Annotated in this window: 95 protein-coding genes and 2 pseudogenes; 48 read left to right on the forward strand and 49 right to left on the reverse strand. The window is 62.0% G+C overall.

The genetic code is table 11. The annotated features are described in order from the left end of the window. The coding region (locus RT551_RS03750) for a DNA-binding protein (RefSeq protein WP_313455777.1) at positions 1–279 on the reverse strand (279 nt) is incomplete at its 3' end. Between the two features lie 105 nt (positions 280–384). Between RT551_RS03750 and RT551_RS03755 the strand changes: the two genes are divergently transcribed. Together RT551_RS03755 and RT551_RS03760 are read left to right on the forward strand one after the other, a co-directional pair. Continuing rightward, entirely contained in the window at positions 385–1,464 is a 1,080-nt protein-coding gene (locus RT551_RS03755) for a site-specific integrase (RefSeq protein WP_313455778.1), read from the forward strand. A 153-nt stretch (positions 1,465–1,617) separates the two neighbouring features. After that, a complete protein-coding gene (locus RT551_RS03760) occupies positions 1,618–4,581 on the forward strand; it encodes a hypothetical protein (RefSeq protein ID WP_012480239.1) in 2,964 nt (987 codons plus the stop codon). Between the two features lies 1 nt (position 4,582). Here RT551_RS03760 and RT551_RS03765 read toward each other — a convergent pair whose 3' ends face one another. Then, complete coding sequence (locus RT551_RS03765) at positions 4,583–5,476, reverse strand: WYL domain-containing protein (RefSeq protein WP_044570182.1); 894 nt, start codon at positions 5,474–5,476, stop codon at positions 4,583–4,585. A 190-nt stretch (positions 5,477–5,666) separates the two neighbouring features. Here RT551_RS03765 and RT551_RS03770 point away from each other — a divergent pair, with 190 nt between their 5' ends. The 3 genes from RT551_RS03770 (at position 5,667) to RT551_RS03780 (ending at position 7,828) form a co-directional block, all read left to right on the forward strand. Beyond that, positions 5,667–5,894, forward strand: a complete 228-nt coding sequence (locus tag RT551_RS03770; RefSeq protein WP_049886009.1) for a DUF1508 domain-containing protein — start codon at positions 5,667–5,669, stop codon at positions 5,892–5,894. 168 nt (positions 5,895–6,062) lie between these two features. Continuing rightward, complete coding sequence (locus RT551_RS03775; protein ID WP_012480241.1) at positions 6,063–6,698, forward strand: hypothetical protein; 636 nt, start codon at positions 6,063–6,065, stop codon at positions 6,696–6,698. Continuing rightward, positions 6,695–7,828 carry a hypothetical protein gene (locus tag RT551_RS03780; protein ID WP_049441530.1) on the forward strand — a complete coding sequence of 378 codons (1,134 nt, stop codon included), beginning with the start codon at positions 6,695–6,697 and terminating at the stop codon, positions 7,826–7,828. The genes RT551_RS03775 and RT551_RS03780 overlap by 4 nt, the downstream gene beginning before the upstream one ends. A gap of 1,859 nt (positions 7,829–9,687) precedes the next feature. Here RT551_RS03780 and RT551_RS03785 read toward each other — a convergent pair. Together RT551_RS03785 and RT551_RS03790 are read right to left on the reverse strand one after the other, a co-directional pair. After that, positions 9,688–10,698 carry an ATP-binding protein gene (locus RT551_RS03785; RefSeq protein ID WP_012480243.1) on the reverse strand — a complete coding sequence of 337 codons (1,011 nt, stop codon included), beginning with the start codon at positions 10,696–10,698 and terminating at the stop codon, positions 9,688–9,690. Positions 10,699–10,709: 11 nt separating this feature from the next. Beyond that, positions 10,710–12,653: a hypothetical protein gene (locus RT551_RS03790; RefSeq protein WP_139103664.1), complete on the reverse strand. Its 1,944-nt coding sequence runs from the start codon at positions 12,651–12,653 to the stop codon at positions 10,710–10,712. Between the two features lie 1,575 nt (positions 12,654–14,228). Between RT551_RS03790 and RT551_RS03795 the strand changes: the two genes are divergently transcribed. Then, positions 14,229–15,545, forward strand: coding sequence for a hypothetical protein (locus tag RT551_RS03795; protein ID WP_313455782.1), 1,317 nt, complete (start codon positions 14,229–14,231; stop codon positions 15,543–15,545). Between the two features lie 230 nt (positions 15,546–15,775). Here the strand turns inward: RT551_RS03795 and RT551_RS03800 are convergent, their stop codons facing one another. The 3 genes from RT551_RS03800 to RT551_RS03810 all read right to left on the reverse strand — a co-directional run bounded on the left by RT551_RS03800 (position 15,776) and on the right by RT551_RS03810 (position 20,387). Further along, positions 15,776–17,932 carry an AAA family ATPase gene (locus tag RT551_RS03800; protein ID WP_313455783.1) on the reverse strand — a complete coding sequence of 719 codons (2,157 nt, stop codon included), beginning with the start codon at positions 17,930–17,932 and terminating at the stop codon, positions 15,776–15,778. A gap of 821 nt (positions 17,933–18,753) precedes the next feature. Beyond that, positions 18,754–19,530, reverse strand: a complete 777-nt coding sequence (locus tag RT551_RS03805) for an alpha/beta hydrolase (protein WP_313455785.1) — start codon at positions 19,528–19,530, stop codon at positions 18,754–18,756. 26 nt (positions 19,531–19,556) lie between these two features. Next, complete coding sequence (locus RT551_RS03810) at positions 19,557–20,387, reverse strand: oxidoreductase (RefSeq protein ID WP_313455786.1); 831 nt, start codon at positions 20,385–20,387, stop codon at positions 19,557–19,559. A gap of 394 nt (positions 20,388–20,781) precedes the next feature. On the opposite strand from RT551_RS03810, the gene RT551_RS03815 reads away from it, so the two are divergent. Genes RT551_RS03815 through RT551_RS03825 form a run of 3 tightly spaced genes read left to right on the forward strand, consistent with a single transcriptional unit; the run spans position 20,782 to position 23,719 of the window. After that, positions 20,782–22,131, forward strand: coding sequence for an alpha/beta fold hydrolase (locus RT551_RS03815; RefSeq protein ID WP_313455788.1), 1,350 nt, complete (start codon positions 20,782–20,784; stop codon positions 22,129–22,131). A gap of 36 nt (positions 22,132–22,167) precedes the next feature. Next, positions 22,168–23,199 carry an alpha/beta hydrolase gene (locus RT551_RS03820; RefSeq protein ID WP_313455790.1) on the forward strand — a complete coding sequence of 344 codons (1,032 nt, stop codon included), beginning with the start codon at positions 22,168–22,170 and terminating at the stop codon, positions 23,197–23,199. Between the two features lie 10 nt (positions 23,200–23,209). Then, positions 23,210–23,719 carry a cytochrome P460 family protein gene (locus RT551_RS03825; protein WP_313455792.1) on the forward strand — a complete coding sequence of 170 codons (510 nt, stop codon included), beginning with the start codon at positions 23,210–23,212 and terminating at the stop codon, positions 23,717–23,719. A 39-nt stretch (positions 23,720–23,758) separates the two neighbouring features. On the opposite strand, the gene RT551_RS03830 is transcribed toward RT551_RS03825, so the two are convergent. Beyond that, a complete protein-coding gene (locus tag RT551_RS03830) occupies positions 23,759–24,595 on the reverse strand; it encodes an SDR family oxidoreductase (RefSeq protein ID WP_313455794.1) in 837 nt (278 codons plus the stop codon). A 98-nt stretch (positions 24,596–24,693) separates the two neighbouring features. On the opposite strand from RT551_RS03830, the gene RT551_RS03835 reads away from it, so the two are divergent. After that, positions 24,694–25,599: a LysR family transcriptional regulator gene (locus tag RT551_RS03835; protein ID WP_313455795.1), complete on the forward strand. Its 906-nt coding sequence runs from the start codon at positions 24,694–24,696 to the stop codon at positions 25,597–25,599. Between the two features lie 62 nt (positions 25,600–25,661). After that, entirely contained in the window at positions 25,662–26,024 is a 363-nt protein-coding gene (locus RT551_RS03840) for a hypothetical protein (protein ID WP_313455796.1), read from the forward strand. 76 nt (positions 26,025–26,100) lie between these two features. Here the strand turns inward: RT551_RS03840 and RT551_RS03845 are convergent, their stop codons facing one another. The 4 genes from RT551_RS03845 to RT551_RS03860 all read right to left on the reverse strand — a co-directional run bounded on the left by RT551_RS03845 (position 26,101) and on the right by RT551_RS03860 (position 29,365). Further along, the gene (locus RT551_RS03845) at positions 26,101–26,424 is read right to left on the reverse strand and encodes a hypothetical protein (protein WP_313455798.1); all 324 of its coding nucleotides are present in this window, start codon (positions 26,422–26,424) and stop codon (positions 26,101–26,103) included. Positions 26,425–26,843: 419 nt separating this feature from the next. After that, complete coding sequence (locus RT551_RS03850) at positions 26,844–27,482, reverse strand: SDR family oxidoreductase (protein WP_313455800.1); 639 nt, start codon at positions 27,480–27,482, stop codon at positions 26,844–26,846. Between the two features lie 18 nt (positions 27,483–27,500). After that, positions 27,501–28,436 (reverse strand): alpha/beta hydrolase, encoded by a 936-nt coding sequence (locus RT551_RS03855; protein ID WP_313455802.1) that lies wholly within the window; start codon positions 28,434–28,436, stop codon positions 27,501–27,503. A gap of 14 nt (positions 28,437–28,450) precedes the next feature. After that, the gene (locus RT551_RS03860; protein WP_313455804.1) at positions 28,451–29,365 is read right to left on the reverse strand and encodes an alpha/beta hydrolase; all 915 of its coding nucleotides are present in this window, start codon (positions 29,363–29,365) and stop codon (positions 28,451–28,453) included. A gap of 119 nt (positions 29,366–29,484) precedes the next feature. On the opposite strand from RT551_RS03860, the gene RT551_RS03865 reads away from it, so the two are divergent. Beyond that, positions 29,485–30,489 carry a LysR family transcriptional regulator gene (locus RT551_RS03865; RefSeq protein ID WP_313455805.1) on the forward strand — a complete coding sequence of 335 codons (1,005 nt, stop codon included), beginning with the start codon at positions 29,485–29,487 and terminating at the stop codon, positions 30,487–30,489. Positions 30,490–30,598: 109 nt separating this feature from the next. Here RT551_RS03865 and RT551_RS03870 read toward each other — a convergent pair whose 3' ends face one another. Together RT551_RS03870 and RT551_RS03875 are read right to left on the reverse strand one after the other, a co-directional pair. After that, a complete protein-coding gene (locus RT551_RS03870) occupies positions 30,599–31,312 on the reverse strand; it encodes a hypothetical protein (protein WP_313455806.1) in 714 nt (237 codons plus the stop codon). Positions 31,313–31,394: 82 nt separating this feature from the next. Next, positions 31,395–31,868, reverse strand: a complete 474-nt coding sequence (locus RT551_RS03875) for a hypothetical protein (RefSeq protein WP_313455807.1) — start codon at positions 31,866–31,868, stop codon at positions 31,395–31,397. A 225-nt stretch (positions 31,869–32,093) separates the two neighbouring features. On the opposite strand from RT551_RS03875, the gene RT551_RS03880 reads away from it, so the two are divergent. Genes RT551_RS03880 through RT551_RS03890 form a run of 3 tightly spaced genes read left to right on the forward strand, consistent with a single transcriptional unit; the run spans position 32,094 to position 35,568 of the window. Further along, on the forward strand, positions 32,094–32,849 hold the full coding sequence (locus RT551_RS03880) for an ATP-binding cassette domain-containing protein (RefSeq protein ID WP_313455809.1): 756 nt from the start codon (positions 32,094–32,096) through the stop codon (positions 32,847–32,849). A gap of 32 nt (positions 32,850–32,881) precedes the next feature. Beyond that, a complete protein-coding gene (locus RT551_RS03885; RefSeq protein WP_313455811.1) occupies positions 32,882–34,321 on the forward strand; it encodes a DUF3526 domain-containing protein in 1,440 nt (479 codons plus the stop codon). Continuing rightward, a complete protein-coding gene (locus tag RT551_RS03890; protein ID WP_313455813.1) occupies positions 34,318–35,568 on the forward strand; it encodes a DUF3526 domain-containing protein in 1,251 nt (416 codons plus the stop codon). Before RT551_RS03885 ends, RT551_RS03890 begins: the two co-directional genes overlap by 4 nt. A 308-nt stretch (positions 35,569–35,876) precedes the next feature. Here the strand turns inward: RT551_RS03890 and RT551_RS03895 are convergent, their stop codons facing one another. Next, positions 35,877–37,931 carry a TerD family protein gene (locus RT551_RS03895; RefSeq protein ID WP_313455815.1) on the reverse strand — a complete coding sequence of 685 codons (2,055 nt, stop codon included), beginning with the start codon at positions 37,929–37,931 and terminating at the stop codon, positions 35,877–35,879. 471 nt (positions 37,932–38,402) lie between these two features. Here RT551_RS03895 and RT551_RS03900 point away from each other — a divergent pair, with 471 nt between their 5' ends. The 3 genes from RT551_RS03900 (at position 38,403) to RT551_RS03910 (ending at position 41,126) form a co-directional block, all read left to right on the forward strand. Beyond that, positions 38,403–39,368, forward strand: a complete 966-nt coding sequence (locus RT551_RS03900) for a mechanosensitive ion channel domain-containing protein (protein ID WP_313455817.1) — start codon at positions 38,403–38,405, stop codon at positions 39,366–39,368. A gap of 144 nt (positions 39,369–39,512) precedes the next feature. Beyond that, positions 39,513–40,187 (forward strand): class I SAM-dependent methyltransferase, encoded by a 675-nt coding sequence (locus tag RT551_RS03905; RefSeq protein ID WP_313455819.1) that lies wholly within the window; start codon positions 39,513–39,515, stop codon positions 40,185–40,187. A gap of 108 nt (positions 40,188–40,295) precedes the next feature. After that, complete coding sequence (locus RT551_RS03910) at positions 40,296–41,126, forward strand: restriction endonuclease (protein ID WP_313455820.1); 831 nt, start codon at positions 40,296–40,298, stop codon at positions 41,124–41,126. Positions 41,127–41,226: 100 nt separating this feature from the next. Here the strand turns inward: RT551_RS03910 and RT551_RS03915 are convergent, their stop codons facing one another. Together RT551_RS03915 and RT551_RS03920 are read right to left on the reverse strand one after the other, a co-directional pair. Next, entirely contained in the window at positions 41,227–41,619 is a 393-nt protein-coding gene (locus tag RT551_RS03915) for a hypothetical protein (protein WP_313455822.1), read from the reverse strand. A gap of 202 nt (positions 41,620–41,821) precedes the next feature. Continuing rightward, positions 41,822–42,739 (reverse strand): LysR family transcriptional regulator, encoded by a 918-nt coding sequence (locus RT551_RS03920; RefSeq protein ID WP_313455824.1) that lies wholly within the window; start codon positions 42,737–42,739, stop codon positions 41,822–41,824. A 133-nt stretch (positions 42,740–42,872) separates the two neighbouring features. Here RT551_RS03920 and RT551_RS03925 point away from each other — a divergent pair, with 133 nt between their 5' ends. The 3 genes from RT551_RS03925 (at position 42,873) to RT551_RS03935 (ending at position 48,072) form a co-directional block, all read left to right on the forward strand. Then, the gene (locus RT551_RS03925; protein ID WP_313455826.1) at positions 42,873–43,655 is read left to right on the forward strand and encodes a glucose 1-dehydrogenase; all 783 of its coding nucleotides are present in this window, start codon (positions 42,873–42,875) and stop codon (positions 43,653–43,655) included. Between the two features lie 243 nt (positions 43,656–43,898). Next, positions 43,899–47,291: a response regulator gene (locus RT551_RS03930; protein WP_313455828.1), complete on the forward strand. Its 3,393-nt coding sequence runs from the start codon at positions 43,899–43,901 to the stop codon at positions 47,289–47,291. Positions 47,292–47,550: 259 nt separating this feature from the next. Then, positions 47,551–48,072 (forward strand): SRPBCC domain-containing protein, encoded by a 522-nt coding sequence (locus tag RT551_RS03935; protein WP_313455829.1) that lies wholly within the window; start codon positions 47,551–47,553, stop codon positions 48,070–48,072. A gap of 72 nt (positions 48,073–48,144) precedes the next feature. Here RT551_RS03935 and RT551_RS03940 read toward each other — a convergent pair whose 3' ends face one another. The 5 genes from RT551_RS03940 to RT551_RS03960 form a co-directional block, all read right to left on the reverse strand. Beyond that, positions 48,145–49,179 carry a cytochrome D1 domain-containing protein gene (locus RT551_RS03940; RefSeq protein WP_313455831.1) on the reverse strand — a complete coding sequence of 345 codons (1,035 nt, stop codon included), beginning with the start codon at positions 49,177–49,179 and terminating at the stop codon, positions 48,145–48,147. A 359-nt stretch (positions 49,180–49,538) separates the two neighbouring features. Next, entirely contained in the window at positions 49,539–52,118 is a 2,580-nt protein-coding gene (locus RT551_RS03945; protein ID WP_313455832.1) for an excinuclease ABC subunit UvrA, read from the reverse strand. 141 nt (positions 52,119–52,259) lie between these two features. After that, complete coding sequence (locus RT551_RS03950; protein WP_313455834.1) at positions 52,260–52,712, reverse strand: BLUF domain-containing protein; 453 nt, start codon at positions 52,710–52,712, stop codon at positions 52,260–52,262. A 95-nt stretch (positions 52,713–52,807) separates the two neighbouring features. Beyond that, positions 52,808–53,287 (reverse strand): YetF domain-containing protein, encoded by a 480-nt coding sequence (locus RT551_RS03955; protein WP_313455835.1) that lies wholly within the window; start codon positions 53,285–53,287, stop codon positions 52,808–52,810. A 13-nt stretch (positions 53,288–53,300) separates the two neighbouring features. Next, complete coding sequence (locus RT551_RS03960) at positions 53,301–54,464, reverse strand: zinc-dependent alcohol dehydrogenase (RefSeq protein WP_313455836.1); 1,164 nt, start codon at positions 54,462–54,464, stop codon at positions 53,301–53,303. Between the two features lie 155 nt (positions 54,465–54,619). Between RT551_RS03960 and RT551_RS03965 the strand changes: the two genes are divergently transcribed. The 8 genes and pseudogenes from RT551_RS03965 to RT551_RS04000 all read left to right on the forward strand — a co-directional run bounded on the left by RT551_RS03965 (position 54,620) and on the right by RT551_RS04000 (position 62,464). Next, positions 54,620–54,787: a hypothetical protein gene (locus RT551_RS03965; RefSeq protein ID WP_313455838.1), complete on the forward strand. Its 168-nt coding sequence runs from the start codon at positions 54,620–54,622 to the stop codon at positions 54,785–54,787. A 30-nt stretch (positions 54,788–54,817) separates the two neighbouring features. Then, entirely contained in the window at positions 54,818–55,303 is a 486-nt protein-coding gene (locus tag RT551_RS03970) for a DUF4126 domain-containing protein (protein WP_313455840.1), read from the forward strand. A 109-nt stretch (positions 55,304–55,412) separates the two neighbouring features. Continuing rightward, positions 55,413–56,279, forward strand: a complete 867-nt coding sequence (locus RT551_RS03975; protein ID WP_313455841.1) for an SDR family oxidoreductase — start codon at positions 55,413–55,415, stop codon at positions 56,277–56,279. 45 nt (positions 56,280–56,324) lie between these two features. Continuing rightward, entirely contained in the window at positions 56,325–58,109 is a 1,785-nt protein-coding gene (locus tag RT551_RS03980; protein WP_313455843.1) for a glycoside hydrolase family 15 protein, read from the forward strand. Between the two features lie 145 nt (positions 58,110–58,254). Then, on the forward strand, positions 58,255–58,752 hold the full coding sequence (locus tag RT551_RS03985) for a ferritin-like domain-containing protein (protein WP_313455845.1): 498 nt from the start codon (positions 58,255–58,257) through the stop codon (positions 58,750–58,752). A gap of 51 nt (positions 58,753–58,803) precedes the next feature. After that, a pseudogene (locus RT551_RS03990) lies at positions 58,804–59,181 on the forward strand (cysteine hydrolase); the annotation flags it as partial. Between the two features lie 292 nt (positions 59,182–59,473). After that, complete coding sequence (locus tag RT551_RS03995; RefSeq protein ID WP_313455847.1) at positions 59,474–60,919, forward strand: DUF1254 domain-containing protein; 1,446 nt, start codon at positions 59,474–59,476, stop codon at positions 60,917–60,919. 24 nt (positions 60,920–60,943) lie between these two features. Next, positions 60,944–62,464: a DUF1254 domain-containing protein gene (locus RT551_RS04000; protein WP_313455848.1), complete on the forward strand. Its 1,521-nt coding sequence runs from the start codon at positions 60,944–60,946 to the stop codon at positions 62,462–62,464. A gap of 109 nt (positions 62,465–62,573) precedes the next feature. Here RT551_RS04000 and RT551_RS04005 read toward each other — a convergent pair whose 3' ends face one another. Both RT551_RS04005 and RT551_RS04010 read right to left on the reverse strand, forming a co-directional pair. Then, positions 62,574–63,251: a pentapeptide repeat-containing protein gene (locus RT551_RS04005; protein ID WP_313455849.1), complete on the reverse strand. Its 678-nt coding sequence runs from the start codon at positions 63,249–63,251 to the stop codon at positions 62,574–62,576. A gap of 36 nt (positions 63,252–63,287) precedes the next feature. Then, positions 63,288–63,758: a hotdog fold domain-containing protein gene (locus RT551_RS04010; RefSeq protein WP_313455850.1), complete on the reverse strand. Its 471-nt coding sequence runs from the start codon at positions 63,756–63,758 to the stop codon at positions 63,288–63,290. A 306-nt stretch (positions 63,759–64,064) separates the two neighbouring features. Here RT551_RS04010 and RT551_RS04015 point away from each other — a divergent pair, with 306 nt between their 5' ends. Together RT551_RS04015 and RT551_RS04020 are read left to right on the forward strand one after the other, a co-directional pair. Continuing rightward, positions 64,065–64,304, forward strand: a complete 240-nt coding sequence (locus tag RT551_RS04015; protein WP_313455851.1) for a ribbon-helix-helix domain-containing protein — start codon at positions 64,065–64,067, stop codon at positions 64,302–64,304. After that, positions 64,304–64,711 (forward strand): annotated as a pseudogene (locus RT551_RS04020) (putative toxin-antitoxin system toxin component, PIN family); the annotation flags it as partial. The gene RT551_RS04015 and the pseudogene RT551_RS04020, both read left to right, overlap by 1 nt. A gap of 188 nt (positions 64,712–64,899) precedes the next feature. On the opposite strand, the gene RT551_RS04025 reads toward RT551_RS04020, so the two are convergent. Further along, positions 64,900–65,223 carry a hypothetical protein gene (locus tag RT551_RS04025; protein ID WP_313455852.1) on the reverse strand — a complete coding sequence of 108 codons (324 nt, stop codon included), beginning with the start codon at positions 65,221–65,223 and terminating at the stop codon, positions 64,900–64,902. Positions 65,224–65,742: 519 nt separating this feature from the next. Here RT551_RS04025 and RT551_RS04030 point away from each other — a divergent pair. Next, complete coding sequence (locus RT551_RS04030; protein ID WP_313455853.1) at positions 65,743–66,636, forward strand: LysR family transcriptional regulator; 894 nt, start codon at positions 65,743–65,745, stop codon at positions 66,634–66,636. Between the two features lie 3 nt (positions 66,637–66,639). Here RT551_RS04030 and RT551_RS04035 read toward each other — a convergent pair whose 3' ends face one another. The 3 genes from RT551_RS04035 to RT551_RS04045 form a co-directional block, all read right to left on the reverse strand. After that, positions 66,640–67,794 carry a carboxymuconolactone decarboxylase family protein gene (locus tag RT551_RS04035; protein WP_313455854.1) on the reverse strand — a complete coding sequence of 385 codons (1,155 nt, stop codon included), beginning with the start codon at positions 67,792–67,794 and terminating at the stop codon, positions 66,640–66,642. Beyond that, positions 67,791–68,846, reverse strand: coding sequence for an alpha/beta hydrolase (locus RT551_RS04040; RefSeq protein WP_313455855.1), 1,056 nt, complete (start codon positions 68,844–68,846; stop codon positions 67,791–67,793). Before RT551_RS04040 ends, RT551_RS04035 begins: the two co-directional genes overlap by 4 nt. A 109-nt stretch (positions 68,847–68,955) precedes the next feature. After that, on the reverse strand, positions 68,956–69,177 hold the full coding sequence (locus RT551_RS04045; protein WP_282295159.1) for a hypothetical protein: 222 nt from the start codon (positions 69,175–69,177) through the stop codon (positions 68,956–68,958). Between the two features lie 142 nt (positions 69,178–69,319). On the opposite strand from RT551_RS04045, the gene RT551_RS04050 reads away from it, so the two are divergent. Both RT551_RS04050 and RT551_RS04055 read left to right on the forward strand, forming a co-directional pair. After that, on the forward strand, positions 69,320–70,144 hold the full coding sequence (locus tag RT551_RS04050; RefSeq protein ID WP_313455856.1) for an AraC family transcriptional regulator: 825 nt from the start codon (positions 69,320–69,322) through the stop codon (positions 70,142–70,144). A gap of 284 nt (positions 70,145–70,428) precedes the next feature. Then, a complete protein-coding gene (locus RT551_RS04055; RefSeq protein WP_313455914.1) occupies positions 70,429–71,280 on the forward strand; it encodes an alpha/beta fold hydrolase in 852 nt (283 codons plus the stop codon). Positions 71,281–71,498: 218 nt separating this feature from the next. On the opposite strand, the gene RT551_RS04060 is transcribed toward RT551_RS04055, so the two are convergent. Together RT551_RS04060 and RT551_RS04065 are read right to left on the reverse strand one after the other, a co-directional pair. Beyond that, entirely contained in the window at positions 71,499–73,094 is a 1,596-nt protein-coding gene (locus tag RT551_RS04060) for a DUF2235 domain-containing protein (RefSeq protein WP_313455858.1), read from the reverse strand. A gap of 17 nt (positions 73,095–73,111) precedes the next feature. Further along, positions 73,112–73,696, reverse strand: a complete 585-nt coding sequence (locus RT551_RS04065) for a hypothetical protein (RefSeq protein ID WP_313455860.1) — start codon at positions 73,694–73,696, stop codon at positions 73,112–73,114. Positions 73,697–73,973: 277 nt separating this feature from the next. On the opposite strand from RT551_RS04065, the gene RT551_RS04070 reads away from it, so the two are divergent. Further along, positions 73,974–75,011 carry a kelch repeat-containing protein gene (locus tag RT551_RS04070; RefSeq protein WP_313455862.1) on the forward strand — a complete coding sequence of 346 codons (1,038 nt, stop codon included), beginning with the start codon at positions 73,974–73,976 and terminating at the stop codon, positions 75,009–75,011. A 29-nt stretch (positions 75,012–75,040) separates the two neighbouring features. Here RT551_RS04070 and RT551_RS04075 read toward each other — a convergent pair whose 3' ends face one another. After that, positions 75,041–75,421, reverse strand: a complete 381-nt coding sequence (locus RT551_RS04075; RefSeq protein ID WP_313455864.1) for a hypothetical protein — start codon at positions 75,419–75,421, stop codon at positions 75,041–75,043. A gap of 72 nt (positions 75,422–75,493) precedes the next feature. Here RT551_RS04075 and RT551_RS04080 point away from each other — a divergent pair, with 72 nt between their 5' ends. Both RT551_RS04080 and RT551_RS04085 read left to right on the forward strand, forming a co-directional pair. Beyond that, positions 75,494–78,538, forward strand: a complete 3,045-nt coding sequence (locus RT551_RS04080; protein WP_313455866.1) for a two-component regulator propeller domain-containing protein — start codon at positions 75,494–75,496, stop codon at positions 78,536–78,538. After that, positions 78,531–79,157 (forward strand): response regulator transcription factor, encoded by a 627-nt coding sequence (locus RT551_RS04085; RefSeq protein WP_313455915.1) that lies wholly within the window; start codon positions 78,531–78,533, stop codon positions 79,155–79,157. The genes RT551_RS04080 and RT551_RS04085 overlap by 8 nt, the downstream gene beginning before the upstream one ends. 6 nt (positions 79,158–79,163) lie before the next feature. Here the strand turns inward: RT551_RS04085 and RT551_RS04090 are convergent, their stop codons facing one another. The 5 genes from RT551_RS04090 to RT551_RS04110 all read right to left on the reverse strand — a co-directional run bounded on the left by RT551_RS04090 (position 79,164) and on the right by RT551_RS04110 (position 82,401). Beyond that, positions 79,164–79,607, reverse strand: coding sequence for a DoxX family protein (locus RT551_RS04090; protein WP_313455868.1), 444 nt, complete (start codon positions 79,605–79,607; stop codon positions 79,164–79,166). A gap of 1 nt (position 79,608) precedes the next feature. After that, on the reverse strand, positions 79,609–80,034 hold the full coding sequence (locus tag RT551_RS04095) for a cupin domain-containing protein (RefSeq protein WP_313455869.1): 426 nt from the start codon (positions 80,032–80,034) through the stop codon (positions 79,609–79,611). Between the two features lie 17 nt (positions 80,035–80,051). Then, a complete protein-coding gene (locus RT551_RS04100; protein WP_313455870.1) occupies positions 80,052–80,759 on the reverse strand; it encodes an NmrA family transcriptional regulator in 708 nt (235 codons plus the stop codon). Between the two features lie 64 nt (positions 80,760–80,823). After that, positions 80,824–81,267: an AraC family transcriptional regulator gene (locus tag RT551_RS04105; protein ID WP_313455872.1), complete on the reverse strand. Its 444-nt coding sequence runs from the start codon at positions 81,265–81,267 to the stop codon at positions 80,824–80,826. Between the two features lie 156 nt (positions 81,268–81,423). Continuing rightward, positions 81,424–82,401 (reverse strand): SDR family NAD(P)-dependent oxidoreductase, encoded by a 978-nt coding sequence (locus RT551_RS04110; protein WP_313455873.1) that lies wholly within the window; start codon positions 82,399–82,401, stop codon positions 81,424–81,426. 88 nt (positions 82,402–82,489) lie between these two features. On the opposite strand from RT551_RS04110, the gene RT551_RS04115 reads away from it, so the two are divergent. After that, entirely contained in the window at positions 82,490–83,398 is a 909-nt protein-coding gene (locus RT551_RS04115) for an AraC family transcriptional regulator (protein ID WP_313455875.1), read from the forward strand. 234 nt (positions 83,399–83,632) lie between these two features. Continuing rightward, positions 83,633–84,469, forward strand: coding sequence for an alpha/beta hydrolase (locus RT551_RS04120; protein ID WP_313455916.1), 837 nt, complete (start codon positions 83,633–83,635; stop codon positions 84,467–84,469). Positions 84,470–84,482: 13 nt separating this feature from the next. Here the strand turns inward: RT551_RS04120 and RT551_RS04125 are convergent, their stop codons facing one another. Then, positions 84,483–85,868, reverse strand: a complete 1,386-nt coding sequence (locus RT551_RS04125) for an aldehyde dehydrogenase family protein (protein WP_313455876.1) — start codon at positions 85,866–85,868, stop codon at positions 84,483–84,485. A 47-nt stretch (positions 85,869–85,915) separates the two neighbouring features. Continuing rightward, positions 85,916–86,677: a hypothetical protein gene (locus RT551_RS04130; protein WP_313455878.1), complete on the reverse strand. Its 762-nt coding sequence runs from the start codon at positions 86,675–86,677 to the stop codon at positions 85,916–85,918. A 178-nt stretch (positions 86,678–86,855) separates the two neighbouring features. On the opposite strand from RT551_RS04130, the gene RT551_RS04135 reads away from it, so the two are divergent. Further along, on the forward strand, positions 86,856–88,466 hold the full coding sequence (locus RT551_RS04135) for a PQQ-dependent sugar dehydrogenase (RefSeq protein ID WP_313455880.1): 1,611 nt from the start codon (positions 86,856–86,858) through the stop codon (positions 88,464–88,466). Positions 88,467–89,218: 752 nt separating this feature from the next. Here RT551_RS04135 and RT551_RS04140 read toward each other — a convergent pair. After that, positions 89,219–90,043: an SDR family oxidoreductase gene (locus RT551_RS04140; protein ID WP_313455881.1), complete on the reverse strand. Its 825-nt coding sequence runs from the start codon at positions 90,041–90,043 to the stop codon at positions 89,219–89,221. A 99-nt stretch (positions 90,044–90,142) separates the two neighbouring features. On the opposite strand from RT551_RS04140, the gene RT551_RS04145 reads away from it, so the two are divergent. From RT551_RS04145 to RT551_RS04160, 4 genes are all read left to right on the forward strand, one after another. Beyond that, complete coding sequence (locus RT551_RS04145) at positions 90,143–91,057, forward strand: LysR substrate-binding domain-containing protein (RefSeq protein WP_313455883.1); 915 nt, start codon at positions 90,143–90,145, stop codon at positions 91,055–91,057. Positions 91,058–91,141: 84 nt separating this feature from the next. Next, positions 91,142–91,795 (forward strand): GTPase domain-containing protein, encoded by a 654-nt coding sequence (locus RT551_RS04150; RefSeq protein WP_313455885.1) that lies wholly within the window; start codon positions 91,142–91,144, stop codon positions 91,793–91,795. Then, entirely contained in the window at positions 91,792–92,310 is a 519-nt protein-coding gene (locus tag RT551_RS04155; RefSeq protein WP_313455887.1) for a hypothetical protein, read from the forward strand. The genes RT551_RS04150 and RT551_RS04155 overlap by 4 nt, the downstream gene beginning before the upstream one ends. 38 nt (positions 92,311–92,348) lie before the next feature. After that, complete coding sequence (locus RT551_RS04160; RefSeq protein ID WP_313455889.1) at positions 92,349–93,179, forward strand: hypothetical protein; 831 nt, start codon at positions 92,349–92,351, stop codon at positions 93,177–93,179. A 975-nt stretch (positions 93,180–94,154) separates the two neighbouring features. Here the strand turns inward: RT551_RS04160 and RT551_RS04165 are convergent. The 6 genes from RT551_RS04165 to msuE all read right to left on the reverse strand — a co-directional run bounded on the left by RT551_RS04165 (position 94,155) and on the right by msuE (position 103,047). Continuing rightward, on the reverse strand, positions 94,155–96,206 hold the full coding sequence (locus RT551_RS04165) for an AAA family ATPase (RefSeq protein ID WP_313455890.1): 2,052 nt from the start codon (positions 96,204–96,206) through the stop codon (positions 94,155–94,157). A 534-nt stretch (positions 96,207–96,740) separates the two neighbouring features. Further along, the gene (gene ltaE, locus RT551_RS04170; RefSeq protein WP_313455892.1) at positions 96,741–97,766 is read right to left on the reverse strand and encodes a low-specificity L-threonine aldolase; all 1,026 of its coding nucleotides are present in this window, start codon (positions 97,764–97,766) and stop codon (positions 96,741–96,743) included. Between the two features lie 186 nt (positions 97,767–97,952). Further along, entirely contained in the window at positions 97,953–100,175 is a 2,223-nt protein-coding gene (locus RT551_RS04175; RefSeq protein WP_313455894.1) for a TonB-dependent receptor, read from the reverse strand. 208 nt (positions 100,176–100,383) lie between these two features. Continuing rightward, positions 100,384–101,409 (reverse strand): methionine synthase, encoded by a 1,026-nt coding sequence (locus RT551_RS04180; protein ID WP_313455896.1) that lies wholly within the window; start codon positions 101,407–101,409, stop codon positions 100,384–100,386. A 9-nt stretch (positions 101,410–101,418) separates the two neighbouring features. Further along, complete coding sequence (locus RT551_RS04185; RefSeq protein ID WP_313455898.1) at positions 101,419–102,417, reverse strand: DUF1852 domain-containing protein; 999 nt, start codon at positions 102,415–102,417, stop codon at positions 101,419–101,421. 48 nt (positions 102,418–102,465) lie between these two features. Next, positions 102,466–103,047: an FMN reductase gene (gene msuE / locus RT551_RS04190; RefSeq protein ID WP_313455900.1), complete on the reverse strand. Its 582-nt coding sequence runs from the start codon at positions 103,045–103,047 to the stop codon at positions 102,466–102,468. A 76-nt stretch (positions 103,048–103,123) separates the two neighbouring features. On the opposite strand from msuE, the gene RT551_RS04195 reads away from it, so the two are divergent. Further along, positions 103,124–104,038, forward strand: coding sequence for a LysR family transcriptional regulator (locus RT551_RS04195; RefSeq protein ID WP_313455901.1), 915 nt, complete (start codon positions 103,124–103,126; stop codon positions 104,036–104,038). Then, positions 104,038–104,853 (forward strand): methylenetetrahydrofolate reductase, encoded by an 816-nt coding sequence (locus RT551_RS04200; protein WP_313455903.1) that lies wholly within the window; start codon positions 104,038–104,040, stop codon positions 104,851–104,853. Before RT551_RS04195 ends, RT551_RS04200 begins: the two co-directional genes overlap by 1 nt. 122 nt (positions 104,854–104,975) lie before the next feature. Here the strand turns inward: RT551_RS04200 and RT551_RS04205 are convergent, their stop codons facing one another. After that, entirely contained in the window at positions 104,976–105,443 is a 468-nt protein-coding gene (locus RT551_RS04205) for a DUF6265 family protein (protein ID WP_313455905.1), read from the reverse strand. Between the two features lie 89 nt (positions 105,444–105,532). Between RT551_RS04205 and RT551_RS04210 the strand changes: the two genes are divergently transcribed. Then, positions 105,533–106,417, forward strand: a complete 885-nt coding sequence (locus tag RT551_RS04210) for an AraC family transcriptional regulator (protein ID WP_313455906.1) — start codon at positions 105,533–105,535, stop codon at positions 106,415–106,417. On the opposite strand, the gene RT551_RS04215 is transcribed toward RT551_RS04210, so the two are convergent. From RT551_RS04215 to RT551_RS04225, 3 genes are all read right to left on the reverse strand, one after another. Then, a complete protein-coding gene (locus RT551_RS04215; protein WP_313455908.1) occupies positions 106,375–107,001 on the reverse strand; it encodes a hypothetical protein in 627 nt (208 codons plus the stop codon). The genes RT551_RS04210 and RT551_RS04215 overlap by 43 nt on opposite strands. Before the next feature lie 220 nt (positions 107,002–107,221). Beyond that, positions 107,222–108,604: an aldehyde dehydrogenase family protein gene (locus RT551_RS04220; protein ID WP_313455909.1), complete on the reverse strand. Its 1,383-nt coding sequence runs from the start codon at positions 108,602–108,604 to the stop codon at positions 107,222–107,224. 15 nt (positions 108,605–108,619) lie between these two features. Continuing rightward, entirely contained in the window at positions 108,620–110,275 is a 1,656-nt protein-coding gene (locus RT551_RS04225) for an acetolactate synthase large subunit (RefSeq protein ID WP_313455911.1), read from the reverse strand. Positions 110,276–110,557: 282 nt separating this feature from the next. On the opposite strand from RT551_RS04225, the gene RT551_RS04230 reads away from it, so the two are divergent. Further along, positions 110,558–111,313: a hypothetical protein gene (locus RT551_RS04230; protein WP_313455913.1), complete on the forward strand. Its 756-nt coding sequence runs from the start codon at positions 110,558–110,560 to the stop codon at positions 111,311–111,313. The last annotated feature ends 66 nt before the right edge of the window (positions 111,314–111,379 follow it).

Consider the following 111,379-nt stretch of genomic DNA (forward strand, 5'->3'; position numbering starts at 1 on the left):
CGCTCGGGCATGCTCCCCCGCCCCTTCCAGGGCGGCGGCCCAGCAGCGCTGGGCCAGGGTCAGCACCGCGGCCGGCACGTCGGGTTGGGCCGCCTCGCGGGCGCGTTGGCGCAGGCGTGTTCCCACGCTTGACCACCAGGTGTCCAAGTGACGGGTCACGGTATTGGGCGAGCCGGTGCCCAGGTGGGCGCGGATGCGCTCCACCGTGGGGCGCTCGCCGCCGGCGACGAGGTCATCGGCGGCGTTATGGACATCCAGTTCGGTCAGGCCGCGGGCCATGGGAGTCTCCGGTCAATGAAACGGCGGGTGGGGGCCGCTACTTCCGATAATGTAGAATTATCGGAACAACGACACCGAATCTGTAGTGAGGATCACATAGTACATATGAAAGTCGTCACTTCATTGACCGTCGATCAGCTCCCCACCCTGCCCGACCCGTCCCGGTTGTCGGCTCAGGCCGCCACCGCCGCTGAGCAGATTTTGGCTGCTGCGCGCAGCGCCAACACCACCCGCAGCTACCGCACCGCGCTGCGCTACTGGGCCGGTTGGTGCCAGGGTCGTTACGGCCGGCCGCTGCAGCTGCCGCTGCCGGCGGCAACGGTGGTGCAATTCATCGTCGACCACGTGGCCCGCGACACCGCTGAGGGCGTGCGCTGGGAGTTGCCGGCCGCACTGGACAAGGCGCTGGTGGCGGCCCGATTGAAGAGGCGCCCCGGACCCTGGCGATTGGCCACCCTCACCCATCGCGTCTCGGTGCTGAGCAAGGTCCACCAACTGCAGCAACTGGCCAATCCCATCGACAGCGCCGAGGTGCGTCAGCTGCTGGCCAGCGCCCGCCGCAGCGCGCACAAGCGTGGCGAACGCCCGCAGAAGAAGGCGGCCATTACCCGGATCGAGTTGCAGGCGCTGCTGGCCACCTGCGGAAACGACCTGGCCGGCCAGCGTGACCGCGCCCTGCTCTGCTTTGCCTTTGCCAGCGGCGGCCGCCGTCGCAGCGAAGTCGCCGCGGCGACGTTGGCGCACCTGCGCCCGCTGCCCGAGGGCGGATTCGTCTATCGGCTGGATCAGGGCAAGACGCTGCAGGATGGCCCCAAGGTCGGCGGCAGCCCCGATAAGCCGCTCGTGGGCGCGGCCGCCGTGGCATTGCAGGCCTGGCTGGAGGCGGCCAAGCTCACCGAAGGGGCGCTGTTCCGTCGCGTGTGGGGGACGCGGGTGGGTCCGGCACTGAGTGATCGCGCCATTGCACTGATCATCCAGCGCCGCGCTAAGCAGGCCGGTCTAGACGGAGACTTCGGCGGGCATAGCCTGCGCTCGGGCTTCGTTACCGAGGGCGCCAGGCAGGGCGTGGCACTGCCTGCGCTGATGGCCATGACCGATCATCGCTCCGTTGCGAGCGTAACCGGCTACTACCAATCGGGTGGAGCGCAATGCAATCCAGCGGCACGCCTGTTGGACGACGTTTAACTGGCCGTAGCTGGGCGGCCCATTGAGGCAACTCTGGCGCTATGCACTGTCCTGCCATCGCCATTGCAATGATCCCAAGCGTGTTGCGCCGTGTCGTGGCAGGTATGATGGGGCGTCGGTCACATTTTTGGGGGAAGTGTGGGTTGCGCTGATATGCAGGAAGCAGATGAGAGCTGTGGCAAGACTGCAGCCGCGCCGGAACAGGCGAAGCTCGCGCCGGACGAACAGACGGTCGGATTGGTTCTCCCGCTCTATGGCTACCATCAAGGCCCCCACCCTAGGGCTGGCCGACATGTCGGTTTGCGCAGATCGCTGCGAACTGCAGTGGTTTTGGGCACGCTGAGTGATCACACCGTGCTCGTCGCCGACGAAGAGGATGGACGCGTCTACCGCACCTCATCGGCCAGTTTAGTCACGGCTCGCCAAGCTGTTCGCCTAACACTTAGTGAGCATCTTGAGGTCGCCAGGCAATTGGCCCTCAAGGGCAATCGCTATGGCATTTCCATTCTGGCGGCCCACTTTCGTGGCATCAACGGCACTGCCTATGCCAGCCCGGCGGCCTTCGCCTGGTGCGTCCGCGCAATGTGTGAAGGCCACATGTTCAGGAGCGCAACTGCTGAGGTAGAGGCCTGGATTCAGGCTCAGATCGAGGCCTCCTCCGATTTAGGAGACGCCCTCCCTCCTCCCGCAGAGAGCGGTGAGATCGAGCTATGGTCTGGTAAGCCGGCGGAAGCGCAAGCTGCCACAGATGCGACATCGCGCTCACTTGAAAGTGCGCTGCAGCTCGGCGCCGATTCAATCGCCAAGGCCGACGGAGATTTTGAGCTCCAGCGAACGTACGCAGATAGTCACGGCAGCAGACTGGCGATCGACGTTCAGTCCGGCCTTCAAGTGGTCGTGCTGGGCCCCAGCAATGTCGAATCGGCAGAGGGATTTGTCGATGTCTTGTTTCTAGACAATCTCGAGGCTTGCGCCCGTCATGCTAGTGGCCTGAGTTTCGGTGACGACACCATCGATCCGGGTTGGCTATGGGAAGTGGTCACCGACTCGGCGCGTCACGGCAAATCTCCGCTCCCCATCGCGCTTTGGCTGGCTTCCTCGGATATTGGCCCCTCCGGTCAAGCGGACGCAAGCTTGGAGCGATCTTTAACGCGGATCTTCGGCGCCGCTTTTGCAGCCAGGCAGTGGGCGAATGATCGGCCTGCGCTCGCGCAGAAATGGATACGGCTCGCCCGAGAGTGCTGGCGATCTCTGCCTAAGGTGGAGCAATCGCGCGTCGCGGCTGCTATTCCTGAACTGGTATCGTCGCTTTCGAAGCGGCGGGCTCCAAGTCCCGCGGCCCCACTCCGAGCAGCTTTCCGCGCAACGATCGATGGGCTGCTGACGCGGCACCCCGTTCCTTTGATTGCGCGAGACAGGCCGCCTCCGCCGAGTGCAGCGGTAGAGATCGAGGGCATTGAAGCGGTTGATCTTGTGATCGAGGCGAATGCTGCTGCGCCTGTCATGGCAGTGCCGCGAGCAAGCAACGCTCAGTCTCGCAGACGGGTGGGCGCGGTTAAGTTTGGCAATTCACAGCGCGTCCTGCGCTTTGATTTGTCAGACCACGCACTGTTGGCTTCCGAGTGGGCCTTGGTGGACAAAGAGTCGGCCCATCTCGATGCGGTGACGTCGGCTCTCAGTTGGCTAGAGGCTCGAATGGGACTGAGCCTGCCCAAGACATGGCGAGAAGGGGCACACGAGATTGAGCGCCAAGGCGTCACGCTTCAATTGGAATCGGGTGAAGGCATCTTTGCTTTCCGGCTGGATCACCCTGACACGACTCACCCAACCCGGTGGTGGAGGATGGAGGCCACTGTCCTCGCGGGGATGGGGGGCGTCGGCGGCATGGTGGGCGTTCGCCTAAGCGCACGAGACCTGGTGTCCCTTCCGGCACCCTCTAGGACGGTTCCAGCTATTGTCCGTGAATGGGCCCGCTCGCCTGGGCTGGGTATCGCTGGTGCGCCCGCTGGAGCCCCTACATTCGTCCGTGATGAGGAGGGTATGTCGCGCCTGCTTGCCGCCGTCCAAGACAGCGGTCGCGACGCACCTCTGTGGGTAGTAGCCGCTCGCTTTGAGCTGATCAAGCCGCTGCAGGCTCTGGCCAGAATGTATGTCGTTGAGCCGGCGATGTGGGCCCAATATGCTACCCATTACGGTGCGCTGGCTCCGAGCACGGTCCATGTGTTTCAAAAGGCTGGCGGTACCAGGGCACACGTCGACATAAGCAAGGGACAGGGACTGGAGCAGCTACGTGAGTTGACTCTCCAAGCTCGGCACCGCCCTGAGGTTCCTGCGTTTCGAGACATTCGGAACGCCATAGCCGAAGCCAGGTTGCGTGCGTTGAGCAACGGGAAAGACTCGGCACTCAACGACGCCGTTCTTCCTCCGCCAGTTCCAACCGCTGAAGACATTCGGGCTTTGATTTCCAGGGAAGTCAGGGACTATGAAGAGTTGCTGCAAGTGGCCGAAGACGAGCGAAACGCTGCGGTCGCAGACCGAGACTCCGCCCTGCACGATCTGCAAACAACGACCGATGAGATAGTCGAGCTCAAGCGGCGCCTGCACAGCGCACAACTGCGGCTGGGATCTGCAGCTCCCACTGATGAGCCGACAACAGAGCGGGCCGCACCTCCGGCCACACTGGAGGGGCTCGCGGAGTGGGCAATCTCGCTGCGGCCTCGGGTGGTCTTCCCGGAAAAAACGCTCCGCTCTGCCAGCCGCGTGGCCCATAGCGAGACCGCGCTGATATATGCCTGTCTGGAACAACTGTCTGAAAGCTACTGGCGATCACGCTGGGCAGACGACGAAGCGAGTCGTCGCCAAGCGCGCGACGAGTGGGAGGAATTCCTGAAAGAGAATCGACTGCGGTTGTCCGGCGTTGGTGTTATTGCAGCCCGCCACTTGGGTGAGTATCGAGGCATCGTAGGCGGGTCGACCTACACCATGGACATGCATGTTGCAGGTAGTAACGCCCACGATCCGCTCCGCTGCCTGCGGATCTACTGCTACGTCGATGAGCTCAATCGCAGGGTGGTCGTAGGCCATTTGCCTACGCATCTGACCAATGCCTTGACCTAGCTCAGCCGCCCACAGACAGGCCCTGACGATCTTCGCGCATCCATTGGGCGACTTCGTCGGGGTTCCCCACGATGACATGCTGCCGAGCCGCATCGGGGTGAATCTCCAGCGAATCGAGATTCAGGTGGCGCAGCGTGTAGAACAGCATTGCTTTTCGGCAGGGAAGAATCAGCACGTCATCCTGCATCGCATAGTCCCGGGCCACCGCCGCCCGCTGGTTGGGCGTCAGCGCGGGGTGCGGGATTAGCTGAACCCCGACCTCCGTGAACCAGCCAATGTCGTTGCTTGGATCGATTGCGGGGGAGTCGGCATGGATCGTGTGGATCTCGAAGCGCCCGATGGCGAAATCCCGGAACATTAAGCGGGTGTGGCAGTAAGCCCGGACGTGCCATCTGAGGCCATCGTAGCCAAGCGCATGCGGGGAGATGGTCAGGCTGAGGGGCGCGTCCTCGTCCATGGACTGGTAACGGCCCTCTAACCTGTCGCCGTCGCGGATGGCTCGCACCCACGTGGAGATCTCCGTTGCCGCAATCGGGCGCGCAGGGGTGCCGACAATGCCGGTCAACGGCACATAGCCGATGAAGCTCTCATCTCGTGTCAGCAGGCCGCGCTCCAGGCCATACAACTCGAATAGGTACTGGCTGGACGTCGCGCGGCCGCTGACCGGCAGAAAGCCTGGCTGCGCACGGTAGGCCCGCGCACTCGGGTCGTACTCCATGTTGCCTGGCGCGATCTTGACGTACTCAGCTAGGTCAGAGGACGCCTGGGGGACGGATATGCCAAAAAAATCAATGAGATCGCGGCGATTCAAGCGACCGTCGTATTGCAATCGAAGATCGATGAAGGCTATACGCCGCGCTTGCCCCCAACGCAGCGAATGGGTTTCTGAAGACATGGACGCCTCGGTTTTGGGATGTCTAACGATAGCATCCGTACAGAAACTTGACACGCATACAAACTACACGGATAGTATGTATGCGGGTGATGTGCGGCCCTGCTTCGAAAGCGCGCTACCCACCCTTGAGCTGCCTCCGGGCTGCGGGGGAAGGACGTGGCGCGTTCCATCCAGAAGAGGAGAAGTGTTCATGCGTATTGAGATTTACCAGGACCGCGCCGGCGAATGGCGGTGGACGTTCTATGCCAGCAACGGTCGCAAGATTGCGGACTCCGGGGAAGGGTATGCGAGCGAGTACAACGCGGTGCGCGCAGCGCGGCGTCTGAAAGAGCTCGCTCCGAGCGCCCCGATCAAGCGGCGCGACGGCACCGTGCTGAACGAAAGCGCGCGTTCGGGCTTGGGGCCGGATCCGTTCTAAGACGGCAGCCTTTCGAATCTGCGCCATAGCAGCCCCCCCCCATGCCACCTGAGCGGACTCTGCTCTGGCACCGGGGGGGCATTCGCGGCGTTTCCCACCCGGTTGGGTGCGGGCGCCTCGCACTCGCAATCGCGGTGCCCTGCTCCCCTCATCGTCGGAGATCGGTCTATGGAACATGAGTACGCTGTCTTGGGCGGCTTCAACCGTGCCAATGTCGGCAAGTGGGTAATGGGGGCCTCTGTCGGGCTGGCCGCGGCAGTGAGCGCCTTGGCCGGCCTAGTTGTGGCATTGGTTGTGGATTTCGGTGTGGAAATGCCGCGACTGGTGCTCTGGCCGATCACCGCCGGCTCGATCTATCTACTGCTGTACGCGCTCTTTGACCGGTGGATGTGGCGGATACCGCGCCTTTCTAGGTGGCTGCGCGTTCCCAATCTTTCTGGCACATGGGTCTGCCACGGGCAAAGCCTGCATGCTTCTGACGATCGCCCCCTCCTGGCATGGGAAGGCGAGGTCGAAATTGCACAGAGCTGGGACAAGATCCAGATTCGCCTCAGAACGCGCCAGTCCGTCTCCAAAAGCCTGTCGGCAGCGCTGATTTATGACTGCACAGATGGCTACCGCGTCCTCTACAACTATCGCAACGACCCGGGCATCGGCGAGCCTGAACTCAAGGGGCATCGCGGCTGCGCAGAACTGCTGTTCCGCGCCGACCTGACCGCTGCCACCGGTGAGTACTTCAACGGCCACGGCCGCTACACCTACGGAACCCTCACCCTGACCCGAAAGGAAACCACGACACCATGAGTGCGGACATCAACAAACGTTTGCGTGCGCTTGACGCGCGGCGCCATGGCTTCGATCGGAGCTCAGTCATCTTCGACTCCGCCTCCGGGTTTGAGGCACGCGCGCACCTGAGCGAGACCTATCAGAAACGCAGTAGTGGGTACCATACGCGCTATGCACTGGGCGCCATGCAAGCAGTAGCCGCCAGCTACACCGCCCTGAGTGTTGCCGAGGCCGAGCGTGTGCAAGCGCAAATTGCAACGCGATTGGACCGCGATGGGCTGAGCTGTACGTTCCGTCTGCAGGGCTCCGTTCCGGGCAACATTCATATCCGCGGCGTCAGTGATGTCGACTTCCTGGTTCTGGAGCAGCGGTTCCATCACTACGATGCGACGGGGGTCTTGGCGCTGGCTGGGCACTACCGTAACCCGTACCTGCCGTCAGCCGTCGATACATTGCTCGATCTGCGTCACCGACTGGAGGCGGCGCTGAAGGACGCCTATCCGGCGGCGGAAGTCGACTGCACAGGTGCCAAGGCCATCCGGCTGTCGGGTGGATCTCTGCGTCGCGAAGTTGATGTTGTGCCAGCTTCATGGAATGACACCGCCGAGTATCAGCGGACACAGTCCGAGGACTTCCGGGGCGTCAACATCCTCGACAAGCCTGCGCGTCAGTTGATCCACAACCTGCCCTTCCTGTATCTGCGACGCCTGCGCGAACGTGATGACGAAACGTGGGGCGGGCTTAAAAAGGCCATTAGGCTTTGCAAGACACTGAAGGCGGACGCCATCAGCGACGGAAAGAAAGTTGAAATCAGCAGCTATGACATTGCCTCTGCACTGTGGAACGCTGCTGCTGGAACTCTGCAGGCGGGTATCGTTAAGGAACTCAGCATCCTCGCAGCAACGACCGACTACTTCGTGTATCTGGTCGCCAATCCTGCTTACGCGAAGACGCTTCAGACCCCAGATGGATCGCGCAGGGTATTTGACACCCAGGTCAAATTGGATGCCGCGGCGGTGCTCGCGCAGGAGCTGCTGGAGCTCTCTCGCGCCGTCAGTGAGGAACACGCCCCGCGCACAGCGCACGCCAGCCTGCAAAACGATTGGCTAAACACGCTCAAGCAAACCTCTGTGCCAGTTGTCGATTGAAAGCGTACCGCGTGGGAATGAAATCCCACTGACCTGAGCAGGTCGATCGTTGACGCCCCGCGAATAGCAACGGGGGCACTCAACAGGTTTGGGAAGTATCGGGCGCATGAGGTAGATTCCTCACGCTGGCGCCTGCGGTACAAAAGTATGCCACGCGCACGCCCCCCCCTCCCTCACGAGAGGTCCGCGTCACCACCGCTTGGCCTGGCTGGACGTTGAGGCCCGCATGCCAGGAATGCTTGATGGCCGCAGTTTTGCGGATTGGTCGCTGTTGCTGGCGTGGTAACGCAATGCGCGCGGGTTTCCCGTCAGTTCTGCCAGTGACCCTCAGCCCTTAGATTGAGGTACTGGAGCATCTCAAAGTCAGTTCGCCTACTCGTCAGATAGTATCGAACGACGCGACCGGCAACGTGGTTCTTCATGCAGCCGCCGGCGATCTAGCGTCAGGGCCGCCTGGCACACTCAGAGAAGGATGTCTGGCGTGATGTCCGTGGGGTCATCGCGCATCTTATCGACCCGATTGAGAATCCGCTCCCTTTCTCGCCCCAGAGCGATGACATACGCTAGATCCTCCTGTCGAACGCGGCCCCTGTCGCAATAAGCACGGTTCTTCTGTTGGTCCAGACGCAGGTGAATAGGGCAGCTTTTGCTGGCACCCGGCTGATGCAGCGCCCAGTTCGGAGAACAGCGGAATTGCTCATACAGCACCGATTGCCTGTTGGAACGGTCGATCAGTGAATGTAGACGGGCAAGGTTTGCAATCCACGCCTCAAACGAGCTTATGTAACTGGACGCCGTTGCGTGCAGATCTGGCAACCGCATAGGGACCTCAGAGCGTCGATGCCCAAGGAGACGATCCATGCGAGACACGCTCATCCGCTCGGAGATCTCGCGAAGCTCCTCGCGCCGCTGCAGTAGCCATACGGCGTATGCCTGGCCTCTACAGCATAGGTGCGGCCTTAGAGTCACTGGAGCCCATCTGTTTCGCTGAGTGCGGCCGCCGCCTACTGTTCTCATGGCATGGACTCGGCAGCTGGAGTGTCCCCTGAGATAGGTGCGCCTAATTTGACGTGCAATGCACCTAAGAAGCTCCTCGTACGGCCTGATGGCAGTCTCGTGATCATCGGCAGGAAGGGGTAGCAAGAGTGCGGTCTTTGGCCGCTGCGTGAAGGAGGTTGGTGTTGGCAACAGCGCGTTGCGTACCATCGTGTTCGGGAGCTGGATCAGTGCGTACCAGTAACTGCCTGCGTTGCTCACAGCGTGATTCCCGTTCCAGCGTATTGTCGTTAGACCGCTGTGAGCCCTCTGGCAACCGGCGAGCGAGTCATTCGCGGTCCTGAGCCACTGGTGCAATTTGTCTAGGGTTCGCGCGTATGACGCAGCCTTGCGAGCGGTCAATTCACCGGAAACGTCGGACTCCAGCAAGGTGCTCCCGCATGATTTACATGTGAATCCGTGCACCAGAGTCCCTTTCGTGTCCAAAGCAATTCCACAGGACGGGCAGCCGGTCTTCAATCTCACTCGATGCAGGACGCAGCGAACAAATCGGTCATCTTGTTGATACTGGTAGTGTCTCCCAACTTGGATGCAAGCTGGACAGTAACGAAGAGCTTCAGCATCCAACCATCTGATTCGCTCACCCAGGACTGACTGAACATCGCGCAGCTGCTCCGAACAGTTGGGCGGGCGCTGCTCGTCAAGCCTCTGCTCCGAGAGATACACGGTGGAGCGCGAAAGCAGAAGGCACCAGTCCTGGCGACCATTCATCCACTTGGCATCGAAGCCGTTGAATAGTTCCAGCGTCTGGATGACGGTCCACGAGGAACAGTAGGCATCGATCAGAGCTCGACTCCATGCAATCACGGCGACCTCCGTGCGCGGCCTCTCCCGATTGCCGTTGCAGCCAGCACGGCAGGCGTCCTGCTCCGATAGCCTGAGTCAACGATGGCGCGCTCCCAAACTTCCCGCGAAATATTCATCCCTTCAGCATCGCTGCCCTCACTATCCTGCCCCACCAACATCAGGGCCTCAGCCACCCATTGCATGCTGATTCCCTCTTGGTCAACTGCACCTCCGGACTGAGAGCGAAACGCGTCGTACAAATCTGTGGCGCTGCGCGCCAAGCGGAATCCATTGGCATGTGCATTTGGCCACAAGTACTGTGTATAGGACCAGCCCGATCCACGGGGGTACTCAGTCTCGTCATCACATGACTTAAGGACCACGTGCAGATCTGCTGCATCTTGCAGACTTCTGAACTCAACAAGCTCCGCCATGAACCTGATGGTCAGATCTGGCATCTCGGCCATGAAGCGTTGATGCATCGTGCACAACTGACTCTGACCGAACAGTACGACAGTAACCTTTACCTCATGCGTGTTCAGCCAGTTCACCATGCGCTTGAGCCAGCCCAGGTCCTTGACGTGCAGGTTCTGCGCTTCGTCAATCACCAGAAAAAGGTGTCTGCCAGCGACTGACATGGCATAGAGGGCTCGCAGCAACTGATCGCGCTTTCCCGCGAGGGAACGCAATGCACGTGGTTCGAAGTCGATTGCGGAGAGCATATCTTCGATCAGAGCACCCTCAGCGGCCACGTCCTTGGACGAAGGCTCGTAGATCACAAAAGCCGCTCCCGGGTACTGGGTAGGGGCCAGCTTTTCCAGCGCAGAGATGCAGGAGGACTTGCCGCACAACGGGTGCGCCCAGAATGCTATTGAGGAGCGAAACCGTTGCGCTCGATCAAAGACCAGACGAGCCACCTCTTTGACTGGCGCGGTGGGAAGAATGGCCGCTGCCATGAGCAAGGGGTGCCGATCCCGTAATGATGGATAGGTTGCCTGGATTGCGGCAATGCTCTCGTGGCTCGTCATTGTTGACCTCCTCACTTTCCGATGATGGAGAAGTCGATGTCTCTAGACTTGCGAACACGGGACGCCAGTGTCTGCGTATTGACACGCTTTCCGGCGTTCGTAGGCGTCTTGCTCGGCGCGTACCCCTTCCTCTTCTCCTCGGCCAGGACAGTCGCCGCGTGCGTTGTACGGGGCGCTCTTGCGCAAGTATCCAAGGCTTTCTGAGCTAATTCTTGAAGCTCCACGCCAACGATGTCGGCAAAGGGCGCGTCCCGAGCGCCTTCGATCTTGGATCTGAGCAGTCTTCGGAGCTCTCGGGAGTGCGGATACCGCCACCGCGCGCTCAGTGGCACGAGCTCACCAAGCTCCCGTCCGTCACCTACATATGCATGAACACGTGAGATGTCGTAGGGATCTGCATGGAGCGTGACCGCCTGCCCAATCAGATCCCAGCGCGTGGCCAGGATGGGGGATCCGTACTCGACGCTCGCGTAGCTGACACGAGGCAGTCTGCCCTTCTTCTGGGACCCCCTGACGGTGGCTGAGGCCACATCCACTCGAAGCGGAGGTGTCAGCACGGGACGCGGCGGCCCCAGTGGGGCCAAGCAACCGGAGCCAGGGGCGTAGTACTCAAGCATTTGGTCAGTGGGACTGCTGCCGTAGTTGGCCTCTGTAGGCGTTGAGTTCCAGTGCGCAACGGCCTTGGCCGTTTCTTCCATCAGCTTTTCAAGGGTCACCTTATGCCTGACCGCTTGACGTTCCGGCTGGTTGCGCCGGGGGTCCGTTGGGCTGTTTCCCGTGGTCGCTGGTGATTGCTGAAAAACACTCGATGCCATCCAGCCAAACACTCGCTCGACGAGCGAACGGCGTTTCGGTCGCCTAATTGCGCCAAACGAGATCGCAGCGCCAGTTTCCGCTCTGACCCTGTCGGCTACTGTGTCTGATAGGTGCGCGAGCGCGTTGTCTACAAAGAGGCTGCCAAAACCAAGGCGCAATTCTGGATCGCCAGCTTCTACTGAGAGAGTGGCTTCCAGTGCGTGTTGCAGCTGGTTCGATAGGCACTGTCCAGCTGACGCATGATCGATGCACCTGAGGAAGTCGGAGCTGGAAATTGTCCGGCGGACAACGATGTCCCAGCCCAGAATGAAGTTGGTGAACCTATCGGCGATGACGATAAGCGTCATACGACGGCTGGGAACGTACTTGATTCCCTTTGGAGTATTCACACCCACGGCAAAGATGATGTCGGCCGTATGCTCGTCAGCCTCTACTATCTCAAATGGCGCCAGGGCAATGGGCCCCTCGGGTTGTTTGCCCGGCCTCCTTGAGCGCTGCCGGCACTCTTCGCCGTACTGCAGGGATGCAACCTTCTCGTGGTTTGAATTGAAAAATTGCTTCACGTAAACCCAGATTGCCTCTCTGCCATACCGGCCGACACAGAACGGCCATTGATTCTTGCCCAGCCCGGCATCACGACAGAGGTTAAGAAAGATCTGATGTGCCTCCTTGTTGGTGATCCGCCCCCGCTTTTCCCCGTCTGGAGTGACGCCAGTGGCGAGGTACTTGTCCAGGGCGAGGTGCACATTGGGCTGCGAATCAAGTAATGCTGACAGAGCGCCCGTATAGCCGCCGAATGACTGGCTTGGCATCGCGCCTACGGGCTTGATCCGCGTTGGCGCTTGCGTGCGAAATCCCTTGATGAGGCCGGCCCAACCTGCAATGCGGCCATCGTCCATGACCGCCACGCATCGATTGAGGTACCGCAAGACTTCAGTTCGCTCGATCCCGAATTGCGAGGCAATCTCGGCAGTTCGGACGCCGCCTAAGTACGCAACTAAGGCTTTCCGTCTTTGCTCAAACAGCGCCAGATCAGCCGGGTCCAACTGATTGGTTTCGCAAGCCGGCCACTCACGATAGTTCGCAAGATTTGCCGGAAGCGTTCTCCGGTTGAACTTAGATTGAGCGGTCATGTTCACACCTGAGCAGCCTTGTGTGCACAGACCATGGATGTGCATCCATATCCGAGCCGATGGATCGAGCGCGCAGCGCAAGAACCGCAGCTCCCACCACCGCTGCTGGGTGCCTTGAGTTAAGTCCTCGTATGACCTCTCCTAAGGTCAACTTGCCGCGTCGCCGAACCGCCGATTCGACTTCCTTTGCCAAAGAAGTAAGATCCGAACCGCGGCACCGGTGAAAGGCAGATATTGCCGCCTGCCAGTTGCGGATCCTCATCTTGGCCTGACCCAGCTCACGTGTGCTCAAGACGGAGACTGAATATCCAAACTCCGTGCCCAGTGCTTCGATATCTCGCCTGGCTCTGTCCGATCCATCGTCGATCATCCGAGCCTGAATAGAGCCATCAGTCAGGGTAGTAAGCGCATCAAGGCAGATTGAGCCGCTGCCTAGAGACACCTGTATCAGTTGCTCGCGATACTCTGCGTCACGGACGCTTGCGTCGCCTTCGCAATAGAAGAAGAGCTTCATCCTCAGGTCACCACTCAGCGTCACCTGGCACTCCGCCATAGGAGACTGCAGCGTCCAGAGGTTAGCCGAGTTGCTTGTCCGAGCTTGCCTCACACCTAGTCGGCGTTGCCTGGCCTTGGTCGTAACACTCATTCGCGTGCTCCAAATAGACCTCTCTGCGGGGGGCAGTGGTCTGGGCACCTACGCAGATGCATTCGGTCTCGGTGGTGCGTCATGGTCAACGCGGGCCTGAATCGCTGCCGAAAGCAGCGTCAGTAAGCATCGCTGACATGCTCTGGACGCTACTCCTGAAAGGCTGGGGGTGCAACCGATCCGAGAGTCCTGTCAGACCCCAAGCTGAACTAGTAACAAAAATACCTGCAGCTAGCGTACAAGTAACACATTTACCCCTGGGCGCTCACCTATTCAGCTTGTTAGGGATTGGAGGTCTGCGTCTGTAGACTGTTGAAATGAAAAGACTTCGAGGTAACACGAATACGTGCTCCATCATGGATGCCGCCTGATTCGAGGTGCGCGGAGCCGCGTAGGCTGGGGGATGAATGCCGCTCGAAGGTCGTGGGGGCACTGTGTCAGATGTCCGTGGACCAAGCACAGCAGTCCAATCCCTGACGTGCGCCCTCCCCCAATCCTCCATTTCCCTGGTTCGACTCCAATACGAAGCCTTGAATCCAAGTCGTTGGCGCACATGTTAGGCGAGGGGTCGCCAGGGTTGCACCGTGCGCATGCGCAACTACCTGCGCTTCTGGACAGCCAACTGGCCACGCGATGCACCAGTAGGCCCACGGAGGCCCCCGCCCTGCCCGATTGAAGACTTCACGGGTATCGCCGACACAAACTTTAGGGTCCTTCAAGCCGCCAAGAGATGCAGTACGGTTGATATGTGACGATGGGTCTCAGTCAATACAATCGATGTAGTGAAAGCATCAATACGACCGGGCAAGCAGCAAATGCATGGCTCCCAAGTGCAGACTTAGCCAGCTCCGACGGGCTGGTTATGCGGTCGGTGATGCCTCCAGCCTGATATCTCTGATGAAGAATCCATACAATCCTGAACCTCAAGGGAAGAGATGAGCTTATACAGCAAGATCCTACAATTAGACACAGCGGGCAGCTTCGATTTCTACACCACTGTCATTTCGCTAGATGCAGTGGATCCGAGATCATTTGAACGGCTGCGCTTGCGAAATAGTACGCCTGTTTCGCCTACCGCTCCGACGATGGATGACTTCATCATGCATGACGCGATCATGCCGTTGATTGCGCACGAATACACCCATTTTATAGACGCCACTTCGACTTGCTGGGGTCTCTATCACCTATCATTGCTCGACAACGCCTATCGCGCCGCATTGGGGATGAGGGAAGGCAATTTTCATCACCTAAAGACGCTCCACGACCATCTGAGGGGACTTCGCATTCCGCTCTACTACAGGACGATCGAAAGGACGGCACCTCGGACGCTAGAGTGGCGCTACCAGGTGACAATTGGCCGAAGGTTCACGTCCAGCGGGCATCTCGATAATGCCCCACCCATTCTCTTCTGTAGTTTCTACAATTCTGAAGGAAAACGTCTGGCTCGTGCTCCCATTTCCACGTTGTCCTTGCTTGAAACTTCGGCGATGGCGCAGGAGTTGCAGTCCCGATACTCAATGCTGAGTTTGATTTCAGGGCCAGAGGCGATTGTCGAAAAGCGGAGGCAGAACGATAACGTGCTGCGCCATCTCTACGATCACACCATCACAGAGTACTCGGTGTGCGCGCACTTGGTTGCCAATTATCAACAGTGTACTGACATCATATCGGGATACGTTCTAGCCGGAATGCTTTCCAGATTCGTTCTGGACTTCCCGTGGAAGGGGTATCAGTTCTTAGCCAAGTCGCCGATCATAGGGGCGCTATTCCAAGGTCCGGATGCGAAGATATACGAGGATGCCATTCGACAGGGCTTAGTTGTGGGCGATGGCGGCATATTATATTACCTTCTCGTCCACACCCTTCCCAAGGGTGCGGCCGAGAGCCGCGTTTCCATGGTGGACGCACTAGAATCCACAGTGCATGCGTGGGGCCTCCAAATGGATAAGCTACGAGATGACTCTCTTGCCGAAGGGCAGAAGTTCGCTTCACATGTTTTAACGAGCCCTAGCCCCGCCTTGCGGGAAATAGGAATGGCTGGCTACAAGAATCAAATTTCCATTGGGCAGTCTGATCTAAAGCTCGATTTTTGTTCCCTTCAGTTGCCGCAGGCAATGTTTGGGGACTGCGAGAGCTATTCCGTATTTGACTCTCCTGGAAATGCGCTGGGGAAGATTTCAACCGAGTTCTTCTTCAATGATCTGTATCCACTGGAGCGTCGAACAGAGGATTTTGCTGAAGCCTGTGTCTAATAAGCATTAGTGGAATCCTGGGGAGGGCTGAATCACCACCTTCCCCGGAACGGTGAGGATGCTAAATCTAGTGAGGGCGTTGACGCTCAAAGCGATAATTGAAGGCACGCCGATCTGGACGCAATACTAGGTTGGTTAAGCAGTGTTTTGAGATTCGGTGATCCTTGAGTGAATTACCGTGCGGGGATGCTCTGCACTCGCCACATTGAGAATGTCTGCTCACGCTGGAGCTACTTGCTCATGGCTTGGTAGTGTTCCGCGTACCCGCACTCTTCAAAAATTAGCCTCAGACCTTCCTTAAATACATTGTGATCAAACTCCTTTATGTCGAAAATGTTTTGACCCAAGGAGTGAGACTCTCGGTTCATGTACCTGTAGAACGCCGTGAATTTGTCATTCTGCAGGGCGGGTTTTTGGAAGACGTTATTGAAATCTCTTTTTTGGACAAAATTGAAAAAGTATTCGACTATATTTCGCATGCAGTTGGCAATCAGTGCAGGCGGCGATGCCGGGTCCCTTATTATTGACCAATAGGACTGGTAGTCATTCTGGATCTCCTCATACTTCATTGGAAGCACAGTGCTTCCGCTTGTATTCTTAAAAATTCTAAATAGGCTCTGCGTCTCCGCTCGCTTTTCTTTGTTAGTGTGAGTCAGCTCGTAGAAGAAATAGAGGCTATGGGTGAGAACAAGTACCTGCGCGTATGCCTTGTCATTAATGAAATATCTCTTGATCAGCTGCCCAATGTTGAACACATAGAGGTGAGAAAGGCTGGAGATGGGATCATCAATCACGACCACTTTTGGCTGAGGCACAGAAGTGGCCGTCCTCTGCCCTCTGCAAAGCTCCATAAAGTACAGAAAACTAATAACGGTCTTCTCCCCCTCGCTCAGCGAGTGAAATGCATTCGCTTGATCGCCAGCCCTGGAAACCCGGTAGAGAGCTTCCCCGTATGGCACTACGGAGAATCCATCGATACCAATCTCCACCAGCCCAGCGTTGATGCTTTCAATTGAATCTTCAATGTTCACTGTCTGCCTTCTCAGGGCAGCAAGCTTGCCATTAGAGGCTGTAACATCAGCTTCGATCTTGGCAGCATCTTGACTTATTCTGTTCGCCTCATCTTTGAGATCTGAGGCTGATTGCCGGTAGGCAGAGATCGTCTGATCATAATTCCAGCGCATCAGCACCCAAAAACGCGACCTTAGGTCTTCCCGAGTTTTCTTCTTGTTCGCAAGTCTGTCGTTATGCCCCTCGATCAACACGTTCAGGCGGCCGATTAAATCATTGGCCAGGTCAACGGCGGACTTAGTGTCGGTGAGGACAACTGGCGTGCCCGGGGTTCTAATCTTGTTGCCAATGTGCAGAATATTCTCGCGAATTGACGCTTTCAAGGCATCGCTGGCAATATTCCAGTCCTCAACCATTTTTTTTGTGGCAAGCGCAGATTGCGAAATATCCTGGAGACTCAGAGCGGAGGTTAGCGTCTCATAGCGGACTTTGATTGACTCCAGTTTCTTAACATCTTGATCATAGCCATCGTCGAAGACTTGGCGAATGGAGTCGATGATATTTTTAGTGATCGTCTCTTCCTGGCAGAACGGGCAGGCTTGAGGATCGTCATCAACTGAAATGTACTGGAGCCCTTGCTTCACCCAGTCAGAATTACCAGCTTTAGTGATGAATTCTGCAACTGAACCCTCTCGGCTGCCGACTATGATCTTCGACCAGAGGGGATCCCCTTCAATAGTTAGCCAGTCAGCCGAAAGGATCGGAATTGCCGCTAATGGAGTTGCACCCTCGCCTTCAATGGAGGACGCCTCGGCCTTGAGGTCGTCTATCGTATAGCTAGGTGCATTTTCCGAAAGCGGTATTCCTATAATGTGTTGGAAGTGAAGCTCTTTTCTCTTAAGGTTATCCAGGCAAAACTCCAGAACGCGATCCCCGCCTGTGAACTTCGTCTTAATTTCCCATACTTTTCCGCTTGCCTTGGTCTCTTCTTGACCTAGTTTGGCCGCGTTTCCAGTGGCCAGCCTTGAATTCTCCTGCTGCGCGGCCAGGTGCTTCTGCAGCTCTCTGGCCTCGGCTTCAATCTGCTGGAGTGCAACCTTGTTCTCCTTAGAGAGGGTGAAAATTCCCCTTAAACTGTCTTCTTCGTAAAAGTAGTCTTTAAGGAACCTTTGGTTGTACACCAAAATTTCACATGGCTGTTTGATTTTAACACTGCATTTAGCAAACCGAGGATCGGTTTGGTTGTACAGAAACTCAGAAATGGTGCTCTTGCCCGCGCCATTAAGTCCATAAATTAGAGACGTCTTATTGGAGGGCGAGAGAGTAGACTTGGACTTGTAACTGGCGACGCCATCTATGGTCAATTCCGTGATCACAATCCAACTCCTGAGTGCTAAGTGGCTTTGCGCCAGCTCTTTTGGTGGGAATGAGCATAGGCGAGTCAAGGGCCGCCTGCTAGACCGATCTTACACGCCACCCGTCAACGACGCCCAAGTTGCCCGAGATTGTTCCCGGTTTCTGCACGGCCCCCTCTCTGGTCTCTGCTCCGGCGACCGCCGGCACAACACTAGGTGGTCGCGCACCTTCTGAATAGTGCACCACCCTCAAGCGGCCTGCGATGGCGGACGCAACTGCTACGTCGCTACCGATAGAGTTGCGCCGCCAGACTGGCGGAATATACAGGAGCGGCTTGTCGCGCCAATTCGCGCGTAATCGCCGAGATTGAACAGTCTGCCAGCTTTATCGCAGACCTAACCTTCATGGGGCTCGATCTGGGCGGCGAGGCAACCATTGTGATTCGAATTCTCTCTACCTAGTACCTTTCTCTTTGAGAGTACCGATGTCGGCCGATGCGCTGGCCGACATCGAGGCTTGCAAGTTACTATCTAAACGGACACTGCACTCAATCCCCCTTCTTGTGCTTGTGGGGCTTAAGGGTGCGCGTGTTTCCGGGAATTTCTTTGTTGTCGCGCTGCCGCCTGTCCGGCTTGCCGGTTGACTTCGCGATACGCTTTGGACCTGGCTTGATGCCCACAGATGCTCTCCTTATTGTTCAAGGGTGAGTTTTAAACCTGCGTTGCAACATCATCTGATTCAGCCCGCTTGCTACCGACTATTTCAATCCAATCGGTAGCACTTCGAGCACTTCGGATGGTAAGCCTGAGGTGGCAGAACAACAAGGGCGCATGTCGTCGCGTCACTCGCCCTTTGCTGCACTCTCGATCAACCGAGCCGTAACATCCGGGTGCGACACCATAACCACGTGCGAAGCCCCGGCAACAACCTCGGTCTTGTTCGAATGCGCACGATCAGCCATGAAAGCAATCGCCTTCGGCGGAATGTTCAGGTCCTTGTCGCCATACACAAACCAGCTAGGGATCGAGGTCCACGCCGGCTTGCCAGATGCCTCGTTCAGCGCAGCATCCGTAATCGGCCGCTGAGTAGCCGCCATCAACGCAGCCTCCGCCTCCGGCACGTCCGCAGCAAACTGATGGTGGAACTTGTCCTGCAGGATGTACAGGTCGTTCCCACCCGTGGTCAGCTTCACCGGCGGCGCAATTGCCTGCCCCAACGTGCTACCCGGGAACTTGGCCGACAACCCAGCCGCAGTCTCACCCGCGGCGGGCGCGAAGGCGCTCACGTACACCAGCGCCTTGACATTGGCGTGGTCCCGCGCCGCCTCCGTGATCACGCTGCCGCCATAGGAATGGCCGACCAGCACCACCGGGCCCTTGATGCTGTCCAGGGCGTTGGCCACGTAAGCCCCATCGCTGGCAACGCCACGCAACGGATTGGCCACGGCCAGCACCGGGTAGCCGTCCTTCTTCAGGATCCGGATCACGCCGTTCCAGCTGGACGAATCGGCAAAGGCCCCGTGCACCAGCACGACGGTGGGCTTCGGGGTTTCAGCAAAGGCGCTGGGGGCGATCACGGTCGCAACGCCCAGGGCGAGTGCGGTAAGCAGGTTCTTCATGGTGTTCTCCTTTGTTTCGTTGGGAATCAGACGGGGAAATCGCAGGTAACACTCAGCTCGCGCCACTGGGCGAGTTCTTCAAGGCGTGTGCGCTCGACCTGCTCGATGGCCCGCACGGCGTCGCTGCCGAGCGCAAGGCGCAACGGCGGTGCGTCCATGGCGGCGATCTTGAGAATGGCTTGGGCTGCTCTCGCCGGGTCGCCCGGCTGGCGTCCGCTATAGGCGCGCTGCATGCGGGCGGCCGCGCCCACGACGGCGTCGTACTCCGGGCGACCCTCACTCAGCGAGGTCGAGCTGCCGGCGAAGTCGGTGCGGAAGCCGCCCGGTTCGACAATCGTCACGTGGACGCCGATCAACGCCATCTCCTGTGCCAGCACTTCGGAGAAGCCTTCCACGCCCCACTTCGCTGCTGAGTAGGCCGCGCGGCCAGGAGCACCAAGGCGGCCGCCAACGGAAGAGACCTGGATGATGTGGCCACTGCGCTGTTCGCGCATCAGCGGAATCGCAGCCTTCGTCATGATGACCGTGCCGAACAGGTTGGTCTCAATCTGCCGGCGGAAGTCGTCCAGCGTGATCTCCTCGACGGAGTTGATGTTGCCGTAGCCGGCGTTGTTCACCAGCACGTCCAGTCCACCGAAGGCATCAACGGCCGACTGGACGGCATGCTCGGCCGCGACCGGATCGGTGACATCAAGCGACACCGCCCTCACCTGCTCTCCATAACGGTCCACCAGATCCTGCAGGTCGATGGCGTCGCGGGCGGTTGCGACCAGGCAGTGACCCGCCTCCAGCACGGCACTCGCCATTGCCCGGCCCAGGCCGCGTGAGCTTCCAGTGATCAACCATCGTTGTGACATGACTGCGATTCCTCATGTTTACGGGCGGCATCTAACCAGCGCCACGGGCGACTGGCGATAACACGTAGGTATGTAGGGCCCGGAGGCAGCGCGGATTAACCAACACCAGGCATACACCAAGATGTAGGGGCCTATACCTAGGGACTATTTGAATGTCGGGTTTCGGCGAATAGCGTTCACCGGCACGGACGGCAGCTTACGCCGCGAAACAACGGTTACCAGTCCGGATTTGTAACGAACTGTAGCCTCCGCCTGGTTGGACAAGATCGCTTACGAATCCAATGGATTATCGATACGCAGGCGATACATCAGCGCTGTGAAATGGCTTCAACGCCGATGCAGGCCGCACCTTCCCGCATCACCGGCGCGATTCCATCCCCTTATGGAGAACGCGATGTCGATGTTCGAACCCGAAGCCGTCCCCTCCCCTGCACGCCGCCGCCTGCTGGGCACCGTGGCCGTGGCGACCGCCACCGCTGCCCTGCCCGGCTTGCTGCCTGCTGGCACCGCGCAGGCCGCCAGCCCTGCCGTCACGCGAAAGGCTGTCGGCACCAGTGAAGCGATCCGTCCGTTCCAGGTGCATCTGCCCAAAGCCGACCTCGTCGACCTGCGCCGCCGCGTGCGCGCAACCCGTTGGCCAGATCGCGAACTGGTGGCCGACGACTCGCAAGGCCTGCAGCTGAGCAAACTGCAGACCCTGGCGAGCTACTGGGGTGGCGGTTACGACTGGCGCAGGCTCGAAGCGCGGCTTAACGCCCTCCCCCAGTTCATCACAGCCATCGACGGCGTGGACATCCATTTCATCCATGTGCGTTCGCGCCACCCGGGCGCACTGCCGGTGCTGCTCACGCATGGCTGGCCCGGCTCCATCCTTGAGTTCATCGGGGCCATCGGGCCGCTGACCGACCCCGTGGCCCATGGCGGGCGCGCGGAGGACGCCTTCGATGTGGTGATCCCGTCCATTCCCGGATACGGCTTCTCCAGCATTCCCACCGAATTGGGTTGGGGCCCGGAGCGCGTCGGCCGTGCCTGGGACACCTTGATGAAGCGCTTGGGCTACGACCGCTACGTGTCGCAGGGCGGTGACCACGGTTCGGTGATCTCCGATGCGATGGGCCGAAATCCCCCGTCTGGCCTGCTCGGCATCCACCTGACCATGCCCGCCACCGTGCCCGCCGAGCTGGTGCCCGCCATCAACAGCGGTGCACCCGCGCCAGCCGGACTGGCTGCGGACGAGCTGCGTGCCTTCACCGCGCTCAGCCAGTTCTTCGGCCGCAACGCCGCCTATGGGGCCATGATGGTCACGCGGCCGCAGACGATCGGGTATGCGCTCAACGACTCGCCCATCGGCCTGGCCGCGTGGATGTACGACAAGATCGCGCAGTGGACGGACAGCAACGGCATGCCCGAAGCCGTGCTCGGCCGCGACGCCATTCTGGATGACATCAGCCTGTACTGGCTGACCGGCACCGCCACCGCCGCGGGCCGCTTCTATTGGGAAAACAACAACAACAACTTCAGCGCCTCCGCGCAGAAGACCACCCATATCACCGTGCCGGTGGCCGTATCGGTGTTCCCCGGCGAGATCTACCGCGCGCCCCGCAGCTGGACCGAGCGCGCCTACCCCACGCTGTACTACTTCAACGAAGCCTCCAAGGGCGGCCATTTCGCCGCCTGGGAACAACCGCAGATCTTCGCCAACGAACTACGCGCCGCGTTTCGCCCGCTGCGCTCCTCGCTCTGATCGCCAACCCACCAATTTCGTAACAGGAGAACGCCCATGCATTCGTCCACCCCGACCTCGCGCAAGACCTCCCGACTGGCACAAGTACTGATCGCCGCCCAACTGCTGCTGGCCGGCAGTGTTGCCGCTGCCGCCCCCTCCCCTGCGCCTGCCGCCCCGAGCTCCCACGGCGCCCTGGTCGCCAACAAGCACGTCGATGCTGGAGACCTCAACGTCGGCTACGCCGAGCTGGGCCCGGCCAAGGGCGAGGTGATCATCCTGCTGCACGGCTGGCCGTATGACATCAACGCCTACGCCGAGGTCGCCCCGCGACTTGCGGCGCAGGGTTACCGCGTGATCGTGCCGCACCTGCGCGGTTACGGCAGCACGACCTTCCGTTCGGCGGACGCGCCGCGCAACGGCGAACCGGCGGCGCTGGCCTCTGACGTGATCGCGCTGATGGATGCCCTGAAGATCAAGCAGGCCAATCTGGCTGGCTTCGACTGGGGTGCCCGGTCGGCCGACATCGTGGCCGCATTGTGGCCGGAACGGGTGAAGTCGCTGGTGTCGGTCAGCGGCTACCTGATCGGCAGCCAGGAGGCCGGAAAGAAGCCCTTGCCGCCGGCAGCAGAGCTGCAGTGGTGGTACCAGTTCTACTTCGCCACCGACCGCGGCCGTGATGGCTACGCGCAGAACACGCATGACTTCGCCAAGCTGATCTGGAAGCTGGCATCGCCGAAGTGGCAGTTCGACGACGCCACCTTCAACCGCAGTGCGGCCGCGCTCGACAATCCGGATCAAGTCGCCATCGCGATCCACAACTACCGCTGGCGCCTGGGCCTGGCCGAGGGCGAGCCGAAGTACGCGGCGCTGGAGCAGCGCCTGGCACAGCTGCCGTCGATCAGCGTGCCGACCATCACCATTGAAGGCGATGCCAATGGTGCGCCGCATCCGCTGCCGGGGGCCTATCGGGCCAAGTTCACCGGCAAGTATGAGCACCGCACCTTCACCGGCGGCATCGGCCATAACCCGCCGCAGGAAGCGCCGGTGGAGTTCACGCAGGCCGTCATCGACGCCGCCCACCTGTAAGGAGCACGCCATGAAGCCTTTTCGTGTTGCTGTGCTTTCAGGTGTCGCCGGTGTGCTGGCGCTTGGCGTTGGGTACATGGCCTTTGCCGATGCGCCGGCTGGCCCGGTCTCACCGATCTATGGCGTGAGCTTGCCCGAAGGCTACCGCGACTGGCCGCTGGTCGCGCCCGCCCAGGAGGCTGCGCCGCTGGATGAGCTGCGCGTGGTGGTCGCCAACCCGACGGCATTGAAGGCCTACCGCGAGAACGTCCGTCCCTTCCCGGACGGCAGTGTTCTGGTCAAGTTGGCGTGGAAGCATGAGCAGTCGCCGGACTTTGCGCCGGCTTCCATCCCGGGCGCGGCCACCACCGTGCAGGTGATGGTGAAGGATTCCAAGCGTTACGCTGATAGTGGCGGCTGGGGGTATGGGCGTTTCATCAATGGGCAGCCTGCTGATGAGGCACAGCATCAGACCTGCTTTGCCTGCCACTCATCGCGGGTCAAGGATTGGGATTACGTATTTACCCGCTACGCGCAGTGACGGAATCGGCGGCACTTTCATGTGCCGCCGACGGCATATTCACTCTGTGATGAGCGGCATGAACTTCTCACGCATGATCTGCATGTACTCCGCCTCCGAACTCGACCTCCTCGCGTCAACCAACGGCTTGATGTCCTCCGTCGCCACGTAGCGCAGCCGTGTCGTGCCGTCAGTCACTGCGTCGAAGATGACGTTTGCGACGTCTGCAGACGTCGCAAGCCGGTTGGCGCGCAGGCCCGCAAACACCTGTTCGGTCCCGGCGACGAATTCCGCGTAGTCTTCTGGCGCAGCGGGAGCCTCTGCAGCCTCCTGAGCCAGCCGCTCAGAGAACTTCGTGTCGAGCACACCGCCGGGCTCCACGATCTTGACGACGATCCCCTGCGACAGCAGTTCGTACGACAGCGACTCGGAGAACCCCTCGAGCGCGAACTTGCTGGCGTTGTAGGCGGAGATCATCGGTAGGCCGAAAACACCCGCACCCGAACTGACGTTCACGATGACGCCTTTGCGACGGCCGCGGAAGTGCGGAAGGACGGCGCGGGTGACATCCATGACGCCAAACACATTGACGTCGAATTGTTCTTGTATTTTCTTGCGGGGCAGCGATTCGAACACGCCCCAGAGGCTGAAACCCGCGTTGTTGACGACGGCATCGATGTGGCCGAACCGGTCGATGGCCGTGTTCAATGCTGTCTGAATGCTTTCCGGATCCTGCACATCCAGATGTGTCACGATCACGTTCGGTAGCCCGTCTAGTTCTGTGGCAGCGGCGGTGTTTCGCATCGTGGCAACGACATTGTGGCCCTTGGCGGCGAAGAGCTTGGCGCTCTCCAGGCCAAAGCCAGAGGAAGCACCGGTGATGAGGATGTTCGACATGGAAAGTCCTGCGTGGGGGTGATGCAGACAATCTAGGTTCGACTCCTCGGACCAACAATACGCCGTGCATTGCATGCACCCATGAAAGAAACAGGACAATGGCAAGACCCGATATAGCCAACCTCAACGCGGTACTCAGCGTGGCGCGCCACCGCAACTTCAGGCGTGCTGCGGCGGAGCTCGGCATGTCGCCGTCGGCCGTCAGTCATACGATCGCGGAACTGGAGCATCGCCTGGGCATTCGGCTCTTCAATCGCACTACGCGTAGTGTGTCGCTGACGCCCGCCGGCGAGGAGTTCACGCGCAGGGTGGAGCCTGCATTGCAGGAGCTCGCGATGGCGCTCGACGCGATGAACGTGCACAAGGAAACACCATTCGGCAGGATCCGAATCAACACGTCCGTCGGCGGTGCCCAGGTGCTGCTGGCTCCAATCCTGTTGCCCTTTCTGGCCCTCCATCCGGAGGTTCAAGTGGAGCTGGCACTGGATGATGGCCTGATCGATATCGTCGACCAGGAATTCGACATCGGGGCGCGCTTGATCGAAAGCGTCCCCAAGGACATGGTTGCTGTGTTGTGCAGCCCGCCCCTTCGGCTGATCGTGGTGGCGTCACCAGCTTACGTCGCCGCGCATGGAGCGCCCCAGGTTCCGGAAGGCCTGCTGGAACACGCATGTTTCAGGATGCGATTCCCCAACGGTGGCGTCTACAAGTGGGAGTTCTCGAAAGACGGCGTTACCAAGGAAGTGGATGTGCCGGGACAGCTCACCCTTTCAGGTCATCAGGATCTCGCGCTGCAGGGTGCGCTGGCCGGCTACGGCATAGCGCTGGTGGCGGAACACATTGCACGCCCCCATCTCAATCAGAACGCGCTCGTGACGCTGCTTGACGACTGGACACCGCCGTTCCCCGGGCTTGCCCTCTTCTACCCGCCGGGCCGACCGATGACGGCAGCGCTGCGCGCATTCATCGAGTACGCGAGGTCGCCTGATCACTGGCCGGCGTAGGTTTCGGCGTAAGCTTCATGCACGGTCTGCACGTCCTCCTGTCCTTCCGCTGGAGAAGCTACATGAACGCCTTTATTCCCGCCTTGCTGTGTATCGGACTACTGAGCGCGTGCCAACGCGAAGAGCCAACGGCAACCGACGAGACGCCAAAGGCCGTGCCGCCTGCGCCCACTTCTTCGCTGGTGCTGTTTGGGAATGGCTACCCGACCGACGGGGCACCCTGTCGCCGCGTCGGCGAGAGCGAGGCAACGTCGCAGTGGCTGGATCACACTGCAGATCTGGTCGGCTGTCCCGATGCCGCGTCGGCCTCTGCGCTCGGCGGCAAGGTCGTCGCCACGATTGAAGGTATGACCGTGGTCTCCGTGCCTCATGGGTCGCCTGCCGCCACGCAAGCGGCCGACGGCACCAGCGGCCCGAAGCCTTGATCGTCGGCGGCTGATTGCCCTTCATGCTGGTTACGGCCCTCGGGGCGGCGATGCCGCCGCCCCGTCTACCGCCTGATCAGTCGGCCGGCACCAGCTTCCACCGTTCTCCAGTGGCCTGGAACCGCACGACGACCTTCGAAAGTGCCTCCGCTGACGGATTCGCCGCCAGCACCATCAGTTCCTGCCCGGTGCCCAGGTACATCCGCCTGCCCGGCTCCACCCCAAGATCACGGATCCAAAGCCCGCGCGTCTTCATGCACGGCACGCTCGGGCAGTTGGGATAGGTCTTGACGCCTTCATGGGTGAGCGCGTTGATCATCACGCTCTTCGGTGCGCGCCAGAAGCGCCTGCGGAATTCGCGCTGCTCGTCGGTCAGGTTGGCCCAGTTGTTGTCCATCATCATGGCTCTCCACTTGTGCTGCTCCCTCGCCAGGATGGCGAGGGAGCCGGGAGGTTAAGAGCCGTGATTAGCGGTGCGACGTTTTTCCGCGAGGGTGTTGTATTGCGTCACCCTCCCGACACAGGTCGTCCAACATGCAAAAAATCAATCAGGGCTCTTAAACCCGAGGCACACCATGCGACAGATGTGAGGATAGCGGAATTCTCGGAGTTTCAATCGCTCGCGATGCATGGCTGCGGTGGTGTCGCAAACAATCCATTCCTTCCGAACTGGAGCAAAATTCCGCTATTCATGCGGACATTGATCACAATCCGGTTTTCGCGGTGCAACAAACAGTACACGGCACCCGTGCGATACAAGTAGTGTCGCTTTCAGCACCAGGGGCGCGTGGTGTTCAATGCACTTGCCTCCCGCAGCAGTTACATGAAGTATGGCTTGTCGCCCTCACTTCCCGGCTTGTTCACGCCCAGGTTCTCACCGATATGTCGCTCTGGGTGCAGGATGACCTCGCTGATCAGGTCGCCCACGCTCCTACGGGAGACCACGGTGCCCTTGAAGGGCCGACCCTTTTCAGTGATCTCGTAGTCCACCTCGTCTTCGTCAGTCAGCCAGGCGGGACGGAGGATCGTGTAGTCCAGGCCAGAGGCTTCAATGGCATCAGCCGCGCGGCGGAACGGCTTCAGATCCTCGCCGATGATGGCGTTGTTCCATTTGCCGAACGCACCGGGAACTTCGTTATAGATGCCCAGCGAGAGAACGAAGATCAGGCGCGTGACGCCCGTGGCTTTCATGGCCGAGATCACGGCGTCAGCCTGCTTGTCCAAATCCTCACCGGTCAGGTTGGCGTACACGATGTCCTGGCTGGCTACGGCTTCCTTCAGCAGATTCCTGTCCAGTACGTCTCCGATGACCACCCTCGCATTCGCCGGCTCTTTGCCGGTCAGCTTCTTTGCGTCACGCAGCAGTAGGGTCTGCTGCAGGTTCTTTTCAGCGGCAAGCGACGTGATCACCCATTGGGCAATCTGACCGCTTGCGCCCAGAATGAGCACATTCTTCATGATGACAACCTTCCGATCTCAGAGATGGGTCTTGAAGAACGGAACGACCTGGGCCATCGCGATTCCAACCGGTTCCGGTTTGTCATACAGGTCGTAGTGTGACCAGCCTTCAGCGACGACGATCTGCTTGTGCTCGGAAGCCGCACGGCTGTAGATCTCCCAGCCATCGCGATAGGCACCGAAGCCGCCGGGCTTGCTTCCGATCACCACCATCAGTGGCTGGGTCAGCAGCACTTCGTCGTTGAGGAAGGCATCCCAGCCCATCGCCGCGCCGGTGAAGGACATCAGCTGACGGGTGGCACCGTTGGGTTGCTGACCGCGCGCGGTCTTGTAGTACTCGGTGGCTTCCAGCACATCAATATCCGTGATGCCGGCGGCGCTGCCCGCTTCTACCGAGTCCGGCAGCAGGTTGGCCGCGGTGCGCTCGGCACCCTGCGCCTGCGCCGTGCGCATGTCGGCGATGTTTGCGGCCATTTCGCGTGGCTTGAACTGTGCAAAACCCTCGCGGATCAGCCGGCCGTAGTTCACGCCGGTGATAGACACCAGTGCCTTGAGGCGATGGTCGGTGATGCCCGCATGGACGGTGTAGGCACCGCCGCCGCAGACGCCGATGGCACCGATGCGACCGGGGTCCACGTACGGCAGCGACTGCAGGTAGTCCGCGGCGAAGCGGATATCCGAAACCCGGATGGACGGGTCTTCTATGAAGCGCGGCTCGCCGCCGCTGGCCCCCTGGAAGCTGGCGTCGTGCACCAGCACCACGAAGCCCTGCTCAGCCAGGCCCTTGGCGTAGACATTACCCGCCGTCTGTTCCTTGCAGCTGCCGATGGGGTGGGTGCTGACAATGGCCGGGTACTTCCTGCTTTCGTCGAAGTCAGCCGGGAGGTACAGGTCGGCGGCGGTCTGCCACCCGAGGTTCTGATAGCTGACGGTCTTGAGGGAAATGGTGCTCATGATGTTCTCCCGGCTCAGATGCGGCTCTGGAAAAATGAAGCCAGCGCCGAGGCGGCTTCGTCGACGTACTTCGGCACGTCGTACAGCGACATGTGGTTGGCTCCTTCCACCACGTGAAGGGCTTTGTCCTTGCTTGCCGCCCGCGCCAGCAGGTCATCGCTCATCCACTTGCTACCCGCCACGCTGCCGGCCACCGCCAGGATCGGCTGGGTCAGGAACGCTTCGGCCTTGTTGTAGGCGTCATAGGTGATGATCTGGTTGAGATTGCGGGTCAGCGCAAAGCCCGGTGCATTGGGATGTTCGGCGCGCGGGGTGTGGTAGTACTCCCATGCTTCGCGCAACTCGGCATTGGGCGCATCTTCTTCGCGCAAGGGGGCCAGCGGAATGGTCGCGAACTCGCCAGAGGCCATGTCAGTGGTGCGCGCATTGGAGCCGAAGTCAAGGTAGCCCATGGCATCGGCGTCCTTTACGGTGTTCTCCCAGCCGTTGCGGAACATCTGGCCGATATTGACCGCGCTCACCATGCCCAGCGCCTTGATGCGGCGGTCGTTGATGGCGGCGTTGGCGCTGTAGCCCGCTCCTGCGCAGATGCCCATGGCACCGATCCGGGCCGGGTCGACGTACGGCAGCGTGGTCAGATAATCGATGACCGCGCTCACGTCTTCGGTGCTGATGTACGGGTTCTCCAGCTGGCGCGGCTGGCCGGTGCTGGCACCCTGGTAGGAACGATCGAAGGCGATCGTGACCAGGCCCGCTTCGGCCAGCTTCTTCGCATACAGGCCAGCGGTCTGTTCTTTCACACCGCCGCCCGGATGGGACACCACGACCGCGGGGTGCTTGCGGGATTCGTCAAACCCCTCCGGGAAGTAAAGGGTGGCCGCGGTGGTGACGCCCTGGCCGTTGAGATTCTTGAAGGTGACGTTGCGCATGTGCGTGCTCCGCTGTGGTGTTGGATGGCCGGTGCGTGTGCCGACGAAGCCATCCTATTGACCGCATTGGGTGTAATAAATAGTCTTCCGGAGACATGAGCCGTAAGTCGAGCTAAACAATGCCCATCGAGCCCTCGCTCGTCAGCGCGCTGACATGGTTTGCCCACATCGCCCGGCACCGCAGCTTTACCAAGGCAGCGGCGGAGATGGAGATCACCCGGGCGGCCCTCTCCCAGCACCTGAAAGCACTGGAAGAACGGCTGGACGTCAGGTTGCTGCACCGCACCACGCGCAACATGTCGCTTACAGAAGAGGGGCAGCAGTTGCTGGACGTGCTGCAGCCGGCACTGGCCTCAATCGAGCGGGCGGTGGAAGGGTTGGGCGAAGTCCACTCCGAACCCTCCGGCGTGATCCGGATGAACAGTTCGCGGATCGCTTCACGCCTGTTACTGGAGCCGCACATGGGCGAATTCCTGGCGCGTTACCCCAAACTGCGGCTCGAGCTGATCATGGATGACGGCTTCTCCAACCTGGTGGCAAACGGCCTCGATGCCGGCATTCGGCTGGGTGAGAGTCTGGATGAGCACATGGTGGCTGTTCCTGTCACGCCGCCGTTGGAGATGGCGATTGTGGGTTCGCCAGCGTACTTCGAACGGCATGGCATGCCGGATAGCCCTGCGGATCTGATCGGTCATAACTGCCTGGCTTACCGTTTCACGTCCAGCGGCACAATCGACCACTGGACGTTCACCGCTCCCGAGGGCCCCGAACGGAAGCTGGTGTTCGAGCCGCAGGGGAATGCAGTGTTCAATGACGATGACAGCATGCTGCGGGCGGCGCTGCAGGGCGTGGGACTGATCCGTCACATCGACCTGTGCGTCCGCGAGCACCTCGACAGCGGCGCGCTTGTGCGCGTCCTGGCACAGTGGTGCCGACCGTTCCCGGGCTTCTTCCTTTACGTCCCGTCACGGGCCCAGATGCCAGCGAAGGTGCGGGCCTTGATGGATTTTCTGGTGGAGCGGCGCGAGCAGTTGGCCCCTGCCCCGTCCCGGCGTGTTGCCACTGAGGATCGGCGGGTGAGGGTCAGGCATGGTAGTCGGCGACGGCCGGTGGAGGGCGGCTGAGGATTGCGCCATGCGTGGAGGTGCCTTCAGTGAAGACGCGCTTCTTCTGGGCCGAGCGGTGCCTTTGTAGAGCCGGGCTTGCCCGGCTCTACGGTGGGCCGATGGCTGTTCAGGTCTGCTGGTCTTCGAGGGAAGCTTCCAGGAGACTCACGTAGGTATCCAGACGGATTCGCATGCCGATCAAAAGCCAGCCCACTGCATAAAGCAGTACCAGCGCGAAGATCAGCACCCCAGCAACCAGACTCACATCGAAGCCACCGGCCCAGTCCCCCCACTTCCAGTTGCGAAATTGGAGGTAAAGCGCAATCAGTACAGGGAACGGCCCCAACTTCTGGAGTCCGCCGTACATCAGGCCGGTGCGGTCGATCATTCCTGTTCGAAGCTGGCTGGCGTAGCGAAGCCGTTGCTGGCGCTCTGTCTTCGGGAACTCTCGCAGGAGAGCCACCAGTCTCCTCCAATGGTTGAACTCGTCATCCATTTCATGAGCGTGAGAAAGACGTGGCTTTCGGTATTGGCGCCCTTCCCTGCTCAGCATCAGCGCAAAGGAGAGAACAAACCCAGCTACCTCAACGACGAGGCATAGCCGAAGTGCGGTCACCATCCAGAGCGCGGGCTGCATGATTTCCGGAAGTGAGGCAATCGCGAGCCCAATGCCCGTGGCCACGAGACCAACCCAGAAGGATGCGCGTTCCACGCGCGAAGCTTTGGGATAGATCGTCGTCGAAGAGAGCGCCTGCACCTGCTCGTACAGCCAGGAGAAGGTCAGTTCGGGTTGGGGCGCCGGGGCGATAGGTCGTGCGCTGTTGGCGACCTGCATATCCATTGCGGGTGATTCCTTTGGGGCTCTTGGGGCGGTGACCGTGTGCCGGTATCGTGATGACTCGAATGAGTTGCCAGGCAGCGGCTCAGTAGCCAAGTACCTGCAGACGTAGAACCATCTCTCCAGGCTCCTTGTCTGGCAGAAGATCGAGATTTACCAAGACTCCACGATCTTGTGAGCCGAATGTAGTTGCGAAAGATCCACTGTGGATGTCCAGGTGCTTACCTATCGCCGGCTTTGAAGCCAGGCAATTAAGAATGCGCTTGGCGTTGGCACCCGCAAACTCCGTGGAACTGTGCTCGATCAGGTAGGCGCACAGCTTTTTTCCGGGGTCATAGTCGTTGTGCTCACAGGTTTTTGAGCCCATCACGAGTTGGCCGCCTTCTTCACGGGCACCCCAGAACGTGCGCAACGTGATTTCCCGTGTCTCATCTGGCTTCACCGATGTCATGAAGCCTTTTAGCTCGGAGCAGTATTCGCCCGTCTTTTCGTGAGCGTAGGCCGTGACGCCGGGAGTGATCAGAACCAGGGCGAGTATCAGATTGGAGATGACTTTCATCTGCTAACCAACGCCTGAGTTAAGCCTCGCCTCGAAGCGGCGTCGGCGTGAATGAGTTGATGACCGGCTTTCCCCTGATACGCCTGGATGTTAGGGCGGCCGGCTCCGGCTAACAAGCCGGCGTGTCAACGGTGAGCCCAAAGACGTTCCGGGTCGTAACTGTAATGATATGCAATAACATTACGTGATAGGCTGCTCGGCCCTCCTTCCCACGCGAGTGCCGCATTGACCTCCCCTACCCCCGTCATCGACGTCCGCGCCCTGCAGGTGGCGTTTTCCGGTAAGCCCGTCATCAATGACCTGAACCTTCAGGTTGAGCCCGGCAGCATCTATGCCCTGCTGGGCGGTAATGGGGCTGGCAAGTCCACCACCCTCTCGGTGTTGCTGGGCTTCCTGAAGCCTCAGGCTGGCGAGGTCCGGGTTGCCGGGGTGACGCCCTGGGAAGATCCGGCCCGTGCCCGGAGCCAGCTGGCATATCTGCCGGAGAACGTCGCGCTTTATGAGCATCTGACGGCGGTGGAGAACGCGGATTACCTGCTTTCTCTCAGTGGAACTGCGGTGAGCCGCGATGGGCTGGTGGAGGCGTTGCGTGCTGCCGGGCTGCAGGAGGCGGCGTGGCATCAGCGGCTTGGGCGGTTCTCCAAGGGTATGCGGCAGAAGGTGGCGATTGCCATTGCTTTGATGCGGCAGGTGCCGTTGTTGCTGCTGGATGAGCCCACTTCTGGGTTGGATCCGGGTGCCAGTGCGGACTTCCACGGGCTGCTTGAGTCGGTGCGGGCGCGGGGTACGGCGGTGCTGATGGTGACGCATGATTTGATGGGGGCGGTGGAGGTTGCGGACCGGATTGGGGTGTTGGAGCGTGGGTCTATTGCTTATGCCTCCGTGCGGGCTTCGTTTGATCTGCCTGCTTTGCATGCGCATTTTTCTGGCAGGGCTGGGGTTGCCGGCCATGGGCCGGCACTACAGGGCATTGCGTCATGACCAGGCAGGGCGTGGTGACCAGGCCTCGCGCCGTGAGCGCCTGGGTTCTGGTAATGCGCAATGAGCTGCGTGCGATGTTGCGGGACCGTACGGCGGTTGCGGGCATTGTGCTGCTGACCTTGCTGGCGGTGGCGGCCACGGTGGTGTCTTCGCACCATATGCAGTCGGCGGCGGAGTATCGGCAGCGGCAGCAGGCGGCGGCGCAGGAGGCGTTTGACGCCCAGCCGGACCGGCACCCGCATCGCGTGGTGCACTACGGCCACTTTGTCTATCGGCTTCCCTCCGCGCTGGCGGCGTTTGATCCCGGGGTGGATCCGTTCACCGGTAGCAGCATGTTCCTTGAGGGCCATCGGCAGAACACCGCCAACTTCGGTGATGTGATGCAGAGTTCGATCCTGACCCGCTTCGGTCAGCTCACGCCGGCCTTTGTGCTGCAGATCCTGGCACCGCTGGTGTTGATCTTCCTCGGGCACGGCGTCCTTGCCCAGGAGCGTGAGCGCGGCACATTGCGTCAGTTGATGCTGCAGGGGGCGTCGCTACGCGCGATTGTGGGCGGCAAGCTGGCTGCGCTTTGGCTGGTGTCGCTGGTGTTCATGCTGCCGGCGTTCATCGGGCTGGCGCTGCTGGCGGCGGCACCCGAAGCCTCCGGCGTGGTGGCGTCCGTGCTGATGATGGGCTATGTGCTGTACCTGGGCAGCTGGTGTGCGGTGATTGCTGCTGCCTCGGCGCTGCTCGCACGCCGGCGCGATGCGTTGCTGGTGCTGGTGGCGGTGTGGGCCGTCTCTGCCCTTCTGGTGCCGCGCGTTGCACCGGATGTGGCCTACGCGGCCTACACGCTGCCCGACCGGCTGCAGACCGAGGTTGGCATCGGTCGTGACCTGCGGGCGCTGGGCGACAGCCACGATGCAGATGATCCCTATTTCTCTGCTTTCCGTCGGAAGGTGTTGGAACAGTATGGTGTGTCGCGAATTGAAGACCTGCCGGTGAACTACAAAGGCTTGCTGGCGGTGGAAGGCGAACGGGTAACGTCTGCCCTGTTCAACGACTATGCCGGACGTAGTGCCGAGGCGCAGCACAAGCAGAACGAGCTGGTGGGCAGGTTCGCGCTGCTCAGCCCGTCCATCGCGCTGCGTCAGCTTTCGATGGCGGCGGCCGCGACGGATCTTTCCGCGCACCTGCGATTCCTCGATCAAGCCGAAGCGCACCGTTACCGCCTGGTCCAGCAATTGAACCAGCTCCAGGCCGATGGCGTGAGCTACGCCGACGATACCGCCAAGGACGCCGGTGCCGACCAGCGCAAGCGCGTGGATAGCAGCCACTGGCAGGAGATTCCGCACTTCCAGTTCAGCCCGCCGGCGTGGACGACCGTGTTGCACAGCCTGTTGCCGGGCCTGCTGATTCTTCTTGGCTGGCTGCTGGCCACCCTGCTCGCGCTCGCCGTGAGCGCCCGCCGTCTGGAGGTGGCGCGATGAAACTGTGGAAGTGCGAATTGACCCTGCTGCTGCGCTCCAAGGTGGCCGTGGCCGGCCTGGCGTTGCTGGCGGCGTTGACCGTGGCCAGCCTTATCTCCGGCGTGCAGCGGATCGACAGTCAGCGTGAGGCCATCGCCCGGATCGCCGGGCTGCAGGCCGAAGACATGGCCGCATTGGTCGCGAAGAATGGCGCGTCGCAGGATGCTGGCACGGCCGCTTACTACTCGTTCCACCCGACCTGGAACCCGCCGTCAGCGCTGGCGTTCGCGGCGGTGGGCATGCGTGACGTGGCTCCGTTTGTGTTACGCGTGCGGGCACTGGGGCTGGAAGCGCAGATCCACGATGGTGATGCCTTCAATCCGGAGCTGGCTTTGGCCGGGCGGTTCGATTTCGCTTTCCTGCTCACCTTCCTGGCCCCGCTTTTCGTGATCGTGCTGTTCCACGACCTGCGCTCGGCTGAGCGTGAGTCTGGGCGGGAACGGACGTTGGCCAGCCTGCCGGGTTCGCTCACCCGCCTGTATGGACGGCGTGCGGTGGTGAGGGGTCTCGCTTTGAGCCTTTGCCTCGGCGTTCCGTTTGCGGTGGTGGCGATCCAGCAGGGTGTGCCTACCTTGCAGATGGTTGGCGTGCTGGCGCTGATGGTGGCCTACCTCGCCTTCTGGGTGGCTGTGGCACTGCTGGTGGCGTGGCGCAGCTGGGCGTCGAGCACCAATGCTGCGACGCTGGCGGCGGTGTGGGTCACCGTGGCGCTGGTGCTGCCGGCGCTGTCTAACGTGGCGATCGAGCGGGCCATTCCGGTGGAGCAAGGGGCCGAGATTGCGCGCGCCCAGCGTGAGGCGGTGAACGGCGCGTGGGATATTCCGCGTGAGGACACCATGAAGCGCTTCTATGCGAAGTATCCGGAATGGAGCGACTCGGCACCGCTGGGTACGGCGTTCCATTACAAGTGGTATCTGGCGTTTCACCAGAATGGGGATGATGCGGTCGCTCCGATGAGTGCGGCGTACCGCGAGGGGATCGAGAAGCGCACGAAGGCGGCGAATTCGCTGGGCTGGTTGCTGCCCCCGGTTGGGCTGCAGGCGGCGCTGACGCGGATGGCGGGTACGGATATGCAGGCGCATCTGGCCTATCAGGACCGTATTCGGGCCTATCACGGGGAGTTGCGGCGGTTCTATTACGGGTTCCTGTTCGGGGACAAGCCGTTCCGGGAGGAGGATTACGGGCGGGCACCGGAGTTCAGGCCGTAGGGTTGTTCAGCCACGCAGGGCGTGGCTCTACAGGTGGGGGTGCTGGGATTTCGTAGAGCCGGGCTTGCCCGGCTGCTCTTGGCGTCGGGCGTCCCAGTCCCAGAACACGCGCTCAAAATCGGCGGTGCGCTTGAAAAAGTAGTGATAACGGCTTCTCTGCAAAGAGCAGCCGGGCAAGCCCGGCTCTACGTTGCGGCGCAAGCGGCGTCGGTTGCGGCGCGAGTGCGACGCTGCTGGTTCGGGCGGCGTCGTTTGAGGCGCGAACGCGTCGTTTGCGGTTCGAGCGCGACGGTTACGTCGCTGGCGCGTTACAGAAACTCGGCAGAAATCTGCTCTAGGTCCCTGGGCGTGATGCCGGAATGTTCGGAAAACACGGTGTCTGCATTCTCCGGTGCCTCCACGAAAGTACCGCGTGCCCGGATGTGCAGATCAAAGAGCGTATGCAGGTCCAGCTTGCGCAGCTGGGTGAGCGCCCGCAGCATCAGCGACACCCCTGCCAGATTGTTCTGCACGTTGTTCTGCCAGCGTGGCCGGGTCGTCAAGGCGATATCGGCCCAGATCATCTCCCGCGCTTCGAGGTCGAAGATCATGGGAAGGCAGAACGGCGTGTCGGATGACACATCGAAACGGTCGACTACGGTAGCAGGATCGTAGGGCTCGCCGGAATCAGGATGGTGCCGCGCCATCCAGCCTGCATAGCACTCTGGTAGATCACAGAAGGCCTGGCCGGTGAAATTAGTGATGCAAACAACGATGTAGCGCACACCAAGGCGTTTGCAGCGCTCAACGTCTATGTCGATGAACTCGCTTGCCCCCTTAGGTGCATCAACAATGTCGCCACTGTGAACTGCGCCGAAGTTGCGCAGATTGTAATAGGCCAGCGTGTCTACGTAGCCGTAATCTTCTGCGTACATGGCCGCAGACAGGTCAATGTCTACCCGGCCACGCGCATTCCTCCACCAGGTGAAGAATCGGAGCGTGGGCGAGTCATCGATTGGCACACGGCTTCCGCGAACAATCGTGCGCAGAGCTTTCGAGGCGGAGCGCTGTGAGAACGGTGCCAGATAGCGGACCAGCGCTGGATCCAGGTAGCAGCGGCCCAACGGGGCCAGCGTCGCGAACCGGGTGACCAGCGTTCGGTCACATATGGAAACCACATCCGAGATCGCACTGGGATCGAGCGGCTGCAATGCGTCTGCGCGCGCAAAGGCATTGGCCACCTGCCCCTTCGGAAAGAACACGCGCAGCCCCGGATCATTTCGGTGACGGAAGTGCGTCAACACCTGCAGCAGCACCGGGGTGGACACCTTCGGTGCCACGGCGGCAAACGCCTCCATCACCTGGCTGCCGCCGCCAAGGCGCAGCAGCAAATCGAGACGCCGCGCAAGCTCCCCCGGCCGCGACTTCAACAGCTCCAGCGCACTTGAGGGTCCATCTCCCCACCCAGATTGCGGTTGTGCACTGCTCGGCATCGCGAGCGCGACTTCTACACGGCTGTTGAATCCGCGCTCGCGTCGGCCGTTACGCAATGCCGAGAAGGCCGCCGAGGTCGTCGGGAAACGGCCCGTGTACTCACCGGGGTGCAGGCGCTCGCCGAGGCGGATCCAGCGCCCCTCCCAGCGCTGCATGTCCTCAAGGATTGAGGGCATGCGTTCGAGCCACCCCAACAAGCGCGCACGAACGGAGCGCGGCAACCGGCCAAACTTTGCTGGCTGCGCCAAGGACACGTCGCCGCCATTCATGGCCACGGCGATGCGCAGAACATCGGTGGCGGTTCGAATGCTCGGATCCAGTTCAACCGGATCGAGTCCTTCCCGCAGCATCGTGCCTGCGATGACCGCAAGATTCTCCTTGCAGGCAATCATCTCCGGCAGCAGCCGGGTGATGGACTGGCCGTACTGCACTATGAAGCTCGCAACGTCTTCGCGGTCCTGTTGCGAATAAGGGGTCTTGGATTGTGCCAGCCGGGTGAAGACGGCCGTCAGGTCATCCTTGGTGCCGAGGCGCAGCGGCCGCAATTTTGGCTGCTCCTTCGACGGTGAGCGATGCTCACCATCGGGAAGCTCATCAACCTGACCCCAATAGTGCCTCAGCGCGTTGAGATAGAGCTCTCCCTCGGCCAAGGCCATGACCTGGGCAGGAAAACCTGGATACAGGGGGCTGAAGACCCGATGGGCACCCAGCATCTCCTTGAGCTCGCGCTGCAAGCGACGATAGAAGCGGGTTGCCTCATCGGCTCCCAGTGAACCTACCCGCGCCTCCAGATCGGGCGCGAGGCCATAGCCATAAGCGGCCAGGTTACGCTGGATGGTTGCAACCACCTCAACGGGTGTTTCGCCATCACCAGGCTCCAACACAACCATCGATCTACGACGAAGAAGGATTTGGAGCATGGCGAGAAGAATAGAAAGGCGGAGAGCGGAGACCCTATTTCAGGAAGGTTAGAAGGAAGGACCCCCATAGCCGCCTTGGTGTCAGAATAGCATTGGATGGGTTGATCGGGTATTGAGAAGCGGACTGCGGAGGTTCTCTGGAGTACAGGCCGTAGAGCCGGGCTTGCCCGGCTGCTTTTGGCATCCAGCGCCCCGGTCTGGTCATCACGCCGATACCCACGACATCCTTGAATGTGGTCGCGTGTCGAGTTTTCCGCGAAGAGCAGCCGGGCAAGCCCGGCTCTACGAAGCCGATCATTTCACCGAGCGGCGGGCAAGCAGACTCGGGGCAACCAGTACAAACCACCCGGTGGCTCCGTAGTTCTACGGTGGACCGATGAGATCGGCGGCCGGAAAGTGGAACCGCACAGGTGGCCCCCCTCCCCCACCTCTGGCTCCACGATGGCAGATCTCCGCGATATCAAAGAAGCCCTGGCACTCGAGCCCCTTTCATTCCTCGGGCTGGGAGTCAGCGTGGGCGACGCCCTCGCCGGCCTGGTGGCGCTGCTGGTCACCTGGCTGCTTGCCAGCATGGTCCGGCGCGGTATCCGGCGCTATGGAGCCCGCCATCCGGACGCCAACCAGGCCACGCTGTACACGTTCTCGCGGCTGCTGCACTACATGATTCTCGGTTTTGGTGCCCTGGTGGCCCTTCAGGTGGCGGGGGTACCGCTCAGCCAGTTCGCGGTGTTCACCGGGGCCATCGGCGTGGGCTTGGGCTTTGGGATGCAGGCTATCTTCAGCAATTTCGTGTCCGGGCTGATCCTGCTGTTCGACCGCTCGTTGAAAGTGGGCGATTTCATCGAGCTGGACAAGGAGACACGAGGTGTCGTGAAGTCCATCGATATCCGCTCCACCCTGATCACCACCAACGACAACATCGATGTACTGGTTCCCAACTCGGAATTCGTGACCAAGCGGTTGGTCAACTGGACGCACGGTTCGCTCAACCGGAGGATCCGGATCGCGTTCTCGGTGGATCTGGATGTGGACAAGGAACTGGTGAAGAAGGCCGCGTTGGACGCGGCGCTGCAGGTGCCCTTTACCCTTGCTTCGTCCGGGCCGAAGCGGCCGCAGCTTTGGCTGATGGGCGGCGAAGGGAGTTCGATGGACTACATCCTCGCCGTGTGGCTGACCGAGGCGGCGTCGCGGCGGAACTCGGCTGTGCGGGCGGCGTATCTGTGGGAGCTGGACAGTGCGTTCAAGCGGCATGGGGTGGTGAATGCCCTGCCCCGTAGTGAGATTCGTTTTTCGCGGGCGTCTGCGCGGTCGTTTGAGGATACGTTTGAAGGGCAGGAAGCGGCTTCTGTGAACGACGCGAAGGAAGAGGCGCAGATGGCGGCGGAAGAGGCGCAATCACGGATGTAGAGCCGGGCTTGCCCGGCTGCTTTGGGGCTTTTAGATGGCGTGATCTGGGGAATCATGCGCGGAAAGCAGCCGGGCAAGCCCGGCTCTACGCCATATGTAACGTTGTGTGTTACATATTGGGCGTCGCACCTTTTACCGAGCCCCATGTCCACGTTCCAAGACGCCACCGCCGTCAGCCGCTATCAAGAGACCGCCCAGGCCAAGGTGCCTGGAATGGCTGCCCTCCACCGCATGACCCACGTGCTGCTTACCGAATCCGTCCCGGCGGATGGCGAGGTGCTGGTTCTAGGTGCAGGCGGCGGCTTGGAGCTCAGCGCCTTTGCCCAGGCGCATCCTGGCTGGCGCTTTGTCGGCGTGGACCCCTCCTTGCCCATGCTTGCGCTTGCTCGGGAGACGCTGGGGTCCGAGGCTTCGCGCGTTGAGCTGGTGGAGGGATTTATCGAGGACGCACCGCTTCGTGAGTTCGATGGGGCTACCTGCTTGCTGACACTTCACTTTCTCGACCGTGAGGCACGGCTAAGGACACTGCGGGAGCTGTTCCAACGGTTGAAGCCCGGCGGTGTGTTGGTGGTCGCCCACCACAGCTATGCGCCCGAAGAGAGCCTGCATTGGCTTCGTCGCTCTGCTGCTTTTGCTTCGGCAAGCGGTGTGGTGAGCGAACAGGATGAGCTGGGGATTGCTGCGATGGCAGCCAAACTACCGGCGCTTTCCGCGGAAGATGAGGTGGCGTTGCTTGAGGCGGCTGGGTTTGTGGAGGTGGAGCTGTTTTACGCTGCGCTGAGCTTCCGGGGTTGGGTGGCGCAGCGGCCGCCTGCTTAGACGGTGCGGCGCTTCTCGTAGAGCCGGGCTTGCCCGGCTGCTCAACTACCGCCCGCTGACAGCACTCCTGCATTCCGCTATCTTGCCCTCGTCAATGGAAGGATTCGCATGGCGCGTAGAAGCAGCAGGAATGGATTCTCGGTACTTGCCGGTCTTCCGTGGCCTGCAGGCATTCTCGCCGGCGTGTTTGGCTTCCTCGCCATTCGATACCTGCCGGCATGGTGGTTCTCTCGTGGCGGACAGCTGACGCATGGCATGGGGAGTGAGTTGGGCGAAGCGCTTTCGCCCTTGGCTTGGGTATTCCTGGCTTTCTGCTGGATAGCTGCCCTCGCCTCCTACCTCGGTGCACGCCGTCGCCGCCGCCTGCTGGAAGCCACCAGTTCGTTGGAAAGCCTCGCGTCTCGCAGTTGGCATGAGTTCGAAATGCTGGTTGGCGAGGCGTTCCGGCAACACGGGTACAGCGTGGAGGAAACGGGCCTGGGTGGTGCCGATGGTGGTGTTGACCTGATTCTGCGGAAGCAGGGCCGCAAGGTGCTCGTTCAATGCAAGCAATGGCGGCGGCGACAGATCGGCGTCAGCGTTGTACGCGAGATGGTGGGCCTGCTAGCTCACCACGGTGCGGATGAAGTGATGATTGTGGGTATCGGTAGTTTCACGCGCGACGCTCAGGCATTTGCGGCGGGGAAGCCGGTTGAGCTGATTAGTGGCGAGGCGTTGCTGAGGATGATTCAGATGGCGCAGCAATCACGCACTGCCAACTCTGAAGGCACGCGTCGAGTCGATCCGGTGTTTGCGCCAGAAGGTGATGCTTCCGTTCCAGTGCATTCCTGCCCGCGATGTGGGAGTGTGCTTGTGCAAAGAACCAATGGGCAGACCGGGGAGCGGTTTTACGGGTGCAGTACGTATCCGCGGTGCCGTGGTACTGCGGTGATCAGCTGATGGATTAGCGGCGGTCGGGTTTGTCTGGCTTTCGGTTGGGTGTGCAGCCACGCATGGCGTGGCTCTACAGTAAGCAGCTCAGTGTTCCGGTGAGCCACGCCTAACGGTCAAGCCAGCGCTTTCGAAAAGCTTCCCTGCCCGCCAGCTTGCGGGCGTCCGCGCGCCGTACGATGCGCAGGTCCCAGCGATAGAGCAGGACCGCCAGCGGGACGCATGACAGCAGGTAGATCCCCATCCACAGTGGCTTCGGCACTGACATCGCCGCAAGTGCATTGATCAATGGCATTGCATAGAGGAGCGAAAGCCCGGAGCTGAAGAGCAGCCAAACTTGAAAGAATAGATAGCGGGTTGCCCCTCGCGTCCAGCGATTAGGGCTGTCAATGGATTCAGTTGAAGTCCGGAGTGCCGCAACCCGCAGGCGTGTGAAGCTGCCGAACATGCCGCAGAGGATCATGTTGCCTGCATAGACTGCGTAGATATAGCCAAGACTCATAGCGGGCGATCCATGCGTTTTTGGGGTGTAGGCCGAGGGTGTGGCAGTGCTGCGCACGGGCGGAGAGTGCGGTTGTGGGGAAGAGGTTGTCAATACGGAACTGTGCCAAAAAGTAGAGCCGGGCTTGCCCGGCTGCTCTTGGCGGTCTTGAGGGGCGTGGCGTGGGGATCCTTCGGCGAAAAGCAGCCGGGCAAGCCCGGCTCTACGGAGCAGATTGCGCCTGTTCAACCCGCGCGTAGAGTTCGCTCACCCACTCCACGAACACACGCACCTTGGTGCTGAGCTGACGGCTCGGGGCATAGGCGATGTACACGTCCAGTGGTGCCGGCCGCCATTCCTGCAGCACAGGCACCAGCTCGCCGCGATCAATGGCCGGCCGCACCATGAAATCCAGTGTATGAATCACGCCAAGTCCGACCAGTCCCGTCGCCAGATGGGCGTTGCTTTCATTGACCATGACCGCACACTCGGGCGCGACTTCCAGCGGCACCCCGTCGTCCAGGAAGTGCAGCGGCGGTGCCCTGCCCGTGTGTGCGGAAAAGTACCCGACTACCGGGAATCGAGGTTCAAGCAACTGCTCCGGGTGCGTCGGTACCCCGTAGCGTTCGAGATACTCCGGGCTGGCGCAGGTAGTCCAGTCCAGGCGACCGATTCTGCGCGAGATCAGCGCACCGTCGTCCGCAGTACTGCGGATGGCACAGTCGATGTTCTCCCCGATGACATCCACGGTCCGGTCGGTCACGCCCAGATGCACCTGGATGTCCGGATAGCGGGCGCGGAACTCGGGCAGTGCCGGAATCAGCAGCCCGCTGGCGGTTGAGCCGCCGGTGTCCACACGCAACTTGCCCTTGGGGCTGCGTTGCGCGCGCCCCAGGGTGGCTTCGACATCATCCAATTCCGTGAGTAGGTGACGGATGCGCTCGTAGTACGCAGCCCCGTCGTTGCTGACGCTTACCCGGCGCGTGCTGCGCTCCAGGAGCTTGACCCCAAGGTGCTTCTCCAGCGCGGTGATCGACTTGCTCAAGGTGGCATTGGGCATCTGCAACGATTCCGCTGCGCGATTGAAGCCGCCTGTCTCCACGACACGGGCGAAGGCGCGTATTGCCTGTAAGTGGTCCATGCCGGGCTCCGGGTGGGTAGCTTATTATTCACCCCGGGAAATAAAGAATCAACGAAACCTGTATTTATCTCCGAATGGCACCCCAATAGAGTGGCACCCATCGCGGCATTCGCCGTCCACTCAAGGCAAAGACATGCAAACCCAGGAACTCGTCAACATCCACACCACCAAACACGCCGGCAAGATCGCCCTTGTTACCGGTGGAAGCTCGGGCATCGGCCTGGCCACGGCCAAGCGGCTTGCGCTCGAAGGGGCAAAGGTCGTCATCAGCGGGCGCCGCCAGCCGGAGCTGGATCGCGCCGTCGCCGAGATCGGGCATGGTGCGGTTGCCGTCCGCGGTGACATCGCGGTGGCTGCAGACCTGGATACCCTGATGGAGACCATCCATGCAGCGCACGGTCGACTGGACATCCTTATTGCCAACGCCGGCGGCGGTGAATTCACTCCGCTTGATGGCATCACGGAAGCGGGCTTCGACAAGTACTTCGGCATCAACGTAAAGGGCACCTTGTTTACTGTGCAGAAGGCGTTGCCGCTGATGACGGCTGGCGGTGCCGTGGTGGTGACGGGTTCCATCGCGGCCAATCAGGGCGTGCCCGCCTTCGGTGTGTATGCGGCCACGAAGGCGGCGCTGCGTTCGTTTGTGCGGACCTGGGCGTCTGACCTCAAGGGTCGGGATATCCGGGTCAATCTTGTGGCACCTGGCGTGGTGGTTACGCCGGCTTACAAGTCCGAGCTTGGCATGAGCGACGCGGACATCAGTGCTTACCTGGCTGATATTGCGCAGAAGGCTCCGCTGGGTCGTGGTGGTAGCCCGGATGAGATTGCCAAGGCGATGTCGTTCCTGGCGTCGGAGGATGCGTCTTACATCACCGGTGCGGAGCTGACGGTTGATGGTGGTTTGACGCAGGTTTGACCGGCGCCGCGAAGCCACGCGTGGCGTGGCTCTACAGGGGGGCGGCGCGGTGCTTTTGTAGAGCCGGGCTTGCCCGGCTGCTCTAGGCGGCGAAAAGCAGCCGGGCAAGCCCGGCTCTACGTCCGAGGTCGTGGGTGGTTTGCGAGGTTGCCCAAAGTGACCGGGCGTTTGCGAAGGGAAGCCGATGGCGCAGCCCGGCCCACATGCTACGCTGGGCTGTTGCGTCCACCCTGCTGGCTACCCATGACCGCTTCGCGTAAGCCCCGCTTTGATTCCCCCAATGCCGGAGCTGCCTTCCGGACGCTTTGGCCACTGCTGGGGGTCATGCTGTTCTTTCTCGGCAGCGGCTTCCTGGCCAGCAAGAACATCAACACCATCCGGGAAGGCAGCGCCGAGGTCATCCGCTCCCAGGAGACGATGACTGCCCTGAGTGACGTGCTTTCAGCGGTCCAGGATGCCGAGACCGGCCAGCGCGGCTACCTGCTCACCGGCAATGAAGCCTATCTGGAGCCCTACGAGACTGCACTCCGGGACGCCACCGCCCAGCTGCAGGCCATGGAGCGGGCGCTGGGGTATGACCCGGCCCAGACCGAACGACTGAAGCTGTTGGCCCGGGGAGTTCAGGCCAAGCTGGAAGAGCTGCACGAAACCATCGAACTCCGGCGCACCCAGGGGTTCGAAGCCGCCTTGACCGTGGTCAACTCCAATCGCGGCAAGGCCGCCATGGACGACATCCGGGCCCGCCTGACTGCCATGCGCACCATCGAACTGGACAAGCGCGCCGAACGCCTTGCCGAGATGGACGCGGCGTACCGCGCAGCGCTCACCACCGGCGCGGCCACCGCCGTGCTGGGCATCATCCTGACCACTCTTATCGCCTTCCTGCTGCGTCGCCATGCCCGGGCCCGCGACCGCAGCGCCTGGCTGCAGCAGGGCCGGCTGGAGTTGACCACGGCTACCGGCGGCGATCTGGACAACGACGTGCTGGCCAAGACCAGCCTCGGCTTCCTGACCCGCTACACCGGTGCCGAAGCCGGCATGCTGTTCGTCCCAACGGACGCCGGCTTCCAGCGCATCGGTGCGGTGGGTACCACTTCGGTGGTCGACATCATCGAAGGCGGCGCGGTGCGCCCGGCCGAGTCCCTGCTGGGCCGCGCCGTGGACGAGAAGCGCGTGCTGCTGGTCTCGGACGTTCCAGCCGGCTACTTCACGGTCGGCTCGGGCCTCGGTCAAAGCCAGCCCCGCCATCTGGTCATCGCCCCTGCCCTGCACGAAGGCGAAGTGACCGGGGTAATAGAACTCGGCTTCTTCGGCGCAGTGCCCAGCGAGGTCATCGAACTGCTGGAGCTGGCCTCCGGTGACCTGGCTGTCGCACTGCGCTCGGCCGCCTACCGGGCCAAGCTGTCCGAACTGCTCGCCCAGACCCAGGCGCAATCCGAAGCCCTGCAGGTGCAGAGCGAGGAGCTGCGGGTGTCCAACGAAGAGCTGGAGGAGCACAGCCGTGCCCTGCGCGCTTCCCAGCATGAGCTGGAGGAACAGCAGGCGGAACTGGAACAAACCAACAATCAGCTGTTCGACCAGTCCCTGCAGCTGGAGGAAGAGCGCGACAAGCTCGCCCGCGCCAATGCCGGCATCGTGGCCGAAGCCAACAAGGTGCAGCGCGCCAGCCAGTACAAGTCCGAGTTCCTGGCCAACATGTCGCACGAGCTGCGCACGCCGCTGAACTCTGCGTTGATCCTTTCCAAGCTGCTGGGTGACAACCGCGACGGCAACCTGACCGAAGAACAGGTGAAGTTCGCGCGCACCATTCATTCCTCGGGCTCGGATCTGCTGAATCTCATCAATGAGATTCTGGATCTTTCCAAGATCGAAGCCGGGCATATCCAGGTGCATGCCGAGGCCTTCAGCGTGGAGAAGCTGCTGGCCGACATTGCCACCCTGCTCCGCCCGGTTGCTGCCGAGAAGGGTTTGACCCTCAACGTCTCCGTGGCCGACGGCTGTCCGCCGGTGATCGAGTCCGACCGCCAGCGCCTCGAACAAATTCTGAAAAACCTGCTGTCGAACGCGCTCAAGTTCACCGAGAACGGCGGTGTTTCCGTGACAGCGTCGGCGGCGCGCGATGGCCTGGTGGTGTTCTCGGTGACCGACACCGGCATCGGTATCGCTCCGGAACAACAGACGCGCATCTTCGAAGCGTTTCAGCAGGCCGACGGCTCGATCAGTCGCCGTTACGGTGGCACCGGCCTGGGGCTGTCCATTTCCCAGGAGCTGGCGCGACTGCTGGGCGGCCACATCGCCGTGGACAGTGAGCTCGGCAAGGGCAGCTGCTTCCGGGTGCTGGTGGCAGGTCGGCTGGTCACTACAGAGCACTCTGTTGCCCCATTGGCAGAGCGCATTCCGGTGCCGGCGCAGGAGACCCGCCCGGTGCCCGTTGCCACGCGCAACAACGGACGCGGACTGATTTTGATCGTCGAGGACGACATCGCATTCGGCGAAATTGTCCGCGACCTCGTCACCGAAATGGGCTTCAGCGCGCACCTGGTGCACAACGCCCGCGACGCGCTGGCGGCCACCCGTGCGGAACTGCCGCACGCCATCGTGCTGGACATCGGCCTGCCCGATCAGTCGGGGCTTTCTGTGCTGGATATCCTGAAGCACGACATGCGCACCCGGCATATTCCCATCCACGTGGTGTCCGCGATGGACCACTCGCACAAGGCGCTGTCGCTGGGTGCCGTGGGCTATCTCGGCAAGCCGGCCACGCGCGAGCAGCTGGCCGGCGTGCTGGATTCGCTGGAGCGCCGCCTCCTGCAGCGACCGCGTCTGGTGCTGGTGGTGGAAGACGATGCCGTCCAGCTGGACGCCGTGCGTGAGCTGTTGGCCGGTGCCGATGTGGAAACGGTGGGTGCCGGCTCTGCATCGGAATGCCTGGAGGCACTTTCGCAGCACACCTTCGACTGCATGGTGCTGGACCTGACCCTGCCCGACGCTTCAGGTTTCGAGCTGCTGGAACTGCTCAGCGAGAAGAGCACGTACGCCCTGCCCCCGATCATCGTCTACACCGGCCGGGTGCTGTCGCCTGCCGAAGAGATGCGCCTGGGCCGCTACTCCAGCTCGATCATCATCAAGGGTGCCCGCTCGCCGGAGCGCCTGCTGGATGAGGTCACCCTGTTCCTGCACCAGGTGGTCAGCAACCTGCCGGAATCCAAGCAGGGAATGATCCGCGTCGCCCAGCGTCGCGATAGTGCGATGGAAGGCAAGCGGGTGCTGGTGGTGGAGGATGACGTGCGCAATATCTACGCGCTCATGAACGTGCTGGAGCCGCAGGGCTGCAAGGTGTCCATCGCGCGTAATGGCCAGGAGGCGGTTGACGCGCTGAAGGCGGCCGTCGATGGGCCGAACGCCATCGAACTGGTGTTGATGGACATCATGATGCCGGTCAAGGATGGCCTGACTGCCACCCGCGAGATCCGCCAGGATGCGCGCTTCCGCAACCTGCCGATCATTGCGCTCACGGCAAAGGCGATGCCGGATGACCAGCAGCAGTGCATCCAGGCGGGGGCGAATGACTACATTGCCAAGCCGCTGGATGTGGACAAGCTGCTTTCGCTGGTGCGGGTGTGGTTGATGGCGTGACACCTTGGGGCTGGCGTGGTTGATGGCCTTGCACCGTAGAGCCGGGCTTGCCCGGCTGCTCTTCGCTGGGCAATCACCAGGCCACGGGCTTGTTCCGTTGACGCAAGAAGCAGCCGGGCAAGCCCGGCTCTACGAGATATTCCCCGCTTCTTTTCATAAGGAAGTCTTATCCGTTCGATAAGTCTGCATCAGGGCATGCGTGGGTGGAAGCGCTTAACCTCTGCGGTTTCTCCCCTCTCATTGCGCTTGTCCTATGAAAATGAACAGCATTGTCTGGCCGGAGGGCTACGTCCCCGGCTACACCGAAAACTTCGTCTCGAACGAAATCATCGTGCTCGGCCTGGAAGCAGCTGATGTCTGGCCGCTTCTGGAGCAGCCCGGCATGTGGCCGACGTACTACGGCAATTCCGCCAATGTCCGCTTCCATGACCAAGGTGGCCCCCTGCTGCGGAACGGCGATCGCTTCTACTTTGAAACGTTCGGCTTCCCTGTGGAAGCACAATGTGTCGAGTACGATGCCCCCGCCGCCGGGCAGCCTGGCCGGATCGCGTGGCACGGGTGGGCCGGCGAACCGGGTACCGCTGACCGGCTTGACGTGCACCATGCCTGGATCGTCGAGGACCTTGAAGGTGGCCGCGTCCGAATCCTCACGCAGGAAACCCAGAAGGGGGAACCCGCCGAGGCGTTGCGTGTGGCCAAGCCCAATCCCATGATCAATGGGCATCAGGATTGGCTGGATGGACTGGTGGCGGCTGCTTGGGCTGCCAAATCGCGGGGGTGAGTTGTATTGCCTGGCTGGCGTTATCATTCGCCGGCGAAGAGCAGCCGGGCAAGCCCGGCTCTACGAGGTAGATCACGTCCCGCGGTTTACCAGTGCTACGCCGTCGGGACGTGCTATCTCGATACGCGCCGTTTCCGTTAGCGTGGCCAGGTCGATCACCGCGACGAAGCCGTCGGGCGTGCAGGATACGAACGCGCGGTGCCCTGCCCCATCCATGTAGATGCCAGCTCCACGGCCAGTCTGCAGGCGCTTGACCGGCTTGCGCGTTGCGGCGTCGAACACGACCAGCGCACCGGTCTTTACGCTGACCACCATCACCTGACGACCGTCCGGAGTGAAGGCCAAACGGTGCGCCCCGTCCAGGTCGCTGACGAGCTTCGCGACGACGCGCTTTGCTGCGATGTCGACCACGTACAGCGTGCCGTCCGGCCCCACCGTCCACAGCTCGCGCTCGTCGGGGGATACATCCATGCCTTCAGTACCGGGCCCGGTCGGCACCACGGTGTGCACCCAGTCCATCCGAGGCTGGGCACCCGCCGGAAGCACGCCGGTGGGCGGGATGGTCGGCGGTACCTGCTGTCTCGCGAACAGGCTGATCGTGCCAGAGCCTGAGTTGCTGGCGTACGCGTGCTGGCCGCCTGTGGATACATGAAGCAGGTGGGTGGTGTCCTGGCCGGTGCCCATCGTCCAGTCGATCACATGCGTTTTCGGGTCAAGGTGCGCGATGGCCTTGGAGCCCTGCGCCGTGAACCACAGGCGATCCTGTGCGAAGACCAATCCGTGCGGACCCATCAGTGGCGCGGTGTTGATCGGCGACTTTGCCTGGCCGGTATCCAGGTCGATCTCATCGATGCGGTGGAATGCGCCGTAGCCGGGGTTGGACACATAGGCGGTGCGCCCGTCCGGCGACACCGTGACCTCATGCGGATCTGGTCCAAGCGCGGCGGTACGCATCAGCGCGAAAGTGTCAGCGTCACGCATCTGCAGCGTGTGGTCTGTCTTGGAGATCACCAGAAGCAGACGCGGAGGTAACTCTGATGCGCCAGCCAGAGTCGGTAGGCAAGCCAGTAACAGGGCCTTGGGCCAGCAGGTGGCGTTCTTGATCATCGCGTTGCTCCTGGAGTCGATGCGGACGTCTGGTGGACGCTTCGCAATCGTAGGTGCATTCGGGCTGCGCTTGATGCCATGGCGTCTTATCGGATCTATAAGGGCTTGTTATGCTCGGTTGGAGCTTCTGCCACTACACCTACTCGAGGTGCCTCCGTAGAGCCGGGCTTGCCCGGCTGCTTCTTGCTTGTACAGTGGAATCTGTTGCCAGGATTGGCCAGCGAAGAGCAGCCGGGCAAGCCCGGCTCTACGGTGCAAGTCGCCATTTTTCAGTGCGACCCGCCAGCGCGGTGCGCGGTGCAAGTCGCCATTTTTCAGTGTGACCCGGCAGCACGGCGCGCGTTGTAAGTCGCAATCTTTCAGTGCGCCCCACCGACGCGAAGGGCGGCCATGCCCAGCTCGCGCGCAAGGAAAGGCGCTGTCCTGCTTGCTGGCGCGTGGGCGACCTCAGGCGGCGTTCCGGTTGCCACGATGGTGCCGCCCTCGCCTCCTGCGCCGGGACCGACGTCTATCACCCAGTCCGCCTGCGCGACAGACCGCATGTCATGATCGATCATGACCACGGTGTTGCCTGCATCCACCAGCCGCTGAAGCTGTACCAGCAACCGGTCCGCATCTGACGCATGCAGGCCGGTAGTGGGTTCGTCCAGGACGTACAGCGTCCGCCCGCGCTGGCTGCGCTGCAGCTCGGTGGCGAGCTTGATGCGCTGCGCTTCACCGCCTGAAAGCTCAGTAGCAGGTTGGCCCAGCCTCAGGTATCCCAGGCCGATCTCCTGCAGCAGCTGCAACGGGCGGGCAATGGCTTCTTCTTCGACGAAGAATGCATGCGCCTCGTCGACGGTGAGCTGCAGGACCTCGGCGATGTTGCGGCCGTTCCACTGCACTTTCAACGTGGCTTCGTTGTAGCGTGCACCGTGGCAGGTAGGGCATGGCGCGTAGACGCTGGGCATGAACAGCAGCTCGACGCTGACGAAGCCCTCGCCCTCGCAGGTCTCACATCTTCCCTTGGCCACATTGAATGAAAAGCGCCCCGCGTCAAATCGGCGACGGCGCGCAGCGGGTGTCGCCGCAAACAGCTTTCGCACATGGTCGAACAGCCCGGTGTAAGTGGCCAGATTGGATCGGGGCGTACGGCCGATGGGCTTCTGATCCACCTGCACCACCCGCTGGATGGCGTCCACATCGCCTGCCAGCTGACCTCGCGTCGCCTCGATTACCGATGGCCCTTCCGCGGCCGGGCCGTCGGCGGCCTCGTCCACGGGTTCGTGGCCCAGGTGCAGCAGCATCAACTCCGGCAGCGCCTGCGCCATCAAGCTGGACTTGCCTGATCCCGATATGCCGGTCACGGCGGTAAGCAGACCAAGCGGCACCTGCACATCGACACCCTGCAGATTGTGGCGGTGGATGTCCTTCAGCTCCAGCCACGCTTGCGCGGTGCGCTGCCGGCTGGACGGTGCGGGCACCTGACCGAAAAGATATCGGGCGGTGCGCGAAGTCTTTACCTGACGCAGACCTTCGGGCTCACCACTGTAGAGAACGCTCCCGCCGTGCTCGCCCGCCTCGGGACCGACATCCACCAGCCACTGCGCACGGCGCATCAGCTCCAGATCATGTTCGACCACGAATACCGAGTTCCCTCCGTCGCGCAGCCGGTCCAAGGCGTCGTACAGCGCCTGGCTGTCAGCGGGATGCAAACCGGCTGAGGGCTCATCCAGCACGTACAGAACGCCGAACAGAAGCGAGCTCAACTGCGTGGCAAGTCGTAGGCGTTGCAACTCTCCGGCGGAAAGCGTCGGCGTGGCGCGATCGAGCGAAAGATACCCCAGCCCCAGGTCTCGCAGCTGCCTTATACGGGCCATGACCCCGTCGGCGAGGCGCTGTGCAGCCAGGCGTTTCTCTTCGGTGAGAGATGAGGTTCGCCGCCCCCGGCCATGCGCGCTGAAGTCACCTTCTGCGATGGGTTTCAGTACCTCTGCCAGTCGATCCAGTGGCAGGCGCATGAACTCACCGATATCAAGGCCCGCAAAGGTGACCGAAAGGGCCTCTGGTTTCAGCCGCTTTCCGTGACAGGCTGGACACAGCTTGCCCTCCATGTAGCGGGAGACGCGCTTCTTCATCAGCGCGCTCTGGCTGGTTGCGAACGTGTGCAGCACGTATCGACGCGCACCGGTATAGGTGCCCATGTAGCTGGGCTCCAGCTTTCGTTTGAGGGCGGCACGTGTCTCGGCGGGCGTGAATCCGGCATACACCGGGACGCTCGGCGTTTCCTCGGTAAACAGAATCCATTCCCTGTCCTTCTTTGGCAGTTTCTTCCACGGCACATCGATGTCGTAGCCCAGCGTAACCAGGATGTCGCGCAGGTTCTGCCCGTGCCATGCCGGCGGCCAGGAGGCGATGGCACGTCCACGGATGCTCAGCGACGGATCCGGAACCATCAGGGCTTCGGTGACCTCGTAGATGTACCCAAGCCCGTGGCAGGTACCGCAGCTGCCCTGTGGCGTATTGGGTGAGAAGTCCTCGGCGTAAAGCATGGGTTGCTTGGCCGGGTATGTTCCTGCGCGCGAATACATCATGCGCACAAGGCTGGACAACGTGGTGACGCTGCCTACCGATGAGCGCGCATTGCTGGCTCCGCGCTGCTGCTGAAGGGCGACCGCCGGTGGCAAGCCTTCAATCGCGTCTACATCCGGCACGCCTGCCTGGTCGATCAAGCGCCGGGCATAGGGGGCAACGGATTCAAAGTAGCGCCGTTGCGCTTCGGCGAAGATGGTGCCGAAGGCCAGCGATGACTTTCCGGAACCGGATATTCCTGAGAATACAACCAGCGCATCACGTGGGATGGAGACATCCACGTCCTTGAGGTTGTGCTCGCGCGCACCGCGGACCTCGATGCAGCCAGTTGCGGATGAGGGGCGAGATGAGGCACTTTTCTTGAACATTGCGATTCGTCTGATTCTGATGCCGGATGACCCGCTTCCGATGCGGGATGACCCGCTTTCGATGCGGGATGACCCGCTTTCGTAGAGCCGGGCTTGCCCGGCTGCTTTTGAACCGAGAAGAGCAGCCGGGCAAGCCCGGCTCTACCCTGCCAGCAAATGGGGTTCCACAACGCTGGTTACAAGATCCATTCCCGTTGCCTTGATTGCTGCAGCGTCGCCCCGTTGCTTGAAGCCAGTCCAGTCTGCTTTGGCAAGCACACCAACCTGGGCGCGGTCAGTCGGAAGCCACCGCATCGGCCAGAATGGAAGCATCCGACGGCCCACAATACCGCGCTGCAGTTCGATCACATCACGATGACTGCTCGCACCGAGTACACGCCCATAGACGATGTGAAGGCCATCTTCCGGCCCCTCCATGTACTGGAAGAACCGCGTGCCATCAAACAGCAGCACACCCGTAACCCCCGCCTGGCGATTGAAGCGGGCCGCATCTTCCACCAACGCATCCAGCCTTCCAGAACCGATCCCAGGTGCATCATGCTCTGCTATTTCGCTGCACGCGGTACTCACGTACGCCACGGCACGGATCGGCATTATCAGAACTCCTCAGTCAATGACTCCACCATACGCTGAAGATTCATGCACGGTGTTACCTCAGCGTGCAGTAGAGCACCCTCCCATGAACACATTTACGCCCGTTCCTGCTTGAGGATGGTGATTTCGCCGGAAGTCTCGAGCACCGCCAGCGAGATCTGGTGATGCCCTTTGCATCCGGAACTGCGCATCGCAACGTCAAGATCCTCTGGTGAGACGTTGCAGCGGCGCAACTGGTCCCAGAACACCCTCCCTTCACGCGCGAGCATCACAGGCGTGCCTTCAGTCAACGCGTGAAGCTTTCTGCTTCGGGCAGTGGCAAAACCCATGAGCCAGTTGAGCAGCAACAACGTCGCCGCCAGTATGAGACCACCCAGCAGCGACGTGTCCTCGCCAATCAGCGAGTTCTGCACCGCCGTGCCCAGCAGTACGATCACCAACATGTCAAAAGGCGTGTGCTGACCCACGGAGCGCTTGCCGCTCATGCGGGTGAGCAGGAACACCACAAGATAGACCGCTGTGGCGCGGATGATGAACTCAAACCACGGCATTCCCAGATTGAAAAGGTCTGACATGGTGACGTCCCTCTCAGGGCGTGAGGATTACCTTCCGGCAATCCTCTTCCTTTCGGTCGAATATCTCGTAGCCACGCACAGCGTCCGCCAGCGGCAGGCGATGGGTGATGATCACGCCCGGGTCCAAGGCACCCTCACCGATGTAGTCCAGCAACTCGGGCATCAGCGCTTGGACGTGGGTCTGGCCCATCCTGAAAGTGAGCCCCTTGTCGAATGCATCACCGAGCAGGAACCCATGCAGGAAGCCGGCGTAAACACCCGGGATGCTCACCGTGCCGCAGCGGCGTGTGGCGGCGATGCACTGACGAATCGCAACGCCGCTACTGCCTTCGACCTTGAGTGTGGTGAGCGCCGATTCCAACGCGCTGCCTTCGGCTTCAAATCCCACTGCTTCAATGGAAGCATCCACACCACGCCCGTTGGTCTGGGTGACGATGTACTCCGCCGGGTCATCAATCCTGCTGAAATCCACCGGCGTCACGCCGTACGTCTGTGCGGCAAAGGCCAGCCGGTAAGGCAGATGGTCGACCATGAAGATGGTCTCGGCCCCCAGCAGGCGGCAGCATGCCGCGCTCATCAGTCCGACAGGCCCGGCACCGAATATCGCCACGGTGGAACCCGGCTTGACCCCGGCGTTGATGGCGGCCTGGTAGCCAGTGGGAAGAATGTCCGAGAGGAACAGCACTTGCTCATCGGGCAGCGCATCGGGAACTCTCAGTGGACCGACGTTGGCTTTCGGCACACGAACGTATTCAGCTTGGCCGCCGGATACTCCGCCGTACAGATGGCTGTACCCGAACAGCGCTGCCGGCGCGCGGATGCCCTTCTGGTTCACCGCCGCGCCCTTGCCGGTATTGGTGGTCTCACAGGCGGCATGCTCTGCCAGACGACAGTGGAAGCATTCCCCGCAGGCAATCACGAACGGCACCACCACACGGTCACCCGGGCGCAGATCTGTAATTCCGCTGCCGACCTCCTCGACGATGCCCATGAATTCGTGACCGAGCACGTCACCCGTATGCAGGTCAGGAATCTTGCCGCGGTAAAGGTGGAGATCGGAGCCGCAGATAGCGGTCGCGGTGACCCGCAGAATCAGATCATCCGCAGCGGCCAACGTGGGATCGGGGACGGTGTCCACGCGGACATCTTTGCTTCCGTGGTAGGTCAGTGCTCGCATTGATGGAGCCTCGCTATGGCATGTGGAACAAGCAATAGCCCCACTTGCGTCCGGTGAGAGTGACTGTCGTGTAATGGATTTGTGCACTCCATCCACACCCGGCACTCATGACAGGGAGCGCAGCATGCCCACAACCCCAGATGTGGATCGCGAACATGAACGAGAAACTGCCTTTCAACCCCGGCGCGGATGTCGACGACCAGAAGAAAGCCCATACACCGGACAAACTGCGCAATGACGAGGCGAAGTGGAAGGAAAAGGATATGCCTGATGCCGAGCACACCGCCGAGCCTGACGACTACGAACGTCCGCCCAAGCCCTGAGGCCTTGCCCTCGACTTTACGGAGAATGACATGGCTCTGATTCACTCCATTCTGATGGGTGCGGTGGCAGGCATGCGTGCCATGACCCCGCTCGCCGCGGTGACCAATGCGGCCCGCAGCGGCAATCTGCCTGCTGACAACGGTGCCCCGCGCCTGCTTGGCAACAAACTGGCCTCAGCCGCCATGCTTGCATTGGCCGGCGGCGAACTGGCGGGCGACAAGATGAAGTCCGCGCCGGACCGCATCGTTCCCGCTGGAATGGTCGCGCGGGTCGGGACCGGAGTGATTGCCGGTGCCGCATTGGCCCCTTACCGCCAGCGCAAACTGGGCGCGGTACTGGGTGCTGCTACTGCAGTAGGAATGGCCTATTTCACCTTCAATCTTCGCATGCGTGCGATAGCGCGTTATGGACAAACCAGTACCGGTGCAGTGGAAGATGCCATCGCGGTTGGCAGTGCGGCGCTGATAACACAATGGGCGTCACGTAGCGGGCAGGCTCGCCGATCCAGGCGCTAGCGCCACAATCCGGCACGCGTTGCGTGCACGGTGCATCTACATCATCGGGCCGCAGTATTTACCTGCGGCCCCGCACACTGGCCTCACTTTCACCGCAGAGGTCCAGACGATGCCTGTTCCCAACTACCCGAAGCCGCCCTTCAAAGCCCAGCAGCAGTCTTTCCCGGGCAAGACCGACAAGATGGAGCCGCGCCCGGATCATGGCGAGAAGAGTTACGTAGGCCACGGGCTGTTGAAAGGCAAGAAAGCGCTCATCACCGGTGGCGACAGCGGCATCGGCGCAGCCGTCGCCATTGCCTATGCGCGCGAAGGCGCGGATGTAGCCATCGCCTTCCTGAAGGGTGAGGAGAAGGACGCCCAAAGCATTGCCTCGCTGATCGAGGAAGCGGGCCAGAAGGCCGTGCTGTGTCCCTGCGACATCAGCGACGACGCCGAGGCGAAGGCGCTGATCCAGAAGGTCACCGGCGAGTTGGGTGGGCTGGATATCCTGGTCAACAACGCCGCCTATCAGCGCTACTACGAGTCGTTTGACGACATCACCCTGGACGACTGGCGCAAGACCTTCGATACCAACGTGCATGCGGTTTTCAACCTCACCCGCCTGTGCGTTCCACATCTTCAGGACGGTGGCTCGGTGATCAACACCGCCTCGGTCAATTCCAAGAAGCCCACTCCCAACATACTGCCCTACTCGGCCACCAAGGGTGCGGTCGCCAACCTCACGATCGGGCTGGCTGGCCTGCTCGCGGAAAAGGGCATCCGGGTGAACGCCGTGCTGCCCGGTCCGATCTGGACCCCGTTCATTCCCGCCGGCATGGCCGCCGAGGAAGTGGAACAGTTTGGCAGCCAGACGCCGTTCGGGCGCCCTGGGCAGCCGGCGGAACTTGCGTCGGCTTACGTGATGCTGGCCGCTGACAGTGCCAGCTACACCTCCGGTGCACTGCTCACGGTGTCCGGTGGCGCGGTCACGCTGTAAGCGGTGGTGACGCCGCAGATTGAAGTTGATGAAGGCGCGAGACCTATGCGCGACGAGGACGGGTACGTCCCCATCGATTCGTACGCCGCCATCGGTGATGGGCGCTCCAGCGCGCTCATTGCTCCCGATGGCAGCATCGACTGGTGGTGCGCACCTTGCATGGACGCGCCGCCTCTATTGGATCGGATGCTTGACGCGCCGAACGGCGGCCGTTTCGTATTGGAGGCGCGTGAGCTGGTAACCGTGCAGCGACACTACCGCGAAGCCAGCAACGTGCTGGAAACACGGGTGTGCACGACCAGCGGGACCGCCCTGGTTACGGAATCCCTCAACAGCGGTCCCGCCGGTCGATTGCCGTGGTCGGAGCTGGCGCGGCGGGTGGAGGGTCTTGAGGGTCAGGTCACCTTTGACCTGGTGTACAAGCCGGGAACACGCGCTGGCACCTGCTCGCCGTGGATGAGCGACACGCCCAACGGCCGTGTGCACCACGCCGGCCCGGTGATGACGATGCTGCGTTACCCCGCGCAGACCGAGATCACCCAATGCGATGACCGCGAAGTCCGCGGGCATCTCACCCTGCATGCGGGCGACCGCGAGGTTGTCGCGCTGCTGGCTTCCCAGGACGAGGTTCTGCCGGTGCCGCCCCTGGAGGAGATCGATACACGCATCGACCGCTCGGACCGGGAATGGCACCAGTGGGTTGATGACCTGCACTGCGATGCAAGTCGTCGCGCAGAGGTGATCCGCTCGGCGCTTGCCTTGAAGTTCCTGTGGTTTTCGCCCACCGGTGCCATCGCTGCGGCCGTGAGTGCCTCCCTTCCTGAGCGCATCGGCGGCGACAAGAACTGGGATTACCGGTTTGCCTGGGTGCGCGACGCGGCCTATGTCATCAAAACCTTCCTGCGCGTAGGTGCCCTGCCCGACGCCAAGGCTGGCTTCAGCTGGCTGATGACCACCATCGGCAAGCACAGGCCGGGCCTGGCCCCGTGCTTCACTCTTCGGGGGGAGCGCGTGGACGAGGAGCGCTTCATCGACGTGCCCGGCTACCGCAACAGCCAGCCGGTGCGGATCGGCAACACCGCTACCGACCAGCTGCAGACCTGCGCTTACGGGGACGTGCTGGAAATGGCCAGCCGCATGCTGGAGGCGGGGCACATCCTCGACCCCACCACCGCCCGGTTGTTGTTCGAGCTGGCCGACGAGTGCGCGGACAGCTGGATGCGTAAGGATAGTGGCTTCTGGGAGCTGGAAGAGCTGCAGCACTACACCATGTCCAAGGTGGAATGCTGGATGGCGCTCCGCCGCGCCTGCGAACTGGCCGAGGCCGGGCATATCACCACGGCACGGCTACCCGGCTGGCAGAGAGAGCGCGACCGCATTCTGGAATGGATTGATGTGCATTGCTGGGACGAAGCGCGACAGGCTTACGTGATGTACTCCGGCAGCGATCGCCTCGATGCCAGCCTGATGCTCGCCTCGCGGTTTGGCTTGGCCGAAGCGCGACGCGAACGCTACATTTCCACACGCGAGGCCATTCGCCGCGAACTGTCCGACGAAAGCGGCGATCTGTTGTGGCGGTACAGCGGAATGCGTGACTGCGAGGGCGCGTTCATCAGCTGCGCGTTCTGGATGGTGGAAGCATACGGGCTGCTGGGCGACACGGAGGAAGCCGGCCGACTGTTCAGCAGCCTGCTGGCCCGGGTGCGGAACGATGTCGGGCTCATGCCGGAGATGTGGGATCCATTCACCGAACAAGGCCTCGGCAATACCCCCCAGGGCTTGAGTCATCTTGCCCTTGTGCATGCAGCGTTTGCCGTGGATGGGGTCTAGCTGCGCTGCTCAATACATGAATAGTTTATGTAAATGCGGTGCGATTACCTTTGCGCGTTATTCGATTTTGTTTTCACTCCGTCTAGCCCTTCGCACTACGCCGGCCGCGCTAGGTTATCCACTCACTTTAGAGGGAGCGCCTTTCATGGCCATCAAGACCGCAGAAGACCTGTTCATCCACGAACTCTCCGATATCTACAGCGCTGAAAAGCAGCTCACCAAGGCCCTGCCCCGCCTGGCCCGTGCATCCTCCAACCCGGATCTTGCCACGGCCTTCGAAACCCATCTGGAAGAAACCCAAGGGCAGATCGAGCGCATTGACCAGGTGGTGGAAATCCTGGGCATCCGCCTCAAGCGCATCAAGTGCGCCGCGATGGAAGGCCTGGTGGAAGAAGGCAAGGAAGTCATCGATTCCATCGAGGAAGGCCCGGTCCGCGATGCCGCATTGATTGGTGGCGCGCAGAAGGTCGAGCATTACGAAATTGCCTCCTATGGCACCATCGCCGCGCTTGCCAAGCAGCTGGGCTACAAGGACGCGCTTCCGCTCCTGCTGGAAACCCTGCAGGAAGAAAAGGCCACCGACGAGAAGCTGACCATCCTCGCCAAGAGCGGTGGCAACGCCAAGGCTGTCCAGGCGGCTTGAGCCTGAAAGCACCATGGCGTCCAGAACCGCGCTGCTGATCATCGCGACTGGCAGCGGGACTTTCCGCAGCTGGTAAGGGACTGCCGTCATAACGGCGGCAGTTCTGCCGAGGTGGTGAAGCATCTCGGCCCGGGCGCGGGTCACTACTTTGTATTGAAGCCCAAGCACTCTGCCTTTCTCGCCACGCCGCTTGCCATCCTGCTTGCCAAGCTCAAGGTCAACCAGCTGGTTCTATGCGGCATGGCGCTGGATTCCTGCGTGCTCGCCACCGCACTGGACGCCAACTCACGCGAGTACAGGACCGTGGTCGCGAAGCAGGCCGTGGCGGCGCTGCCGGAGCGGCGCGATGCGGCGTTGCAGGTGATTGAGCGCTCTGGTGCGGCCAAAGTGCTCGGCACCCCGGAGCTGATCAAGGAATGTCTGGGCTGAGAACAGCTCGTACCTCTCACGGATAAGAAACGTGCAAAAGAAGCTATTACCGTCCCACCCTTCCGCCCGGGTCCTGCTGGTGGAGGCTGTGCAAGGGGTATTGCTGTCGGAGACCTGAAGGCCGCCGGGCAAGCCCGGCTCTACCGGGGGCGCGAGAGTATGTAGTACGCGCTAAGTACAAATACTGGCCTGGCTTGCGTGAAATAGCGCATGCACAGTGGGAGGGGCGCGGGCCACACTTCTTCTGAGCTTGCCCTTTGGCCAGCGATCTCCGTCACTCTGAGAGCCGCGCATGAACAGGAAGCAGTCCTCCTCGCGTACTGGGTCGCAAGGCAAGGCCCCGCCACTGGTCGAGCAGATCAACAACGGGCGCTGGTTGGATCCGGGCGAGGCCAAGGACCTGCTGGAAGAGCTGTACTACCAGCGGGCGATCTACGCCTACATGGTGATGTTACCGGTGCTGAACACCATTGGCATGCGTGACGGATCGGAGGCGGCCTTTGGAGGTGGCAATCACGTCCTTCCCATCTGGAAGGACCGGATGGACAGTCGCTGCTGGGTGCCCACGCCCAATGCCGACGTGATCTATTCGATGAGCTACCTGGATCTCAAAGAGAGCGGTCCGCTGGTGGTGGCCGCTCCCGGAAACGTCATTGGCATGTTCACCGACTTTTTCCAGCGCACCATCACCGACGTGGGACTGATTGGCCCCGATCGCGCACGCGGCGGCCTCTATCTGCTGCTGCCGCCGGATTATGACGGCCCCGAACCACAGGGATACTTCACTTTCCGTTCTTCGACCTACCAGGTGCTGCTGTTCTTCCGCACCATCATGTCACCCGGTGCCGATGGCCCAGAAACAGCCAAGGCGGTAGCTGCTGCGGAGCAGACCCGTGTGTACCCGCTTTGGGAGGAGGAGAAGAACGTCAAGCCTATGAAGTTCCCCAACGGCTCCGGCAAGCAGGTCAACATGATGTATCCAGTAGACATGGACTTCTGGAAGAAGCTGAAGGAGTTCGTGGATTACGAACCCGCTTCAGCAGTTCCCGCCGAAACCAGCGGCGTGCTGGCGTCGATCGGGATCATCAAAGGCAAACCTTTCTCGCCGGACAAACAGCAGAAAGAGATGCTGGCCAAAGCAGTTCAGGTCGCGCCGCGCATGATCCTGGCGCGACGCCAGCTGGGCCGGCAAGACAAACGCGAGCGGTACTACGACGATCGCCAGTACCAGAACACATGGGCATCCGGCACGTCCGAATGGCTGCAGGACGGCTACATGGACATCGACCAGCGCGCCTGCTATTTCCAGATCGCGTTCTCGTCGGCCTCGGCGATGGTGATGCGGACGCTTGGGGCGGGTTCAAAATATCCTTTCACCACCCAGGACAACAAGGGCGAGTTCCTGGATGGCAGCAACCACTATCACCTCCATTTGCCGCCCGACCCACCCGCATCGCTTTTCTGGGCGGTCACGGCTTACAACATCACCGATGGAACAATGACCGGCGCACCGCAGTTGCTGCCGTCAATCAACAGCCTCGATGAGTCTGTTGCCCGCAATAAAGACGGGTCAATTGATCTCTGGTTTGGTCCGACACGGCCGGACAAGGCACCGGAGAGCAACTGGATCCAGACAGTACCCGAACGCAATTTCCTTGCGGCGGTACGGTTGTATGGCACGGGAGTGACCTTCTTTGATCAATCGTGGAAGCCCGATGACCTGGTGAAGATCAAATAAGCCCTGTGCAAGGAGATGCTGCCGATGACCCGTACCGCTTTGTGCGTACTAGCGCTCTGCCTGCTGGCCGCTTGTAAGAGGGAGCCCGCCGAAAGCGTTCCCCCCTCTCCCCCCGCTGCGGCCACGCGTGCCCCCGCCGCCCAAGGAACCGCCATGTCAACGCCCGCTGCCGCCACGACAAACCTCGCTTTGCCGGACAAGGATGCCGTACTTTCCGAAGGTTACATCCGAACCATCGGCCAGATGGCCTATGTGTGGGGGTGGCCGATGGTCAATCAGATCAACCGTCGCGCTGCGATCACGCAGGCACCACATCCCGGTCTGCTCGACGGCGTCCTGCCCGCCGCGCCACGCGGCCAGGTCGGCATGCTGCATGATTACATTGACCCGGCCGAGACGTTCGTGACCTGTCCCAACCAGGATGTCGTGTACGGACTGGGCTTCTTCTCGCTGGACGAGAAGCCGGTGGTGATCCAGGTGCCGGACTTCGGCGATCGCTTCTGGGTGTACGCGCTTTATGATGCGCGGACCAATCAGTTCGGTGAGGTCGGTCAGCCTTACGGCAGCAAGCCCGGCTTCTATCTGTTGGTCGGCCCCAACTGGAAGGGGGAAGTTCCGGAAGGCATCACCGCCGTGGCGCGCAGCGCCACCGAGCTGGCCAATGCGATTCCGCGCATCTTCCAGGACGACACCGACGAAGACAGAAAGGCCATTCAGCCGCTGATCAATCAGGTGGTCGCTTATCCGCTGTCGCAGTTCGACGGCAAGATGAAGACCATCGACTGGGCGACGGCGCCGATAATCCCCAAGCCAGGTCCGAAAAGTGATGGCGAGACCAAGTGGGTGATTCCGGAGAAGTTCTTCGACAAGAGTCAGTTCGGCAAGGTTCTGGAGATTGTGCCACCGCTGCCGGGTGAGGAAGCTCTGTATGCACAGTTCCAGGCCCTGATGGCGGCCGCCGACAAGGATCCGCTCATCCGCCAGCAGTTGGACAAAGTTGCACAGCAGACGGAAGACGAGGTCATCAAGTCGTTCTTCCAGTGGAAGCACAACGGGAAGCCCGCCGGCAACAACTGGAACCGTTCGGTCAACAACGCGCAATCCGGCTTGGACTACTTCAACCGCACCGGTACGTCGAAGTCGAACATGTTCGACAATCGTCCCAACGAAACCCAGTATTTCTACACGGACGTCGATGGCGACGGCAAGCAGCTGTCCGGAAGTGCGAACTACTCGGTTACCTTTGCGGCCGGTCAGGAGCCGCCGGTGAATGGATTCTGGTCACTGACGCTCTACAACGACAAGCATCTGTTCCACCCCAATGAGCTCAAGCGCTACTCGCTTGGTACCAAGAACAAGAACCTGAAGCGCAATGAGGATGGCTCGTTGACCCTGTACGTCGGTGCAAAGTCGCCGGGCGAGGAGAAGCAGAACAACTGGTTGCCCGCGCCTGACGGGGACTTCTCGCTTTACATTCGCGCTTACTGGGGAAAGCCGGAAGTCACCGGGGGGAGCTGGCAGCCGCCGGCGGTGAAGCGGATCTGACGAATTGATATCCCGCGGATATCCTGTCGTAGAGCCGGGCTTGCCCGGCTGCTTTCAGGATGGGCACGCGAGGAGCAGCCGGGCAAGCCCGGCTCTACGGGTGTTCGGCTTAGTCGACAACTTCGATGTCCAGGCCGCTCAGCAGTCGTGCCGCTTCGTGGCGACTGAACTTGGAGCGGGTCATCACATTGTTAAGCACGTCAATATCGAAACCTGTGGCTTCGGTGAAGTCCGCATCGGTCAGATCCGTGCGGCCGAACTGGGCGTCCGTGAAATCTGTGAAGGACAGGTCAGCCTTCCGCAACTTGGCTTCCCTGAAATCCACGCCGTGAGCCTTGCAGCTCTGCATCACCATTTCGTTCATGGCCAAACCATGGAATGAGGAATCGGTCAGCACGCAATCGCGGAGCGTGAGTTCGGCGGAAGTGCTCAGGCGAGACCACTCCAGAGTGGTCCAGTTGACGTCAACCAGCCTGCAGCGCTCGAAGGTAACGCTTCTGAGACGGGTGGAAGGCAACTTGACGTTGTTGAGCGTGCATTCGGTGAAATCGCATTCGAGGAAGCGGGAGTTGCGGATCGTTGCATCCGAGAAGTCGCAGTTGACGAAGCTGCACGCCTCGAATTCAAGGCGCTCTAAGAATTGCGATGACAGGTCCAGGCCGGCGAAGTTTTTGGAGTAGTACTCGTTGATCCCGTTGTCGAGGGAGTCTTTGACAGGTGATTGCACAGGCGCTTCTACGTCGAATGATGGCCCATTGTAGAGCCGGGCTTGCCCGGCTGCTTTCATGGAGACCCCGCGAAGAGCAGCCGGGCAAGCCCGGCTCTACTTCTTGGGCGACACCCACATTGCGATGACGGCCTTGAATACAGCTTCTCCGCCGGCATCCGTAACGGCAACCTCAACCGGATACTCACCCGCCACCGCCCAGTCGAACGCCGGGTTCATAGGACGTGCGGTTGCCGTCACGCTTGTGGTGGCCTTCTTCAGGTACTCCACGGTCATGCCGCGCGGAATCCACCGCACACTGTCCGGGATGGTCACTTCCGTCATCACCCCACCCGCCAGTTCGGCCGCGTTGCACATGGCGATGGCGTGGACGGTACCGATGTGGTTGAGCACGGCGCGGCGCTTGCGGACGTGAACGACGCAATGGCCCGGGGCCAGTTCTTTGAATCTGGGGGCGATGGAGCGGAAGTAAGGGGCTTTGAAGCACAGGAGCTGGGAGAACAGCCAGCGGCCGGGGGCTGTGCCGGAGAGGCGGGTCCAGAGGTTCAGGGTGCTTTGCTTTGCCATGGGAGGTTGCGCCTGGTGTTGACCATACGCGTGAGTATGGCAGTCTCTGGGGATTGTGAAAAGCAGCCGGGCAAGCCCGGCTCTACGAGCTCCTGGTTGCAGGCGGGCTCAGCCCGGCACAGGTGTTATGGATCTTTATGAAGAAAATCATAATTATGATTTCTCTCATAATCGCCCATAACTTCCGATGCTTCAGCGTCCGACGCGCACCCCTGCCCTGGGAATGAAGGCGTTAGCGACAGCCGCCATTGCGGGGTAAAAAACATGGGCGTATACACAGACATACACCTAGCTCCGGAAGTCACCATGGGTACCGTTCGTTGGAACATTGCTGTTTCGGCCGACATTGACCAATCACTGCGAATGTTCCTGGCTAGCCAGGGCGGCGGCCGGAAAGGCGATCTCTCACGCTTCATTGAAGAGGCCGTTCGCGCATACATCTTTGATTTGAGCGCGGAACAAGCCAAAGCCGCCAACGCGCATTTGACCGAGGCGGAAGTCGCCAATGCTGTTGATGAGGCACTTGCTTGGGCACGTAAGCGCTGATGCGCGTTGTGCTGGATAGCAATATCCTCTTCAGTGCCCTGATTTCGAACAAAGGTTCCCCGGGTGTGATCTATCGCGCGTGGCGTGCCTCGCGCTTTGAGGTAGTCACGTCCCGGATACAACTCGATGAGATCCGAAGAGCGAGCCGATACGCAAAGTTTCAGGCTACCCTCCGACCTGCCAAGGTGGGTGCCATGATCAACCATCTACGTAGGGCAGTTGTTCTGGATCGACTGAACCATCTGGCGGAAACAGATGACCCCGATGATGCCTTCCTCTTGGCCATGGCGCTCGAAGGAGAGGCGGATTACCTCGTGACTGGAGATCACCGGGCTGGAATTCTGCAGATGGGGCACATCGGCCGTGCGCGAATCCTCACGCCGACCCAATTTCGCGATGAGGTGTTGTTATCACTGCCACAACCTTCGCACGAGTTTGGCGAAGTCATTGAGAACAGGCGTGCGACGGGGTTTTCAGCCACGCAGGACGTGGCTCTCCGGGGTCGCGACTACGGCGACCCAGGCATAGAGCAATTGCGTTTCGTGCATTCCTTTGGGGCGGCGGCGCCACCGCCCCACTCATCGGTGCCGTATCGTCAGCTGGCCGGGATCAGCTTCCAGCGATCACCCGTTCCCTGAAACCGCACCACCACCTTCGACAGTGCTTCCGGCGAGGGATTCGCCGCCAGCAGGATCAGCTCCTGCCCGGTGCCCAGATACATCCGTCGCCCCGGCTCCACGCCGAGGTCACGAATCCACAGCCCGCGCGTTTTCATGCACGGCACGCTCGGGCAGCCGGGATAGGTCTCCTCCATGCCTTCATGGTGAAGTGCGTTGATCATTACGCTTTTCGGTGCGCGCCAGAAGCGCCGGCGGAAGGCCCGCTGCTCGTCGGTCAGGTTGGCCCAGTCGTTGTCCATCATGGTTCTCCACTTGTGCTGCTCCCCCGCCAGGATGGCGAGGGAGCCGGGAGGTTCAGAACCGTGGTAACGGATACGGTGCGACGTATTTCCGCGAGGGTGTTGTATTTCGTCACCCTCCCGACACAAGTCGTCCAACATGCAAACCGTTACCGGGTTCTGACACCCGGAGCACACCATGCGACAGATGCGAGGATAGCGGAATTCGAAATGCTCCAATCGACTGGGAACAGCTACGGCGGCGTTGTCGCAAACAATCCATATCCGCCGAATGGGATCGAAACAGCGCTATTCATGGGGACTTACATCACGTTTTCCGTTTCGCGGTGCAGCATGCAGTACACGTGGTGGCCGGGCAGGCACCTATGTCGCTTCCAGCGCATAAGGCGCTGGGCGTGCACCACGTAGAGCGGGGCTTGCCCCGCTGGCCGGGCTTGCCCGGTTCTACACGGAGCTAGCCGGGCAAGCCCGGCTCTACGCGGTGCATAATCGGACACCGTTTATATCCGGGGCGCATCAATGGGCATTGAGAATTACGACCAGCTGGCCATCTTCGTGCTGGTGGCACGCGAACGCAGTTTTACCCGCGCCGCCGCCCAGCTGGGCATGTCCCAGCCGGCCCTGAGCCGGTCCATGCGTCAGCTGGAAGAGCGCCTGGGCGTGCGCCTGCTCGCCCGCACTACCCGCAGCGTGTCCCCCACCGAAGCCGGCGAGCAGCTATTGAACGTGATCGCCCCGCGCTTCGAGGAGATCGACACCGAGCTGGCCCAGCTCAATGCGTTCCGTGACAAGCCGGCCGGGCGTATCCGCATCACCGCCGGCGAGCACTCGGCGCTTACCGTGATGCAGCCGGTACTGGGCAAGCTGCTGCCTCAGTACCCGGACCTCCACATCGAGGTCACTGTCGATTACGGGTTCACCGACATCGTGGCCGAAGGCTATGACGCCGGCATCCGCCTGGGCGAACAGGTGGCCAAGGACATGATCGCCGTGCGCGTGGGCCCGGAGCTGCGCATGGCGGTGGTCGGTTCGCCGGCTTATTTCGAACGCCACCCGAAACCGAAGTCGCCGCACGATCTTACCCAGCACAACTGCATCACCATTCGCCTGCCCACCTATGGCGGCATCTACGTCTGGGAGTTCGAGAAGAAGGGTCAGGAGTTGAAGGTACGGGTGGAAGGCCAGCTGGTGTTCAACAACATTGCCATGCGTCTGGGTGCGGCGCTTGAAGGGCTGGGCCTGGCGTACATGCCCGAGGACCTCGTGCGCCCCCACGTGCAGGCGGGCGCATTGGTGCAGGTGCTGCAGGACTGGTGCGCGCCCTTCCCCGGCTATCACCTGTATTACCCCAGCCGCCGGCAGTCGTCGCCGGCGTTTACCCTGCTGCGGGATGCGCTGCGTTACACGGGGTAAGTCTCACAGCGAGATCTGCGGGGTCTGTTCAAGTGCGTGCAGTGCTCGGGCCGATGCAGCTGTATCACCGCTGTTCGCCAGCAACTGCGCCACGTGCTGCAACTGCGCGCGACTCAATCCCACGCGTTGGCTGGCGGCCATGTGCGAGCGCAGTTGCGACTCCACGCCCGGCATGGCCGCGAGTGCGCCCACCGTGGCCAGCTCGCGGCTCTGCCAGTCCAGGTTGTCTCGTTCGAAGATGTCGCCGAACAGGTGGGTCTGCAGGTACTGGTTGATGATGGCGGCGAAGTCCATCACCGGACCCTTCACCGGCGCACCGGAGATGCGGGTCTGGTTGGCGGTGCCGACCCGGCGCAGGGCCTCGCCCACCGGCACCTCACCCGTGGGCGGCTGACCGGGGTCGGTGGCCACGCCCCTCGCCTTCCGGTCTTCGACCACTTTCATCAGCTCGGTCAGCGCATTGAGGCTTTTCGGGAAGCCGCTGTAGGCGTACATCTGCACCAGTACTTCCTTCGCCTCACTGACCGTCAGCCCGCTATCCAGCCCGCGATTCAACGCCGCGTTCAATTGAGGCAGGTTGCTGGTGGCGGCTGCAGCGGCGATCAACGGAATGGACTGCTGTCTGGCCGTCAGAGGGCCGGGCACATCGGCCTCGACGCTGGCAGCGGCCTCGGTGTACTCGGTCTCACTGACCTGCTCCATCCACGTCACCGCCTTGCCGTCGGCCACGCCGGTCACGGTGAGGTGGGTCATGGCGCTGTGCGGCGCAGCGCCGTGCCAGTGCTTTACGCCCGCCGGGCAGACCACCACGTCACCGGCTTGAATCTGCTGTGCCGGCTTGCCCCATTCCTGGGTCAGGCCAACGCCGGAGGTCACCACCAGCCGCTGGCCTGCCGGGTGGGTATGCCAGGCCGAACGCGCGCCGGGCTCGAAGGTCACATAAGCAGATGAGGCTGCCACCTCGGCATCGGCCGGGAACAGCGGGTCCACCTGTACCTTGCCGGTGAAGTTGGCGGCAGGTCCGATCGTGGTCGCCTGCGTGCCCGCCCGCGTGATCTGTTGGCTTGGGGTTTCGGCGGCGCCTGCAAACGGAGCGGCCATGGACAGCGCGGCGCCCAGCAATGCGTTGCTGGCGGATCTGGTACGGCGTGCAGTCATTGCAGGGTCCTTGCGTAGAACGGGGTGAGTTTGGCCACGGCGGCGTCCACGTATTTCGGCACCCAATAGGTTTCGATGTGGGTGGCACCATCAATCAGTGCCATTTCCTTGTCCGTGGTGCCGGCGGCGGCGGCGTAGGCGGCCACGGTCATGTACAGGCTGTCGGCCTTGCTGCCGGCGATCATCAGCAGCGGCTGGTTGATCAGTGCCATCTGCTCGGTGGCATCGAAGCGCATCAGGTCCAGCAGGCTGCTGGTGGTGTAACGGAACGTGGACCCGGGATGGGCATGGGTCTTCCAGTAGTACTCGTAGCCCTGCCGGTACAGATCGAACGGCAGCTTGGCGATCTGTTCGTCGCTGAGGTTGGCGTCGCCGGAGTACAGCACCTCGCCGCCGGCGGCCTGCTGTGCGCGTGCGGCCGATGCCCGCTGCAGGCGCTGCTGGATCGTGTCCAGCTGGGTGTCCTGATAGCCGTTGCGGCGCACGCGGCCGGAATTGAACATGCTCAGCGTGGCCACGGCCTTGAAGCGCTTGTCGGTCTGGGCGGCCGCCAAGGCGTAGCCACCACCGCCGCAGATGCCGAGCAGGCCGATGCGTTCGGCGTCCACGCCCGGGTAGGTGGAAAGGTAGTCCGCCATGCCATGGATGTCTTCGATGCGATGCACGGGCATGTCCACGTTGCGCGGCTCACCGCCGCTGCCGCCCTGGTAAGCCGCATCGGCGGCGATGGCGATGTAGCCCAGCTCGGCCAGTCTCTGCGCGTACAGGCCGGCGACCTGCTCTTTCACCCCGCCGTTGGGGTGGGCGACCACGATGGCTGCGTACTTCCTCGTTGCTGCGTAGTTGGCCGGGGTGTACACGTTGGCCGCAATGCGGACACCATCCAGATCGTAGGTGACCGGCTGGATGTTGACCTCGCCCGGCGCGTTCTCGGTGAGCGCGCCTTCGTAGGCCAGGGTGAAGGAGTTGAGCCGGTAGTCGGCGGCAGATGCACTGCCGGCGGCAAGGCCGAGCGCGGTCGCCAGCGCAGCAGCCTTCAAAGCGTACCTCATCGGGCAGTTTCCTGGGTCCAGAGTTGGACCCAAAACTATCCCGTGGCGACTAATAGAAACAGCGCATCAGCTGGATATCAGTCATGCGCGTGAGATATGAATCAATGAATCAGGCCAGCATCAGCCACAGGCCGTACAGGCTGATCAGTGCGCCTGCGCCGAGCACCAGCCACGCCACCCCGTTGAAGCGGTGGAATACCTTGGCCAGGCCAAACGCCAATGCGATGGCGGCGATGCCAAAGCCCAGCCAGATCACCGCAGCAACGTTGCTGGGCGAGTCCCAGAAGGACCCGGGCGCACCTACGGCAGCGAACAGAAGACTCAGGCCCATGGACGGATCCTCGAAGTGGATGGCTGGTTGAACACTAGGAAGTTGGCTGTCCGGGCCGGGTGAAGACGCAGCAAGATTCCGCAAACGCCCTCTCTGCCCCTGCGCTACGCTTGTGATCAGTCAACGACACGGAGCAGGCGTCATGGGTGCGGCGCGCAAGGCCCTTTGGTATATCGAGAGCCACTTTGCCGAGAATCCCTCGCTGGCCCAGATTGCGGCCGCGGTTGAGCTTTCGCCGTTTCATCTGTCCCGGCTGTTCCAGGTCAGTACCGGCACGTCGATGGCGCGATACCTGCGGGGGCGTCGGCTGACCGAGGCGGCCCGCACCCTGGCGAGTGGCGGTACGGCCATTCTGGACGTGGCGTTGGGGGCGGGCTACGCCTCGCATGCCGCCTTTACCCATGCCTTTACCGAGCAGTTCAAGCGTGCGCCTGAGCAGGTGCGGCGCGAGGGGCTGGCCGGGCTGGGGCTGGTGGAGGCGATCCGGTTGGATGCCCCTGCCCTGCCTTGTGAGCTTGAGCCCGTGCGCCGACGGGTGGCGGGATTCCGGGTGGCGGGCGTGTGCGCGCGGCATACGGCTGCCACGGTGGCTTCGATTCCCTCGCAGTGGCAGCAGTTGGCGTTGACCCGGGAGCTCGGGCGGGACATTGCGTATGGGGTGTGCTGCAACCGGGATGCTGAGGGGGCGTTTGATTACATTGCCGGGATGGAGATCGGGGCCAGCGCGGCGGTGCCTGCGGCCTGGGGGGCGGTGACCGTTCCGGGTGGCGAGTATCTGGTGGCTTGGCATGCCGGGCATATTTCTGCCATTCGGGAGACGTGGTTCTGGTTGTTGAATGATTTCCTCCCCGGGTCTGGGTTGACCCTGGCGGATGCGCCGGACTTCGAGCGGTATGACGCGCGGTTTGATGACCGCAGCGGGAAAGGTGGGGTGGAGATCTGGTTGCCGTTGGGTGAGATGGGCTGACTTCTGGGAGAGATTCTGTGCGGATGATTGCGGCTTTTTTTGCGGTGTTGGGTTGCTTGGTTGGGCCGATTGGTGTCGCGAAGAGCAGCCGGGCAGAGCCCGGCTCTACGGGTTCCATGGCATCCAGCGGGCACGTGGTGGGTGAGGTTCATGGTGTGGCGCATACGCCTAGTGCTGCGATTCGTGATGCGGAGCGCAGTGACCAGGTGCGCTACACGGTGTGGTACCCGGCACAGGCTGGAGCGAAGGAAGCGGCGATCACGATCGGGCCGCCGGGGAATCCGCTGTTTGAGGTTGGATCTTCGGCTGCGGATGCGCCGGTTGCAGCGGGGCGCTGGCCGGTGCTGCTGTTGTCGCACGGTAACGGCGGCACTGCGCGCATGATGGGCTGGTTTGGTACCGCCTTGGCCCGTGCGGGTTATGTGGTGGTGGCGGTGGATCATCCTGGAAACAACGGCATGGATGCGATGACCGCTGCTGGCAGCATTCTGATGTGGAACCGGGCTGATGATCTGGCCGTTGCCTGGACCGCTGTGCAGGCCCATTCCAGGCTCGCCGCGCATGTCGATGCCACGCGGCTGGGACTGGTGGGTTATTCCGCCGGCGGCTACACCGCGCTGGTGGCGGCCGGTGCTCGGCCGGACATGGCGCGGCTGGTGGCCTTCTGCGATGCGAATCCGAAGGATGGCGTCTGCGCGCCGCAGCTTGAGAATCCTGAGTTCACCTTTGAACGGCGGATGGCGTTGGCGGCTGCACCGCAGATGGTGCCTTGGGTGGCCAAGTCAGGGGAAGACCGACGCATTCCGAACGTGCGTGCGGTGTTCCTGATGGCACCGGCGATTGTGCAGGCGTTTGATCCTGCTGAATTGGCGAAGCTGGATGTGCCGGTGCATGTGCTGGTGGGCGAAGCCGATACGGTCGCCTCACCTGCTACGAACAGCAAGGTAATCGCGGCTGAAAATTCCAAGGCTCGCCTGCAGTTGCTGCCTGCTGTGGGGCATTACGACTTTTTGTCCGAATGTACGGAGCTGGGGCGCGAGCGAGCGGGCCCGTTGTGTGAGGGGCGAGCTGATAGGAAGGCGACGCATCAGGCAGCGATTGAGAAGGCCGAAAAGATCTTCAATGCAGCGTTGTGAAGATTCCCATTCAATACCGGAACGATATGCCGTGAAGCATGTGATTCGTAGAGCCGGGCTTGCCCGGCTGAAGGCGATGCATCACCTGCCAGCCGGGCAAGCCCGGCTCTACGGTACGGCGCGGTAGCATCGCCACAAAGATAGGGCCATCAGGCTCCCGCCCAGGGCGACCAGCAGAGGCACAGCCACCTGCGTTGTTGGCCCGCCTCGGCCCGCAGCTAACGCGCCATGCCACCCATTGCGGGTTCTATCGCGTCTCGAGCCTGTCCCTGCTGCCGCTGCTGGTCCTGCTGCAGGTTGGCATCCTGCCCTGCTCTCTCCAGTATCTGGTCGGAAATGGCCAGCGGCATGTGTTTGGCCTGCTCGATATCAAACGGTACCCGGCGCTGATCGTGCGCGTTGCTGCCGTTCTCGACCAGGAACGCATAGCCCTTGGTGCCGACAACCACGGCGTCTACCCAAGATATGTCGCGGCTGTCCTTCATGCTGGCCAAGGCGGAGCGGCTGAACTGCTCACGTTCGGTGTCGCTGGCAAAACTGATCTGCCCGCTACGTTCGGCGATCTGAACCCCTTCTCGGATGCGTAGAAGCGACGAATGGCTGGGATGCTCGGGCGAGTCCGGACTGGGACGTGGCGGCGCAGTCCTGGCCATATCGCGCTGCAGGGCCTGCTGGACCAGTGCCTGCAGTTGTGCCCGCTCGATTGCATCGACCGGAATGGAACGGTACTCGAATTGCGACGCCAGCTTCTGATCGACCGGCTCGGAATCTCGACAGGGGTCGACAATTTTGCAGCTGGCCAGCTCGTCGCGGAGGTTGCGCTGGCCATCGTTATCCAGCTTCAATCCGAACACGGCGGTGGCACCGCCGGCCTGATACACGGTGACCGACGAAAGATCCGTGGGCACGGGGCGCTTCTCGAACAGCGGGCGGTCGCTCAGCTGATTGAGGTAGTCGAAGGCCGCGTTGCCGGTAAGAATCTCCAGCCCGGGCTCCTTGTTGCCACCGCCCACGTTGGAGTGGCCGCCCGGTGCCGTCGCGTTGATGGCTAGGCGATCTGCCGTGATGCCAGGATCGTTGATGGTCTGATGCGGGAACAGTTCGCGCCGCTCATCGGCAGCGAGAATGGAGACGCGGGAAATGACGCTGGGTGGCAGGCGGGCGTCGTAGTTCGCTGGCATGTGGGTGGCGACGGGGTCGAGCAGCAGTGCTGCCTGCGCCACCTTTCCTGGTGCGACCAACGGAGGCAGTTCTGAAACAACGGTGATGTTTCCGTCTCTGTCAGATCCGAACGCAAGGCTGTCTGGATTCGCGATGCCATATTTGTCCACCAGGCGCAGCAGGCCTGGCGTCTGAACCGCGCCTCGGCTGTAACCGGCACCGACCACGCTGATTTCAGCCTGCGGATCGTCCCTCATCCAGACTGCGCTTCTGTTCGCCAGCGCGAGGTATGCCTTCTCGATCCCATCGCGGTATGAGTGTGCGAAGGCCCCGTCTATTGCGCGCCCTATCGCATCGGATTGTGTACCGATACCCTTGGAGTAGTGAGCGCCAAGGCGGTTCCCGGGATCGCGCTCGAGACGTTCTGCCTGTTGGAAAGCCAAGCCAATCGTGGTGGGATCGCCCAGCTTTGGGTTGTTCAGATCCTGGCCGGTTCCATCCAGAAAAGCAAAGAACAGGTGTTGATGCGGGTCGTCGCGGCGCTGCAGGATCGGGACGGCAAGCGCGCCAAGCTGCCGATGCAGCTCTAGTTCCCTGTTCAAATCATCTGCGGTGGCCGGACGACTGCCGCTGCCTGCGCCAACATTTCCCATGGCAACGCTCCCTTTGCTCAGTACGTGTAGGTCTTGACCAGCACCAGATCGTCGCGCCGTGCGCTATGTGGGTTGCCTGGAATCTGCAGGTGTTTAGTGGGCACGTAGGCCCTCATGTACACGCGGATGGTCCGGTCGTTGACCTCCAGAAGGATGTCCGGATTAACCGGAATCTTTCCGTTGGGCACGTCTTTTAGCTCTTCCTTTGGCACAAAGTGCCGAATCAGCTGATCCTCGAACAGCGTGCCGATATCAATCTCTGCGTCATGCTCGCTACCGTCCTTTGAGGTCCAGGTCACCTTGGCCGGCGGCGGGAAGTTACGTATTCCTCCATGGCCACTGGTCCACTTGTCCAGATAGCCCAATCCATAAGTGGAAGCAGGCGGTGAAGGCTTCGGGTCGCCGTGATGGACCTCCGCGTAGACAACTTTGCAGCTCTGCGTGTCGTAGCAGCGGGCACTGAATCCGTGTTCCTCAAAGCGCAAAGGCCAGGTTGGCTGCTTGTAGTTCATCGTTGCCGCCTTGGCGGGATCGCCTTCCGGGGCCAGTTCTCCGCTCGTCAGGACGGGCGTCTCCGGGTAGGTGTATCGCGCGTTTGCCATGGGCGCACTCTCCTGGATCTGTGTCGTTGCGGGTGCCGCGCCCCCGTTGGCAGCGCAGGCACCCAACGCCAAACTGGTCACTGCTGCCATCTGCACGGGGAGTCTGCGCATGGATGTACCCTGATCGTCTTGTATTACGGGAGCCGGAATAGTTACCGACGTTATCACAGGTTCTGGGCGCTGGCCGGCAGGAGGAGTGTTAACTGCCAATGACGACACATTGTGTCGCTATAGGCGATGATGCGGGTAGCCAGCCCGATCTGCAGGAGACTTGAGCATGACGCGTCGTACCTATCACTTGTTCCGGAGCCCGCGCCTTTCCTGTCGTGCGATTGCTATCGGCCTGGTACTCAGCGCAGCGGTAGGCACCGCATCCGCAAGCAATTCCGAGACATCTGTTTCCGGTTGGCAGACGCTGCAAACCACCGGCAGCGCCCAGGGACGACACGAAAGTTCGGGGGTCGTCATCGGCGACCACCTTTACGTGATGGGTGGTCGTGGCGACCGTGCCCTGCAGGCGCTGGACTTGAAGATGCGCACATGGCGCACGCTGGCGGCACCGCCGCTTGAGGTTCACCACGCTCAAGCGATTGCCCATGCCGGCAAGCTGCTGATCATCACAGGCTTTACTGGCGGGTTCCCGGACGAAACACCGCTACCAAACGTACTGGTCTATGACCCGGGCACAAATCGCTGGACCCAGGGCGCGGAGATTCCCGAAGCACGCCGCCGTGGTGCCGCGGGGGTGGCGCTCAACGGGGACACCGCCTACGTGGTCGGCGGCAACGCCAAGGGCCACAACAACGGCTATGTCCGCTGGGCCGACGCCTTCAACATCGCCACAGGAGAATGGAAGGTGCTTGCCGACGCACCGCATGCGCGGGACCACTTCCACGCAGTGGTGGTCAACGGTCGCGTCTATGCAGCCGCAGGCCGCGAATCCTCGCACAATACCGGCGAGTCCTTCTCCAGAACGGTGAAGCCGGTGGATGTCTACGACATTGCCAGCAACACCTGGCGCACCCTGCCCTCGCCCATTCCGACTCCGCGCGCCGGCACGTCGGCGGTGGCGGCCGCCGGCAAGGTGCTGGTGCTGGGGGGCGAAAGCGGCAGCCAGACCGAGGCGCACGACGAAGTGGAAGCACTCGACCCCGCGTCCGGTGCCTGGACCACCCTGCCGTCACTGAAACAAGGTCGCCACGGATTCCAGGCTGGGCGTCACGGTGAATCCGTGGTGGTCGCGGCGGGCAGTGCAAACCGGGGGGGCGGCCCAGAGCTCAACAGTGTGGAGGCGCTGCACGTCGAGTCGGACTGATCCTGCACACGCAGTTTCAGGCAGACCTGTCACTCGTCATCAGGTGCCCGCGCCTGCAGGTGCACCACGCGCCTGCCATGCAGCCGGGCATCCAGCGAAAGCGCGCCCGGCCCCAATAAGGCAAGGGCGATGAACACACACAGGTGTACCGCCCAGACCTCCGCCAGTGGCACCCGCAACAGCGAAAGGAGTGCAAGCCCGCACGCAACAAGCGCTGCGACAGTGGTGACCAGGCCGACCAGCAGTGCGAATGCAGTCACGGATGCAAGCATGCACACCAGCAGCGCGGCCGCACCTGACAACTGCATCGCCAGTATCGTGCTGATGAGTGAAAAAGCGCCTGCCAGGCGCAGGAATACCAGGCCGACGCCTGCGGTGCCGCCGGGGAATCTGTAAACGTATCCAGTCATGCGCCACGATAGCCCGAAAGGCAGGGGCGGCAAGACTCGAAAGAAGGGTGCCAGCCTATCTGAACGGGGGGTATGATCCGCACGATGTGGCTCCCTTTCCGCCTGACACTCAGCTTGTTTCTGCTGGTATCTGCCTGTGCCCACGCGGGCCAGGCATCCGGCTTGAGCGGCTATGTGCATCAGCGTTGGCTGGAGGGCAATGACGCGCCGGTTCCGGTGGTGTCGATCGTGCAGGGGCGGGACGGTTTCATCTGGCTGGCAACGGGCGATGGTTTGTACCGCTTTGACGGCATCCGGTTCGAGCGGATCGACGCCGAGACGCCCCTGAAGAACGACGCGCCCAGCGCCCTGCTGGCGACCCGGTCCGGCGACATCTGGGTCAGCTTTGAGAGCTCGCACCGGCTTGGCGTCTACCGCAACGGCACACTTCGTCTGATGGAGGGTCCCCCCGCCCCAGACCGGGTGGTCAGCATGGCCGAGGGCGATGACGGCACCATCTGGGCATTGACGGCCAACTACAACGCGCAGGTTCTTCGCCTGAAGGATGGCACAACCCGGGTGTTCGACGCGCGCGATGGCCTGCCCGAAAGCAATGCGTCACAGGTGCTGGTGGCAGGCGACGGCACGCTGTGGGTATCCGCCAGCGAAGGGGCTGCCTGGTTGCGGCCCGGTGAGGAACGATTCCATGTTCTGAACGCCGGGCTGCCCACCCGCCTTTCGCGGGATTCGCAAGGCAACATATGGGCGTCGGACCGCACGGGTACCTATGCGTTGCCGTCAAACCCCGGCCGCGGCGCGGTTGCTGCCTCTTCCCCGCACTACCCCACGGACGAGCTGGATGTTCGCGGCATGCCGGTGTTCGACCGCAAGGGCAACCTGTGGGTGGTCACGCGCTATCAGGGCGTGCGCCGCTATCAAGCAGTGAACAGCGCGTCCCAGTTGCAGGCCCCCGCCGAGGCTTTCACTACCCAGGAGGGTTTGTCTTCCGACATCGTTCACGTCATCTTCGAGGACCGCGAAGGCAATCTCTGGATTGGCACGGAAGGCGGACTGGATCGTCTGAGAGAGGCGGCCTTCGTCCGCGAGCCATCGTTGGCCTCCCCTGCCCGCTTCGGGGACAAGTTGCTAGCAGGCCACGACGGGACCGTGTACATCGGACAGGCGAACACCGTTTTCCGCGTACCTGCGCAGGGGGTTCCCGAGCGCATCATCGAGAACATCATCGAGCCTGAGGCGATTTGCGAATCTGCACAGGGAAGCGTCTGGGTCGTGCTGCGCAACGAGGTGCTTGTCTGGTCAGAACGGACTCCGCTGCGGCGGCTGCAACGTCCTGATCTGGAAGCCCGCCACAACATCGCCTATGACTGCGCCTTCGACGCCGAGAGCGGCTTCTGGATGTCGTCCGCTGGCGGTGGCGTGCATGTGCTGCGCAAAGGACAGTGGCAGAAGGTGTTCGATGCTGACGGCGATGCCGCGACCTACCCTACGACGCTGACGTCCACCCCCAGCGGCGGCATTGCATTTCAGTCAGGCGAACGACTGATGCGGTATGAAGCAGGTCGCATGTCAACGACACCGCTGCGCTTTGGCGGCAGCCCGCCGAAAGTGGTGACGCTGCAGGCGTCGGAGGGCCATCTGTACGCGGCAGGGGCTTTTGGGCTGACGCGCCTGGATGATAAGGGGGGTGTCACGGCCTGGGCCCCCGACATCACACCTGCCAGCCGGATCAATGGCCTGGTCCAGACGCCCGGTGGAGACCTGTGGCTGACCTACCCGCGCATGCTGGCGAGGGTGTCCAGGGAGGAGCTGGAGCAGGCATTTGCGAAAGGGAAGCTCGAGCCACCCCGGTTTTCGCTTGGCCGCGGCGACGGGCTGGCAAGCCGCGCCCATTCGCATTCACAGCGCGCCCTGGTGATGGGAGGAGATGGCCGTCTGTGGATTGCGACCCAGACCGGCACGTTATGGCTGGATCCTTCCTCGTTGGGGAAGAGCGACGTTGCCCCGGGGGTTTTGATCGCCGCCTTGAGGGATGGCACGAACGTGCATCGCGATCCCGTCAGCATTCAGCTCCCCGCCGCCACGACCAAGCTCGAGATTGACTACGCGGTGCTGACCTTTTCCGATCCGCAGCGTGCCCAGGTGAAGTATCGCCTGAAGGGATTCGATCAGGACTGGGTACATCCTGGCCAGCGGCGCCAGGCGTTCTATACCAACCTGACACCGGGCAGGTACCGCTTTGAGGTCATGGCCGCCAACAGCGATGGCGTCTGGAGCCCCGCCCCTGCTTCCTTGGACTTCGAGATTCCCAAGACGTTCTTCCAGACCGGCTGGTTTCCGTTGCTGTGCCTTGCGGCGACGCTTCTTGTTCTGTTCGCACTACATCGCCTGCATCTCAGGCGAACCTCGAATCAGATCCGGACCCTGCTTGAGGAACGCAACGCCGAGCGGGAACGCATTGCGCGCGAGCTTCATGACACGCTGCTGCAGGGGGTGATGGGCCTTGTGCTGCGCTTCCAGGCGGTTGCCAATACGATGCCCAAGGAAACGCCGGTCGCCCGAAAGCTGGATTCCGCGCTGGTGGCGGCAGACGCGGTTGTGACCGAAGCGCGAAACAGCGTCCACGACCTTAGGGGCGCAGACGAAGGCGAGGACCTGCTTGCTACGCTCAAACGCATCGCGGCTGACACGGCGTTTTCCCCGCCGGTATCGGTTCGCATCCTGATTGAAGGTCAGCCGCGCCGGCTGCATCCGCTGGTGGCTGAGGAGATCGCCAAGATCGTCAAAGAGGGCCTGCTGAACATCGCGCATCACGCCCAGGCCAGTGAAGTGGAGATCGCCGTCGACTATGCGTCCCGCCATCTGGCGGTCAGGGTGCGCGACGATGGCGTTGGCATTCCCGAGGATGTGCTTGAGCAGGGCCGGAAAGCCGGTCACTTTGGAATGGTCGGCATGCGGGAACGCGCGGAGCGGATTGGCGGCACCCTCAACATCATCAGTGTGCGGGGAGATGGGGTCGAACTGACGCTGCTGCTGCCCGGGAAGCTGGCCTATGGCGAACGGCATGAACGAAAGGTCACCTGGTGGAAACGAATGTTTGGGAGAGCAACCAATGACTGAAAACAACGTGCGCGTGCTGGTGGTGGATGACCACCCGGTATTGCGGGCTGGCGTGAGTGCCCTGTTTGAGGACCGCACCGATATCACGATTGTCGGTGAGGCCGACAACGGCCATGACGCCCTTCTCCAGTTCCGGGCACTGAAGCCGGATGTGGTGCTGATGGATCTTCAGATGCCGGGAAGCAATGGACTGGAAGGCATCACGTCCATCCGTGCGGAGTTTCCCGATGCCCGCATCATTGTACTGACCACCTACCAGGGCGATGCTTCAGCCGTGGCCGCGCTCAAGGCAGGCGCGATGGGCTATCTGCTCAAGAGCGGCCTGCGTACGGAACTGGCGGATGCGGTGCTGAATGTGTCCCGAGGCAAGCGCCATGTGCACCGTGAGGTCGCCGATGAGATCGCGCTGCATGTGGGTGACGGCATGCTGACCGATCGGGAGGTCGCGATTCTGAGGCTGGTCGCCAATGGAAAAGCCAACAAGCAGATTGGGTCCGAGCTGAATCTGACCGAGGCAACCGTCAAGGGACATCTGAAGAGCATCTTTGCCAAGCTGGGCGTGGCCGACCGCACTCATGCCGTCACGATTGCGGCACGGCGCGGCATCATCGACCTGTGACCGGCGTTAACTGGACCGGCGCATGGCATCCAGTGAATAGCGGCCGGGGCCGGTGGCGAGCAGAAGCAGGCTTCCGCCGGCGATGCACAGGTTCTTGTAGAAGTTGACGGTATCAGCGTACTGCTGTGCGCCTTCGGTTGCCCAGTACGGGTGACCGATGAACCCGGCCACCACAGCATAGATGGCCAGCAGGCATGCAACGGGCCGGGTCCACAGGCCAACCACGAGTGCTGCGCCTGCGCCGAGCTCGATCGCAGCGGCCGCCATGGCGGCCAGTTCGCTGGCCGGGACACCCAGCTGATCCATATAGGCGGTGGTGCCCGAAAGATCCATCAGCTTGTTCCAGCCGAACAGCAGGAACAAGGCGGCCAGCAGCAGGCGCGCGAGCAGTATCACGGCGTCTTCTGCCTTGCCCAGGTTGCGATTGGGTGCAATCCATTCGGTATTCATGTCAGTGTCCGTGGTGAATGGGGGTGGTGAGTAAGGTGTCGGTCTTGTCCACGACGAAGACCGCCAGCAGGCTGGCCGGCTCGGTCTTGCTGGCGTTGGCGCTGACGTCGTGGCGATCGCCGGGGAGCTCGGTGAAGTTCTGGCCCTTGGTGAAGGTACGCAGCGGCCCACCGTTGAGTTGATTCACAACCGCGCCCTCCAGGACGGTGGCGTAGATCAATGCGGACTTTGCGTGGTAATGGGGCGCATTGACCCCGCCAGGCTCGTACTCCACCAGGATGCCGCGCACGACCTTGTCCGGCAGGCCCGGCACTTCGTGTTCGTAGACCTGGGTGACTTTGGTTCCCCTGTATTCCTGCGCTGCCACCGATGCGGAGAACAATGCGGAAAGGAGCCCCGCCAGGAGGAGGTTCAAAAGAGTTTTCATGACATCACTGATCGAGTTCAGGCCGCCAGGCGGCGATTGAGCCAAGCTTCCAGATTCAGTTCACCCAGGCGCGCCTGCGCAAGCGGAACCAGCGAATCGACGAGCACCGTCCCGCCGAAGTAGCGTGCATTGGGGTCGCGCTCTACCGGACGTGGGTCCCCGGCCGCCTGCAGATAGCGGCGGATGTACACGTCGAAGGGCTGCCGCTCGGGGCCGGCAATCTCCACGGTGCCGTGGATCGGGCTTCCAACGACCACATCGGCCAGCGCTGAGGCCACCTCGTCAGCGGCGATAGGCTGGAACATGCCGCCAGAAAGACGAACAACGCCGTCAACGGTACTTCCATCTGCGATGGCACCCAGAAACTCAAAGAACTGTGTCGACCTCACGATGCTGAGCGGGATGCCACCGCGCATCGCGACGCCTTCCTGCACGCCCTTGGCGTTGAAGTAGCCATTCTCCGGCATCCGGTCCGAGCCCACGATCGAAAGCAACACGTGATGCCTGACGCCTGCCTGCGCTTCCGCGCGTGCGATGTTCTTTCCTGAGGTCTCAAAGAACTCCCACACGGCCTTCGGCTCGAACGAAGGCGCATTGGATACGTCCACCACGGCGTCGGCACCGCGCATCACGGCCGATAGTCCCTCACCGGTAAAGATGTTGACGCCTGTCTCAAGGGCCGCAACCACTGGCTCGTGACCTGCTGCCTGCAGGTTGCGAACCACTCTGGATCCAATCAGGCCGGTGCCGCCAATGACGACAACTCGCTTTCTATTCATCTTATTATCCTCAAGGGTGGGCACAGGCGGACGCTGTGCCACAGGGGGAAACGCGCGACAGCCTGAGCGCGTACCTGCGCGGCGTCGTTCCAGAAATGCGACGGAAGACCTTGTTGAAGTGGGCCTGGTCGCAGAAGCCCAGTTCAGTAGCGAGACCCGCGAGTTGGACCGCAGGATCCCGCTCCAAAGCGGAACGGGCGGCATCAATACGCCGACGCGCCACGTACTCCACGAAGGTCATGCCCATCGACATCGTGAAGCAGCGTGAGAAGTGGTATCGACTTACGCACGCCGCATTGGCTACATCGTCGAGGCGCAGTGGTACAAAGAGGTGGTCGTCGATGTAGTGCTGCGCCCGGGCCAGCGCCCCGGTTCTAAGTCCAGGGGCGGTGCGTATTGCCATGGCCGGCGCCGCTGCCGGCGTGCGGTGACTGTGTTCCAAAGTGCTAGACATGGGCCATTCCCAGGCGTTGGACAGGGGTCACGATGGACTGCCTGATCAGAATGGTGGTGCCGCACCGATTGCGAATCCCCCGATGGCGCTACTGCAGGCGTCTCGTTCGGAGGGTTGACGACCCCGCCATTTGGGCGGCGGGGCCAGACACCGAGCTTACTTACCGGGGATGTCAACGCCCTCCCAGCGAGCGCTCAGCACCCAAAGCCGTTCAGCCCTGGCAGGATCGATCGCGTAGGGCCGGACGCCCCGCAACAGCTCCGGCTCGACCACAGCGATGTCGCAGTCTTCGCAGTAAACGCCACCCTGCCCGTCCAGCTCGGGCGCGGTAGCGCACCAGACCGTCGTCGCTGCGCCCTGTTGCACGTTCTTGAGATCGCGCTGCGGGTCGACGACCGCCGATCCATCCGGGTGGATGGCACCGAAGGCACGGATATCCTCCCGGGTGAAATGCTTGGCGAGATTTCCCAGAATGGACCCCGGGTGCACGGCAAAGGCACGCACGCCGTCTTGGCGGCCACGGGCATCCAGCGCCACGGCAAACAGGCTGTTTGCGGTCTTGGACTGACCATAGGCCTGCATGCGGTCGTAGGGGCGATGGTGGTAGTCAATGTCATCGAAATCAATGTCACTCAACATGTGGCCGCGAGACGAAAGCACCACCACACGAGCGCCGCGCGCGGCGACCAGCGCGGGCCAGAGCCTGCAGACAAGACGGAAGTGACCGAGATGGTTGGTTGCAAACTGTCCTTCGTGCCCCTTTACGTCACGGAACAGCGGTGGTGCCATGATGCCTGCGCTGAGCACCAGAAGGTGAAGTGGTTCGCGCCGCGCAAGAATGGCGGCGGCAAAGGCGTCAATGGATGCGTTGTCCATCAGGTCCAGCGGCATCACCTGCGCCGACGGCACCTCAGCGAGCACCTTGGCCGCGGCGCCTTCATCGCGCGCGGGCACAATGACATGAGCGCCCTTCGAAGCAAGAACCCGTGCCGTCTCCAATCCCAGTCCGGAGGCACCACCGGTGATGATGGCAAGGGTGCCGGAACAGTCGATACCTTCGGCGACTTCTTCGGCGCGACTTGCAGCACCGAAGCGTGTGCCCAGGGGGTGTTGTTGCGTGCTGTGGTTGTTCATGGGAGGCTCCTGGTTGAAGCACACAGGATGTCAATGAACCCTCCCCCACCCCATACTGGATCGTCTCATTTCATGTCGCGAACGTCTCATGCGCACGCCTGAGGATCCCCTGTCGCAGGTGCTGTTTGTTTCCGAAGCTCGGGCAGCGGTGTCCACCGGATTGGAGGCGCGCGGGGCCTGGGCCTTGAACGTGTCACCTGCGCAAGTGCTGAAGTGCAATGTAATACGAACCGGACAATGCTGGCTGGATGCAGGCGGCGCGCAGTGGCTGCTTGAGGCGGGAGATTGCTTCCTTGTTGCGCCCGGTCACGCGTTTGTTCTGGGCTCAGATCTGTCGCTACCGACGATTCCGGCCGAGCAGGTGTTCGCAGGGTCTGGTTCTTCCCCGTTCGCCAGACTCGATGGTGGTGCGGGCGATGACTTCCGGAGCCTGGGTGGGCGAATGGAGCTTCCCGCTGCCGCCGAATTGTTGATCTCGGCACTGCCGGTCGTCGCGGTTCTGCGATCGGACAGCCAAGCGGCCCAGCGCATCCGCTGGCTGTTGGATCGTCTTGAAGAGGAATCCAACCAGGTATCACCCGGGCGCGCAGCGGTGTCTTCGGCGCTCATGCAATTGGTGTTCATCGAACTCTTTCGCGGGCTTCCCGATGTCCAGACAGGTGGCTGGTTGGCGGCGTTGGCCGATCCCCGCCTGGGGTCCGCCTTGCAGGCCATCCATCGTGAGCCGGGCAGATCGTGGACAGTAGCTGATCTGGCGGACGTCGCCAGCTTGTCCCGATCACGCTTCGCACGCCGGTTTCATGATGTGGTCGGGCGCTCGCCCATGGACTATGTCCTGCACTGGCGCATGGCGCTTGCAACGCGTCGGCTTGCCGAGCCCGGCAGTACCGTTGCTGAAGTAGCTGAAGCACTGGGGTACAGCTCTGAAAGCGCGTTTGGTGCGGCGTATCGACGGGCTACCGGTCATTCGCCACGCGGCGGTCGCGTTTCACGCTGAAGGTCGCGCAAACAATTTCTATTTCCGCTGCATCTGCCGACGGATAGTCGCCCTGTCACCACAAGCAGGGTCTACGCCATGAGCGATGTTGATGATGCCGAACTCGCCAATCCCGGGCGCCGCGACGTGATGGCGCTCGGTGCTGGCATTGCGACCTTGATGATGGTGGGCGCACTGCCGCTCTTCTCTGCTGCCTCCCCCGGCGCTCCCTCCCCCACGATTGGAGACGATGTCATGTCAAGTGTCACCACGAAAGACGGTGTGGAAATTTTCTACAAGGACTGGGGCCCGCGCTTCGGCCAGCCCATCGTGTTCCATCACGGCTGGCCGCTGAGCAGTGACGAATGGGATACCCAGATGCTGTTCTTCATCAGCCATGGCTATCGGGTCATCGCCCACGACCGCCGCGGGCATGGGCGCTCGTCGCAGGTAAGTGAGGGCCATGACATGGACCATTACGCCGACGATACGCTCGCGGTGGTGGAACACCTGGATCTGCGCAATGCGGTCCACGTAGGGCATTCCACGGGCGGCGGCGAAGCCCTGCATTACGTGGCACGCCACGGACAGCGTCTGGGACGAGTCGCCAAGCTGGTCCTGATCGGCGCGGTTCCTCCCACCATGCTCAAGAGCGCCGCTTACCCGGGCGGACTGCCAATGGAAGTGTTCGATGGGTTCCGCAGTGCCCTGGCCGCCAACCGTGCACAGTACTACGTGGATCTTCCGGCCGGGCCCTTCTACGGTTTCAACCGCCCGGGTGCGAAGACAATCCCCGGGGTGGTGCAGAACTGGTGGCGCCAGGGCATGGCCGGCGGTGCCAAGGCGCACTACGATGGAATCAAGGCATTTTCGGAAACGGACTTCACCGATGACCTGAAGTCCGTGACCGTGCCGGCCTTCGTGATGCACGGCGACGACGACCAGGTTGTCCCGATCGGAAACTCCGCACCGCTGTCGGCCAAACTCCTGAAGAACGCGAAGCTGAAGATCTACCCTGGCTATCCGCATGGGATGTGCATGACCCATGCGGACGTCGTCAATGCGGATCTGCTTGCGTTCATCAAGAGCTGAGCTGCAGCGGGCGCTACTTAGCCGCTGGAATCTTGATCGCCTTGACGTTGACGAACTCCTTCAAGCCCTCCGGCCCGTGCTCACGCCCGTAGCCGGAGGCTTTCACCCCGCCGAAGGGCATGGTCGGGGACGCGACGTCGAAGCTGTTGATGCAGACCATGCCGGTGTCGAAATACTTGCTGGCCAGTTCGCGGGCGCGTTTCACATCGCGACTGAAGATGCCGCCACCCAGGCCGTAACGGCTGTCGTTGGCGATTCGCATGGCGTCCTCATCGTCCTTGGCGCGGATGATGGCAGCGGCCGGGCCGAACAGTTCGTCCGCGTAGGCGACCTGGCCCGGAGCTACATCCGCCAGTACCGTGGCCGGATAGAACCAGCCGGTGCGATCCGGGACCTCGCCGCCGACCAGCAGACGTGCACCCTGTGAGACGCTCTTGGTGACCTGCTCGTGCAGTTTGTCGCGCTGTGCCTCGGAGACCATAGGGCCGAGCTGGGTGCCTTCGGCGTTCGGGTCTCCCATCTTGATGGTTTCGAATTTCTTCGCGTAGGCGCTGACGAATGCGTCGTAGTTCTTTTCAGTGACGACGAATCGCTTTGCGTTGACGCAGGTCTGGCCGTTGTTGAACAGGCGGCCCTTGACGCAGGTGTCTACGGCCAGATCCAGATCGGCATCGTCCAGCACCAGGTAGGCATCATTGGAGCCCAGCTCCAGCACGGTCTTCTTCAGCGCCTCTGCTGCCTTTGCCGCCACGGTGCGCCCCGCTGCCTCGCTGCCGGTAAGGGTGACGGCACGAACCAGGTCGTTCTCCACGATGGCGTTGGACTGGTCATGGCTGATCAGCAGCACCCCGAACAGACCCTTGGGCAGTCCGGCACTTTCGTAGATGTCACGCAGCAGCAGACCGCTTCCCGTGCAGCTTTCGGCATGCTTGAGCAGCACGCCATTACCGGCCATCAAGCTGGCAATGGAGTAGCGGATGGCCTGATAGGCGGGGAAGTTCCACGGCTGGATGCCGTACACCACGCCGATGGGGGAATGGGTGACGATACCGGTGGCTCCGTCCACCTTGCGTTCTTCATCCGCCAGTACCGTTGGACCCTGCTGGGCGGTGTAGTCGCAGATGGCGACACACAGGTCCACCTCGGTGCGGCTGTCCTTGATCAGTTTGCCTACCTCGTTGGTCATGAGCTGGGCGAATTCTTCCTTCCGGTCCCGCAGCGCCTTGGCGATGGCGGCGACAACCTTGGCGCGCTCATCCAGGCTGCGCAGGCGCCACTGCAGGTAGGCCTCGTGGCTGGCCTTGACCACGGCGGTGGCTTCGTCGTCAGACATGTAGTCATACGTGGCCAGCACCTCCTCGGTCAGCGGGTTGATGGTGGTGAGCTGCTTCTTTGACATGAACGAAATCCTTCGCTTCGGGGGGAGATGTATGAGCGCGGCGGGCGCTATAGATGGGCTTTGCGATGGCGCTCCAGCGTCGGCTCCACGTCGGCCAAGGCGCGTAGCACTTCGCGTTGCCAGTCACCCTGCTGCAGCTGGCGCACCGTCGAGTGGGCGGCGCACACGGCCGGGGTGTTGGCCCATTGAGCGGCCAACGCCCGTGCCCAGCTGGCGAATGCGTCGGCCGCTTCTGGAGCAGGCTTGAGCGCTTTGCCCAGCATGGGGTGGAACTTCAGTCGTGACTGCGGCAGCAGCTTCCCCAGCCAGCCGGGTGCCGCCAGCACATTGAGCGTGTCATCTACATGCACGATGCCGCTGCGGCGATGCCGGACCAGTACCGAGGCGGCGTGCACTCTTTCATCGGAGGTCACCAGGTCCAGCCCGGCGGGAATGGAGAAATCCAGGTCCTCCTGAAACTGCTGCTGGGTACCAGGGTCTTCGATGACGGCCGTGTCCCATCGCACGGTGGGCGCGTGCTGCTGGTGCCTCCGCGTGCCGATCATTCGTGCCCGCGGCAGCAGCTGGTGCATGCTGTAGCAATGCAGGGTATGGAACGGGTGCACGTTGATGATGGCTTCAATCAGGTCACCATTGCCGGATTGCGCAAGCAGGCGGGCGCGGTCATCCTCGCCCACGGCGCAGCTGTCGACCAGCAGGTATCGACCGTTCGCGCGGCGGATCAGCGACATCTGCGTACCGACGTCCAGGACGCCGGCAATGCGATGATGGCCGCGGAAGTTCCAGAAGTCTTCGGCCAGTTGTTGCATGGGAATCGGGATCAAAGCGTGGGGGCTGAGGTGTTCGATGATCGGCCTCGCCCGGTTCCCACGTCGTGAATTCTTTGGCGCTGCGTCTCACTTGGGTTTCACCACATCAGTGCTCTGTCGGGCCGGGCCAAGCACGGCTTGCGTTAGAGTGGGTCTTCGATCTGCCCTGCCCTCGCCTATGCCCGCCTGGTTACGAAACATTTCCACCCTGCTCATCGCCGCGCTTGCGACTGCCACGGTCGCCAGCGTGCTGCAGACACAGATCAATCTGTACTCGATCACGCAGTTGGGGGTGCCGGTCAGTGCGATGGAGCGGGCTGCGGTGACCGGGGAGGATCTGGCGCGGTTTGGGCCGGTGATGTTCGGCTTTGCGCTGGCGGGGGGTGTTCTTGCATCTGGTCTGCAACCTGGTCTGCGGCGATTACGGATTGGGGCCCTGCCCTGCGCGCTTGTTGCTGGCGCACTGGGCCTGGGGATCGTGCTGGTCCTGCTGCGCAGCGTGATTCCGATGCCGGCGATTGCCGCGACCCGCGCGATTCCCGGCTTGATGCTGATGAGCTTGTGCGGACTGGCGGGCGGGTATGTGAGTTACGCACTTTCCTCGCGCATGGTGCGTAAGCACTCGGCAGGCGGTTGGGCGTTCGCGGTGCCAGCGGTTGCACTCCTGCTGCCGGCAGGCGCATTCCTGCTTATGCGACCGGTGCCGCAACAACCCGTGCCGTCTGCGGCAACGGGTTATTCAGTTTCGACTATTGCGAAGAACCTGCAATGGCCTTGGTCGCTGGCGGAACTGCCTGATGGCCAATTGATCGTCACTGAAATGGCTGGCCGTCTGAAGCTGATTGATCGCACCGGCGTGATGAAGGAAGTCAACACCGTGCAGGTGCCTGCCCCCTATCAGCGTGAGCGCGTGATCGGCCTGATGGAGGTCGCGCTTTCTCCGGATTTCGGGAATGACCGGTATATCTATTTGACACAGGGCTATCGTGACGCGCGCGGTGTAGGCGTGCTGCTGCTTCGTGGCGTGCTCAGCGAGGCTGCAGGCGAATGGACTGTGGGTCAGGTCAAGACGCTCTTTGAAACCACGCCCAAGGCCAGCGACGGCAATAACGGGGGGCGTCTGGCCTTTCTGGATGCCAACACCCTGTTGATGACCGTGGGTGACGGGAGCGCACGGCGGGAGGAGGCACAGAACCCGCAAAAATCGCTGGGTAAGGTGATGCGTATCGATCTCTCCCCTGGAGCCGGGCGCGCCGTCGTGCATACTTCCGGCCATCGCAATCCACAGGGCATCGTGCGTGATCCTGTCACCGGCGCGGCATATGTAAGCGAGCACGGGCCACGCGGCGGTGATGAACTCAACCGCCTACGGCCGGGCGGTAACTACGGGTGGCCCATCGTCAGCCAAGGGATTGACTACCCATTCGCGCGAGTGAGTCCGTTCACCCGCCGAGATGGATTCGAAGATCCGGAGCTGTTCTGGTCGCCCTCTATCGCGCCCTCAGGCCTGGCGGTGTATCAAGGCGACCTGTTCAAGGCCTGGCAGGGAGATTTTCTGGTGCCTGCCTTGCGCGAGCGCGGCATTCGCCGCCTTGTGCGCGAGGGCGATCGTGTTGTGCGCCAGGAGCTTGTGCTGGGTGACCTGGCCGAGCGAATTCGTGACGTTAAAGTGGCGAGGGATGGTTCGATCTACGTGCTGACGGACGGCGTTGATGGGAAGCTGCTCAGATTGGCAGCGACTGCGGAAGGCGAATCCGTTGGCCGTCAATGGGTCGAAAGTAGCCCATGATGCAGTCCAGGTTGGAGACGGCGATCTGGACATGCCCCTTGGATGAGATGCCGGAGCCCGGGTAGAGCTCGCCTCCTTCCCAGAAGGGGCCCCGCACCGTGTCGTAGGGGGGATACTTCATAATCTCTCTTGATCCGTGCACGGCGTTGATAGTGGCGCAGTCTAGTTCACGCTTGGCAATGGCTCAATGATATGACCTTTACTGAGGTGAGGCGTGCGACCGGCGGCTTCTATCGCGAACTGCATTGCCCTCTTGGGGCTTCCCTCCCAGAAGTAGACGCCGGGTCCGAGCCAGTCGTAGGCGTTCTCACTCTTCTTGAGATGAGTATCACCGGAAAGCACCGCTTCGCCTACCTCTCGTGAGCATCCGTGGTAGCCCAGAACAAAAGCCGTCGGTCGCTTGTATCGTGAGGGCATTGCGGCCCCTCAGCCGCCGTAACGCTTGGCGAGCTTCCCGTCCGCCGTGCAGACTCCGATCTTCTGGAGAAAGCCCAGCGCACTCTCACGATCCTTTGTGATGTCCCGTATAGCCCGGTCATAGTCTTCCTTGGCGCACGGATCTGAAATTCTCACATGCCCCCACTCGTGAGAGCACTCTGAATGCGCGTCATTGTAAGATTGAACCGAGGGGGGCTTCTTCTGTGACATGCTGGACTCCCGCTTGTGGTGATGGGGCCACTGTACGTGTGAGCCAAATTTTTGCGAGAGGCAAATGTGACACCCTGCGATTCATCGCCGTGCTCTATCACACCCTACGCGCGGTCAGCCGAATAGGCCACATCCTTCCCCGCCTGAAGATCCTCCATCCGAGCACGCAGTGAACGCTCAATGTTCTCGAACGCCGCACTTCCCAACGCCAATCGCCGGCGCGGCGCTGCTTCGTCTGCATACGCAATCATGGCGGCCACCGTCCGCTCCGCATCGCCCTTGATCGCGAAGCTGCCATCCGCCACACCCCGGCGCACGTCCCCCGCCGGCGTGGCGTCATACACGTCCATAACGGTTCCGTGGTCGAGCCCGGCGGCGAAGCCGGTAGCGGTCGGCCCCGGCTCGGCGATAAGCACTTCGATCCCGAACGGCAGCACCTCCTGCGCCACGGCTTCCAGGAACCCTTCAATCCCCCATTTGCTTGCGTGATACAGGCTGAAGTTCGGGTAGGCCACCTGCCCGCCTTCCGACGAAACCTGTAGGATGCGGCCGCCGCCCTGGGCACGCAGGTGCGGTAGCACTGCGCGCACCAACTGGATAGAGCCGGTCAGGTTTGTGGCGAGCTGCCGCTCGATCTGGCCGTCGCTCACCTCCTCGGCAGCACCAAACAGGCCGTAGCCGGCGTTGCTGACCACCACATCGATTGGCCCAAAGGCTGCAAAAGCATCGTCCACCGTTGAACGCAATGCAGCGGTATCGGTGATGTCGAAGGGGGCCACTTTCAGGCGGCCTGCGTGTGCCTGCTGCAGGTCTGCGAACGGCTCGGTGCGTCGGCCGGTCGCCACCACACGGTCGCCACGCTCCAGCAGCACGCGGGTCATCTGCAGGCCCAGGCCGGAGGATGCGCCGGTAATCAGCCAGGTCTTCATGGGGAAACCTCGTTTGGTTGGAATGCCCACAGGGTAAGTGGCCGATACCTGCGTGATAAGCTGCACCAATCAGCATGGGCTGGTGAGGAGTCTGCACCAATGTCGGACGTCAGTCTCTCGGATCTCAAGGCCTTTTCGGCCGTTGCCCGGCACCGTAGCTTTCAGCGGGCGGCGGATGAGTTGGGCGTATCGCGGTCCTCACTGAGCCACGCCATAAGGACGTTTGAGCAACGTCTGGGAGTGCGTCTGTTGCATCGGACCACCCGTAGCGTGGCCACCACCGAAGCAGGCGATGCGCTGTTGCGGCGTCTGAATCCGTTGCTGCAGGAGCTGGACGCCACCCTGGACGATGCGCGTCATGGCCAGGACACCGTGGCCGGAACCCTGCGCATCAATGCCGGTGCTGGCGCAGCGCGCTGGCTGCTGGAACACGTGGTGCCCACCTTCCTGCAACGGCACCCGCATGTGGCGCTGGATATCGTCAGCGAAGGCCGACTGGTCGACATCATTGCCGAAGGCTTCGATGCGGGCGTTCGGTTGGCGGAATCCGTACCCAAGGACATGGTGGCGGTGCCCTTTGGTGGCACCATTCGATTCATTGCGGTGGCTTCGCCGCGCTATCTGGCAAGCGCCGGCCGCCCGGCCACGCCAGATGATCTGCACGCGCATCGCTGCATTCGTCAGCGCCTGCCCAGTGGGAAGCGCTATCGCTGGGAGTTTTTCAAAGGTGCACAGGAGGTTGCGATCGATGTGCCGGGGGCGCTGAGCCTTGATGACAGCGCTTTGATGGTGGATGCGGCAATCAACGGGCTGGGGATTGCGTTTGTGCCGGAGCCCTTCGCGCGTGACGCGCTGGATGAAGGGCGGCTGGAGGTAGTGCTGGAGGACTGGTCGCCGCCGTTTGAAGGGCTGTGTCTTTACTACGCGAGTTGGCGGCAGGTGCCTGCACCGTTGAAGGCGTTTGTTGGGGTGTTGCGCGAAAGTGGGGTGGCGCGGCGCACAAATCAATCCTAAAGTAGACGAACAAGCGGCCGATAAGACGACCAACGGTCGCGATCGTGCGATTCATAGGGACTTGATCGTATGAGTTGGGAGAGGTTGATCCTGGCAGCAGCCGCAGGTGTGGCCGCAAGTGCCATTGCCTACTTCAAGCGGGATGAAATCGCGGCGGCGTGGGACAGCCTCGTGATCAGCCTCAAAGGCAAGCGCGTGGCAGTATTGGGCGAGCGCAATGTTGGTAAGACGGTTCTGCTGAAGTTTCTTGCCAACGGCGACATCCCCGAAGAGTACATGCAGACCCTGCTCGTCGAGAGGATTGAAGGCAGGCGCTTTTCCATTGGCGATCTGAAGCTGGACCTAAAGGGTACGCGCGACGTACCCGGTGGGCGCGACGCCATCGAAGACTGGAAGGCTCTGCACGATGAATCTGACATCGTTCTCTACCTTGTCAACGCCCAGCAGATCGATGATCAGCGAATCATGCGTGACCTCGGCAAGCTGGATGGCTGGAGCGCTACACGCAAGTCCCGCCCTAGACTCGTTGTACTCGTCACGCACATGGATCTGAACTCAGAGTACGTTCGTACACCGGGTTCTGGCTTGGGGACCTTCCGCGACCAGTTCGTACAGAGACACCTTGACTCGGGCCTCTCCAGGCTGCAAATTCGGCCGCCCGTTCTACTCGGCAGCCTGGTTGACAAAGATCAAGCTGCCAAGCTTGTTGCCGACGTGATCAGGACAGTAACCGTATGATGCGGGCAAAGGCGTTTCAGGCTCAGGCCCTGGATAACACTTCCGAAGATCATCTGCGCGGGGCCGACGCAGCGGATGAACTGCGCAGCCCCGTACGGGAGCAGACCTATTCCGCGATGGCAGCCGTTAGCTCTCGGGGAGTGGTACTGTTCACGAAATATCATGTGAGGCTGTTCTGCGATGGGCAGTCTGCCGTGCTGCAGGTTGTGACCGAAGAGCGCGACCAGGCAGGGCGGCTGGCCCCGGTGATGTGCTGGGTGGAGCATGACGGCTGTGGTCAGTCAGCCAGGCAGGATATCGACGGCGTCTGGACATCTCTTGTACAGTTCGCGGCGGCCATCGACCGTAGCTTCTCAGACACCACGCACCAGGCTGCGTGCGAAGCATTGGAAGCATTTGAAAAAAAAAAGTCGTTCGGCTCCCGCTCGACAGCTGCGAGCCCGACGCCGCGCCGGTGGCCGTGGCTGCAGTGGCTGATGCGTCTACTGAAGGCGCTGCGTATCTTCAAGAACTGAACAAGCGTGAATCACGCACCGCGATAAAGGGGGGTAGCATGAAAAGTGACCGCATTCCAGAGAACCATGGGGCGCGAAGAGTCATGCTGGTGCTGGACGAAAACACGATCAACTCCTGCAGATATGATCTTGCGCCGGCCGACAGGCAGTTTCTGTTCGACTCGCAGTCCCATGTGTTGCAGTACCCGCTGGCGGTCGACGAGCCTGACAGCCAGGCATTGAGGAACATCGTGGATGCCGACCTGCTAAAGCCCGGATCCATTCTTGTCCAGAGTCCATATGACCGCGATTCGTACGTCGAGCTGCCGCAGGCAGATGATCACTTCGCTGTAGAGAAGCTGCGGCATTTCTCACGCCTATGTCAGCTCCTTGGGGCTCGGTCCGTAACGGTCGAGCAGATTGAAATCAGCACAGAGTCGTCGTCTGAGCTCTACAAGATGAACGGAAAGACGTCCGTTGTTGTTGCGGACCTGAAGGTTGACAGCCAGAGGGGCAGCTCGTTGGCCAGAAAGTTCTCCATCAATACCTCGTTCCGTGGCGGTAGTGGGGATACGGTTGCGGCGGAGAAGTACCTGCGCAGCAAGCAGCTCTGGGGTGACATAGTCATGCGAAGCCTCGTCGAGCAGTGTGCAGACGAATCCAATAGGATTCTTGAGCAGAACGTCACTATCAGCCTATCGAGCGAGTCCAAGCGCAGTCTCGCCGTAGTGGCCAAGATGAATCTGCCGGTGCATGGTCTTGGGCTGGGCGCCAGCTACCTGGCCAGCGCTGAGAGCAATCAAGAGTACGTATTGACCTTGAAGGTCTCGTTCGACACCGGCAGCGCTGAAGAAGCGTGTCAGCAAGGCATCCATGTTCGAAGTCCGTAGGGTCTTTGCCGTAGACGTCGTCGCCTGCTTCGGCTGAAGCCATGGCTAAAGCTCTCCATTTCCATATGCCGTCGCGTGCAGCGCCCATCAATCAATCAATTCCTGTAGAACTCAGCACCTGCATAGATGGCGACCAAGCGATGGACGTGAGTTCAACTCGGCGATTGCCTCGTAGAGTTTATCCCACGTAAGCCCGACTCGTGCGTAAAGTATAGCTCGCACCATTCCACAATGCGGACTTATATCCATCCCGAACCTGCTTATGCTTTGCAGGAGTCCAAGCAAGTCACGCTCCGTGATGTCGCGAGACATCTCATCGATGCAGTCGTGAACCATCCTTGCGATTGGATAGCGCGAAAGACGCAAGGAGGGGCGATCAAGACCGCAAGTTGCTATGGTCGCGCGCCCTCTTTCCGTCAAGCCGAGAATTTCGCCAAGTCGACCGAACTCAAAGTGTTCGGACGGATCAAACAGCTCAAACGGAGATATCAATAGCGCGCGTTCGCCCGAGATATCCTCTGCGTCCAGTTTTCTTGTCCCGCCTTCAACAGGGAACAGATTCCCTTTCCATACCTGATTGCATATCTGGCAACTGAGCAAGTAATTCTCCCACTCATATGCAAGCCACCAGTATCCCGGCTTCTCTCGAGTAGGCTTCAGCTTCCGTCCAGACACAGACGATTTCCAGAAGGATTTCCGCCCCCAATTGACTGGATCGTCGTCATGAAGCTCACTCACCTCTGCCTTCGGTCGAAAATGCTCGACGTCGCCATACTGGAGTCCTAGCACGCGCCCTTCGCAGAACCCGCACTTTCCCGCCTGAGCCTCACTAAAATCGGCTTTGAAGTCACTCCAGTGTGATGCGAAATTTGGTGGTGTTTTGGAAGATATGGCCGACTTTACCGCATCTCTGCTGGAGGACACTCTGCCATCAAATTCCCCGTTGACTTGCGGCCTACTTAGCTTGCGCATGGCTCAGCCCTCCACGTCCTTTGTACCGGAAAATAGATCATCAAGTCTGCGCCTTGCCACCTGGTCCGCATTTTCGGCAGCATCGCCCTCAAATACCGCTGCGGCTGCAATCGCCGCACGCTGAGCTTTTGTGGCTCCGAATCCAGGCATTCTAACTTGCAGAATTCTCTGCAGATCCGCCATTCGCGCATCCTGATCGACGTTCCGCCCTAATCGCTGCAAGAGTTCGCTGTGTTCAGTCATGAGCTGGAGCGTATCGAAATCCAACGTCGAGGACATGCCAAACCATGGTCCCGTTAGCACATCTTCCGCGCGGGACCCTTTTGGAACATCTATCTGCTCTTGTATGAGTGACCCATCTCTGGGACTCCTCGCGAGCACATGAAGCTCTCCGTTGCGAAGGCCGTGAACACACAGTGGATCGTGCGTGCTGACTATGAATCTTACAGCGGGAAACAGACATCTTAGATCCTCAACCAGGCGAATCTTCCATCGAGGATGCAAATGCAGTTCGATCTCATCGATCATTACAAGCCCTGGGGCGGACTCCATATCAAATGAGCCCTCTGAAAGATGGAACATCATGTCCATGGCTAGCGCAAGTATTGACTTGTAGCCACCGCTCACTCTATTCACTTGAGTGCCGTTGTAGTGCAGCCGACCACTCTTGCGTGCCAGTTTGTTGGGTAAGGCATCTGGAAGCAAGCGCTCAAGTCCGCTGGCTAGTAGTTCAAATTGGGCTTGGTTCACTCGTTGCCGGTTGCTCAGAACTGGCTCAGCATCAATCAGGGGGCTGAACGGGTCGAACAAGTTATCCGCGTTAGTGCCATTCTTGACTGTAGATGCGGTTGAACTGGAGCTTGGAAGAAGTCGCGTGCATCCATATCCAAGCACTACTGATGGTGGCACTTCTCCAGTAGTCTCGCCCGCATTGGAGTCCCTTGAAAAAGAGAGCCTTCGCTCTGAGCCGTCCGTATAGGTCAAATGGATGAATCCATTCTTAATATTGGCGTCATCACTGAGCCATTCTTTCGCAGACCCGAATCGGATTCGCTGGTCATCCGGCATCGCAGCAAGTGCGACTGCCTGCAGAATTGTAGTCTTGCCAACACCGTTCTCGCCGAGAAGCATGATCCAGGGCTGGCTGCTGTCGCACTCCCCGCTTTGGAGAGGAGGAAACTCAACCGTTGCCGAATCAACTCCCTTGAAGTTCTGAATCTCAATCTTCTCAATCCAAACCATGGTCGGCAGTTCCAGGCTCTGCACCGGGATTGAGGGTGGCGACGGAGTTTCCCCTGTGCCATCTTCCTGGGCTCCGTTCACGCCAGGAGTCAGGCCAGCCAGGACGCCAGCATTTGGTAGCAAGTTCAGCATCGCCCCTTCCAATGCAAGAGGCGACGCTTCCATCTCGAAGATCGTGGTTTGATCGACTCCCCCGGCGAGGAGCCTGTCTCGGCGCTGTGCACGCTGACGCATCAGATCAAATCGTTCCATCACGCGATGCGCGTCATTGAGACGCAGAACGCTGATCGTGACCTCGCCTCGCACGGAAAGTGCTGTTAGAGATCCACTATCGTCAAGGCGCATGTGTTGCTCGGGACGATCACTGCAAGGATCAAGCAGCAGGGGGCGCTCCGCGTTCAGCGCCGATCCAAAACTCATCGGCGCAGCTGCAGGTCCGTCGATCGGAAAGAGGTTCGCCTTGTTCCTGTTGCATGTAGCGCAGGCGAGATAAAGGTTCGTCCACTCAAATGCGAGCCACCAGTAGTGCTCAAGATCAACATGTCGTCGTGAGCGACCGGCTCGAGACCTTGGTCGGAAGTGGTCGATCGTATTTGCATGCCTTCCACAATATGAGCACCTGGAATTGAACTCGCTGATCAGTGCATCGCGGATGGCTTTGCCCACCCGAGGTGGGAAGTTGAAGTCTGGCCAACGATGTTCACGCTCGGCCATCTCTACGGAAAAGAACTTCTCGAAAGCGGCTAGATGTTTCTGTTGATACTCAATCAGCTCGGCCGGGGCCCCATTGGGCGAACGTTCGACAAATATCATCTGTGATCCCGCATTCCACCAAGAACTGTGACGATATTCTACGGCCTCAGGTGGAAGTTCGGAGTATCGGGCCGGCACCACCCTTCCGGACGGCAGTACACGGCATAGGGCTTGCTGTCATCGTCTTCGGGGCGCGTAACATGCTTCAGCCGACTGGGGTCCACCGCGATTGCGCTGTCATGCATGCCGATCGGCGCAGAAGAAGCGTCAATTGGGAAATCCATCGATGTGGTTGAGCACCTGTCGCGCACGGTGCCAGGCCCAACAGGATCGCTAGCAGTATCTCTCTCACGGGTTAGGCCCCTCTCTCGCCTTGATTGTGGGTTTGATGCGAGAAGGGGGAATAAGGGTTTAGGGCGTAGAGCGGGGCTTGCCCCGCTGCCATGTGCGCGCGAAGTGCAGCGGGGCAAGCCCGGCTCTACGGGGTATCGGCGTATGAGCCGGGTCAGCCCGGCATTAGGGCAGCTTCGGCGCATCAGCCAGGCGAGCCCGGCATCACGGGGGCACCGGCTCATCAGCCGGGTGAGCCCGGGATTACGCGGATGCGTTCTGGATCACGGCGACCGTGCGGTCGATGGCATTCCGGTCCACCTGCCAGTGGGTTACCAGCCGCATCTTGCCGCCGTACGGGCCGTTGGCACGGATGCCCACCGCGGCCAGCGCTGCGGTGAGCTGGTCTGCATCAACGGATTCGGGCAGCGCAAACCAGACCATGTTGATGTGCACATCATCCGAATCGACGGTGATGCCGGGTATGGCGGCCAGGCGGTCGGCGAGGTAGCGGGCATTGGCGTGGTCTTCACCCAGCCGCTTTGTCATTTCGGTCAGGGCGAGGATGCCCGGGGCAGCCAGCACGCCGGCCTGACGCCAGCCGCCGCCGAGCAGCTTGCGGTTGTAGCGGGCGCGTTTGATAAAGTCTGCCGGGCCGGCCAGGATCGAGCCGACCGGTGCTGCCAGGCCTTTCGACAGGCAGCACATGACGGTGTCGACGTGCTGGGTGATTTCTTTTACGTCACAGTTGAGGTGGGTGGCGGCGTTGAAGACCCGGGCGCCGTCGAGGTGGATGGGAATGCTGTGCCGACGCGCGATGGCGGCAGTTTCGGCCATGGTTGCCAGCGGAATCACCCGGCCGTTGCCGTGGGCATTCTCCAGGCAGATGAGCCCGGTGCGGGGGATGTGGATGTCCTCCCCTACCCGGATACGCGCCTCGATTTCTTTCGGGGGGAGCACGCCGCGATCGCTGGCGATGGTGCGCATCTGTACGCCGCTGATCACGGCGGCGGCACCATTTTCGTGCCAGACCAGGTGGGAGTCGTCGCCGGCGATCACTTCATCGCCGCGCCGGCAGTGGGTGAATACGGCGAGTTGGTTGCCGAATACGCCAGTGGGGACGAACAGGGCGGTTTCTTTGCCAAGCATCTGCGCGGCCAGGTGTTCGAGTTTGATTACCGTGGGGTCGTCGCCGTAGACGTCGTCGCCGACCTCGGCGCTGGCCATTGCCGCGCGCATTGCGGGCGTGGGTTGGGTGACGGTGTCGCTGCGAAGGTCGATCCACTGCATGTTCGGGGTTCCACTGGGTGAGTGCCGTGGAAGTATCGTTCATCCAGAACGCTGCTGGCGGGTCAATTCTGGTGTGGGACGTAGAGCGGGGCTTGCCCCGCTGCCGTTTGCGCAGCGAAGAGCAGCCGGGCAAGCCCGGCTCTACGAGGGGTCGCGCGAAGAGCAGCCGGGCTTGCCCGGATTCGCCTAGAAGGTGTACCGCACACCGAGCACCATGCTGCGGCCGCGCAGGGGCGACTGATCCTTGACGAACGAGGTGTGCACGTAAGCCTCCTTGTTCAGCAGGTTGGTGGCCCGGATGTAGAACTCGGCGGCCTGCCGCTCGGTCAGCTCCAGGCGGTAGGCGAACGTGGCATTGAGCATGTCGTAGCCCTTGGTGCGCGTCTCGTACGAGGCGATCCTGTTCTGCGCGTAGGTGTGGTAGTACTCGGCGTCGAGCGAATACGGCCCGCTGGACCACGCGTGGCGCACGCCGAGGCGGCCCGGCGGAATGCGCGGCAGGTTGTCGTCCTCGCTCTTCAGGTCGGCGCGCACGTAGTCGCCGAACAGCGTGGTGCGATGGCCGGCACCGTACTGCAGGCTGATCTGGCCATCCACGCCCTTCAGGGTCGCATCGGCGGCGGTGTACAGCAGGTAGTTGTGCGGTACGCCGGTTTCGTTCTCGGTCTCGATCAGGCGTGCGAACACGTAATCCTTGATGTCCTGATGGAACAGGCCCACCTCATACTCGAGCACGCCGCCAACCTTGCGGAAGGTCAGGTCGACTGATCGGGTCGTTTCCAGTACGTCGGTACGGCTGTCAGGGAAGGTGTCGGACACGCTGCCGGAGCGCACCAGGCCCACTTCGTAGCTGTTGGAGGCCAGGTTGTTGCCGTAGGCGTAGAGCTCGCGGACGCTGGGTGCGCGTTCGGTGCGGGCAACGTTCAACGACGCGGAGTAGCCGTCACGAATGTTCCAGGTGGCACCCAGCGATGCGGAGAACGGATTCTGGCGCGTGGTCGGGTTCCTGTTCTGGAAGATATCCACGTCCGATTCCCTGATGACATTCTTCCAGTCCGGGCCGTACCAGCTGGAGAAGAGCTCTTCATAGAAGGGCGTGAAGTTGACCCGGAACTCGGGCACGGGAACCCGGATGTCGCGCCAGTCCTTGCGCAGACCGATATCGAGGTCGATGGGGCCGAACGAGCGTGATTCGCTGAGGAAGACAGCCTTGTTGCGGGTGTTCTGGTAGTTCGGTGGCACGAAGCCATAGCCGTTTTCGGGGAACGCCACGTGCAGGTTGTTGACGTTGAGGCCACCGAAGGTACCCTCGGTGTACTGCACGCCAAAGGTGCCGGTGAAGCCGAACAGCGGCTTGTGGGTCAGTTCGATGCGGCCGTCGTCCACCTCGTTGGTGTAGCGATTGAACAACGCCGGGCCATCGATCTCGTCGTGCTGGTAGTCGGTGTGCGAGAGGCGCAGCCGCACATGCGAGAAGCCCGGTAGCGGATCGTCATAGTCGGCGCGGATGTCGGTTCGTTCGCTGCGCACCTTGATGTAGGCGGTGTGGTCGTCCGACGACCCGAACGGATCCTCATAGGAACCGTGCGCCTCGCAGTGCAGGTCGATGCCGTGGGTGTGGCAGACGCCGTTTTTGTGTGAGTGCCCTGGCAGGCCGTACTTGCTGTCCTGGCGGGTGAAGGCTGCACCGATGTAGCCGCGGTCGGTGATCCAGGATGCGCCTGCCGAGGCGGTGGTGCCTTCGGCGAAGGAGTCCTGCAGGGTGCCGCCGGGAATGTCGTAGTCATCGGCGTTGTGGCGGGCGACCTCGGCGTGCAGGCCGACCTGCCCTACCCCGGCGGTGATGCGGCCAACGCCGGTCTTTTCCTGGTCGCCCGATCCCAGGCGCACTTCCGCCGCGCCGGTGACGCCGTTTTCAGGCAGCCGGGTGGGAATGCGGCCGTCAATCAGGTTGACGGCACCGTTCATGGCGTTGCCGCCGTACAGCACGGCCGCCGGGCCGCGGATGACTTCGATGGAATCCAGCAGCAGGGGATCGGTGCCGATGGCGTGGTCCGGCGACACCGAAGAGGCGTCGAACACGGGGGCACCGTCGGACAGAATTTCGATGCGTGGGAGGGTCTGGCCACGGATGACCGGGCGCGAGGCACCGCCGCCGAAGTTGTCCAGGTGCACACCGGGAAGACCGGCGAGTGTCTCGCCCAGTCCGCCCTGGCGCCGGTGGACCAGGGCGTCGCCGCTGAGGATGTCGGTGGGCAGTGGGGCCAGGACGGTTCTTCTGCCCTTCTCGGCAGTGACCCGCAGTTCGTCGAGTTCTACCGGGGTTCGAGTGGCGGCGTCCTCCGCGAAGGCACAGGCGGGGGCGAACATCAGGCTGGCAATGGCGGACGACAGGACGCGGTGCTTCATCGGGCTCGTTCGTGAGGATGTGAAAGTAATAGCATAACATTACATTCACTCGAGCCGCAGGTGCGCAGAGCGGGGCTTGCCCCGCTGGGTGGGTGCGTGCGAAGAGCAGCCGGGCAAGCCCGGCTCTACGGGTGCGACGGTTATCCGACCGAGCGCCGGTTGTCCGATCGTGCGTGGCTGGATCGGACGTCCAGTGGCCGGCTTGGAATTACAGCTCGCCTCGCACGATGGCAGCACCGGCCGCCAGCGCCTGCAGCTTGCCGCGCGCCACACTGCGGGCCAACGGAGCCATGCCGCAGTTGGTGCTGGGATACAGCTTGTCCGCATCCACGAACTTCAGGGCTTTGCGCAAGGTGGCGGCCACCTCTTCCGGGGTCTCAACAGTGTTGGACGCCACATCAATCGCCCCCACCATCACCTTCTTGCCACGTACCAGCTCGATCAGATCAATCGGCACGTGCGAGTTGTGGCATTCCAGCGAGATGATGTCGATGCTGGACTGCTGCAGCTTCGGGAACGACTCCTCATACTGGCGCCACTCCGAACCCAGCGTCTGCTTCCAATCGGTGTTGGCCTTGATGCCATAGCCATAGCAGATGTGCACCGCGGTCTCGCACTTGAGGCCTTCAATGGCACGTTCCAGCGCAGCGACGCCCCAGTCGTTGACCTCATCGAAGAACACATTGAAGGCGGGCTCGTCGAACTGGATGATGTCCACGCCGGCGGCTTCCAGCTCGCGTGCTTCCTGGTTGAGGAGCTTCGCAAACTCCCAGGCCAGCTTCTCGCGGCTCTTATAGTGTGCGTCGTACAGGGTGTCGATCATGGTCATCGGACCCGGCAGCGCCCATTTGATCGGCTGCTTGGTCTGGCCGCGCAGGAATCTAGCGTCGTCCACAAACACCGGCTTCGGCCGGCTAACTTCGCTTACCACGGTAGGCACGCTGGCGTCGTAGCGGTTACGGATGCGCACGGTTTCACGCTTCTCGAAGTCCACGCCGCTGAGGTTCTCAATGAACGTGGTCACGAAATGCTGGCGGGTCTGTTCGCCGTCGCTGACGATGTCGATGCCGGCGTGCTGCTGTTCCTGCAGCGACAGACGCAGGGCGTCCTGCTTGGCTTCAGTCAGAGCCTCGCCTTCCAGCTTCCAGGGCGACCACAGCTTTTCAGGTTCGGCCAGCCACGAGGGCTTGGGCAGGCTTCCGGCGGTCGAGGTGGGCAGCAGTGTGTTCGTCATGTGCGTGGTTCAGGCCTTTGCGGTGGATGCGGACCAGTTGGCGGCCCACTGGTTGAGCGTGTGCTGGTGGGGTTTGATGAAGGTTTCCTCGGTGAACCGGCCCTGCTTGACCGCCAGCTGGCTGCGCTCTTCGCGGTCATAGACAATGCGGGTGGCCGAGTAGTCCTCGTGCTTCAGGCTGGGCTGGTAGACCTTCCCTGCCGTGGAGTTGGCGTTGTAGATCTCCGGGCGGTAGATCTTCTGGAAGGCTTCCATCGTGGCGATGGTGGCGATCAGTTCCGCATTGGAATAGTCGCCCAGCAGGTCGCCCTGGAAGTAGAACGCCAGCGGGGCCACGCTGCGCGGCGGCATGAAGTAGCGCACTCGCAGGCCCATCTTGCCGAAGTAGTCATCGGTGGGCGAGAACTCGCTCTGCTTGTACTCCACGCCCAGAATGGGATGATGGTTCTCGGTGCGGTGATAGGTCTTGCTGCTGGAAACGCTGATGCAGATCACCGGCGGCTTGGCGAAGTTGGCCCGGTAGGCGTCCGAACCGAGGAAGTGCCGGAACAGCTTGCCGTGCAGGTCGCCGAAGTCCTCTGGTGCGGAGAACGACGGCTTGCCTTCGTTGTGCTGGGGCAGCAGCACGCTGAAGTCGTAGTCGCGCACATACGACGAGAAATTGTTGCCGACGATGCCATCGGTGCGCGCGCCGGTCTGCTTGTCGACGATGGTGGTCTTGAGCATTTCGATCAGCGGAAAGGTTTCGCCGTCACTGCCCTGCTCCACCTGCATCTCCACCGTGATGATGTCCAGCTCCACCGCGTAACGGTCGGCATTGGGGTTGTCCCAGTGCGCCAGGTCGTTGAAGCGGTTGTCGATCATCCGCAGCGTGTTGCGCAGGTTTTCCTGGCGGCGTTCGCCCCGCGCGAGGTTGGCGAAGTTGGTGGTGATGCGGGTGCCGTCGGCCGGACGATAGTTCTCGTCGAAGGCGATGCGCTTGATGCTGAAAGTGAAGTCGTGGCTCATGGTGACCTGCCGTGATGGTTTGATGCTGAAGGTGGGTTGCAAGATGGCTCAGGCCGCCGCGACGGCGCTGGCAGCGCGTGGCTCGGTGCGCCGGGCGAGCTCAAGCAGGGGAATGGCGCGCTGCACGGCGAGCTGCGCGCGATCCAGCAGCGCCGCGTTGTGCAGCCGGCCGTCCAGGAAGTCGCTGTCGGTGGCGTAGACGCCAAGCGGCAAGGTGCGCGCCTGGAAGAAGCTGAACAACGGGCGCAGCTGGTGGTCGATCACCAGCGAGTGGCGCTCGCTGCCGCCGGTGGCGGCCAGCAGAATCGGGGTGTCGACCAGTGCGTCCTGGTCGATGAAGTCGAAGAAGTGCTTGAACAGGCCGGTGTAGGAGCCGCGGTAGACCGGGGTCGTCACCACCAGAATGTCGGCCTGCTCCACCGCCGCCAGTTCTTGCTCCACCGATGCCGGCAGCTGGCTGCGCCAGGTGGTACCGGCCAGCTGCGGCGCGACTTGGCCGAGTTCGACCAGGCGTCGCTCACAGGGAAGGTGCTCCCCGATCAGGTCCATCAGGTGCTGGCAGAGGGCGGCGGCGCGGGAGGTGCGCTGCAGCCCCCCGGAGACGGCTACTACGCGGAGGGGATGTGTCATTGAATCGATGCTAGCGGCGGCCTCCCATGACGTAAAATGGTATTACTTCACGTATCCATGAGCCGGATTCATCGTCATGCTGGAACGCATCCACCTCAGCATCGTCCAGCAGGTTGAGCAGCAGGGGTCGCTGACCGCTGCCGCCGGCGTGCTGAACCTCACCCAGTCGGCCCTGAGTCACAGCATGAAGAAGCTGGAGCAGCAGCTCGGCACCCCGATCTGGCTGCGGGAAGGCCGCAGCCTGCGCCTGACCCAGGCCGGACAGTATCTGCTGGCGGTGGCCAACCGCGTGCTGCCGCAACTGGACCTGGCCGAGGAGCGGTTGGGCCAGTTCGCCCAAGGGGAACGGGGCGCGCTGCGCATCGGCATGGAGTGCCACCCCTGCTATCAGTGGCTGCTGAAGATCGTGTCGCCCTATCTGGCTGCGTGGCCGGACGTGGACGTGGATGTGAAGCAGAAGTTCCAGTTCGGCGGCATCGGGGCCTTGTTCGGGTATGAGATCGACCTGCTGGTCACCCCCGACCCGCTGCTGAAGCCCGGGCTGCGCTTCGTGCCGGTGTTCGATTATGAGCAGGTGCTGGTGGTGGCCAAAGATCATCGGCTGGCCAAGGCGGCGTTCGTCGAGCCGCAGCAGCTGACCCCGGAAGTTCTGATCAGCTACCCGGTACCGATTGAGCGGCTGGACATCTACAACCAGTTCCTCCTTCCCGCCGGGGTCAGCCCGCGGCGGCACAAGGCGATTGAAACCACCGACATCATGATGCAGATGGTGGCCAGCGGCCGCGGTGTGGCGGCCATGCCGCGCTGGCTGGTGGAGGAATACGCGGCGAAGATGCCGGTGGTTCCCGTCCGCCTTGGGGCAAATGGCATTCCCAAGCAGATTTATCTGGGGGCCCGGGAAGCCGACGTTGATGTCGACTATCTGCGCGCGTTCGTCGAACTGGCCCGGCACAGCGACACCAGCGGTGTCCGATCGAGCGTGCTCGGCTGATGGACGCCTGGTCGATGGAAGTCAGTGCGCGCGGCATTCCGGCACTACGCTCGGTGGCCGAGCGGATGCCGGCCGGAACGCTGATCGCCATTCCCTATCTGCCGAGTGAAGATGACGAGGCGCGGCTGGCAGCCGCCCGCGCGGTGCGTGAGCTCGGCTTCGAGCCGATGCCGCACCTTTCGGCGCGGCGCATCGAATCGCGCCCGGCACTGGAGCGCTTCATCAGCCGTGCCGTGGCCGAAGCAGGCGTCGAGCAGTGTTTTGTGATTGCTGGCGATCCGTCCGCGCCGTCAGGTCCCTTTGCTGACAGTGGCTCGCTGATCGCGACCGGCGTGCTGGAAAGCTCCGGCATCCGCGCGGTGGCGGTGGGCGGGCATCCGGAAAGCCATCCGGTGATGAGCGCTGAACAACGCTGGCAGGCGTTGCAGCACAAGTGTGAGGTCATCGAGCAGCGCGGCATGGCCCCTTCAATCGTGACCCAGTTCGCTTTCGATGCCGGGATCGTGCTGGGCTGGCTGCAGGAACTGCGCCGCCGGGGCATTTCGCATCCGGTGCGTGTCGGTGTACCCGGTCCTGCCAGCGTGGCGGTGCTGGCCCGTTATGCCGTGATGTGCGGCGTGGGGGCGTCGACTTCGATGCTGGCGCGGTACGGCGTTTCGATTGGCAAGCTGCTGGGTACGGCGGGGCCTGGCGTTTTCGTGGACCAGCTGAGTCATGGCATGACCGAGGCGCATGGACACGTCAGCCTGCATTTCTTCCCGTTCGGTGGAATCGCGCAGTCGTTGCAGTGGATCGAGGCGCGGCGCGCACGGTGATCGTATTACGGGATTGCGCTCTGTCGTAGAGCGGGGCTTGCCCCGCTGCCTTTCGCGCGCGGCATGGCATGTGGGTGGTTCAGCGGGGCAAGCCCCGCTCTACGGGATGCATTCCCCATGGTTCACCGGTTCGGTTTGCAGCGATGGTAGTCGAACGGAATCTGCAGCTGGGTGTCGTCCTCGCCAGGACCGGAAATGACCGCATGCAGCGCCTCTCCCTCGATTCGGTATTCGATCCGGTTCGGAAACTCATGGGCAGGGTTCTCGAACACGACCCAGCCCTCACCCTGGCTGGAAATGGTGAACAACGTCGCCGGCACACCATTGGGCTGCACATGGAACCCCGCGTCCTTGCCGGCTGGCACCAGGCGCATGAACTCAAATGACTCGAGGGTGTCCCCGGACAAGGTGCGGGACATGCCCAGCAGTGCGCCGCCGGCCTGCGGCAGCCACACCTCCTCGATCTTTCGCTGCTCCGTGCCGCCACACCAGTGGCCGGCCAGCCAATCGAAGTCCGCCCCCGCAGCATTGGCCGCCCCGCTCCCCAGTGCCAGGCCCGCACCCAGCAGGGCTACCGTCGTCTTGGTCATGTTCGCGCTTCCTTGGTCCGTTCCCTGCAGGCTAGCGGCAACCGGCCGGACCTGCTTGTAAAAAAGCGCAGTCTGCGCTCCGATGGCGCATGGACTACGCCGAGTACCCTGCCCCTGCCGATCTGCGCCGCCATGTGCGGTGTTTGTGGCAGTTGCGGGACGACACGCCCAGTGACGACATCCAGGTGATCTACCCGGATGGCTGTTGCGAGCTGCTTGCAGAACTCGGGACACCGCTGCAGATGCATGCCGCGGATGACCAGGTCCGGTCCGATCAGCCGTTCTGCTTCGCCGCTCAGCAGCGCGGGCCGGTACGCCTGCAGGCGGTGGGTCCCGTGTTCTGCATCGGCGTGCGTCTGCAGCCAGCGGTCAGTGCGCTGGTGGCCGGTGCACGGTTGGCCAGCCTGCGCGACCATGCACCGGACCTGCATACGCTTGACGGTGCTTTCGCGCAGGGGTTTGCGGCCGCTGCCCGGGCCAGCGCAGCCGCAGACGATCCCGAGCCGCTTTGGCAGTTTCTGCGCCCGTTCTGCAACGCCTTCGCGCTGCACGAGAAGATCGAAAAGGCCGTGGCGCTGCTCGACGCGGCGGAGGGTGATATGCGGATCAGCGCGCTGGCGAAGACACTGGGCGTTTCGTTACGCACACTGCAGCCGGGATTTCTTGCCGCGGTGGGCATGACTCCCAAGGAGTACGCCCGGGTGCGGCGACTGCAGGCCTTGCTGCAGTCGCTGGATGAAGAGGAGCCGGACATCGCTGCGGCAGCGGCACGGCATGGTTACAGCGACCAGGCGCATGCCACGCACGACCTGGTGCGCTGGACCGGCAGCACACCGGCGGCCCTGGTGCGGGCCCTGCGAGGCGATCGCGGCAGCGAGGACGCGCTGCGACTGGCGGCCGCGTTCGTACGCGGCACCAGTGCGGGCCGACCTCAGGGGGAGCGACGGATTCCCAGTGCGACGGCCTGGGTGTAGGAAATCCGCAGCAGGTCCCCGCGTTTCACGTTGGGCAGTTTGGCACGCAGGTCCGGGCGCTCGACAGCGATGAGCTGGGTGTTGCCGCTTTCACCGCGCAAGGCAATGGTGCCGCGCTCTGGATTCACTGCGGCCACTTCGGTGACCAGGCTGATCGTGTTGGAGCGAGCACCGCCCGGTACATCTCCCCGATTGGGCACGGTGCGGGCCTGGGTGGCGGTTGCGCCCAGCGGTGCGCTGCCTGCGGGCTCCAGTTCAAGCGCGACGGCGGCGCGATAGTCGAGCGCGACCTGGTCGCCGACTTTCAGCTGGTTGAAGTTACGGATGTCCTCGCCAGCCACGATTTCCACGCTGCTGCCGTCACTGCCGGTGACGGTGACTTCACGGGTGCTGGTGTTGAGGGCGGTGATCTGGCCCTGGAGGGTGGCGCCGGTGGAGGCGGCGGTGACCGGGCCAGGGAGTTCGCGCGGCGGCGGCGGTGGTGGCGGGGTGTCGGCGACGGGCGGTGTGGAGGATTGGCAGGCGGTGATGGCTACGGTCAGGGCGATGGCCGTGGCTATGGGCTTCAAGGCGGGCTTCTGCATGGGGTGCTCCAGGTGGCGCATGGCCGGTACCTGGTATTGCAGCAGGTGGGGGGTGTTGGTGCGCCAGTAGTAGTACTGGCGCTTGGGCCGAAAAGTTACCGCTTGGGGTGGATTGTTCAGCCACGCATGGCGTGGCTCTACGCGGCGTTCAAAGTATCCCGATGGGTTTCGGGCCGGATGTTCGGCGTGACAGTATTTCCGGTTCGTACCCGGACGGAGGTCAGGGGCGGCGCAGGAGGATCATTTTTTCCTGGGACATGTCGCGCATGGTGTACGGGATGCCGCCGGTGCCGTAGCCGGATTCACGGCGACCGGCGAATGGCATCCAGTCGGTACGGAACGCGGTCGGGTCGTTGACCATCACTGCGGAGGCATCCAGGCGGTTGGCTGCGCGCATGGCGATGTCGATGTCCTGGGCGAAAATGCTGGCCTGGAAGGCGGTCGGCAGCGCGTTGGCGCGGGCGATGGCGTCGTCGAGTTCGCTGTAGCGGTACACAGCCACGACCGGGCCGAACACTTCCTGCGTGGTCACCCTTGCATCAGCAGCGGGGTTGAGCAGGACGGTGGGCTGCAACGTGGTTTCTGACAGGCGCTTGCCGCCGGTGGCCAGTTGCGCCCCACCCTTCACCGCTTCGTCAATCCACTCGGCGACCCGGTCCGCTTCACGGATCTGAATCAGCGGGCCGACTTCGGTGTCCTTCAACGTCGGGTCGCCCGTGCGCAGCTTCTCCACCCGGGCAATGAGTGCCTGGGTGAAATCGTCGGCAATGGCGTCATGCACGAAGATGCGCTGGGTGGACACGCACACCTGCCCGGCGTGGTAGTAGCCGCCCTTCACGATGGGTTCGATGATCTTGCCGAGGTCGGCGCTGCGGTCCACGATGGCCGGTGCCACGCCGCCGTGCTCCAGTGCCGAGCGCGCACCGTGCGCCAGCTTGGCATGCAGCGACCAGCCCACCTTGGCCGAGCCGATGAAGCTCAGGAAGGCAACGCGCTTGTCGGTGGCGAGTGCTTCGGCCAGTTCGTTGCCATCTGGCAGGAAGGTCTGCGCCCACGGCTCCGGCAGGCCGGCTTCGTGGGCCATGGCGACGAACTCCAGGCACGACAGCGGCGTGGCCGAGGCCGGCTTGATGATCACCGGGCAGCCCACCGCAATGGCCGGTGCCACCTGGTGCACGATCAGGTTCAACGGATGATTGAACGCCGAGATCGCCGCCACGATGCCAATCGGCTCCTTGGTGGTGAAGGCCCAGCGATTGTCCGCTGCCGCCGAAAGTCCCATCGGGATCTCGCGGCCGGAAAAATTGCGCAGCTCATCGGCGGCGTTGTGCACGCCATCAATGGCGCGATTGGTTTCCACAATGGCGTCCGGCAGTGGCTTGCCACCCTCGCGCGCGATCTGCATGGCCAGATGATCGCGCCTGGCCTCCATCAGTGCCGCCAGGCGGCGCAGGATCGCCATGCGCTGGTGCGGCGGCAGCCAGTTGTCACGATTCTTGAACACCTTCTCGGCGGCGCTGAGCTTGCGCTCCAGTGCGGCGGCATCATCAAAGGGGACTTCCGCGATCGTGGCGCGGTCGAAGGCCTGTACTACGGTAAGCATGGGGGATTCCTTGAGTTACGCACAGCCGACATCGGGCGTGCGGTTGCGCAGTTCGTTGACCAGAACGCGGGTGTTTTCGGAGTAGTCGATGGGCACGTCCAGCAGGTGGACGCCACCGCCGGCGAAGGCCGCTTCGATGCTGGGCGCCAGGTCTTCCACCGCGGTGACCCGGGTGCCCTTGGCCCCATAGGCTTCGGCATAGCGCACGAAATCCGGGTTACCAAAACGCATGCCGAAGTCCTCGAAGCCATCCACCGCCTGCTTCCAGCGGATCATGCCGTAGGCGCTGTCGTTGAGGATCAGCACCACCAGGTTCAGGCCCAGCCGCACGGCGGTTTCCATCTCCTGCGAGTTCATCATGAAGCCGCCATCGCCGCACACGGCCAGCACGCGGCGCTGCGGGTACAGCATGGACGCCATCATCGCCGAAGGCAGGCCTGCACCCATGGTGGCCAAAGCGTTGTCCAGCAGCAGCGTGTTGGCGACATGGGTGCGGTAGTTGCGGGCGAACCAGATCTTGTACATGCCGTTGTCGAGGCAGACGATGCCGTCCTCGGGCATGGCCTCGCGCACGTCATGCACCAGCCGCTGCGGGGTGACCGGGAAACGGTCCTCCTCGGCGCGGTCATTGAGACGGGCCAGGATTTTCTGGCGCAGCTCCATCATGCCGGCGTCTTCACTGAGCTTTCCCTCCAGCCGATCCGCCAGCGCACCGACGGTGCTACCGATATCACCGAGCACTTCGATATCCGGCTGGTAGACCTGCTCCACCGTGGCGGACTGGAAGCCCACATGGATCACCTTGGGCCCACCGCCGCTCTTCATCAGGAACGGCGGTTTCTCCACGGTGTCGTGGCCGATGGCGATGATCAGATCCGCACGGGCAACGGCCTCATGCACGTAGTCGCCCTCGGACAATGCCGCGGTGCCCATGTAGAGGTTGGAGCCGCCGGTGACCGCGCCCTTGCCCATCTGCGTGTTGAAGAACGGCAGGCGGGTGCGGGTCACGAAAGCGGAAAGGTCGTCAGCGAGCCAGGGGCGGCTGCCGGCGGCACCGATCATCACCAGCGGTCGCTTGGCGGCCAGAATGGCGGCAGCCGCGCGGTCCAGTGCTGCGGCCGGGGCAACCGGTCGCTCCAGCGGGTGCACCGGCACCACGGGGACGGCCTCGACCTCCTCGCCCGCAATGTCCTCCGGCAGCTCGAGGTGCACGGGGCCCGGGCGCTCTTCCATCGCGACGCGGAAGGCGTCGCGCACGGTGGCCGGAATCGCGGCCGCGTTGACGATCTGGCGGGTCATTTTGGTCAACGGCTTCATCGAGGCCACGATGTCCACGATCTGGAACCGCGCCTGCTTGGCACTCATGACCGCCTTCTGGCCGGTGATCAGGATCAACGGCCACGCGCCCAGGTGGGCGTAGGCGGCACCGGTCGAGAAGTTCAGCGCACCGGGGCCTAGCGTTGCCAAGCAGACGCCAGGTCGCCCTGTCAGCCGGCCGTGGGTAGCGGCCATGAAGGCGGCTGCCTGTTCATGCCGGGTGAGGACCAGTTCGATGCGGGAGTTGCGGAGGGATTCCAGGAAATCGAGGTTTTCCTCGCCTGGGACGCCGAAGATGCGGTCGACGCCTTCGTTTTCCAGGGCGGCGACGAGAAGATCCGAGCCTTTGGGCATGGTTTCGATCCGTGTGAGGGATGCAAATGACTATACGCCCGGGGGTGTGGTCACGGCGGCAACAGACTGTTCCCAGGTGACGGTGATGCGGGGTGCCAGATCCCCGTAGAGCCACGCCCTGCGTGGCTGCGGGGTGCCCGGCCAAGACGCAGCCACGCAGGGCGTGGCTCTACGACATTTGACGGGTCGCGTAGTAACGGGCCATGCGCGTCCGCCGGCCCAGTAGGATCGTGCTTCAGAACGGTCTATAGTCCGCCTCATTCACGGACACGGCAGAACGCAATGCCCTTTATCGGAATTGGACTCCACGTACTCGCGGCCATCTTCTTTGCGGTGCACGCCATCCGCTCTGGCCAGAACCTCTATTGGCTGCTCCTGCTTTTCATGTTCCCTCTGCTGGGTAGCGTGGTCTATTTTCTGGCGATCTACTTCCCGGAAATCCGCCACTCGCGCGGTGCCCGGCAGGTGGCGCGCACGGCAAACCAGCTGATCAATCCAGGACGGGAGCTGCGCGAGGCACGGGAACGGCTGGCCCATGCACCGACCCTGCAGAACCGTATCCAATTGGCGACGCTGCTGCTGGAGTCCGGGCAGGCGCAGGAGGCGCGCCCCCTCTTTGAGCAGGCGGCGGGTTCACCGCTCGGTGACGAGCCTCACATCCTGACGGGCCTGGCGCAGGCGCGGCTTGAATCCGGGGAGCCGCTGCTTGCGGCGGAGACCCTTGAGGGTATGTTTGCCCGCCACCCTGAAATGCGTCGCAAACCGCAGCCAGCGCTACTGTATGCCGAGGCATTGGCGGCCGCGGGGTCTTCCGGGGCACGTGAGGCTTTCAACCACGCCGTAGACTGTGGCAACGAACCTTCGGCCCGCTGCCGCTATGCCGATTGGCTGTTGACTCAAGCCGATGCGGCTGATCGGGAGCAGGCGCGCTCGCTGTTTGCGGGGATTGTCGAAGATGCCCGCCATTGGACCCGCTTCGCGCGCGATCACAACGCCCCGTGGCTGGAGCGCGCCAAAGCCGCGATGAAGGGGGCGTAGAGCCACGCCCTTGAGGTGACCCCCAAAAGCTGGACATGCGGCTAGGGCATGGTGGCCTGGGTCCGG

Source organism: Stenotrophomonas sp., assembly GCF_032103445.1.
Classification (GTDB): domain Bacteria; phylum Pseudomonadota; class Gammaproteobacteria; order Xanthomonadales; family Xanthomonadaceae; genus Stenotrophomonas.

What these genes read in the sequence shown, in the direction of transcription:
- RT551_RS04070 (WP_313455862.1), top strand. Translation starts at nt 73,974, where the DNA reads ATGACGCGTCGTACCTATCACTTGTTCCGGAGCCCGCGCCTTTCCTGT.
- RT551_RS04145 (WP_313455883.1), top strand. Translation starts at nt 90,143, where the DNA reads ATGTCGGACGTCAGTCTCTCGGATCTCAAGGCCTTTTCGGCCGTTGCC.
- RT551_RS04155 (WP_313455887.1), top strand. Translation starts at nt 91,792, where the DNA reads ATGATGCGGGCAAAGGCGTTTCAGGCTCAGGCCCTGGATAACACTTCC.
- RT551_RS03920 (WP_313455824.1), bottom strand. Translation starts at nt 42,739, where the DNA reads ATGGACCACTTACAGGCAATACGCGCCTTCGCCCGTGTCGTGGAGACA.
- RT551_RS04090 (WP_313455868.1), bottom strand. Translation starts at nt 79,607, where the DNA reads ATGAATACCGAATGGATTGCACCCAATCGCAACCTGGGCAAGGCAGAA.
- RT551_RS03845 (WP_313455798.1), bottom strand. Translation starts at nt 26,424, where the DNA reads ATGATGGACAACAACTGGGCCAACCTGACCGACGAGCAGCGCGAATTC.
- RT551_RS03895 (WP_313455815.1), bottom strand. Translation starts at nt 37,931, where the DNA reads ATGGTTGTGTTGGAGCCTGGTGATGGCGAAACACCCGTTGAGGTGGTT.
- RT551_RS03850 (WP_313455800.1), bottom strand. Translation starts at nt 27,482, where the DNA reads ATGAAGAATGTGCTCATTCTGGGCGCAAGCGGTCAGATTGCCCAATGG.
- RT551_RS03785 (WP_012480243.1), bottom strand. Translation starts at nt 10,698, where the DNA reads ATGACGAGCCACGAGAGCATTGCCGCAATCCAGGCAACCTATCCATCA.
- msuE (WP_313455900.1), bottom strand. Translation starts at nt 103,047, where the DNA reads ATGACACATCCCCTCCGCGTAGTAGCCGTCTCCGGGGGGCTGCAGCGC.
- RT551_RS03890 (WP_313455813.1), top strand. Translation starts at nt 34,318, where the DNA reads ATGAAACTGTGGAAGTGCGAATTGACCCTGCTGCTGCGCTCCAAGGTG.
- RT551_RS04080 (WP_313455866.1), top strand. Translation starts at nt 75,494, where the DNA reads ATGATCCGCACGATGTGGCTCCCTTTCCGCCTGACACTCAGCTTGTTT.
- RT551_RS03950 (WP_313455834.1), bottom strand. Translation starts at nt 52,712, where the DNA reads ATGCCGATCCGTGCCGTGGCGTACGTGAGTACCGCGTGCAGCGAAATA.
- RT551_RS04230 (WP_313455913.1), top strand. Translation starts at nt 110,558, where the DNA reads ATGCCCTTTATCGGAATTGGACTCCACGTACTCGCGGCCATCTTCTTT.
- RT551_RS04045 (WP_282295159.1), bottom strand. Translation starts at nt 69,177, where the DNA reads ATGGGCCTGAGTCTTCTGTTCGCTGCCGTAGGTGCGCCCGGGTCCTTC.
- RT551_RS04095 (WP_313455869.1), bottom strand. Translation starts at nt 80,034, where the DNA reads ATGAAAACTCTTTTGAACCTCCTCCTGGCGGGGCTCCTTTCCGCATTG.
- RT551_RS03945 (WP_313455832.1), bottom strand. Translation starts at nt 52,118, where the DNA reads ATGTTCAAGAAAAGTGCCTCATCTCGCCCCTCATCCGCAACTGGCTGC.
- RT551_RS04210 (WP_313455906.1), top strand. Translation starts at nt 105,533, where the DNA reads ATGGACTACGCCGAGTACCCTGCCCCTGCCGATCTGCGCCGCCATGTG.
- RT551_RS04110 (WP_313455873.1), bottom strand. Translation starts at nt 82,401, where the DNA reads ATGAACAACCACAGCACGCAACAACACCCCCTGGGCACACGCTTCGGT.
- RT551_RS03985 (WP_313455845.1), top strand. Translation starts at nt 58,255, where the DNA reads ATGGCCATCAAGACCGCAGAAGACCTGTTCATCCACGAACTCTCCGAT.
- RT551_RS03970 (WP_313455840.1), top strand. Translation starts at nt 54,818, where the DNA reads ATGGCTCTGATTCACTCCATTCTGATGGGTGCGGTGGCAGGCATGCGT.
- RT551_RS04225 (WP_313455911.1), bottom strand. Translation starts at nt 110,275, where the DNA reads ATGCCCAAAGGCTCGGATCTTCTCGTCGCCGCCCTGGAAAACGAAGGC.
- RT551_RS03910 (WP_313455820.1), top strand. Translation starts at nt 40,296, where the DNA reads ATGGCGCGTAGAAGCAGCAGGAATGGATTCTCGGTACTTGCCGGTCTT.
- RT551_RS04220 (WP_313455909.1), bottom strand. Translation starts at nt 108,604, where the DNA reads ATGCTTACCGTAGTACAGGCCTTCGACCGCGCCACGATCGCGGAAGTC.
- RT551_RS03775 (WP_012480241.1), top strand. Translation starts at nt 6,063, where the DNA reads ATGGAACATGAGTACGCTGTCTTGGGCGGCTTCAACCGTGCCAATGTC.
- RT551_RS03810 (WP_313455786.1), bottom strand. Translation starts at nt 20,387, where the DNA reads ATGTCACAACGATGGTTGATCACTGGAAGCTCACGCGGCCTGGGCCGG.
- RT551_RS03965 (WP_313455838.1), top strand. Translation starts at nt 54,620, where the DNA reads ATGAACGAGAAACTGCCTTTCAACCCCGGCGCGGATGTCGACGACCAG.
- RT551_RS04025 (WP_313455852.1), bottom strand. Translation starts at nt 65,223, where the DNA reads ATGGACAACGACTGGGCCAACCTGACCGACGAGCAGCGGGCCTTCCGC.
- RT551_RS03805 (WP_313455785.1), bottom strand. Translation starts at nt 19,530, where the DNA reads ATGAAGAACCTGCTTACCGCACTCGCCCTGGGCGTTGCGACCGTGATC.
- RT551_RS03975 (WP_313455841.1), top strand. Translation starts at nt 55,413, where the DNA reads ATGCCTGTTCCCAACTACCCGAAGCCGCCCTTCAAAGCCCAGCAGCAG.
- RT551_RS03935 (WP_313455829.1), top strand. Translation starts at nt 47,551, where the DNA reads ATGAACAGCATTGTCTGGCCGGAGGGCTACGTCCCCGGCTACACCGAA.
- RT551_RS03875 (WP_313455807.1), bottom strand. Translation starts at nt 31,868, where the DNA reads ATGAAAGTCATCTCCAATCTGATACTCGCCCTGGTTCTGATCACTCCC.
- RT551_RS04160 (WP_313455889.1), top strand. Translation starts at nt 92,349, where the DNA reads ATGAAAAGTGACCGCATTCCAGAGAACCATGGGGCGCGAAGAGTCATG.
- RT551_RS04030 (WP_313455853.1), top strand. Translation starts at nt 65,743, where the DNA reads ATGGGCATTGAGAATTACGACCAGCTGGCCATCTTCGTGCTGGTGGCA.
- RT551_RS03980 (WP_313455843.1), top strand. Translation starts at nt 56,325, where the DNA reads ATGCGCGACGAGGACGGGTACGTCCCCATCGATTCGTACGCCGCCATC.
- RT551_RS03795 (WP_313455782.1), top strand. Translation starts at nt 14,229, where the DNA reads ATGAGCTTATACAGCAAGATCCTACAATTAGACACAGCGGGCAGCTTC.
- RT551_RS04085 (WP_313455915.1), top strand. Translation starts at nt 78,531, where the DNA reads ATGACTGAAAACAACGTGCGCGTGCTGGTGGTGGATGACCACCCGGTA.
- RT551_RS04065 (WP_313455860.1), bottom strand. Translation starts at nt 73,696, where the DNA reads ATGGCAAACGCGCGATACACCTACCCGGAGACGCCCGTCCTGACGAGC.
- RT551_RS04035 (WP_313455854.1), bottom strand. Translation starts at nt 67,794, where the DNA reads ATGACTGCACGCCGTACCAGATCCGCCAGCAACGCATTGCTGGGCGCC.
- RT551_RS04115 (WP_313455875.1), top strand. Translation starts at nt 82,490, where the DNA reads ATGCGCACGCCTGAGGATCCCCTGTCGCAGGTGCTGTTTGTTTCCGAA.
- RT551_RS04060 (WP_313455858.1), bottom strand. Translation starts at nt 73,094, where the DNA reads ATGGGAAATGTTGGCGCAGGCAGCGGCAGTCGTCCGGCCACCGCAGAT.
- RT551_RS03840 (WP_313455796.1), top strand. Translation starts at nt 25,662, where the DNA reads ATGAACGCCTTTATTCCCGCCTTGCTGTGTATCGGACTACTGAGCGCG.
- RT551_RS04140 (WP_313455881.1), bottom strand. Translation starts at nt 90,043, where the DNA reads ATGAAGACCTGGCTGATTACCGGCGCATCCTCCGGCCTGGGCCTGCAG.
- RT551_RS04135 (WP_313455880.1), top strand. Translation starts at nt 86,856, where the DNA reads ATGCCCGCCTGGTTACGAAACATTTCCACCCTGCTCATCGCCGCGCTT.
- RT551_RS03830 (WP_313455794.1), bottom strand. Translation starts at nt 24,595, where the DNA reads ATGTCGAACATCCTCATCACCGGTGCTTCCTCTGGCTTTGGCCTGGAG.
- RT551_RS04040 (WP_313455855.1), bottom strand. Translation starts at nt 68,846, where the DNA reads ATGAGGTACGCTTTGAAGGCTGCTGCGCTGGCGACCGCGCTCGGCCTT.
- RT551_RS03860 (WP_313455804.1), bottom strand. Translation starts at nt 29,365, where the DNA reads ATGCGCAACGTCACCTTCAAGAATCTCAACGGCCAGGGCGTCACCACC.
- RT551_RS04105 (WP_313455872.1), bottom strand. Translation starts at nt 81,267, where the DNA reads ATGTCTAGCACTTTGGAACACAGTCACCGCACGCCGGCAGCGGCGCCG.
- RT551_RS04175 (WP_313455894.1), bottom strand. Translation starts at nt 100,175, where the DNA reads ATGAAGCACCGCGTCCTGTCGTCCGCCATTGCCAGCCTGATGTTCGCC.
- ltaE (WP_313455892.1), bottom strand. Translation starts at nt 97,766, where the DNA reads ATGCAGTGGATCGACCTTCGCAGCGACACCGTCACCCAACCCACGCCC.
- RT551_RS04195 (WP_313455901.1), top strand. Translation starts at nt 103,124, where the DNA reads ATGCTGGAACGCATCCACCTCAGCATCGTCCAGCAGGTTGAGCAGCAG.
- RT551_RS03900 (WP_313455817.1), top strand. Translation starts at nt 38,403, where the DNA reads ATGGCAGATCTCCGCGATATCAAAGAAGCCCTGGCACTCGAGCCCCTT.
- RT551_RS04050 (WP_313455856.1), top strand. Translation starts at nt 69,320, where the DNA reads ATGGGTGCGGCGCGCAAGGCCCTTTGGTATATCGAGAGCCACTTTGCC.
- RT551_RS03955 (WP_313455835.1), bottom strand. Translation starts at nt 53,287, where the DNA reads ATGTCAGACCTTTTCAATCTGGGAATGCCGTGGTTTGAGTTCATCATC.
- RT551_RS03760 (WP_012480239.1), top strand. Translation starts at nt 1,618, where the DNA reads ATGCAGGAAGCAGATGAGAGCTGTGGCAAGACTGCAGCCGCGCCGGAA.
- RT551_RS04125 (WP_313455876.1), bottom strand. Translation starts at nt 85,868, where the DNA reads ATGTCAAAGAAGCAGCTCACCACCATCAACCCGCTGACCGAGGAGGTG.
- RT551_RS03835 (WP_313455795.1), top strand. Translation starts at nt 24,694, where the DNA reads ATGGCAAGACCCGATATAGCCAACCTCAACGCGGTACTCAGCGTGGCG.
- RT551_RS04130 (WP_313455878.1), bottom strand. Translation starts at nt 86,677, where the DNA reads ATGCAACAACTGGCCGAAGACTTCTGGAACTTCCGCGGCCATCATCGC.
- RT551_RS03825 (WP_313455792.1), top strand. Translation starts at nt 23,210, where the DNA reads ATGAAGCCTTTTCGTGTTGCTGTGCTTTCAGGTGTCGCCGGTGTGCTG.
- RT551_RS04010 (WP_313455850.1), bottom strand. Translation starts at nt 63,758, where the DNA reads ATGGCAAAGCAAAGCACCCTGAACCTCTGGACCCGCCTCTCCGGCACA.
- RT551_RS04165 (WP_313455890.1), bottom strand. Translation starts at nt 96,206, where the DNA reads ATGATATTTGTCGAACGTTCGCCCAATGGGGCCCCGGCCGAGCTGATT.
- RT551_RS04120 (WP_313455916.1), top strand. Translation starts at nt 83,633, where the DNA reads ATGTCAAGTGTCACCACGAAAGACGGTGTGGAAATTTTCTACAAGGAC.
- RT551_RS03925 (WP_313455826.1), top strand. Translation starts at nt 42,873, where the DNA reads ATGCAAACCCAGGAACTCGTCAACATCCACACCACCAAACACGCCGGC.
- RT551_RS03815 (WP_313455788.1), top strand. Translation starts at nt 20,782, where the DNA reads ATGTCGATGTTCGAACCCGAAGCCGTCCCCTCCCCTGCACGCCGCCGC.
- RT551_RS03820 (WP_313455790.1), top strand. Translation starts at nt 22,168, where the DNA reads ATGCATTCGTCCACCCCGACCTCGCGCAAGACCTCCCGACTGGCACAA.
- RT551_RS03770 (WP_049886009.1), top strand. Translation starts at nt 5,667, where the DNA reads ATGCGTATTGAGATTTACCAGGACCGCGCCGGCGAATGGCGGTGGACG.
- RT551_RS03865 (WP_313455805.1), top strand. Translation starts at nt 29,485, where the DNA reads ATGCCCATCGAGCCCTCGCTCGTCAGCGCGCTGACATGGTTTGCCCAC.
- RT551_RS04015 (WP_313455851.1), top strand. Translation starts at nt 64,065, where the DNA reads ATGGGTACCGTTCGTTGGAACATTGCTGTTTCGGCCGACATTGACCAA.
- RT551_RS03870 (WP_313455806.1), bottom strand. Translation starts at nt 31,312, where the DNA reads ATGGATATGCAGGTCGCCAACAGCGCACGACCTATCGCCCCGGCGCCC.
- RT551_RS03960 (WP_313455836.1), bottom strand. Translation starts at nt 54,464, where the DNA reads ATGCGAGCACTGACCTACCACGGAAGCAAAGATGTCCGCGTGGACACC.
- RT551_RS04005 (WP_313455849.1), bottom strand. Translation starts at nt 63,251, where the DNA reads ATGAAAGCAGCCGGGCAAGCCCGGCTCTACAATGGGCCATCATTCGAC.
- RT551_RS03930 (WP_313455828.1), top strand. Translation starts at nt 43,899, where the DNA reads ATGACCGCTTCGCGTAAGCCCCGCTTTGATTCCCCCAATGCCGGAGCT.
- RT551_RS03855 (WP_313455802.1), bottom strand. Translation starts at nt 28,436, where the DNA reads ATGAGCACCATTTCCCTCAAGACCGTCAGCTATCAGAACCTCGGGTGG.
- RT551_RS03905 (WP_313455819.1), top strand. Translation starts at nt 39,513, where the DNA reads ATGTCCACGTTCCAAGACGCCACCGCCGTCAGCCGCTATCAAGAGACC.
- RT551_RS04000 (WP_313455848.1), top strand. Translation starts at nt 60,944, where the DNA reads ATGACCCGTACCGCTTTGTGCGTACTAGCGCTCTGCCTGCTGGCCGCT.
- RT551_RS03915 (WP_313455822.1), bottom strand. Translation starts at nt 41,619, where the DNA reads ATGAGTCTTGGCTATATCTACGCAGTCTATGCAGGCAACATGATCCTC.
- RT551_RS04205 (WP_313455905.1), bottom strand. Translation starts at nt 105,443, where the DNA reads ATGACCAAGACGACGGTAGCCCTGCTGGGTGCGGGCCTGGCACTGGGG.
- RT551_RS03755 (WP_313455778.1), top strand. Translation starts at nt 385, where the DNA reads ATGAAAGTCGTCACTTCATTGACCGTCGATCAGCTCCCCACCCTGCCC.
- RT551_RS04200 (WP_313455903.1), top strand. Translation starts at nt 104,038, where the DNA reads ATGGACGCCTGGTCGATGGAAGTCAGTGCGCGCGGCATTCCGGCACTA.
- RT551_RS03765 (WP_044570182.1), bottom strand. Translation starts at nt 5,476, where the DNA reads ATGTCTTCAGAAACCCATTCGCTGCGTTGGGGGCAAGCGCGGCGTATA.
- RT551_RS04180 (WP_313455896.1), bottom strand. Translation starts at nt 101,409, where the DNA reads ATGACGAACACACTGCTGCCCACCTCGACCGCCGGAAGCCTGCCCAAG.
- RT551_RS03780 (WP_049441530.1), top strand. Translation starts at nt 6,695, where the DNA reads ATGAGTGCGGACATCAACAAACGTTTGCGTGCGCTTGACGCGCGGCGC.
- RT551_RS04185 (WP_313455898.1), bottom strand. Translation starts at nt 102,417, where the DNA reads ATGAGCCACGACTTCACTTTCAGCATCAAGCGCATCGCCTTCGACGAG.
- RT551_RS03995 (WP_313455847.1), top strand. Translation starts at nt 59,474, where the DNA reads ATGAACAGGAAGCAGTCCTCCTCGCGTACTGGGTCGCAAGGCAAGGCC.
- RT551_RS03940 (WP_313455831.1), bottom strand. Translation starts at nt 49,179, where the DNA reads ATGATCAAGAACGCCACCTGCTGGCCCAAGGCCCTGTTACTGGCTTGC.
- RT551_RS04215 (WP_313455908.1), bottom strand. Translation starts at nt 107,001, where the DNA reads ATGCAGAAGCCCGCCTTGAAGCCCATAGCCACGGCCATCGCCCTGACC.
- RT551_RS04075 (WP_313455864.1), bottom strand. Translation starts at nt 75,421, where the DNA reads ATGACTGGATACGTTTACAGATTCCCCGGCGGCACCGCAGGCGTCGGC.